99 protein-coding genes, 15 tRNA genes, 3 rRNA genes, 1 pseudogene and 1 riboswitch (2 of these 119 running past the window's edge) are annotated in these 115,343 nt (G+C 50.1%); of the genes and pseudogenes, 35 read left to right on the top strand and 83 right to left on the bottom strand.

The genetic code is table 11. The features are described from left to right. Positions 1-478, bottom strand: the start of a protein-coding gene (locus H3M12_RS07755; RefSeq protein ID WP_129033377.1) for an MFS transporter. The gene continues 686 nt to the left of window position 1, outside the view; only the first 478 of its 1,164 coding nucleotides appear in the window; the start codon lies at positions 476-478; its stop codon lies beyond the left edge, outside the window. Positions 479-967: 489 nt separating this feature from the next. Between H3M12_RS07755 and H3M12_RS07750 the strand changes: the two genes are divergently transcribed. The 7 genes from H3M12_RS07750 (at position 968) to H3M12_RS07720 (ending at position 7,612) form a co-directional block, all read left to right on the top strand. Continuing rightward, positions 968-2,293 carry an APC family permease gene (locus tag H3M12_RS07750; protein ID WP_129033376.1) on the top strand — a complete coding sequence of 442 codons (1,326 nt, stop codon included), beginning with the start codon at positions 968-970 and terminating at the stop codon, positions 2,291-2,293. Between the two features lie 233 nt (positions 2,294-2,526). Then, a complete protein-coding gene (locus tag H3M12_RS07745; protein WP_182150594.1) occupies positions 2,527-3,594 on the top strand; it encodes a TcaA second domain-containing protein in 1,068 nt (355 codons plus the stop codon). Positions 3,595-3,624: 30 nt separating this feature from the next. After that, positions 3,625-4,065, top strand: a complete 441-nt coding sequence (locus H3M12_RS07740) for a zinc ribbon domain-containing protein (RefSeq protein WP_129033374.1) — start codon at positions 3,625-3,627, stop codon at positions 4,063-4,065. 20 nt (positions 4,066-4,085) lie between these two features. Continuing rightward, positions 4,086-4,697 carry a zinc-ribbon domain-containing protein gene (locus H3M12_RS07735; protein WP_170955021.1) on the top strand — a complete coding sequence of 204 codons (612 nt, stop codon included), beginning with the start codon at positions 4,086-4,088 and terminating at the stop codon, positions 4,695-4,697. 70 nt (positions 4,698-4,767) lie between these two features. After that, on the top strand, positions 4,768-5,766 hold the full coding sequence (locus H3M12_RS07730; RefSeq protein WP_182150575.1) for an IS30 family transposase: 999 nt from the start codon (positions 4,768-4,770) through the stop codon (positions 5,764-5,766). Beyond that, a complete protein-coding gene (locus H3M12_RS07725; protein WP_129033399.1) occupies positions 5,763-6,653 on the top strand; it encodes a TcaA 3rd/4th domain-containing protein in 891 nt (296 codons plus the stop codon). Before H3M12_RS07730 ends, H3M12_RS07725 begins: the two co-directional genes overlap by 4 nt. Before the next feature lie 77 nt (positions 6,654-6,730). Next, positions 6,731-7,612, top strand: a complete 882-nt coding sequence (locus H3M12_RS07720) for a zinc ribbon domain-containing protein (RefSeq protein ID WP_129033400.1) — start codon at positions 6,731-6,733, stop codon at positions 7,610-7,612. Positions 7,613-7,695: 83 nt separating this feature from the next. On the opposite strand, the gene H3M12_RS07715 is transcribed toward H3M12_RS07720, so the two are convergent. After that, on the bottom strand, positions 7,696-8,025 hold the full coding sequence (locus H3M12_RS07715) for a type II toxin-antitoxin system HicB family antitoxin (RefSeq protein WP_182150593.1): 330 nt from the start codon (positions 8,023-8,025) through the stop codon (positions 7,696-7,698). Between the two features lie 259 nt (positions 8,026-8,284). On the opposite strand from H3M12_RS07715, the gene H3M12_RS07710 reads away from it, so the two are divergent. Further along, a complete protein-coding gene (locus H3M12_RS07710) occupies positions 8,285-8,773 on the top strand; it encodes a cupin domain-containing protein (protein ID WP_129033403.1) in 489 nt (162 codons plus the stop codon). A 111-nt stretch (positions 8,774-8,884) separates the two neighbouring features. Continuing rightward, positions 8,885-9,472: an Abi family protein gene (locus H3M12_RS07705; protein ID WP_182150592.1), complete on the top strand. Its 588-nt coding sequence runs from the start codon at positions 8,885-8,887 to the stop codon at positions 9,470-9,472. A 19-nt stretch (positions 9,473-9,491) separates the two neighbouring features. Here the strand turns inward: H3M12_RS07705 and istB are convergent, their stop codons facing one another. The 4 genes from istB to H3M12_RS07685 all read right to left on the bottom strand — a co-directional run bounded on the left by istB (position 9,492) and on the right by H3M12_RS07685 (position 14,973). Beyond that, complete coding sequence (istB, locus tag H3M12_RS07700) at positions 9,492-10,229, bottom strand: IS21-like element helper ATPase IstB (RefSeq protein ID WP_031263932.1); 738 nt, start codon at positions 10,227-10,229, stop codon at positions 9,492-9,494. A gap of 9 nt (positions 10,230-10,238) precedes the next feature. Further along, a complete protein-coding gene (gene istA / locus H3M12_RS07695) occupies positions 10,239-11,459 on the bottom strand; it encodes an IS21 family transposase (protein WP_182150591.1) in 1,221 nt (406 codons plus the stop codon). Between the two features lie 1,145 nt (positions 11,460-12,604). Next, the gene (locus H3M12_RS07690) at positions 12,605-13,603 is read right to left on the bottom strand and encodes an IS30 family transposase (RefSeq protein WP_182150575.1); all 999 of its coding nucleotides are present in this window, start codon (positions 13,601-13,603) and stop codon (positions 12,605-12,607) included. Positions 13,604-13,695: 92 nt separating this feature from the next. Next, complete coding sequence (locus H3M12_RS07685; protein WP_267905788.1) at positions 13,696-14,973, bottom strand: ATP-binding cassette domain-containing protein; 1,278 nt, start codon at positions 14,971-14,973, stop codon at positions 13,696-13,698. Positions 14,974-15,073: 100 nt separating this feature from the next. On the opposite strand from H3M12_RS07685, the gene H3M12_RS07680 reads away from it, so the two are divergent. Then, complete coding sequence (locus tag H3M12_RS07680) at positions 15,074-16,249, top strand: IS256 family transposase (RefSeq protein ID WP_182150589.1); 1,176 nt, start codon at positions 15,074-15,076, stop codon at positions 16,247-16,249. Positions 16,250-17,189: 940 nt separating this feature from the next. Here H3M12_RS07680 and H3M12_RS07675 read toward each other — a convergent pair. The 3 genes from H3M12_RS07675 to H3M12_RS07665 all read right to left on the bottom strand — a co-directional run bounded on the left by H3M12_RS07675 (position 17,190) and on the right by H3M12_RS07665 (position 18,213). Further along, positions 17,190-17,273, bottom strand: a tRNA-Leu gene (locus tag H3M12_RS07675). A gap of 57 nt (positions 17,274-17,330) precedes the next feature. After that, positions 17,331-17,618, bottom strand: a complete 288-nt coding sequence (locus H3M12_RS07670; protein ID WP_129033147.1) for a heavy metal-binding domain-containing protein — start codon at positions 17,616-17,618, stop codon at positions 17,331-17,333. A gap of 88 nt (positions 17,619-17,706) precedes the next feature. Further along, positions 17,707-18,213, bottom strand: coding sequence for a VanZ family protein (locus H3M12_RS07665; protein WP_129033148.1), 507 nt, complete (start codon positions 18,211-18,213; stop codon positions 17,707-17,709). A 620-nt stretch (positions 18,214-18,833) separates the two neighbouring features. Between H3M12_RS07665 and H3M12_RS07660 the strand changes: the two genes are divergently transcribed. After that, positions 18,834-19,310: a MarR family winged helix-turn-helix transcriptional regulator gene (locus tag H3M12_RS07660; RefSeq protein WP_129033149.1), complete on the top strand. Its 477-nt coding sequence runs from the start codon at positions 18,834-18,836 to the stop codon at positions 19,308-19,310. A gap of 72 nt (positions 19,311-19,382) precedes the next feature. Here H3M12_RS07660 and H3M12_RS07655 read toward each other — a convergent pair whose 3' ends face one another. Both H3M12_RS07655 and H3M12_RS07650 read right to left on the bottom strand, forming a co-directional pair. Then, on the bottom strand, positions 19,383-20,057 hold the full coding sequence (locus tag H3M12_RS07655) for a CPBP family intramembrane glutamic endopeptidase (protein ID WP_225423563.1): 675 nt from the start codon (positions 20,055-20,057) through the stop codon (positions 19,383-19,385). Positions 20,058-20,316: 259 nt separating this feature from the next. Beyond that, complete coding sequence (locus H3M12_RS07650) at positions 20,317-20,544, bottom strand: hypothetical protein (protein WP_129033151.1); 228 nt, start codon at positions 20,542-20,544, stop codon at positions 20,317-20,319. A gap of 151 nt (positions 20,545-20,695) precedes the next feature. Between H3M12_RS07650 and H3M12_RS07645 the strand changes: the two genes are divergently transcribed. From H3M12_RS07645 to pgmB, 3 genes are all read left to right on the top strand, one after another. Continuing rightward, positions 20,696-21,655, top strand: coding sequence for a 2-hydroxyacid dehydrogenase family protein (locus tag H3M12_RS07645; protein ID WP_182150588.1), 960 nt, complete (start codon positions 20,696-20,698; stop codon positions 21,653-21,655). Positions 21,656-21,885: 230 nt separating this feature from the next. Then, positions 21,886-24,603, top strand: coding sequence for a glycoside hydrolase family 65 protein (locus H3M12_RS07640; protein ID WP_129033152.1), 2,718 nt, complete (start codon positions 21,886-21,888; stop codon positions 24,601-24,603). Positions 24,604-24,624: 21 nt separating this feature from the next. Next, a complete protein-coding gene (gene pgmB, locus H3M12_RS07635; RefSeq protein ID WP_129033153.1) occupies positions 24,625-25,296 on the top strand; it encodes a beta-phosphoglucomutase in 672 nt (223 codons plus the stop codon). Between the two features lie 88 nt (positions 25,297-25,384). Here the strand turns inward: pgmB and H3M12_RS07630 are convergent, their stop codons facing one another. Next, on the bottom strand, positions 25,385-26,158 hold the full coding sequence (locus H3M12_RS07630) for a Cof-type HAD-IIB family hydrolase (RefSeq protein WP_129033154.1): 774 nt from the start codon (positions 26,156-26,158) through the stop codon (positions 25,385-25,387). A gap of 326 nt (positions 26,159-26,484) precedes the next feature. On the opposite strand from H3M12_RS07630, the gene H3M12_RS07625 reads away from it, so the two are divergent. Both H3M12_RS07625 and H3M12_RS07620 read left to right on the top strand, forming a co-directional pair. After that, positions 26,485-26,868, top strand: a complete 384-nt coding sequence (locus tag H3M12_RS07625) for a hypothetical protein (RefSeq protein ID WP_129033155.1) — start codon at positions 26,485-26,487, stop codon at positions 26,866-26,868. A 377-nt stretch (positions 26,869-27,245) separates the two neighbouring features. Beyond that, on the top strand, positions 27,246-27,893 hold the full coding sequence (locus H3M12_RS07620) for a deoxynucleoside kinase (protein ID WP_129033156.1): 648 nt from the start codon (positions 27,246-27,248) through the stop codon (positions 27,891-27,893). 143 nt (positions 27,894-28,036) lie between these two features. Here H3M12_RS07620 and H3M12_RS07615 read toward each other — a convergent pair whose 3' ends face one another. From H3M12_RS07615 to metK, 5 genes are all read right to left on the bottom strand, one after another. Then, complete coding sequence (locus H3M12_RS07615) at positions 28,037-28,363, bottom strand: DUF960 domain-containing protein (RefSeq protein ID WP_129033157.1); 327 nt, start codon at positions 28,361-28,363, stop codon at positions 28,037-28,039. 68 nt (positions 28,364-28,431) lie between these two features. Then, positions 28,432-29,916, bottom strand: coding sequence for an MDR family MFS transporter (locus H3M12_RS07610; RefSeq protein WP_182150587.1), 1,485 nt, complete (start codon positions 29,914-29,916; stop codon positions 28,432-28,434). 186 nt (positions 29,917-30,102) lie between these two features. Beyond that, entirely contained in the window at positions 30,103-31,458 is a 1,356-nt protein-coding gene (locus H3M12_RS07605) for a M20/M25/M40 family metallo-hydrolase (protein WP_129033159.1), read from the bottom strand. A gap of 20 nt (positions 31,459-31,478) precedes the next feature. Then, entirely contained in the window at positions 31,479-33,101 is a 1,623-nt protein-coding gene (locus H3M12_RS07600) for a peptide ABC transporter substrate-binding protein (protein ID WP_129033160.1), read from the bottom strand. Between the two features lie 483 nt (positions 33,102-33,584). Continuing rightward, positions 33,585-34,772, bottom strand: a complete 1,188-nt coding sequence (metK, locus tag H3M12_RS07595; RefSeq protein ID WP_129033161.1) for a methionine adenosyltransferase — start codon at positions 34,770-34,772, stop codon at positions 33,585-33,587. Then, a riboswitch (SMK box riboswitch) is annotated at positions 34,771-34,891 on the bottom strand. It overlaps the preceding gene by 2 nt. A 128-nt stretch (positions 34,892-35,019) precedes the next feature. On the opposite strand from metK, the gene H3M12_RS07590 reads away from it, so the two are divergent. Next, the gene (locus H3M12_RS07590) at positions 35,020-35,727 is read left to right on the top strand and encodes a hypothetical protein (protein ID WP_129033162.1); all 708 of its coding nucleotides are present in this window, start codon (positions 35,020-35,022) and stop codon (positions 35,725-35,727) included. A 130-nt stretch (positions 35,728-35,857) separates the two neighbouring features. Continuing rightward, on the top strand, positions 35,858-36,208 hold the full coding sequence (locus tag H3M12_RS07585) for a hypothetical protein (protein ID WP_182150586.1): 351 nt from the start codon (positions 35,858-35,860) through the stop codon (positions 36,206-36,208). A gap of 77 nt (positions 36,209-36,285) precedes the next feature. Here the strand turns inward: H3M12_RS07585 and H3M12_RS07580 are convergent, their stop codons facing one another. Then, positions 36,286-36,876: a hypothetical protein gene (locus H3M12_RS07580; protein WP_129033164.1), complete on the bottom strand. Its 591-nt coding sequence runs from the start codon at positions 36,874-36,876 to the stop codon at positions 36,286-36,288. Between the two features lie 311 nt (positions 36,877-37,187). Between H3M12_RS07580 and H3M12_RS07575 the strand changes: the two genes are divergently transcribed. Continuing rightward, a complete protein-coding gene (locus tag H3M12_RS07575) occupies positions 37,188-37,511 on the top strand; it encodes a heavy metal-binding domain-containing protein (RefSeq protein ID WP_129033165.1) in 324 nt (107 codons plus the stop codon). 386 nt (positions 37,512-37,897) lie between these two features. Further along, positions 37,898-38,473, top strand: coding sequence for a matrixin family metalloprotease (locus H3M12_RS07570; RefSeq protein ID WP_182150585.1), 576 nt, complete (start codon positions 37,898-37,900; stop codon positions 38,471-38,473). A 124-nt stretch (positions 38,474-38,597) separates the two neighbouring features. Here the strand turns inward: H3M12_RS07570 and H3M12_RS07565 are convergent, their stop codons facing one another. From H3M12_RS07565 to H3M12_RS07550, 4 genes are read right to left on the bottom strand one after another with little or no spacing between them, the layout of a single operon-like run. Continuing rightward, entirely contained in the window at positions 38,598-39,206 is a 609-nt protein-coding gene (locus tag H3M12_RS07565) for a response regulator transcription factor (RefSeq protein WP_129033167.1), read from the bottom strand. After that, on the bottom strand, positions 39,203-40,315 hold the full coding sequence (locus H3M12_RS07560; RefSeq protein ID WP_233449160.1) for a sensor histidine kinase: 1,113 nt from the start codon (positions 40,313-40,315) through the stop codon (positions 39,203-39,205). The genes H3M12_RS07565 and H3M12_RS07560 overlap by 4 nt, the downstream gene beginning before the upstream one ends. Continuing rightward, a complete protein-coding gene (locus tag H3M12_RS07555; RefSeq protein WP_129033169.1) occupies positions 40,302-41,066 on the bottom strand; it encodes an ABC transporter permease in 765 nt (254 codons plus the stop codon). Before H3M12_RS07555 ends, H3M12_RS07560 begins: the two co-directional genes overlap by 14 nt. Beyond that, positions 41,063-41,950 carry an ABC transporter ATP-binding protein gene (locus H3M12_RS07550; RefSeq protein WP_129033170.1) on the bottom strand — a complete coding sequence of 296 codons (888 nt, stop codon included), beginning with the start codon at positions 41,948-41,950 and terminating at the stop codon, positions 41,063-41,065. Before H3M12_RS07550 ends, H3M12_RS07555 begins: the two co-directional genes overlap by 4 nt. A 417-nt stretch (positions 41,951-42,367) precedes the next feature. On the opposite strand from H3M12_RS07550, the gene H3M12_RS12905 reads away from it, so the two are divergent. From H3M12_RS12905 to H3M12_RS12900, 3 genes and pseudogenes are all read left to right on the top strand, one after another. Further along, positions 42,368-43,663, top strand: coding sequence for an SHOCT domain-containing protein (locus H3M12_RS12905; RefSeq protein ID WP_233449158.1), 1,296 nt, complete (start codon positions 42,368-42,370; stop codon positions 43,661-43,663). Positions 43,664-43,929: 266 nt separating this feature from the next. Next, positions 43,930-43,995: pseudogene (locus H3M12_RS13135) on the top strand (hypothetical protein); the annotation flags it as partial. A 139-nt stretch (positions 43,996-44,134) separates the two neighbouring features. Then, a complete protein-coding gene (locus H3M12_RS12900; RefSeq protein ID WP_233449156.1) occupies positions 44,135-44,326 on the top strand; it encodes a hypothetical protein in 192 nt (63 codons plus the stop codon). A 294-nt stretch (positions 44,327-44,620) separates the two neighbouring features. Here H3M12_RS12900 and H3M12_RS07535 read toward each other — a convergent pair. The 24 genes from H3M12_RS07535 to H3M12_RS07420 all read right to left on the bottom strand — a co-directional run bounded on the left by H3M12_RS07535 (position 44,621) and on the right by H3M12_RS07420 (position 59,758). Next, a tRNA-Leu gene (locus tag H3M12_RS07535) sits at positions 44,621-44,705 on the bottom strand. 31 nt (positions 44,706-44,736) lie between these two features. Beyond that, positions 44,737-44,807 (bottom strand) — tRNA-Cys (locus H3M12_RS07530). 58 nt (positions 44,808-44,865) lie between these two features. Beyond that, a tRNA-His gene (locus tag H3M12_RS07525) sits at positions 44,866-44,938 on the bottom strand. Positions 44,939-44,951: 13 nt separating this feature from the next. After that, positions 44,952-45,022 (bottom strand) — tRNA-Trp (locus H3M12_RS07520). Positions 45,023-45,026: 4 nt separating this feature from the next. Further along, positions 45,027-45,109, bottom strand: a tRNA-Tyr gene (locus tag H3M12_RS07515). A 5-nt stretch (positions 45,110-45,114) separates the two neighbouring features. Continuing rightward, positions 45,115-45,187, bottom strand: a tRNA-Phe gene (locus tag H3M12_RS07510). Between the two features lie 51 nt (positions 45,188-45,238). Then, a tRNA-Asp gene (locus H3M12_RS07505) sits at positions 45,239-45,313 on the bottom strand. Positions 45,314-45,334: 21 nt separating this feature from the next. Then, a tRNA-Val gene (locus H3M12_RS07500) sits at positions 45,335-45,407 on the bottom strand. Between the two features lie 13 nt (positions 45,408-45,420). Beyond that, positions 45,421-45,493 (bottom strand) — tRNA-Glu (locus H3M12_RS07495). A 36-nt stretch (positions 45,494-45,529) separates the two neighbouring features. Further along, positions 45,530-45,620 (bottom strand) — tRNA-Ser (locus tag H3M12_RS07490). A gap of 8 nt (positions 45,621-45,628) precedes the next feature. Beyond that, a tRNA-Asn gene (locus H3M12_RS07485) sits at positions 45,629-45,701 on the bottom strand. A 6-nt stretch (positions 45,702-45,707) separates the two neighbouring features. After that, a 5S ribosomal RNA gene (rrf, locus tag H3M12_RS07480) occupies positions 45,708-45,824 on the bottom strand. Between the two features lie 63 nt (positions 45,825-45,887). Beyond that, a 23S ribosomal RNA gene (locus H3M12_RS07475) occupies positions 45,888-48,802 on the bottom strand. Between the two features lie 166 nt (positions 48,803-48,968). Continuing rightward, positions 48,969-49,041 (bottom strand) — tRNA-Ala (locus H3M12_RS07470). Between the two features lie 19 nt (positions 49,042-49,060). Beyond that, positions 49,061-49,134, bottom strand: a tRNA-Ile gene (locus H3M12_RS07465). A gap of 88 nt (positions 49,135-49,222) precedes the next feature. Then, a 16S ribosomal RNA gene (locus H3M12_RS07460) occupies positions 49,223-50,787 on the bottom strand. The 16S, 23S and 5S rRNA genes sit together here with 13 tRNA genes alongside, the layout of an rRNA operon. A 524-nt stretch (positions 50,788-51,311) precedes the next feature. Beyond that, positions 51,312-53,375: an LTA synthase family protein gene (locus H3M12_RS07455; RefSeq protein ID WP_129033122.1), complete on the bottom strand. Its 2,064-nt coding sequence runs from the start codon at positions 53,373-53,375 to the stop codon at positions 51,312-51,314. A gap of 138 nt (positions 53,376-53,513) precedes the next feature. Beyond that, positions 53,514-53,750 (bottom strand): YkuJ family protein, encoded by a 237-nt coding sequence (locus H3M12_RS07450; RefSeq protein WP_129033123.1) that lies wholly within the window; start codon positions 53,748-53,750, stop codon positions 53,514-53,516. Between the two features lie 75 nt (positions 53,751-53,825). Beyond that, positions 53,826-54,860, bottom strand: coding sequence for a lysylphosphatidylglycerol synthase transmembrane domain-containing protein (locus H3M12_RS07445; protein ID WP_129033124.1), 1,035 nt, complete (start codon positions 54,858-54,860; stop codon positions 53,826-53,828). Between the two features lie 4 nt (positions 54,861-54,864). Next, complete coding sequence (locus tag H3M12_RS07440) at positions 54,865-55,887, bottom strand: glycosyltransferase family 4 protein (protein WP_182150584.1); 1,023 nt, start codon at positions 55,885-55,887, stop codon at positions 54,865-54,867. A gap of 12 nt (positions 55,888-55,899) precedes the next feature. After that, on the bottom strand, positions 55,900-57,078 hold the full coding sequence (locus H3M12_RS07435; RefSeq protein WP_129033126.1) for a glycosyltransferase family 4 protein: 1,179 nt from the start codon (positions 57,076-57,078) through the stop codon (positions 55,900-55,902). Positions 57,079-57,285: 207 nt separating this feature from the next. Further along, positions 57,286-59,019 (bottom strand): phosphoenolpyruvate--protein phosphotransferase, encoded by a 1,734-nt coding sequence (gene ptsP, locus H3M12_RS07430; protein WP_182150583.1) that lies wholly within the window; start codon positions 59,017-59,019, stop codon positions 57,286-57,288. After that, positions 59,019-59,285, bottom strand: a complete 267-nt coding sequence (locus H3M12_RS07425) for a phosphocarrier protein HPr (protein ID WP_129033128.1) — start codon at positions 59,283-59,285, stop codon at positions 59,019-59,021. Before H3M12_RS07425 ends, ptsP begins: the two co-directional genes overlap by 1 nt. Positions 59,286-59,557: 272 nt before the next feature. Next, entirely contained in the window at positions 59,558-59,758 is a 201-nt protein-coding gene (locus H3M12_RS07420) for a hypothetical protein (protein ID WP_129033129.1), read from the bottom strand. 291 nt (positions 59,759-60,049) lie between these two features. Here H3M12_RS07420 and H3M12_RS07415 point away from each other — a divergent pair, with 291 nt between their 5' ends. Further along, positions 60,050-62,290, top strand: coding sequence for an ATP-dependent Clp protease ATP-binding subunit (locus tag H3M12_RS07415; protein WP_182150582.1), 2,241 nt, complete (start codon positions 60,050-60,052; stop codon positions 62,288-62,290). 154 nt (positions 62,291-62,444) lie between these two features. Continuing rightward, positions 62,445-63,521, top strand: coding sequence for a MucBP domain-containing protein (locus H3M12_RS07410; RefSeq protein WP_129033131.1), 1,077 nt, complete (start codon positions 62,445-62,447; stop codon positions 63,519-63,521). Positions 63,522-63,612: 91 nt separating this feature from the next. Here H3M12_RS07410 and H3M12_RS07405 read toward each other — a convergent pair whose 3' ends face one another. Beyond that, positions 63,613-65,049, bottom strand: a complete 1,437-nt coding sequence (locus H3M12_RS07405) for a C69 family dipeptidase (protein ID WP_182150581.1) — start codon at positions 65,047-65,049, stop codon at positions 63,613-63,615. 237 nt (positions 65,050-65,286) lie between these two features. On the opposite strand from H3M12_RS07405, the gene H3M12_RS07400 reads away from it, so the two are divergent. Next, positions 65,287-66,651, top strand: coding sequence for an FAD-dependent oxidoreductase (locus H3M12_RS07400; RefSeq protein ID WP_129033133.1), 1,365 nt, complete (start codon positions 65,287-65,289; stop codon positions 66,649-66,651). Positions 66,652-66,793: 142 nt separating this feature from the next. Here the strand turns inward: H3M12_RS07400 and H3M12_RS07395 are convergent, their stop codons facing one another. Continuing rightward, positions 66,794-68,371, bottom strand: coding sequence for a peptide chain release factor 3 (locus H3M12_RS07395; protein WP_182150580.1), 1,578 nt, complete (start codon positions 68,369-68,371; stop codon positions 66,794-66,796). A 166-nt stretch (positions 68,372-68,537) separates the two neighbouring features. Here H3M12_RS07395 and H3M12_RS07390 point away from each other — a divergent pair, with 166 nt between their 5' ends. Further along, positions 68,538-69,125 carry a hypothetical protein gene (locus tag H3M12_RS07390; protein WP_129033135.1) on the top strand — a complete coding sequence of 196 codons (588 nt, stop codon included), beginning with the start codon at positions 68,538-68,540 and terminating at the stop codon, positions 69,123-69,125. A gap of 89 nt (positions 69,126-69,214) precedes the next feature. Here H3M12_RS07390 and H3M12_RS07385 read toward each other — a convergent pair whose 3' ends face one another. From H3M12_RS07385 to ntdP, 9 genes are all read right to left on the bottom strand, one after another. After that, positions 69,215-70,318: a glycerol dehydrogenase gene (locus H3M12_RS07385; protein WP_129033136.1), complete on the bottom strand. Its 1,104-nt coding sequence runs from the start codon at positions 70,316-70,318 to the stop codon at positions 69,215-69,217. Between the two features lie 192 nt (positions 70,319-70,510). Then, positions 70,511-71,257, bottom strand: coding sequence for a DeoR/GlpR family DNA-binding transcription regulator (locus H3M12_RS07380; RefSeq protein ID WP_182150579.1), 747 nt, complete (start codon positions 71,255-71,257; stop codon positions 70,511-70,513). A gap of 136 nt (positions 71,258-71,393) precedes the next feature. Continuing rightward, positions 71,394-73,166, bottom strand: a complete 1,773-nt coding sequence (locus H3M12_RS07375; protein ID WP_182150578.1) for a tannase — start codon at positions 73,164-73,166, stop codon at positions 71,394-71,396. A gap of 338 nt (positions 73,167-73,504) precedes the next feature. Next, complete coding sequence (locus tag H3M12_RS07370; RefSeq protein ID WP_233449154.1) at positions 73,505-75,319, bottom strand: subtype A tannase; 1,815 nt, start codon at positions 75,317-75,319, stop codon at positions 73,505-73,507. A 370-nt stretch (positions 75,320-75,689) separates the two neighbouring features. Continuing rightward, positions 75,690-77,714, bottom strand: coding sequence for a CDP-glycerol glycerophosphotransferase family protein (locus H3M12_RS07365; RefSeq protein WP_182150577.1), 2,025 nt, complete (start codon positions 77,712-77,714; stop codon positions 75,690-75,692). Between the two features lie 14 nt (positions 77,715-77,728). Beyond that, positions 77,729-78,613 (bottom strand): hypothetical protein, encoded by an 885-nt coding sequence (locus H3M12_RS07360; RefSeq protein ID WP_129033140.1) that lies wholly within the window; start codon positions 78,611-78,613, stop codon positions 77,729-77,731. A 74-nt stretch (positions 78,614-78,687) separates the two neighbouring features. Continuing rightward, complete coding sequence (gene tagD, locus H3M12_RS07355) at positions 78,688-79,104, bottom strand: glycerol-3-phosphate cytidylyltransferase (protein ID WP_129033141.1); 417 nt, start codon at positions 79,102-79,104, stop codon at positions 78,688-78,690. Between the two features lie 121 nt (positions 79,105-79,225). After that, positions 79,226-80,350: an AI-2E family transporter gene (locus H3M12_RS07350; RefSeq protein WP_182150576.1), complete on the bottom strand. Its 1,125-nt coding sequence runs from the start codon at positions 80,348-80,350 to the stop codon at positions 79,226-79,228. A 124-nt stretch (positions 80,351-80,474) separates the two neighbouring features. After that, positions 80,475-81,026, bottom strand: a complete 552-nt coding sequence (gene ntdP / locus H3M12_RS07345) for a nucleoside tri-diphosphate phosphatase (RefSeq protein WP_129033143.1) — start codon at positions 81,024-81,026, stop codon at positions 80,475-80,477. Positions 81,027-81,189: 163 nt separating this feature from the next. Here ntdP and H3M12_RS07340 point away from each other — a divergent pair, with 163 nt between their 5' ends. After that, positions 81,190-81,435 carry a YdeI/OmpD-associated family protein gene (locus H3M12_RS07340; RefSeq protein WP_129033144.1) on the top strand — a complete coding sequence of 82 codons (246 nt, stop codon included), beginning with the start codon at positions 81,190-81,192 and terminating at the stop codon, positions 81,433-81,435. 82 nt (positions 81,436-81,517) lie between these two features. Here the strand turns inward: H3M12_RS07340 and H3M12_RS07335 are convergent, their stop codons facing one another. Both H3M12_RS07335 and recX read right to left on the bottom strand, forming a co-directional pair. Next, a complete protein-coding gene (locus H3M12_RS07335; RefSeq protein WP_129033145.1) occupies positions 81,518-82,714 on the bottom strand; it encodes a serine hydrolase domain-containing protein in 1,197 nt (398 codons plus the stop codon). 109 nt (positions 82,715-82,823) lie between these two features. Then, entirely contained in the window at positions 82,824-83,603 is a 780-nt protein-coding gene (recX, locus tag H3M12_RS07330; RefSeq protein ID WP_170955001.1) for a recombination regulator RecX, read from the bottom strand. Positions 83,604-83,791: 188 nt separating this feature from the next. Here recX and H3M12_RS07325 point away from each other — a divergent pair, with 188 nt between their 5' ends. Both H3M12_RS07325 and H3M12_RS07320 read left to right on the top strand, forming a co-directional pair. Then, positions 83,792-84,790: an IS30 family transposase gene (locus H3M12_RS07325; protein ID WP_182150575.1), complete on the top strand. Its 999-nt coding sequence runs from the start codon at positions 83,792-83,794 to the stop codon at positions 84,788-84,790. Positions 84,791-84,971: 181 nt separating this feature from the next. Beyond that, positions 84,972-85,427 carry a flavodoxin gene (locus tag H3M12_RS07320; RefSeq protein ID WP_129032875.1) on the top strand — a complete coding sequence of 152 codons (456 nt, stop codon included), beginning with the start codon at positions 84,972-84,974 and terminating at the stop codon, positions 85,425-85,427. A 72-nt stretch (positions 85,428-85,499) separates the two neighbouring features. Here the strand turns inward: H3M12_RS07320 and H3M12_RS07315 are convergent, their stop codons facing one another. From H3M12_RS07315 to wecB, 3 genes are read right to left on the bottom strand one after another with little or no spacing between them, the layout of a single operon-like run. Next, complete coding sequence (locus tag H3M12_RS07315; protein WP_129032876.1) at positions 85,500-86,414, bottom strand: YihY/virulence factor BrkB family protein; 915 nt, start codon at positions 86,412-86,414, stop codon at positions 85,500-85,502. A 19-nt stretch (positions 86,415-86,433) separates the two neighbouring features. Further along, positions 86,434-87,288: a nuclease-related domain-containing protein gene (locus tag H3M12_RS07310; protein ID WP_129032877.1), complete on the bottom strand. Its 855-nt coding sequence runs from the start codon at positions 87,286-87,288 to the stop codon at positions 86,434-86,436. Next, complete coding sequence (gene wecB / locus H3M12_RS07305; RefSeq protein WP_129032878.1) at positions 87,281-88,414, bottom strand: non-hydrolyzing UDP-N-acetylglucosamine 2-epimerase; 1,134 nt, start codon at positions 88,412-88,414, stop codon at positions 87,281-87,283. Before wecB ends, H3M12_RS07310 begins: the two co-directional genes overlap by 8 nt. 277 nt (positions 88,415-88,691) lie before the next feature. Between wecB and H3M12_RS07300 the strand changes: the two genes are divergently transcribed. Further along, positions 88,692-89,633: a glycosyltransferase family 2 protein gene (locus tag H3M12_RS07300; protein WP_129032879.1), complete on the top strand. Its 942-nt coding sequence runs from the start codon at positions 88,692-88,694 to the stop codon at positions 89,631-89,633. Between the two features lie 188 nt (positions 89,634-89,821). Here the strand turns inward: H3M12_RS07300 and H3M12_RS07295 are convergent, their stop codons facing one another. The 7 genes from H3M12_RS07295 to H3M12_RS07265 form a co-directional block, all read right to left on the bottom strand. Beyond that, on the bottom strand, positions 89,822-91,177 hold the full coding sequence (locus H3M12_RS07295; RefSeq protein WP_129032880.1) for a gluconate:H+ symporter: 1,356 nt from the start codon (positions 91,175-91,177) through the stop codon (positions 89,822-89,824). A gap of 157 nt (positions 91,178-91,334) precedes the next feature. After that, positions 91,335-91,787, bottom strand: coding sequence for a universal stress protein (locus H3M12_RS07290; protein ID WP_182150574.1), 453 nt, complete (start codon positions 91,785-91,787; stop codon positions 91,335-91,337). Between the two features lie 439 nt (positions 91,788-92,226). Further along, positions 92,227-93,081 (bottom strand): shikimate dehydrogenase family protein, encoded by an 855-nt coding sequence (locus tag H3M12_RS07285; protein ID WP_182150573.1) that lies wholly within the window; start codon positions 93,079-93,081, stop codon positions 92,227-92,229. Positions 93,082-93,677: 596 nt separating this feature from the next. Continuing rightward, on the bottom strand, positions 93,678-93,887 hold the full coding sequence (locus H3M12_RS07280) for a hypothetical protein (protein ID WP_225423542.1): 210 nt from the start codon (positions 93,885-93,887) through the stop codon (positions 93,678-93,680). Positions 93,888-94,076: 189 nt separating this feature from the next. Further along, positions 94,077-94,149 (bottom strand) — tRNA-Arg (locus H3M12_RS07275). A 56-nt stretch (positions 94,150-94,205) separates the two neighbouring features. Continuing rightward, complete coding sequence (locus tag H3M12_RS07270; protein WP_129032884.1) at positions 94,206-95,558, bottom strand: DEAD/DEAH box helicase; 1,353 nt, start codon at positions 95,556-95,558, stop codon at positions 94,206-94,208. 18 nt (positions 95,559-95,576) lie between these two features. Then, positions 95,577-96,578 carry a Gfo/Idh/MocA family protein gene (locus tag H3M12_RS07265; protein ID WP_182150572.1) on the bottom strand — a complete coding sequence of 334 codons (1,002 nt, stop codon included), beginning with the start codon at positions 96,576-96,578 and terminating at the stop codon, positions 95,577-95,579. A 224-nt stretch (positions 96,579-96,802) separates the two neighbouring features. Between H3M12_RS07265 and H3M12_RS07260 the strand changes: the two genes are divergently transcribed. Continuing rightward, positions 96,803-97,186, top strand: a complete 384-nt coding sequence (locus H3M12_RS07260) for a DUF4828 domain-containing protein (RefSeq protein ID WP_129032886.1) — start codon at positions 96,803-96,805, stop codon at positions 97,184-97,186. Positions 97,187-97,268: 82 nt separating this feature from the next. On the opposite strand, the gene H3M12_RS07255 is transcribed toward H3M12_RS07260, so the two are convergent. Next, positions 97,269-98,039, bottom strand: a complete 771-nt coding sequence (locus H3M12_RS07255; protein ID WP_182150571.1) for a GH25 family lysozyme — start codon at positions 98,037-98,039, stop codon at positions 97,269-97,271. A 49-nt stretch (positions 98,040-98,088) separates the two neighbouring features. After that, on the bottom strand, positions 98,089-98,934 hold the full coding sequence (locus tag H3M12_RS07250) for a MurR/RpiR family transcriptional regulator (RefSeq protein WP_233449151.1): 846 nt from the start codon (positions 98,932-98,934) through the stop codon (positions 98,089-98,091). Positions 98,935-99,271: 337 nt separating this feature from the next. On the opposite strand from H3M12_RS07250, the gene gntK reads away from it, so the two are divergent. Next, the gene (gene gntK, locus H3M12_RS07245; protein WP_129032889.1) at positions 99,272-100,822 is read left to right on the top strand and encodes a gluconokinase; all 1,551 of its coding nucleotides are present in this window, start codon (positions 99,272-99,274) and stop codon (positions 100,820-100,822) included. Between the two features lie 264 nt (positions 100,823-101,086). After that, positions 101,087-102,445 carry a gluconate:H+ symporter gene (locus tag H3M12_RS07240; RefSeq protein ID WP_129032890.1) on the top strand — a complete coding sequence of 453 codons (1,359 nt, stop codon included), beginning with the start codon at positions 101,087-101,089 and terminating at the stop codon, positions 102,443-102,445. Positions 102,446-102,591: 146 nt separating this feature from the next. Here the strand turns inward: H3M12_RS07240 and H3M12_RS07235 are convergent, their stop codons facing one another. Next, on the bottom strand, positions 102,592-104,076 hold the full coding sequence (locus H3M12_RS07235; RefSeq protein ID WP_129032891.1) for an FAD-dependent oxidoreductase: 1,485 nt from the start codon (positions 104,074-104,076) through the stop codon (positions 102,592-102,594). A gap of 156 nt (positions 104,077-104,232) precedes the next feature. On the opposite strand from H3M12_RS07235, the gene H3M12_RS07230 reads away from it, so the two are divergent. Further along, positions 104,233-105,108, top strand: coding sequence for a LysR family transcriptional regulator (locus H3M12_RS07230; RefSeq protein WP_182150570.1), 876 nt, complete (start codon positions 104,233-104,235; stop codon positions 105,106-105,108). An 83-nt stretch (positions 105,109-105,191) separates the two neighbouring features. On the opposite strand, the gene H3M12_RS07225 is transcribed toward H3M12_RS07230, so the two are convergent. From H3M12_RS07225 to H3M12_RS07175, 11 genes are all read right to left on the bottom strand, one after another. Beyond that, complete coding sequence (locus tag H3M12_RS07225; protein ID WP_129032893.1) at positions 105,192-105,509, bottom strand: carboxymuconolactone decarboxylase family protein; 318 nt, start codon at positions 105,507-105,509, stop codon at positions 105,192-105,194. A 2-nt stretch (positions 105,510-105,511) separates the two neighbouring features. Continuing rightward, positions 105,512-105,928 (bottom strand): cupin domain-containing protein, encoded by a 417-nt coding sequence (locus tag H3M12_RS07220; RefSeq protein WP_129032894.1) that lies wholly within the window; start codon positions 105,926-105,928, stop codon positions 105,512-105,514. Between the two features lie 23 nt (positions 105,929-105,951). Then, positions 105,952-106,695: an SDR family oxidoreductase gene (locus tag H3M12_RS07215; protein WP_129032895.1), complete on the bottom strand. Its 744-nt coding sequence runs from the start codon at positions 106,693-106,695 to the stop codon at positions 105,952-105,954. Between the two features lie 20 nt (positions 106,696-106,715). Beyond that, a complete protein-coding gene (locus H3M12_RS07210) occupies positions 106,716-107,237 on the bottom strand; it encodes a flavodoxin (RefSeq protein WP_129032896.1) in 522 nt (173 codons plus the stop codon). 352 nt (positions 107,238-107,589) lie between these two features. After that, a complete protein-coding gene (locus tag H3M12_RS07205) occupies positions 107,590-108,264 on the bottom strand; it encodes a hypothetical protein (protein WP_129032897.1) in 675 nt (224 codons plus the stop codon). A 422-nt stretch (positions 108,265-108,686) separates the two neighbouring features. After that, a complete protein-coding gene (locus H3M12_RS07200) occupies positions 108,687-109,571 on the bottom strand; it encodes a LysR family transcriptional regulator (protein WP_182150569.1) in 885 nt (294 codons plus the stop codon). A gap of 15 nt (positions 109,572-109,586) precedes the next feature. Continuing rightward, positions 109,587-111,014: a gamma-glutamylcysteine synthetase gene (locus tag H3M12_RS07195; RefSeq protein WP_182150568.1), complete on the bottom strand. Its 1,428-nt coding sequence runs from the start codon at positions 111,012-111,014 to the stop codon at positions 109,587-109,589. Positions 111,015-111,277: 263 nt separating this feature from the next. Next, on the bottom strand, positions 111,278-112,576 hold the full coding sequence (locus H3M12_RS07190) for a pyrimidine-nucleoside phosphorylase (RefSeq protein WP_182150567.1): 1,299 nt from the start codon (positions 112,574-112,576) through the stop codon (positions 111,278-111,280). A 109-nt stretch (positions 112,577-112,685) separates the two neighbouring features. Next, on the bottom strand, positions 112,686-113,633 hold the full coding sequence (locus tag H3M12_RS07185; protein WP_129032899.1) for a sugar-binding transcriptional regulator: 948 nt from the start codon (positions 113,631-113,633) through the stop codon (positions 112,686-112,688). 50 nt (positions 113,634-113,683) lie between these two features. After that, positions 113,684-114,388: a purine-nucleoside phosphorylase gene (gene deoD, locus H3M12_RS07180; protein ID WP_129032900.1), complete on the bottom strand. Its 705-nt coding sequence runs from the start codon at positions 114,386-114,388 to the stop codon at positions 113,684-113,686. 26 nt (positions 114,389-114,414) lie between these two features. After that, positions 114,415-115,343: the 3' portion of a phosphopentomutase gene (locus H3M12_RS07175; protein ID WP_182150566.1), read on the bottom strand. Its footprint extends 259 nt past the window's final position; 929 of the gene's 1,188 nt are visible here — the last part of the coding sequence; its start codon lies beyond the right edge, outside the window; its stop codon occupies positions 114,415-114,417.

The following is a 115,343-nucleotide window of genomic DNA, read 5'->3' as shown; positions in this document are numbered from 1 at the left end:
GCCAGTCGAAGACCGAACTGATTGCGGTACTCAGTGGCACCCCAATCACTGACGCAATGCTGAAACCAGAGAAGATCCAGGAGACCACGAAGCCCTGCTTCGCCTTCGGTGCAATGACGGTAGAAAAAGTCATCGACAACGAGATGATGGCCCCAGCGACCGAAGCCGAAATCACCCGCGACAGAATCAAGATCGGGTAAGTCGATGCCAATCCGCTCAGCGTATTTCCGAAAATAAAAATAAGGGTTAACCCAATCAAAGCCCGGTACCGGTTGAAATGGCCAATCAACGATGTAATAATCGGCGTACTAATCGCGTAAATAATCCCGTAAGCGGTGACCAGTAACCCCACGTTGGCGATTGAAACCTGGTACGTTGCCGAGATATTCGACAAAATCCCCATCACTAAGAATTCGTTATTGCCTAAAATAAATGATAATAAAACCAAAATGATAGTTTGTGCTTTGTAGTTGCGCATCATACGCCTTCTTTCCGAGAAACCAAGTCCCCCTATTAAATAATTGGTGCCTGCTCGGCGGTCTGCAGCAAACCTGGCCCTAAAAAACAGACGAGTTCTAACATACCACCACCCCCAATCAGCGTCAACAGCTAATCCTCATAAAAGTGGGGTAATTGAAAAAGAAGGCGTTTTAATTTCAACTTTCTCTATTTACCGCCGACTTTCGCCCGCAAGATTGCTCCCGCGCGCTTTTCAATTAAAGCGTTACCAAGAAAGTTAATGACTGACACTCAAAGTTGGCTTTAGTCCCCGCCCTTAAACTGGATTTAGTCGTTAATCTGCGGGATACTTAATGGGATAGCGATTAAAACCCTCGGCCCATCATCTGTTCGGTGACTAGCGAGACTCACCGCGGTACAAAAGTTTTGATTGCACTTCGTCGCGGAATTTGCTATCCTAATAGAATTAAATTTTAATGAGAAATTCATCTGGAAGCGAGGCTTTTATATGCAGGAAACAAAAACAACTACCGCCCTGAACCGCTCCTTGGGGTTCTGGTCGGCCCTCTCACTGGTCGTCGGTACTGTCATTGGCTCAGGAATCTTCTTTAAGCAATCCTCAGTCCTGGATAGTGCGGGCTCTACGGGGATGGCCTTGTTGGCGTGGTTCCTGGGGGGCGTGATCACGTTGACCGCGGGGTTGACCATCGCCGAAGTCGGCGCTCAAATTCCCCAAACCGGGGGGCTGTACGCCTATATGGAGGCTCTCTACGGTAAATTCTGGGGATTTTTATCCGGATGGATGCAAATCGCCGTTTATGGGCCCGCCATCATTGCGTCGATTGCCGCCTACCTCAGCATCTTATTGGTTGGTTTTTTCCATTTAAATGCTGCCTGGCAGGCTCCCCTAGCCATTGGCGTCATTATCATCATCGGCGCACTCAACATGCTGGATAACCGCTGGGGAGCGGTCTTTCAAATCGTCACCACGCTAGGAAAATTACTCCCTATTGTTGCCATTATTATTTTCGGACTCTTCTATGGCGACCAGAACGCCTTTAGTCAATCCATCGCCACGGTCAGCCACTCGACCGGAAACTTCGGGGTCGCCATCTTAGCCACGTTGTTTGCGTACGATGGCTGGATTCTGGTTGCGAACCTCGGCGGTGAGATCAAGAACCCGCAGAAACTCTTACCGCAAGCCATTATTTTAGGGATTTCGCTAGTTCTGATTGCCTACACGCTGGTTAGTTACGGCATCTTGCACTTCATCCCCGCCGCGACCATCCACCACTTAGGCCAACAGACCACCGTCTACTTCGCCCAAAGCGCCTTCGGAACCATCGGCGGGCGGCTGTTGAACATCGGCATCATCGTGTCGATGGTCGGGTGCTTGAACGGTAAAATCATGACGTTCCCCCGAATCGTATACGCCATGGCCCGCCGGCAACAATTGCCGTTTTCGCACCAACTCGCCTATTTGCACCAGCGAACCCATGAACCGTTAGTCGCCACCACAGCCATCTTGATTTACGCCAGCATCATGATTCTCTTCTTCAATCCAGACCGGTTATCCGATTTATGTATTTTTACAGTCTACTGTTTCTACGTGGCGGCTTTCGTCGGTGTCTTCCTATTGCGCCGCCGTAATCCCGCTACCAAGCGCCCCTTCTCGACGCCCGGTTACCCGGTCATCCCGTTAATCGCCATCTTGGGCGCATTGTTCGTGATTGTGAGTGAGATTGGCTCCGATTTCCCCGGCGTCCTACTGTCGCTGTTAATCGTCGCCATTGGGATTCCCGTTTACTGGATCAAGCAACGCCACTCAGCCTAAAACCAGCCAACATGACAAATTGTGTCACCTTAAGGTCCCTAGCCCGTTTGGGTTGGGACCTTTTTGTTTAGGACCCCACAAATTTAACCTGTTCATGCGTTTCAGGTGGCGTATAATGGCACTATAAGATTTTTTATAGTCTCAGTTAGTTGCCCAGCTTAGCGCCACGCACCTGGGCCCTTTTTTCCGTCCAGAAGCTGGCAACTATTGGGGGACGTGAAAGGAGTAATTCTATGAAAACCTGTCCTAACTGTCATCACCCCGTCGCACCCGGCAACCGTTTCTGTGAAAATTGTGGGTATGACCTCTCGCAAGCGACCGACCTCACGACCAACAGCTCGCGGTCTCGCCAACCATCGGGGTCCTCGAAGGCCCACCATTCCCGCAAGGCCACGTGGATTTTGTCGGGTGTGTTCGTGGTCGTCTTAGCCATCGTTATCTTTATGGGGGTGGGCTTTTACCACCGACAAGCGGGCAAGTCCTCGCAAATCGACGCGTTAGCCCAGACCATCGTCAAGGGGCAAAATGCCGACTTGGCGAAGTCACTGGTCAGTAGCGACCCCAGTCTCAAGATCACCAGTCAATCCGTGCAGCCCTTTTTGGACTACACCAAGCAACATCCCCACTACATAGCAACCATGAAACAAGATTTAAAACAGTCCGGAAAAACCCGGGATGGCGCCTTTGAAGTGGTAACGTCCGGTCATACCTTAGGAATCTTGCCCGTTTATAAGATCCAGGTCACCCCGATGTACCCGAAGGTCCACACCAATGAAGCCAACGCTACCATCATGGCCAACAAGACGGCGTTGATTACCGCCAAATCGGCTCATTACAGCCACACCGTTGGCCCACTGTTCCCGGGACAATATACCTTTAAATTGACCGGGGCGACCCAGTCCACTAAAAAGACGGTCACCCTGATCAAGGATCCGAAAGCAGAGGTCACGTTAAACGTCAAATCTAAAGCCGCTAAAGCCACGACTAATGCTAGCGACTACGGCGACGACGCCGATATTACCGACGATACCATCGGCGACGATAACGATACCGATGATTACGACGACCTGTCCTCACAACTCCAGACCGGGGTCGACACCTTAAGTGACGAGTTTGATTTCGACAGCGACGATTACACCTATAAGGTCAGCGAGCCCCACCCCGATGTCTATGAAATCAAGACTTACGACGACGGGGATCACGACAGTACTTTCCGTTACGATGCCGTGCACGATATCGGTGCCATTTACGATAGCTCGAAAGGCAAGTTCGTCAGTGAAGACGACTACTACGATGATTAAGCCCAATCACAATTGAAAGGAATTGATGTCATGCAACAAACACTCAGCCGAATCTGTCCCAAATGTGGGGCCCAAAACAGCGGGACGACCCATTTCTGTCTCCAATGCGGCGCCCAACTGAGCACCGCCGATGATTACATCATCGTCCCCCACAGTAGCGATTTATCCTTCCCGTTGACCGGGTTAGACCTGACTGACGAGGAAATCGCCCAAACTAAGCGTTTCGTCATCACCTACGCTCAAGACCTTCCCGAAGGTTACCAGAGTGCCGGGTTAGTTTTCGCCGAAAGCGACGTCGCCCCCCGTGCCGGATTAAAGATGGCCTGGGAAGACCTGATGAAGCACCTCTTCACGCTATTGCTTGCCAAACATTACGCGGGATGTGCACGTATCACGATTCAGCCGCAACCCACGAACCCTAGTCAGCTCTGTTTATACGGTGAAGCCCTCGTGGCCACACCGCAGTCTTAATGAGAAGGAGAACTTTACTCATGCATTTAACACCGTATTACGCCCCGGCAGATAACCACGCAGGCGGCGGGAATCAAGCGCCGAGTTTTTGTCCCAACTGTGGCCACCCTGTGTCGCCCAACGATACTTTCTGCCAAAACTGTGGGTACAACCTGATGGCGGGCAACCAAGGCCCCGCACAATCAGCAACCCCCTCGCGGCGGCAACAACAGCAACAACAGCAACCCGCCACCCCTCAGCCGCCACGGCGGCCACGCCAACCCTGGACCAAGAAACAAAAGCTCCAATGGGGCGGTATCGGCCTAGCCGTTCTAATCGTCCTGCTCCTCGGCGTCTGGGGCGGTCACCATTATTCTCGAACAGCCACGTTAGACCGGGCCGTCAAATCGATTAAAACGGGGAAAAAGATGACGCCCAACTTTAGCAGCCGCAGTTCAGCCCTTAAGCTGACCAACGCTAAATTATTGCCCCTCAACCACTACTACCGCAAGCACAGCAAAGCCTTAAGTACCTTGAAGGACCAATTACTGACGCGCGGCTCCAGCCACGATGGCACCCTTACATATCGCCAAACGGGACGGCATTTTTTGTTCGACGAATTTACAATTGAAGTGCAACAAGTAAGAAAATAAAAATAGACTCCTAGCCTGAGTCCTGTAGAATGAAGTCACCATAACAATCATCTAAAGGAGTTCTTAGGCTATGAGTCCATATACACATCTTACCTTAAAAGACCGCGAATGCATACTGTTAGGTGTAACTTTACACCATACTTACCAGGTTATTGCCAATCAAATCGGTTGTTCCAAAGCCACTGTGTCACGAGAAATTAAACGCAACGGCGGTCGGGGCGCCTATTCCGCCGTAAAAGCCCAGCAGAACTATCAACAGCGCCGATTAAAGAGTCGCCGCCTCAGGGTACTGGAGAATTTAAAGCTACGCGACTTTGTCCTTCACTGCATTCTTCAACGACAATGGTCACCCGAGCAAATCGCCGGTCGTTTATCTTTAGAGACCAGTAATTGGCATATCAGCTACAACACGATTTATCGCGGAATTGAACGAAATAATTTAGGCGTTAAACGTAAAAGTCATGGGGCTCGAGGATTCGCTCGAAAGTTACGACATCGTGGGAAAACTCGTAAGGTTAAAGGAACTGTCAACGAACGACGTGGCCGTTTTAATAATGTCCCATCAGTCCATGAACGACCAGTCTCATGTGAGAATCGGACTCGTTTTGGCCATTGGGAAGGCGATACCGTTCGCGGCAAGGTCGGGCGTTCGGGTTTAGTGTCACTGGTCGACCGTAAGTCACGATACCTTCTGTCTGAGCGTGTACCCAAAGTGAATGCCAAGAATGTGACCCAAGCGATGATCGACCTCCTGCATACAGTCACACCTAAACGCGTTCGTACGCTTACACCAGACCGAGGTACAGAGTTTGCGGGTTATCGTGAAGTCGGTAAAGAGCTTGGTATCTCAGTCTATTTTCCAGACCCGCACGCACCACAACAACGTGGGACCAACGAAAATACCAATGGTCTCATCCGAGAGTATTTTCCCAAAGGAACTGACCTTGATGAACTGACCGATCAAGATATCGCGAAGTTTGTCAGGAATTTAAATAATCGCCCCCGTAAGGTCTTAGGCTGGAAGACACCATCTGAAGTTTTCTTCGGTAAAAAGTTACACTTGATTTGACAATTCGTCTCTTCCCGAAGTACCAGATTCAAGTCACCCCGATTTATCCTCGGGTCACGACGAACCACGCCAACACCAAGATCTCGTTGGACCACAAAACCGTGGCCACGGCCGACAGTTCGACCTTTAGCCGCCAATTAGGCCCACTGGTCCCCGGTGAATACCACCTGGAATCCAGCGGGAAGGTCGGAAAGCACCACCTGATCAACAGTAGTGACTACCACATCACCAAGAGTCGGACTTACGACCTTGGCTTGACCACCATCACGGCCACGGTCCACACGGTTGCCGGCTCGGCCATTTACATGAACGGTCAAAAACTGGGCATCGCCGACAGTAACGGCTACTATGAGCTGAAAAACCAGCCCTGGTCCCCGAACATGACTCTCTACGCCGAATACACCTCGAATGCCGGAACGGCCCGGAGTGCCTCGTTGAAGGTTGCTAAAGGTGACGATGGCAATGCCGACTTGTCCTTGGACTACAGTAACTTGATTAGCGAAGACACCGCGGATGACATCATCAGCAACCTGTTTATGATGGTCGACGACATGACGACTGGGACGGATCCCGATGACGAAGCGGACGATGATGATAACGCCTATGAGGACTACTTCGACCACGGGAGTAGCAACACTAACTACCAGCAATTTGTCCGCATGGCCCACGGCTACAACGACGATGACGACATCGATTATACGGAAATGGCTGATACTGATATCAAGGCATCGCCCCGGGACCAAAGGGACGCAGCCTGGTCACCTACACGGTCAAGTATAAGTTCTGGAACACGGCCAATGATGATGACGACGAAGAGGCCCACGTTCAGGTCTATCAGTACGTGGCGTCGCTTCGCGATACCAGTGACGATGACAGCACCGACATGAACTACCAGATTACCACCATTTCCGGTGCCCAAAAACTACGCGACTATCACTCAGAAGATTAATTTTGGAGGCTAACTATGACCACTCAAGCATCAAAATTCTGCCCTAATTGTGGGGCGCAACTCAATCCCAACGCTAAATTCTGTCCTAAATGTGGATTCGCCATCGCAGCCATCACTGCACAACCTGCATCCGCGGCGGACAGCACCAACGTGACTAACCAGTCGACCTCAACGGACCAACCGACCCCGGCACAACCGACGCCTAGCCGGGAATCATTAGCCAGCGTTAAAGAATTCTCCGGCAACTACTTCCAGTGGTGGCTCGAGACGATTCGCCATCCCGCAACGCCGCTCCCTAGCGCTGGACGCTGGTTTGGCGCCTTGACCCTCGCGATTGAGGCGCTTTTGACCACGCTTTCCCTGACGCTCCTGGCTAATAAAGGCCTGGCGCTGGCCCGCACCACCTATACTTATCTCAATTTCAATGGCATCATCGCCAAAATTGTATTTGTCAGCTTCTTGCTCTTACTCTTAGTTTGGCTGATTTATGTCAGTATTGGGTACGGGTTCCGACGACTAATCGATCCCGGGACCCCACTGGGTTTTCTGGACTACATCAATCAGTTTGCCTCCCTCACGAACTTGATTCTAGCGTTCAACCTCATCGTCTTTCTCGTTTGCCTCATCACGGGAAAAGGAAATCCAGCTGGACTGGAAATGTTGGTGGGTGTTTTGGTTCCGTCTAACGTCTTAATGACCCTGGGCTTTCTTTTTAGTATCGTCAGTGATGTTCCTGCACCCCGCATGGACCGATTTTACACGATGGTCCTCGCTTTGATTTCGTTGACCATTGTTCTGTTAATCTTTGGTCTTTTAGCTGCCAGCCTCATTGGAAACTCATTGTTGGGATCCGTAACCGCACTGCTTGATGCTGGTTTGAGTTTCTACCCCGCTTAACCACGAACTCATAATCCAAGAACACCTAAAAACACCCCTTGATCACTTATCAAATCGATAAGGATCAAGGGGTGTTTTTTTGATTAGTCAGTAAAATTCATGGGCCGGATATCAATCCCGGCTAAGCGGTGCTGCCAAGGTTGCGGTTTCACTTGATTGAGGTCTACCGCCACAAACTGAATGAAATCAGTCGGGTAACGGTGCGCCAGACTCGTCATCGTACTAGCTTGCGGTAAAGCCTCTTGATGGTTGACCAAGAAACGGCCCAGCGTAATCTCGGCGTTAACCAAACTTTCTCCCAAACTACGGCCACCCGTCACGGCGTCCGCAATGTCAGGGAATATTACCGTATAGCCATCATCTTCGTTAGCCGCCAAGACAGCGGGATACGTTACGATAGTTGAGTTATTCATAGTTTTTATCCGTGCACCTCTCATTTATTATAATGTTGGTCATTATACACAGGCCCCCGCTAACCTTCAACTGCTGGTTTATTCAACTAACTAAATGGATAATGGGCACTATGGTTCAGGGCTAGATAATAACAAAAGCCACGCTTAATTTCGCGTAGCTAATCTGCTTGCCTTCAACTATAATCGAAAGGCAAGCAGGCTTTTAATATAAGTAAGGCAACGTTTCAATCTTAACCCCGACAAAAGCAGGAGGCCATCGATAAATAAGCAAGATTACATTGAACAGTTAAATTTAAGTCCCCATCCCGAAGGCGGCTGGTATCGCCAAGTATACAAAAGTGAGGATACTTTTAACTCACCGGGAACAACTAAAAAACTACACTACTACACTTCCATCTATTTCTTGCTAGATAATCAAAGAGTCTCACACTTTCACCGCTTAACGCGTGACGAACTATGGTACTTTCATGCAGGTAATACGCTAGCCATCCACTGCATTTCACCTGAAGGTCGTTTCTACTCTGTTAAACTTGGCAATAATCCTGCCAACAACGAACAATTTCAATTTGACGTTCCCGCAGGTACAATTTTTGGTTCTGAAACTATAAAACCAGATTCGTTTAGTCTTGTCAGCTGTGCTGTTGCACCTGGCTTTACGTTTGACGACTTTGAACTGATGCACAAACAAGACTTACTTCAAAAATACCCTGACTATCGCGAAATCATTAATCGGTTAACGTTAGATTGATGGGTCTTTATTGTTAAAATAAAGAATATACGCTTGCTTATTTGCTAGTTTTAAATCGTCTTAATTTCAATTGGTAGAATATATTTTTTATAAGAGAGAAGGTAACAGTTAATGTCAGCCCATCACCGTAAGCAGATGAAAAGTACTTCTGAATTGATTGAGCATATGAAGCAAAAAAATATCCGCTTTACTATTTCTAATACCACCGAAGCAAAAGATATGCTGACTAAAATTAATTATTACTACAAGTTATCATCGTATCGATCCAACTTTCCAAAAGACGAACATGGTAAATATATCCATCTAGAATTCGCTTATTTAACCGACCTTGCATCAATTGATATGCAACTACGCGATTATTTGATGGACCTATCCTTAGATATTGAGCACGCTATCAAAGTCGTCCTATTGAATTTAATTTCAAACGATCCTACTGAGGACGGTTACACCATTGTTACCGATTTTAAGAAACAGCATCATGCACAATATTCTCAAACTATCCAATATTGGGGAAGTAATAAATATCTCCATGATTTTTACAAAAAACGTCACGAAGACGTTTCTGTGTGGGTACTTATGGAAACGATGACATTTGGAACGCTATCTATGTTTGTTGATTTTTATTATTCACGTAAAAAAATAAAACGAGTTCGTCAGATGTCAAGGGCGGTGATAAAATGCAGGTTTATGGCGGTTTAAAAATGTAGGTTTTGGGCGGTCAACCGACGCCTTTTAGTCGATAAGACTTTCCGGTAATCTTGACGACATGGACATGATGAACTAGGCGGTCAAGAATCGCCGCCGTTACGGTCGGATTTTGAAAGATTTCTACCCAGCCAGATAAATCACTATTACTAGTAATAATGGTCGAATGACGCTCATATCGTGCGTTGATAAGCTGGAAGAATAGGTTAGCTTCATCGTGATCAATGGGTAGGTAACCAATCTCATCAATGACCAAAAGGTCATAACGAGCATAACGGTTAATGCAGCGCTCTAAGGTGCCCTTCTCGTTAGCTGTTCGCAACCTAAGGAGAAGCTCATGACAGTTGATGAAGAGCGTTCTTTTTCCTTGGCGACAGGCTTCAATTCCAATACTAATGGCTAAATGGGTCTTACCGACCCCTGGACTACCAATAAAAATCAAGTTCTCGTTCTTTTCTAAAAACGCCAAATCTTGAAACCCAACTACTTCCTGCTGGTTAATGCTGGGTTGAAAGTTAAAATCAAATCCCTTTAGTGTCTTTTTCTGCGGAAAGTGTGCCCGCTTTACGATTCGTTCTATCGATTGTTCTTGATTCCATTCAAGCTCAGTGCTCGTCAGTGTAAGCATTGCCTCAGTAAACGATAGTTGTTGTTGATTAATTTGGTCAACATATTCTGGTAGATACGCAACCATTTTGGTGAGTCCTAGGGACTCTAAGTTAGTTAGTAGCTCCTGAAATTTACTAGTCATTATCATCACCTAAACCTGGTCATATTCGCTAAGATGCTCTGCGATGTATGCCTGTATATCCTGCTCACTTTGTCCCTTTAAGAGGTCGGACCCCAATATGCGGACACGGTCTTGCTTATCGTAATTAAATTGATTGGTCGTTATATTGTGCGAACGGATCATTTCTCCGTTATAATAAATTTGGATACGCTGCTCATTATCGGTCAGCTCGATATCGACTGTGCGACCAATGTAGCGTGGATCAACGGAGTACTTACATTTACGAAAGTTAACCATCGATTCTTTAGAGACGATACGGGTAATATCTTCCTCAAAGAATGGATTTAACAGGTTGGCTGGCTGTTCATGTAGGTACTCTTTTTCTTCGTTCTGCCACTTATCCATTGGAACCTGGTTGGTGGCTTGCGAAACCTCATAATTTAAATCTTCACAGAGATCATTGACCAGACCAATGAGTTCTACACCGTCTTCAAACTCATAATTGTACGGGCGAAGTCGCTCCATTGTTCTTGCTAATGCTTCGACGACACCCTTAGTCTGTGAACGAAATACTCGACAAGCAATTGGATTATAGCCAGCATCGTGGCTAAATTGGCGAAAACGCTCGTTAAATATCGCTTTGCCAAAGCTTGATTTGGTATGATCAACAACTTGCTTCATGTTGTCAAACCAAATTTCGGAAGGAACACCACCAGTTGCCTCAAACGCGTCATTTAAGCATTGAAACAACGTATCTTGACTGCGTTCAAAGACCAAAGTGACATATTTCAATTTAGAAAAGGGTAAGACGTAAAGAAAAATGTTGAAACGGTGCGGCTGCCCATTCCTGTCGTATAAAGTCATTTCTTCTTTCCAATCGACTTGGGCCGATAGGCCCGGCGTATGTTCAACACGAATAGTTGCTTTATGAGTTCGTTCCTTACGAATACTGGCACAGTATTCTCGAACGATAGTGTACTTTCCCTGAAAGCCCCGTTTCTGAATGAATTTGTAAATGGCCTTGGCAGAACAATGTAGCTCTAGTTTTTCCTCGATAATGCTTCTATAGCCATCCAGTAAGCTAGGCCGTTTATGTTTGATCAAGGGCAGGGTCATACTCCCTTGGGCCTCCTCATATGCTCTCTTAGCTGTACGATAATCTACCCCAAACTGTCTTCCAAGAGCCGTAAAATTAGGCTTGATATCATTATTCACGTACTGTTTCACTCCTTCGCGGACATCATGTCTCACATTGAAAACCTCCTAAAGTCAATGTGATTCATAATATCAAAAAATGTAGGAAAACCGACATTTTTACGCCGTCATTTTCCTACATTTTATAACCGCCATGCACAGTCAGATTAAGAACTATCTTCGATTTAGTAAAAATATTCGGAATGCTTGCGATCACAGTAATCCTTTATTAGTCAATCTGTTCTCAGATAGAGAATTTTTGCGTCGCCCATCTGCTCCTGTTATAACAGCGGCCAAATATATTGGCATCAGTCGTACCTATTTACAAGATATCAAAATAAACGACCTTGTCTCTCTTTTCTATCTTCATAAATCACTGCAAAGTAAAAAGATGAGTGAACATCGTTGTCGACAAGGTCGACGTCTAATCAAGCGATTTCATAGGCATTATGATTGGTATGCAGACAATACTCAGCTAAATACTTTTTTCAGAATACTTAACGTTTTAATTGACTATCTCGATATGAACTAGTAATATCTGTAAATAAGGAAAGGTCGGTTCGCCCGGTCGCTAGCCTAGGTACTGCCGAAAGCTAGTTATTATAATGGCCAATTACTTAATGTAATTGGTCATTTTTGTTATTCCAAATACTTCATAAAATAAACGTAGGCAACGAAAAATCTAAATTCTGCTGTGGTACCAGGTGATTTAACTAGAAATATTACTTATGGACACATCATCAAATCAATTACGGCTGACAATGGTCCTGAGTTCATTACATGTCTTTGTATTTTTCTTGATACCTTTTCTGCAGTTTCCATATTATAAAAATTGCAAAAACACAAGTGCTCTCCCTGCTTATTACTGCGTTTCAACATCTGCGTTAACCTTCTGAGAAAATTCAAAATAATCAGCAATCTTTACCGAGTTTAAATTCCGGTCTAAATCTTCGTACATCTTAACTTCCAGCATAGAAAAGCACTTTCTCTTTTCAAAATACTATGAATCTCTTTGTAACCCATCTTTCGTCAGAATGTATCGTGACGTATACAGGTCTCTAATTTGATCCGGGATATGATGGTCTACCTCGATTATTGTTAGCTGATTGTTCGTTAACAATAATTTATGAATTTGGATTGAAGTTTTAACATCTAACGATGCAGTTCCTTCATCAACTAGCAACACTTTGTGGGACGAATTGTCAAATCAAGTGTAACTTTTTACCGAAGAAAACTTCAGATGGTGTCTTCCAGCCTAAGACCTTACGGGGGCGATTATTTAAATTCCTGACAAACTTCGCGATATCTTGATCGGTCAGTTCATCAAGGTCAGTTCCTTTGGGAAAATACTCTCGGATGAGACCATTGGTATTTTCGTTGGTCCCACGTTGTTGTGGTGCGTGCGGGTCTGGAAAATAGACTGAGATACCAAGCTCTTTACCGACTTCACGATAACCCGCAAACTCTGTACCTCGGTCTGGTGTAAGCGTACGAACGCGTTTAGGTGTGACTGTATGCAGGAGGTCGATCATCGCTTGGGTCACATTCTTGGCATTCACTTTGGGTACACGCTCAGACAGAAGGTATCGTGACTTACGGTCGACCAGTGACACTAAACCCGAACGCCCGACCTTGCCGCGAACGGTATCGCCTTCCCAATGGCCAAAACGAGTCCGATTCTCACATGAGACTGGTCGTTCATGGACTGATGGGACATTATTAAAACGGCCACGTCGTTCGTTGACAGTTCCTTTAACCTTACGAGTTTTCCCACGATGTCGTAACTTTCGAGCGAATCCTCGAGCCCCATGACTTTTACGTTTAACGCCTAAATTATTTCGTTCAATTCCGCGATAAATCGTGTTGTAGCTGATATGCCAATTACTGGTCTCTAAAGATAAACGACCGGCGATTTGCTCGGGTGACCATTGTCGTTGAAGAATGCAGTGAAGGACAAAGTCGCGTAGCTTTAAATTCTCCAGTACCCTGAGGCGGCGACTCTTTAATCGGCGCTGTTGATAGTTCTGCTGGGCTTTTACGGCGGAATAGGCGCCCCGACCGCCGTTGCGTTTAATTTCTCGTGACACAGTGGCTTTGGAACAACCGATTTGATTGGCAATAACCTGGTAAGTATGGTGTAAAGTTACACCTAACAGTATGCATTCGCGGTCTTTTAAGGTAAGATGTGTATATGGACTCATAGCCTAAGAACTCCTTTAGATGATTGTTATGGTGACTTCATTCTACAGGACTCAGGCTAGGAGTCTATTTTTATTTTCTTACTTGTTGCACTTCAATTGTAAATTCGTCGGTTAAAAAATAAGGCTCTAGCGATTTCCAACCGTTTCAATTGTCCGCCAGATAGATTACGACCATTCTCTCCTACTATCTTGTGTAGTGACTCATAATTTCCAAATTCAGGTAGGCCAGCTTCTAAAAGCGCTGAGACGACATTCTCATCACTCGCATTATTACCTAATGTGACATTGTAAAGAATGCTTTTTTCAAAAACAACCGGGCTTTGCTCAACCACTGCAAATATATCATAAGCCTCTTCTTGGCTATAGGATCCCCCATTAATCCTTAAAGTGCCTGTATCAATTTTAAGTTCCTTTAAAATTAGTCTAATCAATGACGACTTTCCAATCCCAGATGGTCCACTGATCAAAACCTTTTCACCAGATTTGACACCTAAATCCACATGCGAAAAAATAGCCTTCTCATCATATTTACATGATACGTTTTCCAAGGTTAATTCTTTGAACGGTTGCGTTCTTGGTTGACTAAATTTCTCTTTTAGCCCTGTCTTTAACTGCTCTTTTTCTAAAATATTTTTCCTTATTTGCTTAGTTCCATTAATTGTATTGTAAGACGAAACCATCGTATTAAACCCATTAAGAATCCAGGTCGATGAATACTGGATAGCGACAAATTGAGATAAAGTAATCCTATTGATGATGGTCCAATAAACTCCAATTCCCATTGGGACGTATGAGAAAATGAAAAATAGAAAACCAATTACGGAATTTGATAAAGCTAGTCGGATATTTAACCCAGCATTCGACTTTTCCATTCTTGAGACTGATTGATTTAGGGAAGAAGACGTATTATTAATCGATTTGTATCGTTTTAGTAGTTGCGCACCATGAAATAGATCTCTAACCGTCCTCGAAAGACCTTTATTGGTTTGCGACCACATTTCTGTCTTTTTCTGGATTGACTTACTGAATAGTTTCGGTGATATCGATGGTATCACCATAAAAGCAATGAAAATCAAGGCTAACTTCACATCACTGTAAAAGGCATACCCTAAGGTCCCCACGGTTGTTACTACGGCCCCAAGAAGAGAGAATATTTGTCGCCAATAGTTCGTTTCTAACAATTTTAAATCGTTCATAAAAAAGGACAGATTCTCCGATTCAAAGTCTTTATCTCGACTTGATAGTGATGCCAACGTTTGCAAAACATAATTGGTTTTTATCTTCTCATTGATCATTACCACATTTTTATTCACAATAATACTTTTCACATACGAAATTAACGCAAAAACTGCATATATTGCCACGACCAAAGAGAGTGTAAAATATTTTGTGTAAATGAGTATTGAAAAAGGGAAGACCTTCCCCGTATGATTATAAGCGTCTAAACCAAATCAACGGAGGTCTTCCCCTATGAATCAGTTTAACAAAGAATTGGCAAATGTACTACTATCTCATGGTGATTTAAAAGAAGTTTTTAGAAAACAACTGCAGGATACATTAAATACGTTACTTCAAGCCGAGTTAACTTCTGTTCTAGGCTACGATCCTTATGATCGTCAAGGTTTCAACTCTGGTAACTCTCGAAATGGCCAATATTTTCGTCAAATTGATTCAGAGTATGGAAAGCTGAGTATCTGTGTCCCACGCGATCGCAAGGGCGAGTTTAAGGCTAACTTAATCCCACCTTATTCTCGAAGAGTAGATGCACTGGAAACGACGATTATACAGTTATACGAAAAAGGAATTACAACTCGAGAAATAGCTGACTTAATCGAGAAGATGTATGGAACTCATTATTCACCCACTACGATTTCCAACATTACAGCCATTGTTGAGGATCAAGTGACTGCTTATCATCAGCGGCGGTTTAGTTCGACAGACTACGTCTGTCTTTTCCTTGATGCAACTTATGTGCCCTTACGTCGTGATACGGTTCAAAAAGAGTCGGTTTATGTCGCTTTAGGTATTAAAGCAGATGGTCATAAAGAAATTTTAGATTACTGTATTGCACCAACGGAAAATTCAGAAGTTTGGTCCGAATTACTAACTGGTTTAGTCAGTCGTGGTATTAAACACGTCCAGTTAGTCATCGCAGATGGCTTAGTTGGCTTGGATTCAGCGCTTAACCACAATTATCCTCAAGCTAAATTTCAACGCTGTCTGATCCATATGTCACGAAATATCATGCAGAAAGTTCGTGTAAACGACCGTGCAGAGGTCGTTAATGAGTTCAAAGAACTCCACAGAGCAAAAACACGTGATGAAGCCCAGCTAATTTTAAATCGTTTTATCGATCATTGGGAGTCAAAGTATCCTCGAATGGTTAGAAATTTAGCCAGTACGTCTAATTTACTAACCTTCTTAGAATTTCCTCCGAGTATTCGCAGAACAATTTACTCAACGAATATTATTGAATCATTCAATAAAAAGCTGAAGCGCAAGACAAAAGTCAAAGAACAATTTCCAAATGAATCAGCACTTGACCGTTTCCTTGCGACAATTATCTTAGAGTACAACGAGAAATGCTTCGGCAGAGCTCATAATGGCTTCAAGCAGTGCCAAGATACTTTAGAATCAATGTTTTAAGCTAGACAAAATGATACGAAGAAGTCTTCTTGTTATTTACACAAACTTCTTGACACTCCCCGACCAAAAGTATAGCTGGCACAATTAGGCTAATCCTCTTATTTTGAATTAAATAAAATACAAATGAGTATGAAAAAGTATTAAATGGCATCTCTAATCCGGCCAGCAAACTAAATAGCACCGCTAACGCAAACATTCGTTTATTTATATAGGTTGACATCTCACATTACCTCGTTTCATCGATAGTCATCACACCATAAATTGGTAACCATTTGCCTTCTATCTTTGCTGCCCATTCTTTTTCAAGCTCTTGGAATTACTGGCCGATTAGCTAAATTATTCTGAGGATTATTTAAAATGATTGCTTGCGCAAGGCTCCCACAAGCCTCAAGGCATACTGCTAAATTAAAATAACTACTATTGACACAAAGTAAGATGAATTGTGCTCCCATACGTGCGTCCAAAATACATCGTCCTCACTGGATGCCATAGTTATATCTTAAAATGAAGGAAACTCCTATGCATAGCTCCTATTTATGAGTGTTTTGTTGGATTTTAAGCCTCTTAGTATTTAGAGTTAACAAATAAGATATATGGCGCACATTGTCAGCCTATACCGAGTTTCGTTTAAAGTAGTTTACCATGAACAATTTTGCCGGCCTCGACATACGCCAGGTTGCCGGCTTGGTTTGTCGTAATGAGTGATATCGTGGCAGAGCGGAAAAATGTATCACTGGTATAATGACAAACGCAACTCAAAAATTGGTCCCAGAAACCACCATATGATTTCTAGGACCAATTTTTATGTTTAGAGGGTCTGGGACTTATCCCCCAGATTCGTCCCGTTACCTTCTGCTCGCCTTAATTTAGCGCAAAATAAAAGACGTCTATCGCTAGACGTCTCTCAAGCAGTTATGTACTGCTTCCGTTGTGGAAGTTATGCCCCGAGCAGGATTCGAACCTGTACTTGGTCACCCAAACAGCGACCTGAACGCTGCGCGTCTGCCAGTTCCGCCATCGGGGCATTTCGTAACAACAGATAATATCTTACACTATCTGGTTAAAAAAGGGAACCCCTTTTTTACTTTTTTTCCTGAGGAAATTTAATTGCCGTGCCATAACCGTGGACCACCAGAAATTTGGGAGCCACATTCATCCGCACGACCTCGGTATTAAAGCGGACTTCAATCAGCCCATCGGCCCCTGCCGTTTGGGCCTGCTGCAACAGGTCCTGCTTGACCTGATCAAACAATGGCTCGAACCGGTCAAAATCATCTGGTTTTTCCGACCGCAACATATCATGGGCCGTCGCCGTCAAGATACCCTGAATCATATGGGAGCGATTTAAGCCCCCCGTTGTCATAAACATGTTCATACCCCCCGTTTCAAACCTTCATTACATTAATAGTGACCTATCCGTTCCGACCTGTCAAACAACAATACTTGTTTTACTCAAGCTATCCTAGCCGTGTTCGCCAGTGGCGATACCCCGTCACCGCTAACGCACCCAGCACCACGCCGAGCCCATTCGTTAAGATATCGTTGATGTCCACCCAGCGGCCTAAGCTTACCAGCGCGTTCCCTAAGGCCTGGCCGCTTTCTAACGTCAGTCCAACAGCTAGGCCCACGTAAACCCACTGAGACCAACGTAATTGGGGCCAGTTAATGGCCAGTAACGCACCCTGGGGAACGGTCATTACGATATTGAGCCAAAACGACGCGTCCAGGTCCCCCGGTGCAAACGGCCGCACGACCCACACCCCGTTAGCCCACCAGTGCGTGGGGAGCTGCCCTAACTGCATAGCCGACCCAAACGACAGGGCTACCGGCGTCCAGGTCAAAGCACTCAGGGCCCAGCACCCTAACCACCACCCAGCGCGCCAAAAACGGCGCTGCCGTAACCGGCGACCAATCAAGACCAACCAGACTAAACTCACCAGGCCAAACGGGACCCACCGCACCATGTCATCACTTCCTTGATAGCCTCAGTATAAAGCACGTGGGTTGCGCAAACAACGTTTTGTGGCAAGCAACGAAATAGGCTCATTTTTCATCGTTAGCCAAAAAAAGTTTAACGAATTTATTCCACCCTATGAATTAATCGAGTGATTAGTGAAATGGCAAAAAAACACTTCTGACCTTTCCCCATCACAGCACCGGTAAAGTGTTCAATTTAACTTAAAGTCGTGCCCCTCTTCCTCCCCAGGAGTCTAAACTCCCAAGGGATCCGAATCAACTCATGACCTGGAAAGCATTATGCCCTTAGAACTGGCATCTTCCGTAGCCCACCCCTTGGCCTAACTTTTAAATTAAGTCTTACTTGTCCTCCCTAGACGCAAATTAAAAACCATTCCCGCCTCCTGGTGCAACCCAATGATTGTTCACCAGATGTTTTTTAGGTTAAACCACCCACACCCCGAATCACGTGTTACCTCACGTATTGCCACGTGTTATAATAAGTTTAATGTTAAAGTTTGATAACTTTGAGTCTCCAGCTTGTGAAAATCACGGAGCATTTCCCCTTGCTAATAACAATTAAATTGTATACAATACTATTTGAGATGAAGGAAAGGAGGCCGCGGACATGTCCGAAGTCACACCGGTATTACTGGACGAACAACTGTGTTTTTCCATTTACTCCGCTAGCAAGAAGTTTAACCACTTCTATCAAAGTGCATTGGCCCCGTTTAAGTTAACGTACCCTCAATACATCGCGATGCTCGCGCTCTGGGAAGATGCGCCTTTGACTGTGCATCAATTAGGGCAGCGGTTAGAATTAGATAGTGGGACCTTGACGCCCCTACTCAAGCGGCTTGAAAAACAAGGTTGGGTTACGCGGATGCGTAGTCGCACCGACGAACGCCAAGTCATGATCCATTTAACCGCGATGGCCACGGCCAAGCGCGATGAGGTCTACCAACGCATCGGGCAATGCCAAACGTTACTAGGCATGTCGGACCAGGAAATCCAAGCCCTGATGACCGACCTAGTTGCCGTTAAAAACCAGTTAGATGAAGTCAGTCGCCAACGTCTGATCGATAAAAAAGTCAACGTTCAGTAACCGTACGCGCTGGCTAAAAAAGCTTCCGGATATTAAAATCTGGAAGCTTTTTTACGTGTCGTAATCCCTACTCTAGTGCAACCCAGTCCACATGATGCCCATGGCTAGGAGGTTATTAAAGGCGTGCAAGATAATGGTACTTTGTAGCTTCCCCGTTCGCCGGTAAATGTAGGCGAACGTGCCCCCCATGATGGCGTAAATCAGCCAGCTGGCCAACGTTGAATTGGCATGGACCAGCGCAAAGAAGATACCACTGATGAGAATGGGCGGCCAAAAGGACAGATCCCGCAAGCACCCGTCAATCAACAGCCCCCGGAACAGATACTCCTCCAAAAATGGAGAAACACCAATCGCCGTCACACTTAGCAAAACCGTTACCAGCCAGCCTCGACTCAACAGCTGGGCAATGGCTTGATTGTTCGCTGTACTAACTTGGTGAAACCAGACCCGGTTGATCCAGGTCAGAAGCTGTTCCAGCACTAAAACGAACAAATACCCGGCCACCATCAGCCCCCAATCATGACGGGTCAGCCGTTGATACCCCCGGTGGATGCGATGGTACTGCCAACTGGCCAACCCTACAGTGACGGCGAAACCGACCAGATAGAGTCCCGCCCAACCGAGGGTCGCTCCCGTTATCTGGTTGGTGATGCGGGTCAACGGCAATTGAATCACACTAGTTAAAATCAATAATATCAAAACCCACGCAAAACTTTGCGTCCGGGTCACGGGTCGTGGTTGTGGCACGACGGTCATCTCACTTTCTGAAATCGTTAAGAAATCTTACGCTAATTATAGATTTTTTTATAAAGATGCGGTACTATAGAGTTGCGGGTGAGATTGAACCAACCTTCAGCTCACGCGTGAGGATTCTGTCCTCATTCAACAGACAGATTTCATTTTACTCCCCCAAAGTAGATGAAATTTTTTTACAACATAATCCCCCAATTATGTTGTAACCTTACTCTTTGGCCATTGCGACTTATCGTAATGGCTTTTTTTTATGCTAATTTTGGGAATCAGGGTCGTCATCGTCGCGCAGATCATCAGGCACTGGCCGGGGCCACAGGACCCACCACAGGCCCAGACTCACCAGCGTGCCCAGCACCAAACCAACCAAGGCCACACTCCACAGAACCCAGCCAGTCAGGTGTAGCGCTAGAATCACCCACACGATCACCCCAATCAGCCCAGCCGGGATCACCGTAATCAAACTCGCCGCTAGTATTTTCACCGCGGGCAACTCCTCTCTAATCTCATTCAGCTTAAAGTGTACCTTAGTTTTTGCGGGCAAGCCAGCCCCACTTTTGGCGTCACTTCCCGTTGGCATTTTTACTGTGAGCGGTTACAATGAAGATGAACCAACTTTCAAAGGAGTGACCCATATGGCCAAAGTTCTTGTGACGGCCCCCATCCCCAAAGCAGCCCAAACTATCCTGCAGCAGGCTGGATTGACCGTCGATACCTATACCGGGAGCGGGTTAATCACCCCGGCTGAATTAGAGAAACGCATCGTCGGACAGGATTATCTGATTACCCCCTTGTCCACGCAGGTCGACCAAACCATCATTGATGCCGACCCCGATTTGAAGCTCATCGCCAACTATGGGGCTGGCTTCAACAACATCGACGTGGCCTACGCGCGTCAAAAGAACATCCCCGTCACCAACACCCCGAAGGTCTCCACCACGTCGACGGCCGAAGTTGCCGTGGGCTTGATCCTCGCGGTGACCCACCGGCTGGTCGAAGGTGACCAGTTGATGCGGACCAGTGGCTTTGACGGTTGGGCCCCCCTCTTCTTCTTAGGACACCAACTGGCCGGCAAAACTTTAGGCATCATCGGCATGGGCCAAATCGGTCAGGCCGTGGCTAAGCGGTTGGCTGCCTTTGACATGGACATCGTGTACTACCAACGCAAGCCTTTACCAAACGACCAGGCCCAGGCGTTAAATGCCACTTACCTGCCACTCGACGACGTCATCAAGCGTAGTGACGTGTTGACCATCCACGCCCCGTTGACGCCGGAGACCCACCACCTGTTGACGGCTGAATCCTTCGCCGCCATGAAAGACACCGCTTATTTGATCAACGCCGCTCGGGGGCCCATTATCGACGAAGCCGCCCTCTTAAAGGCGCTACAAAATAACGAGTTAGCGGGAGCGGCCCTCGATGTTTACGAAGCCGAACCGCAAGTTGACGACGGGTTTAAAGCGCTAAAGAACGTCGTCATTACCCCACACGTGGGGAACGCAACGGTCGAAGCTCGCGACGCGATGGCCCAAATCGTGGCCGATAACGTGGTCCGCGTCGAACGTGGCGACGCGCCACTAAACGTTGTCAATTAAAAGCTGAACACCATGCGGGTTGTGGCCCCGAGTGCTTAACACAATTGCTAATCACCCGGGGCCTTTCCGTTTCATAGCCTGCAATCGGTTGCAACCTTGCTATAAAAGGATTTATAATGGCCGTTAATTTTACCGGATATTAAGGAATTAATTGTCATTTTTCCAGGGTACGCCTAAAATTGAAAGTGGATAGACGGACGATACTACACAGAAAGGAAGACGATTTGATTTTGAAAATTATTACACTTCACGTTTTAGACGATGCGTTACAAGTCAGTTACGCTCCCGAGCGGGCTGCCACGCCCACTCGCCAATTCAACATTGCGTATAACGCCGAGCAGACCATCGGCGAAAATTTGGAAAACCTCCGGCTCAAGATAATCGGTCTTGACGTCGACGCCGCTGTGGTGGATAACGCCCTAAGTTACCCGTTCTCGGATACGGTCGTGGGGATCAATCACCAACGCATCGACATTGGCCTCGCCATCACCAACATGCTCAACATCCCCGTGGTCAGCCAACAAGCCGTCGACCAACACGGCTTGACCCAGGCCCTGGCCACCAAGCGCGACTACCTGACTTGGCATCTAGACTACTACGGCCAATACCAGGGCAAGCGTAACTACGGTCAAGAAGCCATGCTGACGGTGGGTAACGGATTCTTCGGCGTCCGCGGCGCGTATACCGAAGCCCACGCCGATAAAGATAACTACCCCGGCATGTACACCGCCGGCCTCTATGACCAATTGACTACCAATTTAAACGGTCGACAAGTCACCAACGAAGATTTAGTCAATTTGCCGAACGCGCAGGCGTTGACCTTTGGCGTGGATCATCAAAATCCCTTCCAAATCAAAGCTAGTGACATCCAGGATATCTATCGCAGCCTCGACTTACATACCGGGGCATTGACCACGACGTTGCTGGTCCAGCTGTCGACCGGTCACGCGCTGCGCATCCAAACGACCAAGCTCGCCAACTTTAAAGATTGGCACCGACTATCGATTCGCTATCAGGTGACCCCCCTCAACTTTGCCGGGAGTCTCCAACTCTATTCCGAAATCGATGGTAGCGTTATCAATGCCAACGTCGACCGCTATTCGGCCTTCGACCAACGCCATATTCGGGTCACCGGGACTGCCCAACAACCCGATAGCGTCTACCTGGAAGGCGAGACCCGCTCGTCCAAGGTCAAGTTCGCGTTTGGTTCCCACTTGACGGGTCCTGGGGAAGCCTTGACCGCCCCAACGGACGACCGCCCCGACGCCGAACAGCGTGTCCGGCAGATGCGCTCGGTCGATGTGACACCGCAACAGACCTACACCTTTGAAAAAAACGTGGTCTTCTTCACCGACCGTGAAACCAAGACGGACTTGATGCCCACGGCCACTAAAGAACTTCAAGCCGCGACTTTCGCCGACACCCTCGCATCGAGTACGGCTTACTGGCAAAAACGCTGGGCCGGCGCCGATATCCAGATCACAGGCGACATCACCGCACAAAAATTAACGCGGGTTAACCTGTATCACCTGTTCTCGGCCGTCCAAGCCATCGGTTCCGGCAAGATCGATGCTTCCGTCAACGCCCGCGGGCTAGACGGGGAAGCCTACCGGGGGCACGTCTTCTGGGATGAAATGTTCGATTTACCGATTTACACCTTACACGACCCCCAACTGGCCCGGCAACTGCTGATGTATCGTTACCGCCGGTTGCCTGCCGCCAAGCAAAACGCCAAGGATGCCGGCTTCAAGGGCGCCATGTACCCGTGGCAATCCGGGGAGAAAGGTGACGAACAGTCACAAGTCACCCATTTAAACCCATTGACCAACACCTGGGACCCCGATTACTCGTCGTTACAACGTCACGTGTCGTTAGCCATCGCGTACAATGTCATCATGTACGTCCGTTTGACCAACGACCAAGACTTCATGACTCGTTATGGCTTGGAGATGCTGCAAGAAATCGCCCAGTTCTGGCTCAGTAAAGCCAAGCTCGACGACCAGGACCATCGTTACACCATCGACCAGGTCATGGGCCCCGACGAATTTCACGAAAATTACCCGAATGCCGACACGACCGGGCTGGCCAACAATGCCTACACCAATCTCATGGTGGCCTGGTTATTCCAGCAAATCGTACGTTCCCGTGAAGCGTTAGCCGCCAAAGACGTCGCCAAGATCGACCAAAAGACCGACTTTACTGCGGCGACCCTCAAGCAACTTGAACAAGTCGGCCAACACCTCAAGCTCGATATTAACGATGAGGGCATCATCGGCCAGTTCGAAGGCTACTTCAAATTGCCCGCTCTAGACTTTGCCAAGTACCACAAGAAATACGGTGACATCGCCCGGATGGACCGGATTTTAAAGGCCGAGGGTAAGACCCCGGACGCTTATCAGGTTGCTAAGCAAGCCGATGCGCTGATGGTCTTCTACAACCTGGACGCCACCCAAGTCTTGGGCCTGCTCAAACAACTGGGTTATCATCTGCCACCACGAGCGTTGAGTCGTAACCTACAATTCTATTTGGACCGCACCACCCACGGGTCGACGCTGTCGCGGATCGTTTACGCCGCGTTGACCGCCATGGCCGGCCAAATGGACCAATCCTGGCGCCTGTTCTCACAAGCCCTGTTCTCCGACTACTACGATATCCAGGGCGGGACCACGGCCGAAGGCATTCACTTAGGTGTCATGGGCGCCGTGACCCTGATGTCCACGCGTTACTATGCCGGTGTCGACGTTTTGGCCCCGCAGTTGACCGTCAATCCGCGGCTGCCGCAGGCTTGGCAAGCGTTGCACTTTAAGCAACTCGTTCGCGGCATCACCTACGACTTCACCATCGACCACCACCAGATTCAAGTGACGGCCGACCAGAACAGTACCATCGACATTTTGGGCAAGCCGGTCACGTTGACCGCCAAGAAGCCCGTCAAAATTACCTACTAAACCGTTAAGGAGTGTTTGATTATGACTAAATTTGCAGATATCAAAGGGTTCGTTTTCGACTTAGACGGGGTCATCACCGACACCTCCGTCCTGCACGGCAACGCTTGGCACCAACTGGCCAACGACCTGCGAGTCACCTGGACCAAGGAATTGGCCGATGGCTTGAAGGGCATTAGCCGCATGGATTCTCTGGAAATGATCCTAAAAGCGGGCCGGATTGAAAACAACTACACGCCCGCCCAAAAAGAAGCTTTGGCGACTAAGAAAAACACTAACTACGTGGCCGAAGTCGACAAGATGACTCCCGCCAACATCTTACCGGGCATGCAAGCTTTCTTGGATGACCTCCGCGCCAAGGGCTACAAATTGTCCCTGGCCTCTGCCTCTAAGAACGCCCCCCGGGTCTTAGATAAACTGGGATTAACTGACTACTTCCCAGAAATCGTCGACCCGGCCAGCCTGACCCACGGCAAGCCGGATCCTGAAATCTACACCAAGGGGGCCCAACTCTTGAACTTAGACCCGGCGCAATGCATCGGTCTGGAGGATGCGGCCGCTGGGGTCCAAGCCATCAACGCAGCCGGCGAAACGTCACTGGGCATCGGTGACGCCAGTGAACTGAGTGCCGCCGACATGGTCTTTGCCGATACGGCTCAGGTTACTTTGGCAAATATCCAACAACATTTAGATTAAACTTTTAGCTGATTACGACCAAAAGCGAGTTTCCCAAGACAGCAAATCTTGGGAAACTCGCTTTTTTAGTCCGAGATAATCATCAACCCTAATCGGCAATCAAATCAAAGTGCCGTAGCCCTTTGACGATGCCGTCTTCCAGGTTCGTTGCCGTCACATAAGCGGCCTTTTCCTTGGCCCGGGCGACCCCGTTACCCATCGAAATCGGCACATCGACCTCATCGAACATCTGCAAGTCGTTCAAGCCATCGCCAAAGGCATAGGTCTTGGCATCTTCCAGGTGGGCTTCCCGTAAGAAGGTCCGAATCCCGGTCTGCTTGTTCACGCCCGTCACCATGGTATCGAGGGCCCGCGGATTGTTCCGGACGAAGCTCAACTGACCCGCAAAGTGTTGCTGGTACAACTTGACCTTATCGCGGTTAAAGACGTTTAGAAAGTTAATGTCTTGGGTCTGGTACCATTCTGGGTCGACCACGGCATTCAACCGTAAGAGTTTAAAGTTCTCCCGCGTGTCATCTGTCGCCTGGCTCAACCGAAAGCCGCGGTTGTTAAAGTAGCCCAGTGGATCACCCTGCTCTTTGGCAAAGGCAGTAATCGCCGTCAGCGTCTTTTGGGGAATCACCGCTGCGGAAAGCTTTTTGCCCTGATACTGGACATAACTGCCGTTAGCACTGACCACGTCATCGATGCCCGTGGCGTCCAAGACATATTGAATTTCAAAGATATTCCGGCCCGTCGCGATGACCGGTAAGACGTTTTGCGTCTTCATTTGTTTAATTGCGGCAATACTACTTGGCAGGACATTCTTCTCTTCATCAAAGAGTGTGCCATCCAAGTCGAAAAAAACAACTGCTCGCTCCATTAAATTCCCTCCAAATCAAAAGTAGTCAACGCTTTCATTATACAACACTTGGTGAAACTTCAATATTATCTCAGTAGAGCCAAGCCGGCCCCCTTACCAACACATCGTGCTCTGCATTGTAAGTTACTTTGATTTTTACAAATATCGTTAAATAAATGAAAGAAAAACTATTCTTTCAAAAAAGTATTGAATAATTTATAAAGCAGTTACAAAATGTAAGTAAGGCCCGGTGAGCGGCGTCACGCCCTTTCACCGGGCCGTCCATTTCCGGGGCCCGTCTAAACCTGCAGACGTTAAAAGCTGGATTACTAGAGGAGGTTGTTTTTTTGAAAACAACAAAGTTAGTCATGGGAATTTTAATGATTTTATTGTCCGTCTTTATTTTGGTTCAATCATCAATTGTGGGGATTGGTGACGCCTTGGCGGCCGGGAACCATTCATCCGGTTCAGCGGGCTTAATGGTTGCCGTCTTCTACCTGGCCAGCGGTATCGTCTACTTGGCCACCCGTAAATCCGTGCGTTTAAGCGGCGACATTGCCACCTGCATCATGTTGATCTTAGCCTGGATCATCGGCTTGGCCGACGTGGGCTTCTACGCTGATTTAATCGTGTGGTCTTGGTTAGCCCTGATTATTGGCGTGGGCTTCTTGCTGTGGCATTTGCGGGTCAACCAAAAGGCTCGGCGGCAAGGTTCTGACCACACCGCTTAATTTCTAATTTATTATTTGCATCCGCAATTTTTCGTTAACCGGCTGGGCCACATCTTTTGGTGGTCCAGCCGGTTTTAGTCTCTCAGCTAGACGCCAAACTTGAAATCGCCTTCCTGATTTTTCTCCTCGAAATCATATTGACTTTGTGCCGTGAAAGGTTAGACTTAATAAGGCCCGTTTAGTAGGCCGACGCTGCGTGACTAACACGGTGACCAAAATTGGCCGCGATCCTCAATCGCTACCAGCGTCGCGCCCCTGCTTAAGCGGAGAACATCAGAATTTTAGCAAAAATTCACCACAATACATGTTGTGGTCTGGTCAAAGATAATAACTTATAGTACACTATATCTTGTATTTCTAATAAAAGAGGGGCTATCATGGTGATAATTACAGCAGGAATGATTGGGGTCGGTAAAACGACGCTTACAGGCAAAATTGCCGAACATTTAAACACACAAGCATTTTTCGAACCGGTCGGTGATAACCCAGTGTTACCACTTTACTACAAGAACCCCAAGCAATACGGGTTCTTGTTGCAAATCTACTTTCTCAACAAGCGCTTTAGCATGATTAAGCGGGCGCTGGCAGATAACAACAACGTTTTGGACCGGTCCATCTACGAAGACGCCCTCTTCACGCGGGAAAACAACGCGGAAGGTAACATCACGGATACCGAATTGGAAGTCTACCTCAACCTGCTCGACAACATGATGAACGAGTTGAACGACCTGCCCAAGAAGGCCCCAGACCTGCTGGTTTACGCCGATGCTGACTTTGATACGATCCTCCACCGCATCAAGAAGCGGGGGCGGGATTACGAACAATTCGACAACAACCCCACGCTGGAAGCCTACTACAAAAAGATGTGGACGGCGTACAAGGGCTGGTATGACGATTACGACGTCAGCCCTAAGATCAAGATTGACTTGCAAAAATACGACCTGGAGACTCCAGGTAACATCGACATCGTTCTAGGACAAATCGACGATGCCTTGAAGAGCATTCGGGTCGACACGACCGTTTAAATTTAACTGACGACATTCAAAACCGGGCCTGGCCCGGTTTTTTTGTGGTCGACTAAAAATGAGGACCACTTTTACGCTGCCGTCTGGCAAAGTAAAAGCGGTCCTCTCTTTAGGTTGCATTCTAAGTTGTTATACCGAGCGGATTAGTCCCGCCCCGCCGTTTCTGAAGGTAACAAGATAATCTGGCTTTCACCATCGTCGTAAGCTAAGACCGTGTCGGGCAAGCTCGGGTGATAAGCGTAACGGGTATCAAAATCGGCACGCAGCGCGACATCTTGGTCACCTTGCTGGACGTATTCGAAGGTCGTCTGGCCCTGATTATTATGCAGCTTAAACGTGAGTAAGTTAGCTAGCGGGAACAGGCCCTGAAGATCCCGGTCGATGATTTGCCAAACAACATCGATCATTTCTCCCGGTAAAACGGCCACGGTCCCGTAGCTGGCATACCGCGCGTGATTACTTTCAAACATGCTATCGCCTCCACTCGCTTCCAATAACGGTTACCTTTAATTATAACGTAAATTTCGTCAAAACGGGACTAATTACCCCCGTTGGGTGCGGATCGTTCCCCTGAATGCCGGTCTAACGCGTTGGCTAAGTAAGCAATGACAATCACGAGGACGCCAGCGATAAAGATAGCGTGCAATCCCTGATACAGGATACCATGCAACATTGGCATGAGCTTAGCCGGAAGGTCCTGGGCCGTTTGTGGGTTGATCAGTTGGTTCATCATCCCCATCGAGGCTGCCGAATGCGTCGCGACTCCCTTAGCCATGGCGACGTTCATGATAATCCCCAAGATGGCGACCATGATAGTTTGTCCCAACGTCCGGGACAAGGTGTTGAACGACGTCGCCACACCGACCTCGTCTGAAGAGACCTTACTTTGCACAGTGACTGTGGTGGTGGTGATGGTAATCCCAAAGCCAGTCCCACAGATAGCGGCTATCACGAAGAAAGTCCAAAACGGCGTCGTTGCTGGTGCCAATGCCATCGCCAAGCCACCAACCAGCACAAACGTCAAACTGATGTTGACGATACTGTACGGCGAATGCTCAACCATTAGGCGACCCGCGATGAACGACCCCACAATCCACATCAATGAACTGGGGGTAATCGCAAAGCCGGCTAGCGAAGCGCGTAAGCCCAGCAGGCCTTGCGTCCAAGTCGGTAAATAGACTTCAAAGCCCATGATGAATCCGCTGACCAACGCCGCAATCAAGTTTTGCACCACGAACGTCCGGTTCTTAAATAACGACAGTGGAATCAGCGGGTCGGCTGTCCGCTTCTCCTGACGCCAGAAGAGGTAAAAGGCCACGACTGTGACCACGAGTCCCACGATGACCCAGATCAGTCCTAACTGGCCATCCCCCAACAGTTGAAAGGTCAGTAATAAACTCAGCAGGCCTAGTGATAACCAGAGGCACCCGCCCCAGTCCATGGTAAAGGCCTTGCGTTCGGTAGTTTCGTTGAGGAACGCCCAAATCAGGCCCATAGTCAAAAGCCCAATCGGAATGTTAATGAAGAAAATCCAGTGCCAACTCATCTGGTCGACGATGAATCCCCCCAATAACGGGGCCACCACGGCGGCAATGCCCCAGGCCGACCCATTTAGGCCCATGACTCGGGCCCGCTTTTCGACCGGGTAAATATCCGCCAGAATCGTAAACGACACCGGCATGATAGCGCCAGCGCCAATCCCTTGTAAGGCCCGCCAAGCAATCAAGGTCCCCATATTCTGAGATAACCCAGACATCGTTGACCCAATGATAAAAATGGCCAAGCCGACCAAAAAGACGGACTTCCGCCCCACCGTATCGGCCAGTTTCCCGTAAATCGGGGTTGCCAACGCGTTGGTCAACAGAAAGATTGAGAAGACCCAGTTCATCAGCGCTACGCCGTGCAGGTCCCCCACAATGGTCGGCATCGCCGTCGAAACGATGGTGCCTTCGATGGCGGACATAAAAGTGGCGACAAACACCGCCCCAGTGACGATACCAACGTTAGTTTGTTGCTTATTCAATTCGAGAATCCTCCAATGCGTTGGCCCAACCACTCAACGTTTCTGAGTAGCCTGTTGCTACTCCCCAGGTCGATTATAAACCGCTTCTAATTATCCGGGCTTCTGGTTAAAAATTCAAGTCCCAATCCACCACTAGCCAAAAATGGGCCCGGACAATCAAGTCCAGCCCCATTTTCAGAATTTTATTTATGCTTCGGCGCCAAAAGCCGCTAGTAACTTGGCGGTGTAAAGGGTTCCCTGTTGATAGTCGGCGATTCGCACGTTTTCGTTAGGCGCGTGGGGCCCCGACCCGGCCCAAGTGCTACCCACGGCAATCAGTGGCGCGTGAAGCGCCTTGAAAAACGGCGCTTGCGGCCCCGTCCCCGCCATGTTGGGCACCAAGCGAACCTGGTCACCATACACGGTGTGGGCCACCGCCACGGCGGTCTGCACGAACGGTGCGCTAAGGTCCGAGCGAAACGGCGCTTCACCTAAAAGCACGTTAACTTGGACGTCGCCGTACCCGTTTTGCTGGAGTTGGGCCGTGATTAAATCGGCCAATTCGTGCGGGTCCTGGTCCGGAACCAAGCGACAATCAACCTTGGCCGTGGCAGTCTTAGGGATCACCGTTTTGACCCCGGGGCCTTCGTAACCACTCGACAAACCGTTGATGGTCATGGTCGTGCCGTTGACCAGTTCGGTGACCGGGTCAGCGTGAATCAGGGGGCGTTTTAGTCCAAATTCGGCCTTTAGCGTAGCCGTATCAAGGGGCATCGCCGCCACGGCCTGCCGTTCCGTTTTCGTTAATGGCCGAATGGCTTGAGTAAACCCGGCGACTTTGATTTGGTTTTGTGGCCCTCTTAGCGAAGCTAAGGCCTGGGTCAAGCGCCAGGCGGCGTTATCGGCATACGCAGCTTGCGACGAGTGTAGGTCCTTATCGGCCGTGGTCACACTGAGTTCGAGACACAGGATACCCTTTGCCCCACAGGTCACTTGAAAATTATCTGCCGTGTCTTTGCCCCCGGTCTCCCAAATCAACGCATCGGCGGTGAGGTCGGCGGCGTGTTGTTGGGTCATCTGTGGAATATGGGGACTGCCAATCTCCTCTTCGCCTTCGACCACAAACTTCAAGTTACACGGCAAGCCACCACTTTGTTGCAGAGCCTTAATTGCTGATAACCGGGCCATCAATTCACCCTTATCGTCGGCGATGCCCCGAGCCACGTATTGGCCGTTCCGTGTCGTCAAGGTGAACGGGTCACTTTGCCACTCCGCCAATGGCTCCGGCGGTTGGACGTCGTAGTGGTTATAAAAAAGCACTGTTTTGTGGGCGTTACCGGTCGGGCCGGCCGCAAAAGTAGCGAAGACGAACGGGTTACTCCCGGGAACATCGCGCCAGATTTGAACTTGAGCACCTAATTCTTGAAAGGCCCGGTTTAAGAAGGCAACCGTTTCAGGAATTTGTTTATGCTGCGCCGAAACGGTCTGCAGGTGTAAATACGCGGCTAGGCGATCGGTATCGGCCGCTAACGCCGCTGTCACGGCAGTTGCTAACGATGACATTTAATCATAACTTCCTTTCTCTATTTCCAATAAGCGTAGCGGTACTGGGCCGACACACTGTAAGTTGAGTAGTGAATCCCCCCAACCTTCTTGCTGACCAAGCTGACACTGGACTGCTGGTAGATAGGGTTGAAGATGCCCACCTGCATCGCTCGGCGGTTCGCTTGTTTCAACAGGGTCATTCGTTGCTTGGCGTTGGTCTCGGTGCTGGCTTTCGTCATCAACCGGTTGTACTTGGTGTCGACGTAGTTTCCGAAGTTGATGGAGTTGCCCTTCATGAACAAATCCAAATCCGTGGTGGGATCTGGTTCATCCCCGGTCCAGCCAAACATCGAAACGTCAAAGTTCTGCTTGAACATCCTGCTAATCTGTTGCTGTAACGGAAGCGAGGTAATGTGGACCGTCAGCCCCGGCATATCCTTTTGCCATTGACTCTGGATGTATTCGGCCACGTTCTTGGTGCCGTCGGAATCGTTCGTCAGCAAGGTAATGCTTTGTGAGCCACCCCCAAGGGCCTTCTTTGCCTTGGCCCACAACCGCTTGGCCAACGCATCGTTATGTTTGGTGTAGTTCCCGGTACTGACCGCAAAGTCCTTACCGTTGTTCGGGTCCGTGGTCACCCCCTTCGCAACCAAGTTCAGTAACGGCTTCGATCCGTCCTGATTGACTTTCTTGGTCAATTGCTCACGGTCCAAAGCCACATTGGCCGCCTTCCGGAAGTCCGCGTTAGCGCCGAGTTTACTCTTAGGATTAAAGTACTGTAGGGTCACGGCCGTGGTCAGCGTCTTACGCATCTGGCTCTTCAGCTTGGCGTTGTTGGCGACCCCAGCGATAGTAGTCCCACTGATTTGCGTTTCTTGGACTTTCCCCGAAGCGAAGAGTTTCTCAGCTGTCGATGCGTCCTTCGTTACCTGGACGTTGATGCGCTTGAGTTTTACGCTCTTAGCCCCGTAATACTTGGTGTTCTTGACGTAACGCCAACTGGTCTTCGTGCCGTTCCAGTTTTTCAAAACATACGGCCCGTTGGCAGCCACCCGGTTAGCGTTGGTCCCGTACTTCGACCCGTACTTTTTGACCAAACGCCGATTCACCGGCAAGTATTCGGTGGCCGCTTCGTAATTGAACGACGGGTTCATCTTACTCAGCGTCACTTGAAGCTTATAGCGACCCAAAGCTTTGACTCCTAACGCCGAGGGCTGTTTCTTCCCTGACTGCACGGCGGCGTAGTTCAAAAATGAAGCGAAGCGGTTGGCGTATTGCGCCTTAGTGGTCGGGTCAACCTGCCGGCGGAAGGACGTGACGAAGTCCTGGGCCGTCACGGTATCACCGTTACTCCATTTAGCATTATGCCGCAAATTAAAGGTGTAAGTCTTACCATGATTGGTCGGCTTGACCACCTTAGTCGCCATTCCTGGCACCACTTTCCCTTGATTATTAAGGCGGTACAGGCCTTCCGTGGTCTGTTTCATCATGTAAAACGAATAGGCGTCGGTCGCCTTATTCGGGTCGGCCGTTTGTAACTCAGACGGAATGGTCACGTTAAGTGCCTTATTCTGTGACGCTTCGCTCGTTTTGCCACAGCCAGCCAAGCCGCTAATCACGAGTGCCACCCCCATTAGTCCCATTACGATTCGTTTGCTCATCGACAATCCCTCCTTAATCTCGCTCGTCAACGCCGGCTTAACGTCAAAAAGCGCCCTTAGCCCAGTTCTCACTAAGACTACGGACGCTTCCGCGCGGTACCACCTTCATTGCGGCCCATTATGAGGCCGCCGCTCTTCACGTACGGCCACAGGGCGATACGCTAGCAGGATAATGGGTGCGACCAGTGCGGCTACTTACTTTCACCACAGTTTGCTCCGGAGTGATCATCACGAAAAGATCTGGATCCCCTCACATCAAACGGGAGTCGCTGATTCCAGGTCTATTTTCTGACTGTCTCCATCAACGTTAAGTTTGGTTTGCGATTGATGTGTTTTAGATTAAATCTTGATGAGAAAAATGTCAAGCCGATTTTCATCAAATCTTAATCTCACGAAAGGTTAGCCGAGATTCCGCGGCAAACGAAAAACGGGATTTCCCGCCACTCGGCAGAAAATCCCGTTACCTGTTGTGCTTCACTTAAATTATTTCAAAGCCGCTTTCAGCGCGTCGACCTTGTCGAGGTGTTCCCACGGCAAATCGATGTCGGTCCGGCCAAAGTGACCATACGCCGCCGTCTGCTTGTAGATGGGGCGCTTCAAGTCCAACATCTGAATGATTCCGGCTGGGCGGAGATCAAAAATCTGCCGGACGGCCGCCGCCAACTTGCTTTCGGCCACCGTACCAGTCTCGAAAGTGTCGATGGACACGGAGACGGGTTCAGCCACCCCAATGGCGTAGGCTAATTGGACTTCACACTTTTGTGCAAAGCCTGCGGCCACGATGTTCTTAGCGATGTACCGGGCGGCATAGCTTGCGGACCGGTCCACCTTGGTGGCATCCTTACCGGAGAACGCACCACCACCGTGACGAGCCGCTCCACCATAAGTATCCACGATGATCTTCCGGCCAGTCAAACCGGCATCCCCTTGGGGACCTCCGATGACAAACCGGCCAGTTGGATTGATGAAGTATTTGGTCTTGTCATCCAACAGTTGTGCTGGAATCGTTGCCTTGACCACCTGTTCAATCACGTCGTGGCGAATCTGGTCCAACGTTACGTCGGGATCATGCTGGGTACTCAAAACGACCGTGTCCACCCGCGTGGGCTTGTCATTGTCGTCGTATTCGACCGTCACTTCAGCCTTAGCATCCGGCCGTAAGTAAGGAATCGTCCCGTCTTTACGCAACTTAGCAATCCGGCGCATCAAGGCGTGACTTAACGTAATCGGCAGGGGCATGTACTGGGGCGTCTCATTCACAGCGTACCCAAACATCAGGCCCTGGTCGCCGGCACCAATTTGGTCCAGCGGATCAGCGTCGCCCTCCCGTGTTTCCAAGGAGTCATCGACCCCCTGCGCAATATCAGGCGATTGTTCATCAATCGCGACTAAGACGGCACAGTTATCACCATCGAAGCCGTACTTACCGTCCGTGTACCCAATCTCTTTGATGGTGTCGCGGACGACCTTTTGAATATCAACGTAGGCCTTGGTCGAAATTTCACCAAAAACTAACACTAACCCTGTGGTGACCGAAGTCTCACAGGCGACCCGTGAATCGGGATCTTGGGCCAGTAACGCATCCAGAATCGCGTCACTAATCTGATCGGCAATCTTATCTGGATGGCCTTCAGAAACAGATTCTGAAGTAAATAAATGTCTTTCTTGCAATGGAATATTCCCCCTAGATATAGTGAACGTCCGAGTTGACCGATAATCTCGACGTCGTTCTGGTTACAAGGCAGCTTCACGTGTGCGTGAATCCTATCGGGAATTGACTCATAACTTAAGTAGTTTACCATAAATCAGGGTGACCCACAAAGTTTACTCAGCGAAATCTCGCCGTTGCCGTTGACCCCACCGGTCACAAACACTATGATAAAAGATAACTTTAACTATACTGAAATGGAGCGATTCCATGACCTATCTGACGGCGTTAGTCCGCAATCGGACCGTCCAACAACTTGTTCTATTTACCATTTGTCAAAACCTACTTTGGTGGCTAGCCGGGGCCACGACTTCGACCGGTCACGCCCTAACTTGGATTGTTAAACTTTGCCTGGTGGGCTACGGCGCTTTATTGGCCGCGGGCTATTTTCTGATTCTGCGCCACCGGTTTAGTTCCTCACTGGGGCCACTCTTGGTCGTCGGTGCCGCTACCTTTGGCATCCTGGCCGCCCCGAACAACCACCTGGTCCAACTCTTCGCCTTGCTCCTATGCATCTTTTTAGTCTTGACCACGATTCCGCAGTTAGGCCTCCAATCAGGCTATGGTCTGGTGGTCTTCAGCTGCTTAGCCGGCGTAGGGGTGCCAGTCATCCTGTTCTTTTTACGCAATCATTACCTCTCTAGTCAGTTCTTGCTGACTCTGGTCCCCATCGTGGCCAGCTACTTTGCATTTTTCGCGGCCTACTACTTTCCTGAGCCGCACGACTGGCGCCTCACGCTCATTGCCCTAATTGGTTTCGCTCTGGTCACCCTTATTTTGGCCTTTTCCTGGCAAAGTCTCATCGCCATCGTCCTCACCGGGATCCACTGGTGGTTACAACGCCATTTAAAGGGGCCCTACCGCTTGGTCCTGTCGGGGAGTCTCCAACTGATTGTCGGCTACCTAATTATCCAATAGGATTAAATAATTAACTTAAAAAAGAATGCGTCCTTTTCATTTAAAGTTTCGCTAAGCTTCCCTACCAGTCGCGAGACGCGCCGTGACCTATGCTAAAATGAGGCATATCTCGTAATGGAGGAATCCGCCTATGCCTGAAATCAAGGTGGTGGGTGATATTCGTAGCGGCAAATATCAACCTACCCTGACCGGCAACGCCATCGTCGACGCCGCTTTAATCGATCACTTCTGTCAGCAACTCGCAGCAGCCTTGCATCTGCCCGCCCAACAAGTCCACGCTGAACATCATTGGAACTTGACGCTCGATGCAGCCACCATCTACGTCATTGACCAACAGATTTGGCAGACCATTCCGTTGTCGGGGCATCCCCGTAACGTCATCATCGTGACCAGTCACGATTTGCAACGCGGTGACATTACCACGGTGGCCCAAGCCCTAGCAAAGGTCCTGCCGAACCCTTTTTCCGCCTCAAACAACTGACGCGACTGACCCAGCTACAACTGGTCAATCGCGTCTTTTGTGCGTCTAACGGGCACTTATTGCTCGTTTAAGTCAGCTTACGTGTAATCCACGATGCGTAAGATGCCTTGTTGGAGCCAAGCCGCTTTGGGCTCTAGTTCACGCTGCAGGGCCATCAACCCGTCGACCCAAGCGACAGGCTGCCCCGCTTGCGTAAAGTCATTTTGTTCCCAATAGAGATGGTGACCGTTCACGGTATAGGTACGACGAACGCGACAATTGAGAGCCCGGTAATTGAGCGTTTCAACCAGACAGCCCTGGGTGATACGCGTTGAATGGAGCTGAGACAAGTCGCGGCGGTCGAAAACCTGTTTGCGGTGGGAGGTCCCTTCCCAGAAAGCCAACTGATACTTGAGATCGGTCTCAGCTGTTAAGAAATCCCCCACTAACCCCCAAAAGGTGTGGCGAAAGTGCACCAAGGCATGAATGTCTTGGAAAAAGAGCCGTTGAGATTGGGCCGTAGTCAATGGTCCCAGTGCCGCTTCCAGGCGGGATAGGTGCCGCTGATGCAGCGCATCAAGCATCAAAAATTCGGTCATTAAGGTGCGTTGGTGATCCGTTAACGGTTGGGCCGGGAGCAGTGTCGATAACAGGGGTCCCCCGGACTGCTGGTGGTCGCGATTACTCATCAATTCTCTTCCTCTCGTGGTAACCCTTCTTGGCTATCCACGGCCACTATACCAAATTCACCGACTAATAACACCTCTTAATGTTAAGCTGCTCACTGGTCTAGTTGTGGGGCGTAACCGTTTATTCGAGTGGAGCATGGTCATTTATTCAGGGGAACCGCAGTTGGCCGCATAAACAATCAAACCACTTCAAGATCTGGCTGGCCCGACCAAAAATTAATTAATGAAAAAACTTTGGCCTTGGAGGCCAGCTTGCTCAAACCAATGATTACCGGTATATTAAGATTAATCATCTAGTAGGAGGCAACACTATGTCAGCTAAACTCTTAGTTACCACCACCGAACAAATCCCCAATCACGACTACACTGTTCTCGGGGAAGTCTTTGGCTTAACGACCCAATCCAAGAACGTCTTTCGAAACATCGGTGCCGGCTTAAAAAACATTGTCGGCGGCGAGATCAAGGATTACACTAAGATGCTCGACGAAGCTCGTCATACGTCGGTCGACCGCTTACGGGATAATGCTGCCACTTTAGGCGCCGATGCCGTGGTCATGATGCGCTTTGATTCAGGCGCAATCGGCACGGATATCCAATCCGTCGTGGCTTACGGGACGGCCGTGAAATATCGCTAATTCCGGCCGTTTACACTCAATTATCGGTTGATTATTCGGTACCCTTAATTTCCTATTGACGATTTTAAAAAACACGATCATTCTCCTCAGCAATCCAGTCTGGGTGAGATTTGGTCGTATTTTTCTATCCATTTTACCCGATGTGGTCATAAAATCAGCGGCACTAAAACGGCCATAATCGTTGATATGTAACCATTTTGACGTCCTTAATTTTTGAAATCCCCCTTTTTTATCCACTTCCGAAATTTTGACCCCGTAAAACTATCCATACTCCCAAAATTGTCTGGCGAAATTAATTCGGTTTCGCGGCATACTTATGACAGTCAATCGGATAGCAAACAATTGAAATTCAATCATTCGGAATTTAATGAAAATGGGTAACAAAAATGTTAAACAAATTTGTAAAAAAGGTAGCTGTTATCGTCGCAACTTGCGCTTTAACTTTGACGGGGTTCACCGCCACCATCCCAGCTCAAGCGACTGCTAAGACCCCTTCTTGGGGCCATTGGAACACGACCACTATCACTTACAAATACGATACCTCCTCGAGTTATTACAAGAGTGTTTGGAAGAACGCCGTTAAGCGTTGGAACAAAGTTGGCGTTGTCACTTTAAAGAAAGCCAAGGCTGGTCAAAAGGCCAACATCACTTTAACTTCTTCTAAATCCTTAAGCCATCGCCAAAGCGGTGACCTAGCTGGTTACACGAACTACTCATACCTGCAAAAAGGCGGTAATGACAACCAAATCGTTTCCGCTAAGTCTACGTTGAACAAGAGACTCTTAAGCAAGTACAAGTACACCAAGAACCAACGGACCAACGTGGCTACCCACGAAATTGGACATGCCTTAGGCCTAAGCCATTCCAAGAGTGAAAACAGTGTGATGTACGCTTCCGACCGTTACGCTTCGATCGACAGTCAAGATGCTTCCGCGTTACAAACCGCTTATCAAAACGCCTAACTTCCATTAATTCCGATATGATGATTGAATATAATCCCCTAGCTCACCGCGAGCTAGGGGATTTTTAATATCTTAGCGCACCCGCAACCAAAACACGCCAGACCATGACCGATCTGGCGTGTTTTTAAGTAAGCCATTTATTTGTCCGGGCAACATCCACGGCTTCCATCCGGTTATGCACACCCAGCTTGCTAAAGATGGCTGACAAGTAATTTCGAACCGTTCCGGGCGATAAATAAAGCGTTGTGGCAATCGTTTTGGTGGGAACACCTTTCGCCGCCGCCCCCAAGACCGCCATCTCCCGTTCAGTCAACGGATTTCTTTCGGCCGACACCATGTTCACCACTAGTTCGGGGGCGTAAATCGTCCGTCCAGCCATCACGGCCCGAATCGCCGCAATCAAGTCATCACTGGGACTATCTTTCAAGAGGTACCCCGCCACCTGGGCGGCCACGGCCCGTTCAAAGTAGGCTTGTTGCGCAAAGGTGGTCAGGATAATCACCTTGGTGGCGTCCTGTGCCGCCTGAATATGATCCGCAACATCCAACCCCGTTAGCCCTGGCATTTCAATGTCTAAGATGGCGACCTGCGGCTGGAGCCGTTGAATCGCCTGCCACGCGGTCTGCCCGTCAGTCGCCGTCCCCACCACGTGCAAATCTGCTTCTAGATCCAATAGGCGGGCCAAGGCCGAATTCAATAGGCTTTGGTCCTCAGCCAAATAAAGGGTAATCATAATTTCTCCTTTGGTAGAGACAACGCCACCTGCGTGCCGTGCCGGTCCGCGGTGATGGCAAACGTCCCGTGAGCGTCTATCATCCGCGCGCGCATCCCCGCAATCCCGTTGGCCCCGTCTCTATGCAGCGTTCCACCGCGACCATCATCTTGAATCACAACGCGATAAGTCGTCGAGTTCGTCGTAAACGTCACCTGGACACTGTTGGCCTGGGCGTGTCGAATCACGTTGGTCAACGCTTCTCTTAAAACGGCAGAAAATCGGCCCTGAATTGGGGTCGGCCACTTGGTTGCGGCCGTTTCCCCACTGGTCTGTAACTGAACGTGCGCGGTGGCCAGATTGTGGCTCTGGGTCAATAAAACATCGCTCAACGAGTTTTGATGCAACCCATTAACGATGGCCCGTACCAACTGGAGGTTCTCCCGACTGGTTTGGGCAATATCGTCCAACTCCGCCGGTACCTCTTCCGGCGCCCGGGTCAATAATTTCTTTGCTAATTCTGCTTTTATCGTGATCATTGAAAAACTCTGTCCTAAGGTATCATGTAAATCTCGCGCAATCCGTTCCCGTTCGTTGCGTTGAATAATAGTCTCTAGCCGCCGATTCGTTTGGGCTAACTGGCGCCGAGTTACGATGGAACGGGAAAAGGCGTAAGCCATCACCGGAGAACATAGGGGAAAGAGCAACCCCATCAATTCACCATGTTGCCAGGTCAGCAAATCGGGTGCGACCAAGCCGTCCCGCAATAAGCCCCCGAGTAAGAGCGCGTAGTACCCGCCCGCATACCCATAAAAATATGGCTTATGCCAGCGACTCAAAATGCTGAAGATTTGCCAGCCCGGAAAAATAATCAGGTAATTATTGGCCGCAAAAAGCGAAAACACCCCCGCAACCCCTAACTCCAAAGGCATCGTGACCTTGCGCCACCGCTTGACCTCCGCCACTAAGCTATAAAGTCCGAGAAAGACCCCCACTAGCCCTAACCAGACCCAATCCGTCAGCCGCCGAGCGGGTAAAAATTGGATGACCGTATATGGCAGGTAAAGCAACCACACATAATTGGCCCAGTTCAACCGGGTCACCTTGGACGACCAGCTAGCTTTGGACAACCCCACCACCCCGTTTTAAGCGGTAACGAGCCAAACTCGCGACCACAATGATCAGCCCTAAGGTCCACAACATTAGACCCGTCAGACTGCTTAGATTTAGTTTACCATGCAACATCAGGGCGCCTAATAATTGGTTCAGCTGGTAAGTTGGGGTAACCTTCCCGATAACTTGAACCCACTGAGGAAACACTCCTAGCGGCCACCAAAGGCCACTGATGATGGCCAGGGGAAACACGATGAGGTTCGCCAGTGCGCTCAGCGTTTCGGCCCGATCGATGAAGGACAAGAGGACGCCCAAACTCAGAAGCGGGAGTTGACCAATTAACGCTCCCCCCGTTAAACCGAGGCCTTGCCCTAACGTCAGCTGGACGTGGTTCACGGCGACCGCCACGCCACTCAAAACAAGCACCGCAATCAAGTTCATCGCAAAGGTCACCAGTCCCACCGACACGTAATAGCTGCAAATCCCGTTGGGCGTGAGTTGGAGCCACCGGACCAGTCCCCGTTCCCGGTCATGCAGTAAGAGTGTGGCTAAGCCAAACAAGGCGTTGAGCAGACCACTGTATACGATCATGTTGCCCAGATAACCCACGGCAAACTGGGCCTTTTCGCCGAGCGTCCCCGTAATCAAAACTTTGGTAAACAGCAGATAAAAGCCGACTGGCATCAAGACCGTAAAGAGTTGAAACGACGTGTTGCGTAAGACCAACCGGCGAAAATCAAACTGGAGTTGGGCGATTAAAATTTTCATGCTGACGCCCCCCGAACTAAATGAACAAAGATATCGGCCAAGGATTCCCGGCGAATCACAATTTGATGCAACTCCGGTAAGTACGGGACTAGGGCTTGGAGGGTCCCGTCCCCATCTTCAGAACTGAGGTGCAACGTCCCCGCGGTCAAATCAACCGCCGTCACACCTGGTAAGTTGTTGAAGGTACTGGCCGCTAACGTGGTTTGCGCCACAATTTCAACCTGCCGGTACTGGTCTTGCAGCTGCCGAAACGTCCCCTGAAACGCTAACTGCCCGTGTCTGAGTAGAAAGATACGGTCGGCGACTTGTTGAATATCATCCAGGTAGTGGCTGGTCATGATGATGGTCTTGCCCTGGGTCTTTAAAGCCGCAATTCGGGCCCAAAACGTCCGTTGCGCCGTCACGTCCATCCCCACCGTGGGTTCATCCAAAAACAAGAGGTTCGGGTTCCCCACCAAGGCTAAGGCAAACGTGACCCGCCGCAATTGGCCGCCCGACAAGGCCGTTAGCCGCTTATTTGCCAAGTCCGTTAACTGTAATTGAGCCAATAACGTTGGGACCGCAAACGCCGCCGGATAATGTCTGGCTGTTAATTTTAAGACGTCGCCCACCGTGATGCCTTGGACTGCAATGTCCCCCTGGAGCATCGAGCCAATCTGAGTCTGCACAACCGGCACTCCCGGCTGATGGCCCCAAAGCGTCAATTGTCCGTGCTGGGGCTGATTAACGCCTAATAATAAGTTCAACAGGGTCGTTTTCCCCGCCCCGTTCTCACCAATCAAACCGATAATTTCACCCGCTTGAATCATTAACGTCAAGTTCTTTAAGACCTGGTGGGATCCGTAGCTAAAATCCAGTTGCTGCGCTTGAATGATGGTTGTCATGTGCCCGCCTCCCTTACTAGATGGTCTCAGACTACCAAGTGACGGTCGCATCGCCTAGTCGCGTTTGTCATGACTGTTGATGACAATTGTCATGCCTTGAGCATCACCGCGTACCAGGCTTAGCCGCCCTAGGCAGTGTCGCCTCACCTAAGCAACGCCTTTTTAGTAATTTCGGCTTATTCATAAACTAACTATGGTACTATTTAAGTTATCTAAACGTTGTAGGTAAGGTGGTGACCTCACGATTGCTGGCGAGATTAACCTGGGGGCTGGGTTTAAAATCCAGTGTCCGTGAGGGACGTGTGGGGGCAATCTCCACCTCCAGGATTGACTTAAGGATTAGTCACGACAATCACGGCGATCCATTTCTTAGACCTGAACAACTTTTAAGCGACTTATTTTGGAGGAGAAGAAGAATTGAATAACAAGATTGGATGTTTTGGCTGGGCCGTCATCATTTTTGTCCTCGCACTAGCCATCACTTACTGGTATATCGTGGTGCCAATCGCCGCCATCGTTGGCGGCCTCTATTATTGGTACCATAAGCAATCGACGCCGAAACGCGCGCAACGTGCGCAGGACCACGAGACTCAACTAAAGGCCCTAAAAACGATGAGCTTACTGCCAATCGATGAGTCAGACTCAACCGGTGTCATTTTGAAATCGACTGAACTGCCTTATTTTAAAAGTACCACTACCGTTAATTGGGAGGAAGAACGGACCCACACCACCCGGTTCAATTATTCCGGCGTGACCAGTCATGTTAAGCTCATGCAAGGCGTTTACTGGCGCAGTGGGTCGGTCAAACCAATGAACGAGCAGACCACTCAACTGGAAATCATCCATACTGGGACGGTGCTACTCACCAACCAACGCCTGATTGTGCTGGCTGCTGATGGTCGGGTCAAGCAAGTCCTGTATTCGGGGATTGCAAACGTTGTCCCCTACGCCGATGGTGTGGGCGTCATGAAGACCCGCGGTAAAGACGTCTACCTCACTGGCGATATCGATGGCGAACAGCTTGCCATTTACCTGATTCGCCTGATTACTGGTGATGTCGCCGCGCATCCAGACGCGACCCTTATTGAATCTGAGCCAACTAGTGAGGCGGCGAATCTCGTTGAACCGGACGCTACCGAAGACGCCGCTTTAGTCCCAGAATTTCCGGCCGATGATCCGGCGTTACCCCCACTGACCGTTAAAGATATTTTTGATTTGACCAAGACGTCGTCCGATATGCCGGTCCGGTTAGATGAAACTCATAAATTCTATGATTTTCAAAGCGACGATTTAGACATCAAAGAATACGCTGAGGCTTACCATACCAATCCTGAGGAAACGCGAAAAATGGCGGAACAACTCCTGGACGAATTGATGGATCTAAGCCAAGAAATTAACACCGCGACGAAAACAACAGACTATACCTTTCGCCAGTACATCGGTAAACCAGATTTCGAACTTCTATTTGCCCAAGTTAAAAATAATCACGTTGATTATTTCTTATTCGATGATCCCAAGTTCATTCAAATTGCTAAAGAAGCGGTCCCCGAACAAACTTCTTCTGACCAACCCCTGACGGACGCTACCACAGGCCCCGCACAGCCCGCTACGGATCTGGCAGCTGAACTGCGTCAACTAAAGCAATTAGTCAATGAAGACGTCCTGACGCCCGAAGAATTCAAAGCCAAGAAGAAACAACTACTGGGAATTTAATTAAGTTTAACCAGCTCTTTGAAATCTGGTCATCATCCAATACAAACAGCACCTAGTCCTGAATTGGTCTAGGTGCTGTTTGTATTTGTGATTTCCCCCTATTAAGCGATTCAGAGGACAATTTCATGTCACTTATATTGCCATTTTCCATAATGGTTATTGCAACTCACGTATGAGATATCTTATACTGGTAATATTCTGGAATTGGTGCTGGCAACTGATAAAATTAGTCACCATAATCTGGATACATATGAGGAGGAGAAGTTTTGGAAGAAACAAACGCAACTGAAACTAAGTTTTGTCAAAAATGTGGCAAGCAGATTCGCATAGATGCGGAGTTCTGCCCGTATTGTGGCGCCCAACAGCAAGTCAGTCGCTCAGTGGCACCTGAACCCGCAGCGGCCACTCAGAACCAGGCCCAAACCCGTTCGGACCCAGACGCAGGCTATAGTCAAACCAATTTGGCCTTTCATGGCTTGGGGCTGGCCGCTAGTCATCCTCGGCCTATTTATTCCCCTGACGGCGATTGCCAGTTTTGTGTTAGGCATCCTAACCATTCAAAGAAAACGGAATGGCGCGGGCGTAACGCTATTGGTCTTTGCTTGTATCGCCTTTTATCTTGGGATGACGGGATTCAGTGAAGGCTTTTTTGGTGCCCTCTAGCGTAATCTACATAAGAGCCCTTAAGTGGGCTTTTACTTTATTCTTATTGCGGACATATGTTTAGAAAATAGATGGCTCTATGATATTTGGTGTTGATGGACAAAATTCATCAACACCATTTTTGTTTGCGATATGAAAAAAGACACACTGTTCGTGTGCTACAATCAAATCGACCAAAACCAATTGACAAAGAGCCTGTTTTGACGTTCGACTGACGAAGAGCCAAAAAAATAAGCAAAACGCTGAATAATCAACGTTTTGCTTATTTTTGAACAGGCATATGAATCTTAGTTATACCGGAGGTGGGGTTCGAACCCACACGTCCTCAACGGACACTGGATTTTGAGTCCAGCGCGTCTGCCAGTTCCGCCACTCCGGCAAAAAATTTTGATTGGATACACCCAAGTCAAAGGTGGTAATCGGATTCGAACCGACGATGAAGGTTTTGCAGACCTCTGCCTTACCACTTGGCTATACCACCATAATCGTCTATCCAATCTGACTGGACCAACAAATGTTACAAGATGCCCCAATCATAGGGCGGTATGTGGGAATCGAACCCACGCGTGCCGGAACCACAATCCGGTGTGTTAACCCCTTCACCAATACCGCCATAACATTACAACAGGGATAGTAGGAATTGAACCCACACCGACGGTTTTGGAGACCGTAGTTCTACCTTTAAACTATATCCCTATGATGGAGGGGAGTGGATTCGAACCACCGAACCCGAAGGAGCGGATTTACAGTCCGCCGCGTTTAGCCAGACTTCGCTACCCCTCCATAAATGGCGCGGGACGGAATCGAACCGCCGACACATGGAGCTTCAATCCATTGCTCTACCGACTGAGCTACCGAGCCATTTCTCACCATTCATGTAATGTTGTTGTGTTAAATTCAATAACATAACAACGGTCCGTACGAGACTTGAACTCGTGATCTCCTGCGTGACAGGCAGGCGTCCTAAACCGACTAGACCAACGGACCATAATAGAGTTATGTTACCAATGGAGGATACAGGGCTCGAACCTGTGACCCTCTGCTTGTAAGGCAGACACTCTCCCAACTGAGCTAATCCTCCAAAAATGAAACAATGACCCGTACGGGATTCGAACCCATGTTACTGCCGTGAAAGGGCAGTGTCTTAAACCACTTGACCAACGGGTCATGATACGAAACATACCATGATTGGCTGAAGCGTAACGGAGAGTGAGGGATTCGAACCCTCGAAACAGGTTAGTACCCGTTTACAGCATTTCCAATGCTGCTCCTTCAGCCACTCGGACAACTCTCCACTATAAGCTCCGGCAGGCGGACTCGAACCGTCGACAACCTGATTAACAGTCAGGGGCTCTACCAACTGAGCTATGCCGGAATAATCGCGTGGCAATGTCCTATCCTCGCAGGGGGCGATCCCCCAACTACTATTGGCGTGCTGAAGCTTAACTTCCGTGTTCGGCATGGGAACGGGTGTATCCTTCAGGCTATCGCCACCACACTATTGAGAGCTTATTCCCTCAAAACTAGGTATTACCAATTATCTCCTGAGAACACCAATCACTTGGTTAAGTCCTCGACCGATTAGTACTGGTCCGCTCCACGCCTCGCGGCGCTGCTACTTCCAGCCTATCTACCTGATCATCTCTCAGGGGTCTTACTTCCATAAAGGAATGGGAAATCTCATCTTGAGGCGAGTTTCACACTTAGATGCTTTCAGCGTTTATCTCATCCATACATAGCTACCCAGCGATGCGCCTGGCGGCACAACTGGTACACCAGAGGTATGTCCATCCCGGTCCTCTCGTACTAAGGACAGCTCCTCTCAAATTTCCTACGCCCGCGACGGATAGGGACCGAACTGTCTCACGACGTTCTGAACCCAGCTCGCGTACCGCTTTAATGGGCGAACAGCCCAACCCTTGGGACCGACTACAGCCCCAGGATGCGATGAGCCGACATCGAGGTGCCAAACCTCCCCGTCGATGTGGACTCTTGGGGGAGATAAGCCTGTTATCCCCAGGGTAGCTTTTATCCGTTGAGCGATGGCCCTTCCATACGGTACCACCGGATCACTAAGCCCGACTTTCGTCCCTGCTCGACCTGTCTGTCTCGCAGTCAAGCTCCCTTCTGCCTTTACACTCATCGAATGATTTCCAACCATTCTGAGGGAACCTTTGGGCGCCTCCGTTACTTTTTGGGAGGCGACCGCCCCAGTCAAACTGCCTACCTGACACTGTCTCCCGCCACGATGAGTGGCGCGGGTTAGAGTGTTCACACAGCGAGGGTCGTATCCCACCAGCGCCTCCATCGAAACTAGCGTTCCGATATCTACGGCTCCGACCTATCCTGTACAAGCTGTGTCAACACCCAATATCAAAGCTACAGTAAAGCTCCATGGGGTCTTTCCGTCCTGTCGCGGGTAACCTGCATCTTCACAGGTAATATAATTTCACCGAGTCTCTCGTTGAGACAGTGCCCAGATCGTTACGCCTTTCGTGCGGGTCGGAACTTACCCGACAAGGAATTTCGCTACCTTAGGACCGTTATAGTTACGGCCGCCGTTTACTGGGGCTTCATTTCTGGGCTTCGCCGAAGCTAACTCATCCACTTAACCTTCCAGCACCGGGCAGGCGTCAGCCCCTATACTTCATCTTACGATTTTGCAGAAACCTGTGTTTTTGATAAACAGTCGCCTGGGCCTTTTCACTGCGGCTACACTTGCGTGTAGCACCCCTTCTCCCGAAGTTACGGGGTCATTTTGCCGAGTTCCTTAACGAGAGTTCACTCGCTCACCTTAGGATACTCTCCTCGACTACCTGTGTCGGTTTGCGGTACGGGTAATTAAGATCTCACTAGAAGCTTTTCTCGGCAGTGTGACGTGGAGCACTTCCCTACTAAAATTCGGTCCCCGTCGCGCCTTGTCCTTAGCGATAAGCATTTGACTCATCACCAGACTCAGCGTTTGGACGCACATTTCCAATCGTGCGCATGCTTTAGCCTCCTGCGTCCCTCCATCGTTCAAACAATCTTAACTAGTACAGGAATATCAACCTGTTATCCATCGCCTACGCCTTGCGGCCTCGGCTTAGGTCCCGACTGACCCTGGGAGGACGAGCCTTCCCCAGGAAACCTTAGTCATTCGGTGGATCAGATTCTCACTGATCTTTCGCTACTCATACCGGCATTCTCACTTCTAAGCGCTCCACTAGTCCTTGCGGTCTAGCTTCGTTGCCCTTAGAACGCTCTCCTATCACGCAACATAGTTGCGTCCACAATTTCGGTAATGTGCTTAGCCCCGGTATATTTTCGGCGCAGAGTCACTCGGCTAGTGAGCTATTACGCACTCTTTAAATGATGGCTGCTTCTGAGCCAACATCCTAGCTGTCTATGCAATTCCACATCCTTTTCCACTCAGCACATATTTAGGGACCTTAATTGGTGGTCTGGGCTGTTCCCCTTTCGACGGTGGATCTTATCACTCATCGTCTGACTCCCGGATATAAATCAGTGGCATTCGGAGTTTATCTGAATTCAGTAACCCATGACGGGCCCCTAGTCCAAACAGTGGCTCTACCTCCACGATTCTTCATCCGAGGCTAACCCTAAAGCTATTTCGGAGAGAACCAGCTATCTCCAAGTTCGTTTGGAATTTCACCGCTATCCACACCTCATCCCAGCATTTTTCAACATACACGGGTTCGGCCCTCCAGTGCGTTTTACCGCACCTTCAGCCTGGACATGGATAGGTCACCTGGTTTCGGGTCTACGTCAACTTACTGAAACGCCCGTTTCAGACTCGCTTTCGCTACGGCTCCGGTCTTTACACCTTAACCTTGCAAATTAACGTAACTCGCCGGTTCATTCTACAAAAGGCACGCTATCACCCATTAACGGGCTCTAACTAATTGTAGGCACATGGTTTCAGGAACTATTTCACTCCCCTTCCGGGGTGCTTTTCACCTTTCCCTCACGGTACTGGTTCACTATCGGTCACTAGGGAGTATTTAGCCTTGGGAGATGGTCCTCCCGGATTCCGACCAGGTTTCACGTGTCTGGCCGTACTCAGGATCCTGAACTGAGGGTCAACGATTTCGCCTACGGGGGTATCACCCGCTCTGCCACACCTTCCCAGATGTTTCGGCTATCACTGACTTTGGTAACTCAAATGTTCAGTCCTACAACCCCAACAAGCAAGCTTGTTGGTTTGGGCTGTTCCCCGTTCGCTCGCCGCTACTTAGGGAATCGAATTTTCTTTCTCTTCCTGTGGGTACTTAGATGTTTCAGTTCCCCACGTCTGCCTCAACTCAAGTATGTATTCCCTGAGTTGTAATCATCGGTAAAGATGATTGGGTTTCCCCATTCGGAAATCTCCGGATCAAAGCTTACGTACAGCTCCCCGAAGCATATCGGTGTTAGTCCCGTCCTTCATCGGCTCCTAGTACCAAGCATTCACCATGCGCCCTTCATAACTTAACCTAACGGTCACTTCGTGACCGCTGATTAATTGAGTATTAGCGAATAAACTAATTAAAAAACTCAAAATAAATGCGGTGTTCTCGGTTTAATTATCTTTAATAATTAAAGGAAAATAATTGATAATATCTAGTTTTCAAAGAACAAACTTGATGCTTTTTCGCATCAATGGAGAATAACGGGATCGAACCGTTGACCTCCTGCTTGCAAAGCAGGTGCTCTCCCAGCTGAGCTAATTCCCCACATCGACCTTACGGTCAATGGCATAAATGGACTCGAACCATCGACCTCACGCTTATCAGGCGTGCGCTCTAAACCAGCTGAGCTATACGCCCAAAATAGCACATAAGGTTTGAGGGTAAATCCCTCAAAACTGACCATTGTTTCAACAAAGTATGTGTAGACCTCCGTATTATTCCTTAGAAAGGAGGTGATCCAGCCGCAGGTTCTCCTACGGCTACCTTGTTACGACTTCACCCTAATCATCTGTCCCACCTTAGGCGGTTGGCTCCAAAAGGTTACCTCACCGACTTTGGGTGTTACAAACTCTCATGGTGTGACGGGCGGTGTGTACAAGGCCCGGGAACGTATTCACCGCGGCATGCTGATCCGCGATTACTAGCGATTCCAACTTCATGTAGGCGAGTTGCAGCCTACAATCCGAACTGAGAACGGCTTTAAGAGATTAGCTTAGCCTCACGACTTCGCGACTCGTTGTACCGTCCATTGTAGCACGTGTGTAGCCCAGGTCATAAGGGGCATGATGATTTGACGTCATCCCCACCTTCCTCCGGTTTGTCACCGGCAGTCTCACCAGAGTGCCCAACTGAATGCTGGCAACTGATAATAAGGGTTGCGCTCGTTGCGGGACTTAACCCAACATCTCACGACACGAGCTGACGACAACCATGCACCACCTGTCATTCTGTCCCCGAAGGGAACGTCCTATCTCTAGGATTGGCAGAAGATGTCAAGACCTGGTAAGGTTCTTCGCGTAGCTTCGAATTAAACCACATACTCCACCGCTTGTGCGGGCCCCCGTCAATTCCTTTGAGTTTCAACCTTGCGGTCGTACTCCCCAGGCGGAGTGCTTAATGCGTTAGCTGCGGCACTGAAGGGCGGAAGCCCTCCAACACCTAGCACTCATCGTTTACGGCATGGACTACCAGGGTATCTAATCCTGTTTGCTACCCATGCTTTCGAGCCTCAGCGTCAGTTACAGACTAGACAGCCGCCTTCGCCACTGGTGTTCTTCCATATATCTACGCATTCCACCGCTACACATGAAGTTCCACTGTCCTCTTCTGCACTCAAGTCATCCAGTTTCCGATGCACTTCTTCGGTTAAGCCGAAGGCTTTCACATCAGACTTAAATAACCGCCTGCGCTCGCTTTACGCCCAATAAATCCGGACAACGCTTGCCACCTACGTATTACCGCGGCTGCTGGCACGTAGTTAGCCGTGGCTTTCTGGTTGAATACCGTCACGATGTCAACAGTTACTCTGACACCCGTTCTTCTTCAACAACAGAGTTTTACGAGCCGAAACCCTTCTTCACTCACGCGGCATTGCTCCATCAGACTTGCGTCCATTGTGGAAGATTCCCTACTGCTGCCTCCCGTAGGAGTCTGGGCCGTGTCTCAGTCCCAATGTGGCCGATTACCCTCTCAGGTCGGCTACGCATCATCGCCTTGGTGGGCCGTTAACTCACCAACAAGCTAATGCGCCGCGGAACCATCCAGAAGTGATAGCCGAAACCATCTTTCAAACAAAAACCATGCGGTTTTTGTTGTTATACGGTATTAGCACCTGTTTCCAAGTGTTATCCCCTGCTTCTGGGCAGGTTTTCCACGTGTTACTCACCAGTTCGCCACTCGCTTTAGGAAGAAATCAGTGCAAGCACGTCAATCAACCAAAGCTCGTTCGACTTGCATGTATTAGGCATGCCGCCAGCGTTCGTCCTGAGCCAGGATCAAACTCTCATCTTAAAGATGATAAGCTCGAATATCTCATCGATTGTTGTTACATTTTAAAAGCGAATTGACTTCGCAAATATTGTTTGGGTTTGAATAAATTCAAACCGCCCTACACATATTTGGTTTGTCGAAACAATGTTCAGTTTTCAAAGATCTACCAAGTTATCTAATGAAGTGATTGCTTCATGACAACTTTTAAAGTATAGCATGTCGATAATACCGTGTCAACAACTTTTTAAACATCAATTTGAATAATTATTGATTGCTTTGGAAGAAATTGAATAAATATTCTCAACAACGATTACTATCATATCAATTCTCAAGTCAGCCGTCAAGGCCTTTTTTAAATTGTTGAATCGTAACGTTTGCCGTTGCCATTGGCTTTGTTTCCGTAAATGACAACAAAAATAAGTTTACCAATATCTCCTAGAATGGTCAAGCAAGAAATGAATATTTACTGAAATTAATTTTGCAATCTCGTCCAAGAATCACCAAAAGCCCGCCACCACAAGGGTGACGGGCTTTTGACTGCTTGCTTACTTAAGTTCTGGTGCATCCGTCTTGTATTCCGAGACGGTACTCTTACCGTTGTTCTTCGCGAGAACGCTAGTCTTCGTTTTCTTCGATGCCTCTGCCAGCTTTTCCGTGGCAGTCTTGTACTTATAGGTAAAGTCGTTCTTGTCGACCTTTTTAAAGCCTTTTGGCGTGTAGAAGCGCAAGAGATCGCCATAGATAACCCGGTCAGACAATGAAAGTTCCGTCGTCACATGGTTCTGTAATTTGGCAACTTTCTTCTTCTGTGCACTTGTCAGCTTCAAGACCTTCCCCGTCTTCGTATCGTAAACGGTACTGCCAATCTTAGTATAAGTTGGCGAGACAAAGTTCCCGTTTCTAAAGGCAACGGTCTGATTCCGATTCTTAGCTAGTAAATCCTGACCAAACTGAATCGTGTCGGTGTTTTTTACCCCCAACAGATCCAGTAAGGTTGGTAAGACATCAATCTCCCCACCATAGGTATGGTTAATGCCCCCCTTAAGCCCACTGGCGTGAATCATCAGTGGGACCTTCTGGAATTGAGCCAAGTCATAGTTAGTGACCTTCTTCTTACCTAAGAGTTGGGCAATCGCCGGCCGGTGGTTATTCGAAATCCCGTAGTGGTCCCCATAGGCTAAAATAACACTATTCTTATAGAGACCAGCCTTCTTCAGGTAGCTAATGAACTCCGCAAAGGCTTGATCCAAATAATGAGCCGTTTGAACGTACGGATCAACGGTCTTATCCCCAGTCTTGGTGGCTGGGAAGTCGATATTCTTCTTATCTAACTCATACGGGTAATGGTTAGTCAAGGTAATCAGCTTAGCGTAGAACGGCTGCGGTAGCTGTTCGATATACTTCGCCGATTCCTTCAAGAAGATCTTGTCTTTCAACCCATAACCGACACTGTACCCCGCCTTTTGCTTATAATAGCTTGAGCTAAAGAAGTACTGGTAGCCCCACGACTTGTAGGTGTTGTCCCGGTTCCAGAAACTTGGGACATCCCCGTGGAACGCCGCCGTGGTGTAACCCGCTTTTTGACTCAGAATCGCTGGAGCCGCCTGGAACGTGTTTTGAGTCCCATAAGTAGTCATCGCTGACCCTTGTGGCAAGCCAAACAGGGAGTTTTCCAACATCATTTCCGCGTCAGAAGTCTTCCCTTGAGCGACCTGGTTATAAAAGTTGTCGAACGATAGCGTATTCTTATTATGATAGAACTTGTTCAACGTTGGGGTGACTTCTTTACCATCTACTTTATAATCCAACAGGAATTGTTGGAAGCTTTCCAGGTGGATGATAAAGACGTTCTTCCCTTTTTCCTTACCGTAGTACGACACGTTCGGACTGACCCGATTCTGTTTCAGATACTTCAGCACACTCTTCATGTCACTGGCATTAGCACTGGCCCGCGTAGCGCTTTCCTTTTGCGTCTGATAAGCGTTAAACGCGGCGTACTCATTCAACCCTAAGTACTTCACGATATAGTTGTTATCAAACGTCCGGGTCAACAATCCTGACCGGTCCGCATTGGCCATCCCAAATTCCGCAAACATCAATCCAAACGACAACACCGTAATACTAAGTGCATAGCGCCGTTTAAACGGTCGTGGATCAATTCGAATCACGTGTGCCACCAAGAGCACAATCAGAATGATGATGTCCAGATACACAAAAAGATCATACAGATGGGTAATCTGGGCTAAACTCTTCCCCAGATTATTTTGAACGTCGCTGGAACCCTTCATGATTCCAAACGACAGAAAATCAGAAAACTCCCGATAATAGACAACGTTGGCAAAAATCCACGTTGACTCCAGGAAGTCAATAATCAGCATCAACCAATAGGCCAAGCGGCCGCGAAAATACAGAGCAATGCCAAAAACCAGCAAAGCAGCTGGAAGGGGGTTAATCAGCAGTAAAAACTGCTGCACACTTCCTTTGGCGCCCAGCGTAAATTCGGTTTGATAGGCGATGTACGTCTTAACCCAAAATAAAACGATGATCAACAGGAAGAAACCCATTCGGGTATTAACCCAGCTCATTCGTCGTTTAACAAAGTTTGCCATGAGACAGCCTCCACAAAATAGTTAACATTACTTCAGTATAACTGATAGTGCTGGGTAATCAATTTTTATGGGCAACCTTTGAAAAAATTCAACTTTTCAGCCTATAAAAAAAACAAAACCATGTTTTCCACAGTTTTGTTAGTTATCCGTCAGTAAATCAAATAATTCGATAGCCACTAAGTCAATGTTATCAAACTCAAAGGTCGTCTCCGGATTATGCTCAGTTAACGTATAGGTGTTGGCGGCAGCATTGTACACAACGGTCGCCTGCTCAACGCCTTCCTTTTCGAATCGACGGGGTTGCGGCTCGTCGGTAGCATCCTCTTGCATCGCCTTAAGACGATTGATGATGCCAATCAGTTGAGATTCTTCCATGATTGGTCCCCTTTCTAAGCTTCACTATGATTTTACCAAACTTAAGCCTAGATGACACGTCATAATGCGAAAAACTCACGCATTTGTGTCGTCACTTTCTTCAACCACCCGGTCTGGCTTAACCGCCATTGCGATGAGACCGGTCAGCATGCCGAAGTAGTAAGTCAATAAGCGCCATAAAATCATAGCTAAAACCAACTTACTGTTCGAGGCGATGTAGCTTTTAAAAATCATCTCAAAGCTGTACTCTGCCCCCCCGGAGCCACCGGGAATCGGGAACAGTGAAATCACCATGACGATCAAAACGTGCAGACTGGTGACCATGACGATGTTCGCCGAGGTGTAGCCCAACGCTAACATGATGAAATACGGAATTAAATAGTAGAAAAGTAATTGAAAGAACGTGATGACAAAGACCTTGGCCATCAACTTCCCTTTCCCGCTAATCCGCACACTTTCAGCGTAAAACGAATCGATTTTTTGGTCAATCTTGGCCGCCATGCGTTCAAAGCGGTCGCGTTTCATAAACCAGTGAACCGGGTACAAAATCACGGTGACCGCCCGTTTCGTAAAAGCGTGCCAGAACATGACCATCAGGAGCCCCACGATAACTGCCAAGTGAATGACGAAGCCAAACACCACTAGCCAGGCTAACGCGTGCAATTTATCCTGAATGTAGGTGAACCCGATGACCAGGGCAATCAAAAAATTGATGACGATCATTGACTGGAACACCACGAACTTCATCAATAGAATCGAACTGGCCTTCCCCGCATCGACCCCGGTTTGCATCAGCGCAATCAGCTGTGCCGGTTGCCCACCGGAAGAAAAGGGCGTAATACCGTTAAAGAGTTGCTCAATCGGTGGAATCCGGAGGGCATCCTTGAAGGAAAACCCCTTGATCCGGTCAGAAATGAAGACTTTGACGATGACGGACTCGAGTCCGAGGTACAGGAGCATGCAGATCACGGCCACACCGAACCACCAGAAATTGATGTGCACGAAGTCGTTGACTAACACCGAAAACCGGATATCCCGGAGCGAGTACGCAAAGATGGCAATCCCCAACAGCAACATCAACGTTAGAACCCACTTGTTTCGTCGTGTCATGTCGTTATCCCTTCTTTGCCTGTTGCCGGTAAAAGTCGCGCCAAATCTCAGCCAAATGGGCTTCCGAATAATGGTCTGCTGCCGCCAAACTATGCTGGTGGAGTTGGTCTAACGTTGCGGCATCGTGCGGTAACGTCGTCAGGACCTGATCCATCTCAGCGTAGTCCTTAGCTGGTTGGTAATCACCCGCAATAATGGCCTGGTAAAGTTCCAAATCTCGCAGCATGACCGGGGTCCCCGTACTGAAGGCCTCTAAGACCGACATCGGGAAAAGCTCATTAAAGGAAGGGAGCAAGAACAAGTCGGCCAGATTATAGTAATCGACTAACTTGTCGCGATCAACAATCCCCGGAAAGCTCAAATTAGCTGGTGGATCGTCGACGACCTTTTTCAATTCGGCGTAACCATCGGTCATCCGACCGAATGAAAAGCCCCCCGCCCAGATAAATTGCAACTCTGGGTGGTGGTTGGCAAGCTTAATGAAGTCAAATAGCCCCTTACGTTCCTGAATCTGGCCAATTCCCAGCACCGTAAACTTTTTTGCCGAGTAACCGTACTGTTGTCGTAATTGCAGCTTTTGGGCCGCATCGACCGGGTAAAACTCTTGGCGACTCACGAAATTGGGAATATAAGTCACCTTAGTAGCGGGAATCCCATACGCCACTAATTTAGGAATAAAGGTCGGATTGACCACTACAATGTGCTCCATCCGGCGGTAAAAGGCAATCACATATTTATAAAAAATCCCCCGAAAGGGCTGGGGAATCTTGAGGCTCCCCTCTAGTGTTTCTGGCAAAAAATGCACGTAGCCAATTTTACGTCCCCGACCAGGTAAAAACGTAGATAAGTAGTAAGAAAAATTAATCGTGTGGTAGTGCGTCAGGTCCACCTTTCCATAACGGTTGACGGTCACCTGAAAGTCCCCGTTCAACCGGGTGTGCAACAAGTTCATCAGCTCGTTGTACGCACTCCCGACCCCCTGTCCCTTAACGGAATCAGCAGCCGAAAACATGTTGATTTTTAGCATTCAATAACTCCTCTAATCGCTGAAATCCGGACTGTCTTCGTGGGCTTGTTCGTAACTCACTTGTGCGTCCCGGTAAAAGTTGATAATCCGTTGGCCAAAGGTATCCGCAGAAATCTCGGCCAACTTTTGGGCCAGCAAATCCGGATCCGGTTGTTGATGTTCCGGCTGTAAGTACCAGACCACGTGCTTGATCATTTCTGCCGCCGTGGTAAACGTAACCCCCAGCGTCGGACTCGATAACAACTCATCGGTGTATGGACTAGTCATGACCACGATTTTGGTCCCGGCCGCCATAGCCTCGATATAGGTCAGCCCCTGTGACTCGGAATCTGATGACGACAAAAAGACGTTGGCCAGGTGATAGTAGCGAAAGACCTGGTCATTGTCGATTTCACCGGTAAAAGTGACGTGATCCGTTAGCCCCGCCGTTTTTACCTGTTGCTCCAAATCTGCTCTAGCCGGACCATCCCCCACAATCAAAAGTTGAGCCCGGGGGACCTGCGCCAAAATAGCCGGCATCGCCGCAATACTTGCCTTGATGTTCTTTTCATAGGCTAAACGGCTTAACGATAAAATGACCGGCGTATCCGGTGCCAAGCCCAATTGACGCCGCAAGTTAGCGGTATCCGGCTGTTCGTACTGGTGCAAGTTGACCCCCGTGGGAATCACCCGAATCGGGGCTTTAACCCCGTAATCACTCAACGTGGTCAGCACCCGGTCACTGGGCGCCACGACGCCCGTCAGGTGGTAGCAAAAGGCCAGCGTCCCCTGTTTGACGTGGACGGGCTTTAAGATCTTCCCGTTGGCCACGTAATGTAAGTAGTCCTCATACATGGTGTGGTAAGTATGGAGGCACGGAATCTCTAGGTTCCGGGCCACGAACTTCCCGATCCACCCCATCGAAAATTCCGTCTGGGTGTGGACGATGTCTAAGTTTAATTCCTTTGCAATTTGGTAGGCCTGAAACAGTCCCCGCACGGCAATTCGACGATCCGTAAACGACACGAACGGAATACTCGAAAAACGAAACACGTTGCGTTCGTAAACGTTGCGTTCCACGTGTGGATCGGTCGTCGTAAAGATATACACCTGATGCCCCTGTTTTTCTAACTGATCGCGCAGCGTCTTGATGGACGTTGCGACCCCACTCACTTGAGGGAAATAGGTATCCGTAAATATGCCGATGTTCATTGCCAATCCCCCTTGTTTCTCTTTCTGTTAAAAAAAGTCCTTGACGCCATGTATTGTACAATCATCACAATTATATGGGTTTGCCTACTTGATTGCAAACCACAGCTAAAACTCTAACCAAACTCTGGGAAAACTTAAAAAACGTCTGATTCGGGAATTCCGAACCAAACGTCTTTTACTTCTATAATAGTGAAAACAACTTAACCGTCAGCTCTTCAATAAATCCGGGACGGCAGCTTGGACCATGGTAATGACTTCTTGACTGGTGCTGGCCGAATTCAACGCGGTCTCCACCAACGCCTGGAGGTCATGGGCGTTCAACTGACTGATCAGCCGACGGGTCTTTAAAATCGACCCGGCTCCCATTGAGAATTCATCTAAACCCATCCCCAAAAGTAGTGGCACGGCGATGGGATCGCCCGCCATCTCACCACACATAGCCACCGGAATGCCGGCGCTATGTCCCGCGGTAATCACCCGGTTGACTAACCGTAAAATGGCCGGGTGATACGGCTGATAGAGATAAGCCACGTCTTGGTTCGTCCGGTCGGCGGCCATGGTATAACCAATCAGGTCGTTGGTGCCGATACTCATGAAGTCGACCTCTTGCGCAAATCGGTCCGCCAGTAAAGCCGCGGCCGGAACTTCGACCATCATGCCAATCTTCACGTGCCCCATTGGTACCTGGGCAACGGTCAAAGCTGACCGTTCGTCGTCGTAAATTGCCTTAGCTTGCCGAAACTCATCGAGCGTCGCAATCATGGGAAACATGATGCGTAAGTTGCCAAACGCCGACGCCCGTAACAGCGCCCGGAGTTGGCTCCGAAAGACGTTTTGGTGGGTCAAACTCTGCCGAATGGCCCGGTCACCCATGAAGGGGTTCGTCTCCGGCTTGTGTTTTAAGTACGGTAACGGCTTATCGCCTCCGATATCCAGGGTGCGAATCACCACCGGTCGCGGCGCTAAGGCCGTGAGCACCTGCTTATAAACGTCAAACTGGTCGTCTTCACTCGGCAACTCAGCGGCATCCATGTATAAGAATTCGGTACGCATCAGTCCTACGGCCTCGGCCCCGTTCTTGAGGATACTAGGAAGATCCTGCGCCGTGCCAATGTTAGCCGCTAAGGTCACGCCCACACCATCTTGGCTAACGGTCCCGTGGTGCCGTAATCGATTGAGTCGCTTTTGATTGACGGTCCGTTGGTGCATCGTCGTTCGGGCCTTGGCCAATTCATCCGCGTCAGGGTCAACCATGACCTGTCCGTGGGTCCCGTTTAGAATCACCATTTCCCCGTTGGTCAGTTGTGTCGTTGCTGTCTTGGTCCCCACCACAGCGGGTAAGGCCATCGAACGTGCCAGAATCGACGAATGAGATGTCCGGCCACCGAGATCCGTAATAAACCCTAAGATATACCGCGGGTTGACCGAGACCGTATCACTCGGAATCAAGTCGTGGGTCACCACGATTACGGGATGGTCGACTAAGGCTAAGTCCGGTAACGGTACCCGTAACAAATGGGCCGTGACGCGCTTGGTCACGTCGTGGAGGTCCGTGATGCGTTCTTGCATATACGGGTTATCCGTCAGCCCCGCAAAAGAATGTTCGTAGGCCTGCACCACGTTGGCCAAAGCGACCTCGGCATTGAGCTGCTGATCTCTAATCTGCGCGTCCACCCGGGTGGTCAATTCGGGGTCCTTGAGCATCGCAATGTGCGCACTAAAAACCTGGGCACTCTCAGTACCCAGGTTTTTAGTCGCACGAGTTTTAATTGCCTCGACATCAGAGACAGCTGCTTCAAGGGCCTGATGGAATCGATTTACTTCGTTATCCAGATTAGTGATTGCCCGTCGGTGGACGGTTAAATCGGGGTCGACCAGGCGATAGACTTGGCCGCACACCACGCCGTCACTCGCGGCAATTCCCTTGAGCATCGTTCTCATTAGTCAGATAGGCCCTCTTTTTTCAAGGTTTCAGCAACGGCCGTCATGGCATCGGCTTCGTCGTCACCATCAGCCGTAATCGTGATTTCGGCATTTTGGCCGACCCCTAAGGACATGACACCCATGATGGACTTCAAGTTAACGGACTTGTCTTGGTATTGTAAGCTGACTTCTGAGTTGAACTTGCTTGCTGATTGTACCAATAAAGTTGCCGGACGAGCATGAATACCCGTTTCTGCTGTAATATGAAATTCGCGTTTTTCCATAATTGATCGATCTCCTTTAAGCTTATAGGTTGATTTTCTAACGAGCATAGCGTCCTTTGGTCTTGCGCATTGACCAAAACAACCATGACAAACGTTATGTCTACCTTCTTAGAATATCAATCTTGCTGTTAAATTACAAGTTACCTTAACCGCTTTCATCGGGGCTGTCACAGGCCAGCGATTCCGTATCGCCGGCCCAGCAACCTGCGGGCGTTCACTTGTTCCAGAGCTAATTATAGCATGATTCGCCCCAAAACACCGACTAGTTCCCCTTATGCAGACTGATTTCCGGCATCGTGGTCGTAATGATAGACTAGTTTGCCGTTCTTGTGGGCCTGCCCAATCACCCGTTTACGGGTATCAAACGCCATATAGGCCTGTTGAAAGGCCTGAAAATCGTCTGGGCCCACTTCAAATTCATCGAGTTCCTTGTTTTTTAATTGATTCATTAATGCGGTAAAATCCCGTGCCATGTCGCTATTCGCCCCTTTTCTTTCCACTATTCTACGTTGAAATACCAGGCAGGTCAAAAATTTATTTTGAAAATGAACGTGACTTTTAGCATTCTCGTGGGTAGAGTGCTAAAATAAAGGCGTTCAGTTCAAAGGGGCCCTTTTGACCGGGCTACCGGGGGCGAGACAAATTACTTGCACCCACCGTGTGAGGCGGTATAATGTGGCTAATGGTCAAAGAAGGTCAAACCTTTTGGATGACCAGTGTGGACTGCTTCCACACTTACTCCAAGGCAGAAAGGAGACGACAAAATGCTATGTCAAAACTGTCACCGCAACGAAGCGACCATTCATCTTTATATGAGTGTGAACGGGCAACGGCAACAGATTGATTTATGCCAAAATTGCTATCAACTACTCAAAGATCAGCAGACCAATAACTCTGGAAATGGAGGTGGCCGTATGGCACAAGATCCATTCGGCTTTGGAAACCTGGATGATATTTTCCGGGCCATGCAAGGCGGTAATCCCAGCCAAAACGATTACCGGCAGACTGGTGGGCAACGACCGACCCAACCCGCGGGTAACCGAGGGAACAACGGTAAGGGCGGCCTACTCAGTCAATATGGCTTGAACCTCACCCAGTTGGCTAAAGACGGCAAGATTGATCCCGTTATCGGACGGGACAAGGAAACGGCGCAAGTCATCGAAATTCTGAACCGGCGGACTAAGAACAACCCCGTGTTAATCGGGGAAGCCGGTGTTGGGAAGACGGCGGTCGTTGAAGGGCTAGCTGAGCGCATCGTTGAAGGCAACGTACCGCAAAAGCTAACCAACAAGCAGATTGTCCGTTTAGACGTCGTATCGCTGGTTCAAGGAACCGGGATTCGGGGTCAGTTCGAACAACGGATGCAACAATTAATGAAGGAAGTTCAATCCAATCCGGACATCATCCTCTTCATTGACGAAATCCACGAAATCATGGGTGCCGGCAATGCCGAAGGTGGTATGGATGCGGGTAACGTGTTAAAGCCTGCGTTAGCCCGGGGTGACTTCCAACTGATCGGTGCCACGACGTTGAATGAATACTGGGACATCGAAAAAGACCAAGCCTTGGCACGGCGGTTCCAACCGGTAACGGTCGATGAACCGAGTCCAGACGAAGCCGTAAAGATTCTTAAGGGAATCCAGAAGAAATATGAAGATTACCACCACGTCCACTACACGGACGCTGCGATTGAAGCGGCGGTCCGGTTATCCGACCGCTACATTCAAGATCGCTTCTTACCCGACAAGGCCATCGACTTGCTCGATGAGTCCGGGTCGCGGAAGAACCTGACCATCAACGTGGCTGACCCGCACGCCATCGATGAAAAAATCGACAGTGCAGAAAAGCAAAAGCAAGCCGCATTGAAGCAGGAAGACTACGAAAAGGCCGCCTATTACCGCGACCAGGTCACAAAGCTCAACAAGTCGAAGGAAAACGCCACGAACGCGGACCAACAAGCGGCAACTGACGTGACCGAAAAGGACATGCAACAAATCGTCGAAGAAAAGACCAATATCCCGGTTGGCGAACTCCAAGCGAAGGAACAACATCAGTTGAAGAGCCTTGCCACCGACTTGGAAAAGCATATTATCGGCCAGAACCAAGCGGTCGATAAGGTTGCCCGGGCTATTCGGCGGAACCGAATCGGATTGAATGGGACTGGTCGGCCGATTGGGTCCTTCCTCTTCGTTGGCCCGACCGGGGTCGGCAAGACGGAACTGGCTAAGCAATTGGCCAACGAACTCTTTGGTTCTCAAGACGCGATGATTCGCTTCGACATGTCCGAATACATGGAACCCCATTCCATTTCTAAGCTGATTGGGTCCCCACCGGGCTACGTTGGTTACGAAGAAGCCGGACAACTGACCGAACAGGTTCGGCGGCACCCGTACACGTTGATCCTGCTGGATGAAATCGAAAAGGCTCACCCAGACGTCTTGAACATGTTCTTACAGATTCTGGACGATGGGCGCTTGACCGATTCCAAGGGCCGGACGGTGTCCTTCAAGGATACCCTGATCATCATGACCAGTAACGCCGGGACCGGTGACGTGGAAGCCAGCGTTGGGTTCGGGGCCGAAGCCTCCGGAAAGACCCACTCCGTTCTGGACAGTCTGACCAACTACTTCCGGCCTGAATTCATCAACCGGTTCGATGACATCATCGAGTTCAACGCATTGTCGAAGGATAACTTGATGCAGATCGTCGACCTGATGATCGATGACGTCAACCAGATGTTAGCCGACCAAGGCCTACACGTACACGTTACGGAACCAGTCGAAGAAAAACTGGTCACGGAGGGCTACAACCCCGCCATGGGGGCGCGGCCATTACGGCGGGTCATCCAGGAAGAAATCGAAGACCGCATTGCGGACTTCTACCTGGACCACGCCGGTGTAAAGAACCTGACGGCCAAAATCACGGACGGCAAGATTACCTTAACTGCCGCCGACGATGATGACACTGATTCGACTTCAGCGGACGACACGGATACGACCAAATAAACGACTCTAAACGGGAGCGCTGCCAATCGCGGTGCGCCCGTTTTTAGGTTCTAAGTGAATTCCCCCCTGCAGGTCCCGATTAGATGCGGTATACTGTATTTTAAAGGCACCACGACAGACACTGGGCAGACTTACTTTTGGAGGTGAATGGGAAATGGCTTTCTTTAATTGGTTACGACGGCTCTTAACACCGACCCGTTCGCACCGCCCCACCACGGTCCCACCACGGCAAGCAACCCCGGTGGACCGGCCATTTCAACCCCAACGACCGACCCAGCAATTAACGCCAACGCCGCAGCCAACCGTTCCGCCCGTGGCAGTGAATCCGGTGACCACCCACGAACAGCCCAATGCCACCCTGGTCGTCCGTATCGTCGATTCTCAGAACCGGCCACTCCAACCAGCGTTAGTCCTTACGGGACAACGCGGCACCGCCGTTCACCTGACCACCCCCACCATTCCCGGCTACACGTTAGCCAAGATGACGGGCTTCACTCAGACTTTTTTAAGTGAATACGGGTTGATGACGTTGACCTACCAACGGCAATGGGGGTACCCGGTCTTGGTCTACCAGATTGATTACGACTCCGGACAATTGTTGGCATTACCGGGGCTGTTTCGCGGGCTTTTGGGCGCAAGTTTCCACTTGGCCGTCCCGCCGGTTAAGGGCTACCACATTTTCCAGGCGCAAGGGCCGCAACAAGGCACTTACACCGACCAAACGCAACGCTTGCTGTACTTCTACCGGCGTGACGCTTGGCAAACGGTCCAGCGGGTCCACCAATACGTGACCCTGCTCAGTAACCACGCGGTCTATGCGTTACCCGCCGGTCAGGCCTACCGTTACCGGTTCCCAGCCACATCATTATGGCGCATCTTTGCCATCATCACGTTGACCGACCAGACCGTCTGGTACAATTTGGGTGGTAACCAGTGGCTGAATGCCGCGGAAACCAAACGGCGCTTGCACTGGTCACGCCACCTAGAATTACCCCGGCAAACCAAATTGACGGGCAAGGCCGTGCAGTGGTCGGGGACCGTGGACTACGTGCCCGATCACGCGGTAACCTTCTACCGCGACCCTTACGGCGAAGTGGCCGGCCAGTTGCCGGACGGTGAATTACTCGAGATTCGCCGGCGCGTCGTTGACGATCAAAACTTGATTTGGTACCAAATTGGTCCGCAAGCCTACATCAACGCGCGCTACGTCCGGTTGGCCAAGCAGGTCTAACGCTAAGTTTTTCTGAACAACTTCATAAAGGCGGCTGTGAGATTTTGCTCACAGCCGCCTTTTTTGAAACGTTAATTCGATTCAACTCATCTTATAAATTCTTATCCATGTTATAGGTCAATCGGGACAGCGTCAGGCCCTTTTCAATCAAGCCGTTGGTGAAGTCTGTCGTGGTCTTGCGCATTGCAGCCGTAACGGCATGGTTTTGCGCCGTCAAATAAGCCACCAAATCGTCGCCACTCAATTTCTCCTGGGCCACGTGAGCCAATGTTTGCGCGACATGCGTCCGGAGGTCTTGCTTGGCCGCCGTGACGTAATCCACGTCTTGTTCAATGAACTGGCGGTAATGGGATTCCACGATCATCGACAACTTCCGGTACATCCAGTAAGCACTTTGGTCATCGAGGCGCCGCGGTGTCGTCCGGTACGTTGGGTCCGTATCCGTCACGTTGGCGAAGAACGGCACGTAAGGACTGAACGCTGGCACCCCAAAGCATAACCACATGATGGCCGCGCGGTCGGCAGGCACATCGTTATGCACTTGCAAGACGTGCGAATTTTGCGTCCGGTTCATCGAAATCGGCCGGAACTTAGTCCGCAACTCTTCAGGCCCGTGCCCCAACGGATCGTATGGCGTTTCGTTGTAATGCGAACTTAAAATGTATTCCACGTCTTCCACGCTAATCTTGTGGCTGGTCCGGCAGATAAACGGTAGCTCACTTGATTGCGGATCCTGCTCGATTTCCGGATTCAAGACCCGTTGGCCGAACCAGACCCGCGGCGTGTTGTAGTGGCGGTCCTTTTCGGTACTGGTCCCGAAAATATGACGGAAGTTCCAACCGTCGTGGTCGGGGTTCAGGTGGTTATCCGCCACAAAAGCTTGAATCCCCGCGGAGAACATGAAGTTATCCGGGTCATCGAAGGTCACCTGTTGAATGGCGACCTGGTTAGCCGTGACCGCATAAGCATCGTCTGGGATACGTTGGGCGACCCAGTGGTGACCGGTCACGATTTCCATGTACCAGACTTCTTGACTATCGGAGAACAAGACCCCATTGCCTTCGGGTGACCCATATTGCTTGATCAGCTTGCCCAGATAACGGACCCCTTCTCTGGCGGAGGTAATGTAAGGTAAGACCATGGTCTGCAGGGAATCTTCCGCTAACCCATTTTCCACTAACGGGTCGTAAGCCAACGCGTTGGGATTGCCGTAGACACTTTCGGTGGCACTCATCGCAACGTTATGGTCGTTAATACCGCTTTCGGCGTACTCTCCGGTCTTTTCAGTCTCCACGTTCGGCGTAGCTAAATAACGGTAGCCATCGCTTGGAATCGGGGCCGTGAACCCATTTTGGTTCGACGTCCAGGTCCGGGCCGGTTGGTCGTGTTCAGCCGGATGCACGTAAAACCGCTGTGGCGTCAAGGGTAAAAAGGTATCGTCGTTACGGGCAATTAGCGTCGACCCGTCGACGGTGGCCGCCTTGCCGACCAGAACTGACGTACAAGCCGTCAAATGTTTTTTAATCATGTTTAATTAGTGCCCCTTTCTTTTTTCATAATGGCCCTAGTTTACCGCTTTTAGCGCTTAAAAACTAGCCATTCCCTAAACCGTGTTTGCGCAAAATGGTAACACTTTCAAGAAGTTGTTGACATTTGGGGACGATTGTTTAAAATAGAGTTGTAGCCAATTGAATGGGCTTACATTATCACGGTTTGTGAAGTTAAACTCAAACTTATCTTACTTATAATTTGGGAGGCACTATCTATGAAAGTCACAGTTGTTGGTTGTACCCATGCGGGAACTTTTGCCATTAAGCAGATCTTAGCGGAACACCCGGATGCCGAAGTCACGGTCTATGAACGAAACGATAACCTTTCCTTCCTGTCCTGTGGGATTGCTTTATACTTAGGCGGCGAAGTCGCTGACCCTCAAGGCCTGTTTTACTCCAGTCCCGAGGAACTGAAAAAGTTGGGCGCCAATGTCCAAATGAATCACAATGTCTTAGACGTTGATCCGGACCAAAAAACGGTCACGGTCGAAGACTTGACCACCCATGATCAGACCACCGCAAGTTACGATAAATTAGTCATGACTTCCGGGTCCTGGCCAATTATTCCTAAGATTCCTGGCATCGACAGCGACAAGGTCAAGCTCTGCAAGAACTGGAACCACGCTCAAGTCCTCTTTGAAGACGCTAAGCAAGCCAAGCGCATCACGGTCATCGGGGCCGGTTACATCGGTGCTGAACTCGCCGAAGCCTACTCCAAGACCGGTCATGACGTGACTTTGATCGATGCTCAAGACCGTGTGATGCCGAAGTACTTTGACTCCGAATTCACCGACGTCATCGAAAAAGACTACCAAGACAACGGTGTCCAACTCGCTCTGGGTGAAACTGTCGCCAACTTCGAAGAAACGGCCAATGGCTTGACCATCAACACCGATAAGGGCCATTACGAAACCGATTTAGCCATTCTCTGCATCGGTTTCCGGCCCAACACCGGCCTGCTTCAGGGTAAGGTCAAGATGGCCGCTAACGGTGCCATCATCACCGACGACTACATGCGCTCCTCGAACCCCGATATCTTCGCAGCGGGTGACAGTGCCGCGGTCCACTACAACCCAACTCACCAAAACGCCTACATTCCGCTAGCCACCAATGCGGTGCGGCAAGGCATCTTAGTCGGCAAGAACTTGGTGAACCCAACCGTCAAGTACATGGGCACACAATCGTCTTCTGGCTTAGCCTTATACGGGCGGACCATCGTGTCGACTGGGTTGACCTTGGCCGCCGCCAAGCAACAAGGCCTAGATGCCGAACAAGTCATCATCACCGACAACTACCGGCCGGAATTCATGCCGTCGACGGAACCCGTCTTGATGTCGCTGGTCTTTGACCCGCAAACGAAGCGGATCTTAGGCGGTGCGTTAATGAGTAAGTACGACGTCTCGCAATCGGCCAATACCCTGTCCGTCTGCATCCAGAACAACAACACCATCGACGACCTCGCCATGGTCGACATGCTGTTCCAGCCGAACTTCGACCGGCCGTTCAACTACCTGAACATCTTAGCGCAAGCGGCCCAAGCCAAGTTAGCCTCGACACAGGACGCGACCGTTAAGGCTTAAATCACGCCACTGATAAAATCCACACGATAACTTTTAGGGACCGGCAACCACTGCCGGTCCTTTTTGGTGCGTTTTGACTGTAAGCAAAAAGCGTCACGTCGACTGACAAAGTCAATCAACGTAACGCTTCGGTTTTCTTAGTTTACAGTTTAGCGGTCAATTCCACATCTGGATACTTATCCTTGAACCACCGTTCGGCGAACTGGTTCTCAAACAAGAACAATGGCTCTCCCTGCCGGTCCTTGACCAGGAGATTCCGGGAGGAAGACATCCGTTCGTCCAACTGGTCCGGGTTGATCCAGCGCGCCGTCTTTTTGCCCATCGGCTCCATGATGACGTCCGAGTTGTACTCGTTTTTCATCCGGAACTGGAAAACTTCGAACTGCAGTTGACCCACAGCGCCTAAGATGTAGTCGCCGGTCGAGTAAGCCGTGTAAAGTTGCACGGCCCCTTCTTGGACCAACTGTTCGATGCCCTTATGGAACGACTTTTGCTTCATGACGTTCTTGGCGGAGACTCGCACGAAGAGTTCCGGGGTAAATTGCGGTAACTTCTCGAATTCAACAGCGTGCTTCCCGGTATAGATAGCATCACCAATTTGGAAATTCCCTGTATCATACAACCCGATGATGTCACCGGCCACGGCCGTCTCCACGTTTTCTCGCGTGTCGGCCATGAATTCGGTCACGTTAGACAACCGTAGCTTCTTGCCGGTCCGGGTCTGCATGACGTCCATCCCCCGTTCGAACTCGCCAGAGCAAATTCGCACGAAGGCAATTCGATCCCGGTGATGCGGGTTCATGTTGGCTTGAATCTTGAAGACGAAGCCCGAGAAATCTTCGTCAGTCGGCGCCACATCCCCATCGTTTGCCGTATGGTGAACCGCCGGCTTCGGCGCGTATTCCAGGTACGTTTCCAAGAAAGTCTGGACCCCAAAGTTGGCCAACGCCGAGCCGAAGAAGACCGGGGTCTGGTCCCCGCTGGCAATCTTATCGGCGTCAAATGGATTACCGGCCTCTTCAATCATGGCCATGTTTTCCCGCGCGTCGGTGTACCAATCGTCTTGTTCTAAGGCGTTGGGTTCGGCTAAGTCACCGTCATCATTTAACGGGAGGTAGCGCCGACCCTGGTCGTCCTTGCGGAACAGGGCCACACGTTGGTGGTACCGGTCGTAGAGGCCTTTTAATTCCTTCCCCATGCCAATCGGCCAGTTCATTGGGTAACCTTCGATGCCCAACACGTCTTCGAGTTCGGCAATCAAATCCAAGGGGTCGCGACCGTCCCGGTCGAGCTTGTTCATGAAGGTGAAGATCGGAATGCCCCGCATCTTACAAATTTGGAACAACTTTTTAGTTTGGGGTTCAATCCCCTTGGCGGAGTCGATGACCATGACCGCCGAGTCCACGGCCATCAACGTCCGATAAGTGTCTTCGGAGAAGTCTTCGTGTCCGGGCGTATCTAGAATGTTGATGCGCTTACCCTGGTAGTCAAATTGCATCACAGAACTGGTGACCGAGATGCCCCGTTTCTGTTCAATTTCCATCCAGTCGGACTTGGCAAAGTTTCCGCTCTTACGGGCCTTGACCGTTCCGGCTTCCCGCACGACGCCCCCGAACAACAATAGCTGTTCGGTGATCGTGGTCTTTCCGGCATCGGGGTGGGAGATAATGGCGAAGGTCCGCCGCTTATCAACCGCCGTTGCTAAATTTTTTTCGCTCATAACTAGTCCTCACTGATTTTTAGTAAATGTTCCTGACTTGACGCAGTGCTTTGATTTTACCACATTTACCCCGACAATTCACGGATTGCCCTGGAACGGCCGTTTCACGGTTGGGTTATTAGTGGTATGATAATAAGATGAATTCTACTAGAAACCGGGTGAAACGATGTTGGCGAGTACCGAAGTCATTTTAATTGAGATTCTCTTTAGTCTGGGCGCGTTGATTGCGCTAGGAGGCTTAGGCGGCTTGATTTGGGCCAAGGTGCATCAGCGCGCGTTGCGGCCCCCGATGGCTATTATCGTGTGTGGGATCGGTATCGTGATCATTGCTAGTCTCCTCAACGTCTTACTGTTCAAGACTTACGCTGGCGTACGAGTCAAGAAGAACCAGTACTACGAGATCACCAGCTTGACCACGAACATGCGGGCATCTTTGGCAACGACTCACGCTAAAAACCAGCCAGTCAGCCCCCAATCGCGTAAAGCCAGCAAGAACGTGACCTATCTCATTGACCACACTGATCAGCCCGCCAAATCTAAGCGTTGGGCTAAGGCGGCGCAACGACAATTCAAAAAGACCCATCCCAATGCCACGGTCGTCACCACCAATTACCGTCGAATTTTACGGCAGTACTTCAGTAGCGTGACCCAGTCGTCAGCGACCGTCACAAAATTGACGCAACACGCTATCCACCAGGTCACTAAAACGCCGCATACTAAAGTCACGCCCAAGTCGCCTTCAGCTAAACCTTAACTTTCAATTTTAAAATAGATGCAAAAACAGTTGATCCGCCCCCTGCTTAGGGAGGTCTAGGACCAACTGTTTTTTACGTTACTTTTAACTTAAGCTAAGCCTTGTACCTCCCGACTGTACGCGTCCACACCCTTCATCGCTTGGACGACGTCATACGGCGTAACTTCAAACGGCATCTGCTTCATGGTGTCTTCTGGGGCCGTCGCTTGTTGACCGACCTTCAATAGGTCGTCATCACTCACGTTCTCCAGGTGCAGATCCTTAAAGGTCGTTGGTAACCCCAGCTTCAAATCGAAACGCAAGTACTTTTCGAACCGCTCTTGGTCGGCCCCTTCCAGGTACAACTGCGTCAAGGTCCCAAAGGCAACCTTTTCACCATGGGTCATCTCGTGGACTGGCCCGTGTAATGCGGTCAACCCATCGTGGATGGCGTGGGCAGCGGCTAAGCCGCCACTTTCAAAGCCCAGACCACTCATCAGGGTGTTGGCCTCAACGACCCGGTCGAGTGCCTTGGTAACGGCGTGTCCCTTAACCGAAGCCAATGCCTCCGCGCCGTACTTGAACAGGGTCTCTTCACACTTGGTGGCAATGGCATTACCGACTAGAGTCTGTTGAGCGCCCAGCATCGTTTGATTATTTCCCCGAGCAACTGCTTTGGCTTCAACGTTGGTTGCTAAAGCGTCAGCAATCCCGGAAGCCAGTAGCCGTGCCGGTGCCCCCGCCACGATTGCCGTATCGATCAAGACTAAATCAGGGCTTTTATCGTAAAACCGATACTTTTCAAAGGAGCCATCATCCGAATAGATAACGGACAGCCGGGAACATGGGGCGTCAGTCGAGGCTAAGGTTGGTAGGATTGCGACAGCTACCTGTAAATCATCCGCAATGGCCTTGGCACTATCAAGCGTTTTACCTCCGCCCATACCAATGACCAAGTCAGCCCCGAAATCTTTACCAATCCCGGCGACCCGCTTAATTTCATTGTCTGAAGCTTCACCGTTGAATTGAACCTTTTTCACGCTGATTCCGTGCGTCGTCAGGTACGTCTCATAATCGTTCCCGACGATTTTCAGCACAACGGGGTCGGCTAACAAGACGGCCTTTTGTCCCAGGCGTTTGATGTACTGATCACTTTCTTGCAATGCGTTAATCCCTTGAACATAAGTTGCTGGACTCCCGAAAATACTAGTCATCACACAACACTCCTTTGATTTTTAACGGTCGTAATGTAAAAGCGCTTTCATCTTACGGAATCCATTATAGTTTCGTTCGAAAGATAATTCAATAGTGAACAAAAAACAAATCGCCGCAACAACTCGTCATCCCCTGCTCTAAGCAAGATAACAAAATTATTGCGGCGATTTACTTTTTTATGTCTCCTGGTCCTAAACCAATTGTAAGTCCAAAGCTCCCCGCAACATGGTGGCGATTGCGGACGGTAAATCTTGGTCGGTCACGACTGCATCGACCTGGTCCAGGGGAAATTGCTGAATCAGACTGGGGCCCTGAAACTTGCTGCTATCGGTCAGTAACGTCACCGTATCGGCTTGACGAGCCATGGCTTGGATGACCTGGTTACGAGCCAGATTACGCCCCGAAAACCCGCTTTGTGGGTCAAAACCATCAGTGCCCACGAACAATTGGTGCACGTGAAAGGCCGTCAACATATGTAACGTCAAGGGGCCGACCCCGACCTGAGCGACAGGCTGATACTGGCCGCCTAGGACTTCCACTGTCAACGTCGGGTAATCTCCGACCCGGTGGGCGATATAGTATGAATTCGTCACAATGGTCACGTTTTTTTGTTGTTCACCTAACTGATCGGCCAGTAAGGCACAGGTCGACCCGGAATCCAGCATGATGGTGGCCCCATCGGCTACCCGGTCAGCGGTCACCATGGCAATTTTAACCTTAATGGCATAATTGATAGCTAAGCGCGCATTCAAATCATCAGGGGCGTCCTGGACCGCCCAACCGTGTTGGCGACGCAGTAACCCTTGCTGCTCTAAAGTAGTCAAATCTTTGCGAATCGTGACGACCGAGACGTTCAACACAGCCGCCAGTTCCGTGACTGCAATCTGATGCTTCGTATTGACCAATTGTAAAATGGCAGTCAAGCGTTGATTAAGCATTGTGGTCCCCCCCTTATTTCTCATTAACCCTTAGACTTAGTGTACGACAGTTCAGATTATTTGCCCAGACTCCTAAAATCACCGTCACATGGTCTGGACCACATGACGGTGATTTGAAATGTCTCCTATTTCTAAGTTACTTCAAACTACGGTTGATCCACTCAATAAAGTTAGTCTCGTGGTTTCCTTGACGTTCCGCACGAATATGACCTTGGCCCCAAACGGTGGCAAAATCAACGCTCTTGACTTGGGAATTTTGTTTGAGTGCCAACGCCAGGTTGGTCTCAACCGGCAACGCCGTATCGGGCTGGTTGATTCCCGTTCGAATCCGCCAGTACTTCGCCACCTTGCTAGTGTTGTGGCCAGCGTAATAGCTGGTTAGATAATACATCGGATTATACATATTGAGCCGGGTCTGAATCGAACTGCCTTGTGCGTCGGTCTTTTGCAAGTCGGCACGATAAGCTGATGCATAACTAGCCTGATAATGCGCAAACTGTGAATAGGTCGCCTGGTGTTGCTTTAGCAAGTGACCAATCGTGGCATCAAAGTGGTTCGCCTGACACCCACTCGTGGCAAAAAGCTGGTTTTCCGTTTGCTGCCGTGTAAGACCATCGAACGCACCGACAGCTTTAACCGCCGGCTTACAATGCTTAACGAACGCCGCCAAACTGGTAATCGTTGCCCTATTCTTTTGGGCATCATACCTAATCCACTCATCATTCCCATTTAAAGCGTCGATATACTCCTGAACGGTCTGGTAGGTTTGGTGCGTTACGGGGCCATTAGGCGCCCCAATCTTTGGATTTTGGTCGCTGGACGTCTCATACGGGAAGCGTGTCTCTTGTAAGAAAATGTTTAGTGACTGTTCCACTTCTTGTTTGAGGTACGCCGCGTAAGTTCCAGCCATGTCAATTCCCGTTGCTGACCTTTTCAGCTCGAGTGGCTGGCCCTGGCTATCCTTTAACCCTAACCGATTGATATATTGCGCGTAAGAAGCCGCCATATCGGTCGACAACGCCTTCGTCCAGGTGCCTGGCTTCCGGGTGCCAACAGACGAATACTGGCCCATGTTCCACTCGTAAGCTTCGTTGGCCGTATCCAGACTGGTAATCGGGCACCAAACCATGGCTCCAGCAATGGCATCACTCGTGGGCGTCTTAGCCATGGTGGCTAGTGGCGCGCCAATCGCCTTCAGGTACTTAATATATGCTTGACTGTCACCAGTCGCCCCCATCAACGCACTCTGGGCACCCCCACCACTATGGCCAAAGGTGAAGATGCGGTCGGTATCCCCCGCAAGGGACGCTTGATTCAACCGCAGTGTCCGGACCGCCGCTTTTAAATCCGTAATGCCCCATGGCGCGGCACCGTTGGCGTGATCGGCGGAATCCAAGCCGCGGCAGCCCGCCGCAACGTAAACGAAGCCGGCATCGGTGTACTTGGCCGATTGACCGTCATAATCGGTCGGAGCCGCTTGAGCCGCATACCGGGGTGTTTTCACCCGCATCACGATGGGAGCGGTCCTAGCGGTATAGCCCGCGAGTGCCGCTTGGGGATTAACCGCTAGTGAGTAGGTCTTTTGATCATGCTGTGTGACCGTCATATACTTCTCCGGGATAAAAATCCCCATGGACTCGTAAATGCGACTGCTGGTCTTGGTCCCGTACTTGATGCCGACTTGATAATAGACCTTATTTTGCGCGTTATAGTGCCAGTTATTAGGGTCCAGCAATAATTGCTGGGCATTGGCAACGTCTGCCTCAGTGACCATTTGTTTGGTGGTCTTGGCAACCCTCTCCGGCGTATCCGTGGGGTTGGTCGCCAGCTTAGATTTACGATAAGCGGCTAATAACACACCCTCGGCCAATAAGGATCCCATTACGGGTAGGATTTTTTTCAACTTCATCACATGGTTCCCCTTTACAACATCTGACTTTATTACTTGACGAACTTAGGCCTTATTAGTCACCGTCTTAAAAATCAGTGCAAAAAAACGCGTGATGCGGTAAAAATTCAAAAGCGCAACCACTTTAATGACCAACCTACAAGTCCTATTCTACCAAGATAGTCAACGAATTGTTACTGTCAGGGCTAGAGCTAGCCATGCCAAAAACGCCTCAAGACGGTTAGTCCCATCCTGAGGCGTTTTAACTTCATCTCAACTTTAAATTACTTCAAACTGCGGTTAACCCACTTGATGAAGTTGGTTTCATTGTTTCCTTTACGCTCAGCTTCAGTATGACCTTAACCCCAGACGGTGGCAAAATCAACACTATCGACTTGGCTATTTTGCTTTAATGCTAACGCCAAGTTAGTTTCAACCGGCAAAGCCGTATCGGTCTGGTTGATTCCCGTTCGAATCCGCCAGTACTTCGCAACTTTACTAGTATTGTGACCACTGTAGTAACTGCTCAAGAAGTACATTGGGTTGTACATGTTGAGCCGGTTTTGAATCGAACTGCCCTGGGCATCGGTCTTCTTCAAATCAGAACTGTAGGCCTTCGCATAGCTTGACTTGTAGTTCTTCAACTTCGCGTATTTCGAACTATTCGACTTGAGCAATTGGCTGATGGTGGAATCAAAGTGGTTCGCACTGCTGCCACTCGTGGCAAAGAGCTGGTTTTCAGTTTGTTGCCGCGTAATCCCATCAAAGGCGCCAACATCCTTCGACGCCGTCTTACAATGCTTGACGAACGCCTTCATGCTCGTGATCGTTGCGGTGTTCTTTTTGGCATTGTAAGTGATCCACTTGCCATTCTTATTCAACGACTTGATGTAAGCCTGAACCGTCTTATAGGTCTTGTTACTGGTTGAAGAACTCCCAGCCATGCCGCCACTAGGCATCTTCCCGCTTGGCTTCTGACCGCTACCTTTCTTCGCGTTCTTCATCGCACCAGCCTTCTTCGAGCCACTAGGCATCTTCATCTTACTTCCGGATTGGCCAGCCGCACCACTAGGCCCTTCATTGCTTGAGGCCTTGTATGGGAAGCTCGTATCCTTCAAGAAGTTGTTCAATGACTGCTCAACTTCCTTCTTCAGATACTTCGCATAGGTCCCCGACGTGTAGATTCCCGTCGATGACTTCTTTAGCTTCAGCGTCTTACCTTGGCTATCCTTCAAGCCCAATTTATTAATGTATTGGGCATAGTTGGTCGCCATGTCATTCGATAAGGCCTTAGTCCAAGTCCCCTGTTTCCGGGTCCCTGAGTTCGAATATTGGCCCATGTTCCATTCGTAGGCTTCGTTGGCCGTATCTAGACTAGTAATTGGGCACCAGGCCATGGCCCCATCGATGGCATCACTCGTGGCTTTCTTCGCCGTCGTTGCCAATGGTGCGCCAATGGCTTTCAGGTATTTCAAGTATTTCTTGCTGTTACCCGTTGCGCCCATCAGAGCACTCTGGGCACCCCCACCACTATGGCCAAAGGTGAAGACCCGGTTGGTGTTACCGGCAATCCGACTCTTGTTCAACCGCAAGGTCCGGACCGCCGCTTTCAGATCCGTGACCCCCCAAGGTGATGACCCATTGGATTTATCCGATTGATTCAAGCCCCGACAGCCAGCAGCAACGTAAATGAAGCCAGCCTTGGTGTACTTAGCCGAACTACTGTCATAACCGGTCGGTGCCGCCTGGGCAGCATAACCGGGAGTGTTGACCGGCATCACGATGGGCGCAGTCTTGGCGGTATACCCCTTGACCTTGGCTTTCTGATTAAACGTCAGCGAATAAGTCTTTTGACCAGTACCTTTGGCCGTGACATACTTCGCCGGGATAAAAATCCCCATCGATTCATAGGTCTTACTCTTAGTTTTAGTCCCGTACTTAATGCCAACTTGATAATAAGCTTTGTTTTTGGCATTGTATCGCCATTTCTTTTGGTTGAGCAATAACTTCTTGGCATTGGTGACATCCGCCTGGGTCACCTTTTGTTTCGTGGCCTTGGCAACCTTATCCGCCGTACTAGTGTGTTTGGTCGTCTTGGACTGACCACAAGCAACCAATAAAACACTGGTTGCTAATACGCATCCCATGACGGGAAGTATTTTCTTCAACTTCATGACTACTCTCCTCTACAATGTCTGACTTTATAATTGGTGAACCCCGCACTCCTTATTCATCGGTTAAAAATCAGTGCAAAACAACGACTTGTTAAGTAACAATCATAGTTGTAACCGGTTCAATTCCCGTCTACAAGGCTTATTGTACCAACATAATCAATCGGTTGTGAATGTCACGCCTCTCAACTTTTAATTTTATTAATCTTGTTTTATCAAACGCTTAAGATTCAGCCTAGCCACGGGTTTTACCCCCCCTCATCATATTTTAACTAACTCATAAGTCTCCCATTAAGACGTTTGCAATCACTAAAAAAGAACGGCCAGCCGCCTTCCGGCGCTGACCGTTCCATCACGGGTCAACCTGCTAATCTTAACCCTGATTTTCAATTTGTTGAATCACGTAATTGACGACTTTCAGCGAACTCAACCCATCATTAATGGCACAGAACCGTTGGTAAAAGGCCATGAACTTTGCGTCATGACTCATATCCGGCGTCTGGAGCTTTTCACCGATTAAGGTCAACAGTTCCTTTTCGTTGTGAGCGATATCTCCCGGCAAGTCGTGCTCGTAGTCCAAGTAGAAGCCCCGCAGTTCGTCCTTGTACATGTGATAATCGTACGGGTAGAAGAGAATTGGGCGCTTCAAGTAGGCGTAGTCGAAGAACACGGACGAGTAGTCGGTGATCAGCATGTCACTGACCAAATACAGGTCGGAGATGCTGGGATGGTTCGACAGATCGTACACGAAGTCTTCATAACCACTGATGTCCAAGGCGTTGGAAATCAAGTAGTGCATCCGCAAGACCAGCACAGCGTCGTCACCGAAACGGGTCTTGAAGTCGTCTAAGGAGAACGGCAACTCGAAGGTGTACTTTCCCTTTTCGGCGAACTGATTATCCCGATAAGTCGGCGCGTACAAGACAACCTTCTTATCCAACGGAATCCCCATCTGTTGCTTCAACGCGACGATATCGTAGGCACTACTGTTGATGAGTTCGTCGTTGCGCGGATAACCGACTTTTAAAATCTGATTATTGAACCCAAAGGCCGACCGGAAGATCTGCGTTGAATAATCGTTGGGCGAAATCAACGCGTCCCACCGGTTAGCTTCGCGCACAAAGTTAGCGTGGTACTTAGTGGTCGTGGTTCCCGGCATCGAGACGTTTTCGATGTCCAATCCCAGCTTCTTCAAGGGGGTTCCGTGCCAGGTCTGAATGTAGGTCACGTAACCCGGCTTCTTGACCCAAGCGGGAAAGCGGGCGTTACTGATCCAGAAGGTCGCCTTTTCCAACGTCCGGACCCACTTGGCTGTCCGGCGAATGATGAACGGAATCCCATTTTGCTTACAGAAAGCTTTTTGCGAGCGGTCGATTGACCAAACGTACCGGAACCCCGGATAAAGCCGTTGGAACAGTTGGTAGATGGCATACGGTGAATCACTGACTTGTCGTCCACCGAAGCTTTCAAAAATCAACGTTGGTTCGTCGTAAGCCCGGTGACCGCGCTTAAAGAGCCGGCGCATGTACATCAGGTTGACCTTTTCCATCACGACACTGAAGAGGTGAGCCGCCCCACTGGCCTTACTTGGTAAGTGACCCAGGCGTTGGACCATGGTCGGCGCCGCCGTTTCTACGATGCGGATTCCGTTATTGAAGCGTTTTTCGATGATGACTAAGCGGTGCTGACTCGTGACGGCTTGGGTGACTTGTCCGGCTAGCGATTTGCCTAAAATCACCCGTTGTTCTAACTCTTCACCGTTGACCGTCGAGCGGATAAATAATTCCTGCTTGGTATCAGAGGCCAAGTCAGTCAACGGGATAATACCACTGAATAACCCGTGCAAGCCGAGCGTCGTAATCGGCCATTCGGCACTACTGTGATCCTGCACATTTTTGAGGACTAGGCGTTGATTGTCGATCCGCCGGTTGTTTAACCGGTTCGGTCCCGTAATCTGTAGTTGGTCATCCTGCAAGTTAATCGCGGTGATGGCAAACTCATCATCGGGCTGATTGGTGTGCAGGTTGAACAAGGCCATGCCGTTGGCATCACTGTTCAGTTGATAGAAGCTGGTCAACGACAATTGGTGCCGGTCACTGAGGTATTCGCTTTCAACTTGGACTAAGCCCCGGGTGTCTTCTTGTTGTAAGTTCAAGTAGAGTTCCCAACTAAAGTCACCCTGCTGACTCCCAGGAATCTGTAAGTCGTTAGCATCGACTTGGACTCGCACCACGCCAGAACTGACCACGGTCGTGACGGGCAGCGTCAGTGACGCCTGGGTCTGCTTCTCTAAGAAGGTGACCACCAGGTTGTCAAAGGGTTCCGGCACGTCGATCAATTCAAGTTCGAGTTCTTGTAGTTTCTTTTTATGATGTAATCCAGATAAAATCGCACGCACGATGGAAAAACTCCTTAGTAATTAAATATCAACTGACGGGGCATCCGGGGGGACAAGACGGCGTTCACCGCGAGGTCCACGTACAACCGCGTCTGGGGGGTCATCAACTGGTCTAAGACCGTTTGGTAGTAAGTAAAGACATCTCTATACCGGTTATAGGACGCGTAGACCAGCACACTGTAGTAATTTTCAGTGGTCGAAATCATTTCGGTATGGTCAACACTTTTGGCTAACGTGCGTTCCCGTTGCCGGTGTGACATGTTGTTCAACGCGGCCGCTTGCTTGGCATCACTGAATTCAGTCGCTAGCATTACGGAATCGGCCCCCAAGTTGTACACGTGTTCCACCGTTTGCTCGTGTCGTGTCAGACGTAAAATGGCTTCGCCACGTTGATTCAACAAGTAACTGGTCTGTACGACCCCATCCTGAATCTTAGCCACGCCCACCACGCGGCCGGTCAAATCGTACGTGTCCACTTGAATTAATTGGTCGTGGAGGTAATGCCGCAAGACCATGGGCGTCTGGTCGTCTAACTGGTGGAGCTCCGCACGTAAATGCCCGTGGTCCAGGTAACGCCGAATCTGGTCATGATCCGTAGTAAAGACCCGTTCGGTATAGGCCGTTAAGTCCGGTTGGTTACGTTCCTCTGCACTGAGCGCCAAGCCAGCGTCTTTGGCCGCCAGTTCCGCAATCGTCACGATGCGGACCCGGTGCACCCGCTCGTCGTTGCGCGCCAAGCGTTCGATAAACTGGCGCACCTCCCAAGCGGCGTCAAAATCCACTAGGGCCACCAACAACTTTACGGGGACGTTTTCCTGTAGGGCCGCGGTCAGTTGTCGGCTAAAATTTGGTTTATGTAACCCCTCTAACGAAGTCACGAGAAATATGATTTGCTGCACTGTTGTTCCCTCCGTTTACGCGCGTCAAGATGAAAAAATCCCTAGTCAGCGACTAAGGATTTTATGGTCATCGACTACTCTTCTTCCTTCCAGGCCTCGTCATCAGCTAAGCCCAAGTCGTGCTTGATCTTGGTCGTCGAGATGCCTTCAGTCCGAGGGAGGTAGATGACTTCGCAATAATCCTTTAAGAAGTCAAACTTGCCCTTCCAGTCGTCGCCCATCACAAAAATATCGATGTCGTTGTCTTGAACGTCGTGGATCTTTTGATCCCAGCTCTTCTCGGGAATCACGCGGTCCACGTAACGAATGGCCTCAAGAATGTATTTCCGGTCTTCATAAGATGTGTAAGCCCGCTTACCCTTTTCGGCATTGAATTCGTCAGAAGACAGGCAGACCGTTAAGTCATCACCCAACGCCTTGGCACGCTTCAATAACCGAATGTGGCCCTTGTGAAGTAAGTCGAACGTTCCGTACGTAATTACTTTTTTCATGTAGACTCTCCTACTTTATCTGGTAATTTCCCGACAAGCGCCGGGGACATTATAAAAATCCAATAACAAAGTAAATATTAGCATATTGAGCGGTGACGTCAACTTTTAACCGCAAACATTATTATTTCTTGAGATTCTCCTGACTTACTGGCCGCCGCTCCAACTGCCAAATACTATATAGATACTGCACCACGGTCTTGACCACCGCGTATAACGGAATGGCCAGAATCATCCCTAACAAACCGGCAATATTACCCGCCGCCAGTAAAATAATGATGATGGTCAGCGGATGAATCTTCAGGGTCCGCCCAATGATGTTGGGGTAGACCAAGTTGCCATCGATCTGCTGAACCACGACCACCACGATGATGACGTAGAGGACCAGGCTAGTACTGATGGTGAAAGCTACGATCAATGCCGGTAAAATTCCAATGTAAGGCCCCACGTAAGGAATCAGGTTGCACAACCCCGCAAAGACCCCGAGCAACAAGGCGTATTTCTCCCCCACTAACACGTAGCCGACTGCGGTGAAGATGCCGACAAACAGGCACTCTAGAATCTGACCACCGATGTAACGGGCAATCGTGGCGTTCATCCGGCTCAAGAGTTCCAGCGTCTGTTCGCCGTGCTTGGCCGGTAATAGCCGCCGAATCGCCGGCATAAACTTCTCGCCATCTTTTAACATATAAAACAGCATCACCGGCGCCGTCACGGCCGTAATGGTTACCGAAGTCACAGTGCCCACGATGGTCCCGATGCCCGTAGTCAACCCACTCATGAAGCTCTCGGCGTACTTGGCCAGCGAACTCTGCAGTTGCGTCAAATACTTCGAGACATCCACCTGCTGGAGCCACGGATGTTGGACCGCCTGGCGGATGACGCTTTCACTGGCCTTAGCGAAGTCGGGGATGTTACCCACCAACGTGGTAATTTGCGAAACCAGCCGGGGTACCAACCAAGCGATGGCCCCCGCAAGAACGGCAGCCAGCCCCAAAAACACGATAGCGACCGCGGCGGTCCGGTTGAAGTGCAGGCGTTTGAACCGTACTCGCTCAAGCAGTTTGACGATAGGGTTCAACAAGTAAAATAAGATGCCAGAAATCAGTAACGGCGTAAAGATGGCCGATAAAAACACCCCAATCGGGGAAAACAGGAAGCTAATCTGGGTACAGACCCAAATCAACGTGGCCACCACTAATAACTCGACCGTCCAAAAGAATACACGTGATTTACTAAATTGGGGCATTGCCAAGCTCTCCTTTCGGCGTCCAACTTCAGGGGTTGAAAAGAGGCCGGGACGGTCATTGCTAACTGTCCCGGCCCCTTTTAATGGTTCGGAAGACAACTCATACCGATCGCCACCGTCAGTCCTAATGGGAACGTCGTAATAGCTCTTGATAACGTTGATACCACAAATCAACGTAGGCCTGTGAAAACGGCCCTTTTTGGTGATTGATCCAATCGACGAGCGTGAGTACGTTCGCCTTTAAGATGCGATCAGTCTCCTTACCGTAATGCCAACGTTGACTGAAGGTCTCGTATTCATCCACGTCGAGAAGTCGCTTCTCGCCGTCGGGAAAAACCTTCACGTCCAAATCATAATCGATATACTTCAACGCCTCTTTGTCCAGGACATACGGGGAAGCTAAATTACAATAATAGAATACCCCATTGTCCCGAATCATGGCGACGATGTTGAACCAATAATGCTTGTGAAAATAAACGATTGCGGGTTCACGAGTCACCCACCGTCGACCGTCGTCTTCGGTGACCAGAGTATGGTCGTTGACGCCGATCAAAACGTTTTCGCTTGTTTTGAGTACCATGGTGTCGCGCCAAGTTCGATGTAAACTTCCATCATGCTTGTAGCTTTTGATCGTAATGAAGTCGCCTTCCTTAGGTCCTCTAGCTTCGCGCGTCATGTTTATAACCCTACTTTCTAAGTAACGGGTAACTTTAAAAAATTCACTCAATATTATACCAGATTCGCCATTATTAATGAATACCTTTAGGCGATTGGACCGCGAAAGTTCTTGGGTTTTCGGTCGTACCCGTGTACACTTAATCTAAAAAAGAGGTTATCTCATGTCAAAATTACCCTTAAGTGCCTACGAACCCCGTATCCCCGAAGTCGCCGAACTCCTCGCCGACACCCCCGACTTACACGCGTTCTTTATGGCGCTGACGCCGGGTTATCAACGCGAGTGGGCTCGGTTCATCTTTGGCGTTAAAGCCGTAGCTACCCAACAACGTCACGTAACCGTCATGCGCACGGTCTTTAGCGCCGGCTACAAGTCCAAACGGGCTTATGATAGTCGGCCGAAAGGTTAGTCAATCACCAAACGACATCATAACCACCTAAAAAGGGACCCGGAGATTCATTTCTCCGAGTCCCTTTTGGCAACTCATCAGTCTATTTTCCCAATTGCCCCGCTTCCAACAGGTTCCAAATCTGAACTGCAGCAGTCTGAGCTAACTGGTTCGGCCGGTAATAATTCGTGAGGAGTACGACCCCATCTCGACCGTCCTTACTTAGCAACGCTGAGGCTTCATGCCCGTAAGCCAGGCCGTGAAGCCGGATATACCCCGGTTCAATGTAGGCGCCACCGCCGTAAGTCGACGCCGTCCCCGGCGTTAACAAGACGTTGACGTCGGCCTGTGGGTAGAGCTGGCCTTGCAACATATCTCGTTCCCCGACATATAAGTCATGGGCGGACATGTAGACCTGTCCCGTGCCAAATTGGTAATACTTCGAGGTCAACGATTCCCCGTACTGGTGCGCGTAAGTCGGCACCACGTCGTTAGCGTTGCCGTTGGTATAGCCATGAGCGTAATCGTGTTGCTGATCCATGTTGAACGTGAACCCGGTGTGGTGCAACCCGAAGGCCTGCGTGATGTTCGTGGTAAAGTACTGTCGATAACTCTGGCCGCTGACCTTTTGGATGATGCCCGCTAGTAACATGAAGTTGACTGGCGAGTAGTTCCATTGGCCAATCTTATCCGGGTCACTGACCACATTTTGTAAGATGAATTTTAGCATCTGTTTTTCGGACCGCACTCGGTTAGGGAAGGCCGTAAACGTTAATCCACTCTTCATATCCAACATATCACGTAACGTAATGGCGTCTCCCCCGTCAATCTGCGGGTAGTACTTGGCTAACTTATCACTCAACGCCAGCTTCTTTTCCGCCGCTAGCTTCATAATGAGTCCCGCCGTAAACGATTTCTGAACGGACGCCAATTGGTACTCCGTGTTCCGGCCGTTTTTTTGGTGCGTCCCGTAATTGGCGTAACCAAACCCTTTTTCATAAACGGTCTTGCCCTGCCGCACCACCAGTGCCGTCCCCACGAACCGGTTGGCCCGTAACACGGCATCGATTCGCCGGGTAGCCGCCGTATTCCGCGGCCGGGATGGGCGTTTCTTGGACGACGACTGGGCCTTGGATTGGACCTGACTCGATGACTGACTGCTACTACTACTGGTATTGACCACGGCCGGCTTGGTCTCAGCCTGGGTCTGGTTCTGATTATTCAACCAGAATACTAACCCCGCGCCTAACCCCACGGCCACTGCCAACGCTAACGCAAAAATCCCCATTTTGGCCTTCATTTCAGACTCCCCCTGTCCGCTTAATCCACTAAGCACTGCTTTTTGATTGATTGCTCAGCTGAAGCCCAACAACGCTGGTTGTCCCCCTGGGCTTCGGTTTTAAATATCGTTAATCCTCAGTTAGCGACGTCAACCAATGGTCAATTTCGTCCAAGCCAAACCCTTTGCGGTACAGAGCCTGCTTGGTTTTATACCGCCGCTCGCTAGCCGCAAGGGTCCGGTACTTACGCCACAATTTTTCGCCCTGCTTGGCCAATAACGCGGCCTGCTGGTCAGCGTCCGGTTTCAACGCCAACGCGGTGACCATCGCTTGGGCCTCATCACTGGCAAATCCCCGAGTGATCAAGCCCTGGCGAATCTTCTGTTCCTGGGTGTGAAAGGCTTGTCGCTGATAGCGTTTTGCCAGTTTCTGCGCCACCGCCGTCCCCACGGCTAGTCGCTGATCAGCTGAATAAAGCTGTAATGCATCGTCGATGGGCCGTTCGAGTACCCCTTTCTGGCGCAAATGCTGACGAATCACCCGCGGTCCCTTATCGCTAGTTCGTATCATCGTCCGCACGTAACTGGCCGCATAGTGTGCGTCATCGACCAACTTCAAATCTTCTAATCGTGCCAACGTCGCATCAATAACGGTCGGTTCAATGTCGAGATCGGCCAACTTGGTCCGGACTTCCTTCTCCGTCCGTAGCTGGTGAGACAGATAATCTAACGCGCGATTATAAGCCTTGGCCACATCATCGGCCGCGCTTAGCTGTGCTTCTAACTGCTGGTCAATCTCCATGCCCTTAAACAACCGAAACTCGACCAGCACACTCTCACTGACGGGAAACGCGTAGTGGCCGTCCACGTAAATATTGTACCGACCGGCTCGTTGCTGAGCCTGAATCATGGTAATTACCGCCAAATCCAAGTCACTCCTATCTCACTAATTCTAGCCCCCATTCTAACAGGTCTGCGGTTTTCTGGGGGACGAATTTACAATTGAAGTGCAACAAGTAAGAAAATAAAAATAGACTCCTAGCCTGAGTCCTGTAGAATGAAGTCACCATAACAATCATCTAAAGGAGTTCTTAGGCTATGAGTCCATATACACATCTTACCTTAAAAGACCGCGAATGCATACTGTTAGGTGTAACTTTACACCATACTTACCAGGTTATTGCCAATCAAATCGGTTGTTCCAAAGCCACTGTGTCACGAGAAATTAAACGCAACGGCGGTCGGGGCGCCTATTCCGCCGTAAAAGCCCAGCAGAACTATCAACAGCGCCGATTAAAGAGTCGCCGCCTCAGGGTACTGGAGAATTTAAAGCTACGCGACTTTGTCCTTCACTGCATTCTTCAACGACAATGGTCACCCGAGCAAATCGCCGGTCGTTTATCTTTAGAGACCAGTAATTGGCATATCAGCTACAACACGATTTATCGCGGAATTGAACGAAATAATTTAGGCGTTAAACGTAAAAGTCATGGGGCTCGAGGATTCGCTCGAAAGTTACGACATCGTGGGAAAACTCGTAAGGTTAAAGGAACTGTCAACGAACGACGTGGCCGTTTTAATAATGTCCCATCAGTCCATGAACGACCAGTCTCATGTGAGAATCGGACTCGTTTTGGCCATTGGGAAGGCGATACCGTTCGCGGCAAGGTCGGGCGTTCGGGTTTAGTGTCACTGGTCGACCGTAAGTCACGATACCTTCTGTCTGAGCGTGTACCCAAAGTGAATGCCAAGAATGTGACCCAAGCGATGATCGACCTCCTGCATACAGTCACACCTAAACGCGTTCGTACGCTTACACCAGACCGAGGTACAGAGTTTGCGGGTTATCGTGAAGTCGGTAAAGAGCTTGGTATCTCAGTCTATTTTCCAGACCCGCACGCACCACAACAACGTGGGACCAACGAAAATACCAATGGTCTCATCCGAGAGTATTTTCCCAAAGGAACTGACCTTGATGAACTGACCGATCAAGATATCGCGAAGTTTGTCAGGAATTTAAATAATCGCCCCCGTAAGGTCTTAGGCTGGAAGACACCATCTGAAGTTTTCTTCGGTAAAAAGTTACACTTGATTTGACAATTCGTCGGGCGAAAAACCCAATATTAGTTAATCGATTAGCTTTTCATCCAACATAGTATCACGTCCCTGAATGGTTCCTAGTCACCCTTCGGTAGACCTGTTATAATTAATTTAGTTAACCCTAAACCTTAGCGGACCGGGACCGTCCGCGGCGTAGGGCCAGTAGGAGGAAAATGCCATGATTACAGCACAGGTGGTTTTTGCCACCATTACCGGCAATAACGAAGACATTGCCGACATCATTACCGAAAAACTTGAGAGCCTTGGCTGTCAGGTCACCGAAACCGAGATCTCTCAAGCCGACGCCACTGATTTTCAGACCGCCGATATTTGCGTGGTCTGCCCGTACACCTATGACGAGGGCGCGTTGCCCGACGAAGGTCTTGACTTTTACGAAGACCTACAAGGCCTCGATCTAACAGGGAAGCTTTACGGGGTGGCCGGTTCTGGAGACACCTTCTACGGTCAGTATTACAACATTTCCGTTGATAAATTCGCCGCGGCCTTCCAGCAAGCCCACGCCACCCCGGGTGCTCCTGACGTTAAAATCAATCTGGCACCCGACAAGGACGACATCCGTCAGTTGGACGCCTTTGCCCAGCAGTTGGTTTCGAGTCATCAAGACCAAAAATAACGGCCGTTTGGGCCAAAACGTGGCGCGCAACTTCCGTTCGAAGTCACCCGCCACATCGCTTATTCCCCGCACCTAATCGTGCCGGGGATTTTTTTTCGGTTGATGCTGCTGAATAAAGCTGCGCAACCGGGTCTGTTCCTCCGCGGGACCATCCACTAGTTCCTGGACTGAAGCGTTCAACACCGCCCCGAACATCAGAATCATCCCGGTAAAGTTCAACCAAAACATCAAGACGATGAACGTCCCAATGGTCTTATAGCTATCGATACTATGCATAAAATACTTTAAATACAGCGAAAACGCTTGTGAAAGAAGTAACCAACCCAATGCCGCCGTTAACGCCCCTGGCCAGACATAGCGCCACTTAACCCGTGCGTTGGGCACAAAGTAAAACAAAATGGCTAGGATAAAGAACGTGACCACAAAGGTAACCGGCCACCGTGCAGCGTTGAAGTACGACAATAGGTACTCGGGAAAGTGAAATAACGGAATCAGGTGTTCCATGATGAGCTGACTGAAACTGAAAAAGAGCATTAATGCAAATAAGAGCAAAATCAGCACGACCATCCAAAAGAACGCCCCGACCCGGTTGATGAGGGCGTTTTGCGTACGCCCAACGCCATAGGCCCGGTTCACGGTTCGTTGAAAAGCCGCTACGGCCCGTGACGACGACCAAATGGCCACCACGACCCCTACGGAAAGGACGCCACCGCTCCGTTGGGTCAAAAAGGCATGAATAATCGGTCCCAGCATCTGGTAGATGTCCGCGGGCACGATGGGCTCAATGCCCTCCATGACCGTCTTGGCATCCAACTGTAAGAAGGGCAACAAACTGGCCACAACTAAGAGCGCTGGAAATAAAGAGAGTAACAAATAATAGGCCAGCACTGCGGCCGAATCCGAAACATTTGCCATCTTATAGTGCCGCGCCACGGCCTTGATTACCGGTTGCGCTTTGGCCACTAGTTTTTGCCAACGATTAGCCACGGCAGGTCGACTCCCCTCGTTAGAATGATCCATAATCTTCCGCAAACTTCAACGTCTTGATCATCTTTTTCAGTGTCCGCCGACTAAACCGCACCCGTTTCGCCTGCCGGAACGTTTCAATAAAGGTCGCCAAGTCTTGATAATTGGCCACCGCGGTACAATTGTACGCGTCCTTAGGATTCAGCTTCGTTTTATTGCCGACCACGAGCGAGTTACTGCGCTCATAGCGATCATAGTAGTTGTAATAGACCAGTGGTTTAACGAAGTCGATGATGCGGTCGTTTTTGTTCTCCAATTGCTTGTGCATGGTGATTTCACTGTTGATGTAACGCACCAGCAACTTGGAGGACAGCTCCGCTTGGGTAGCGGGATTGCCGATTCCCGTGTGTAAGGTCACCGACCGTTTCTCGCGTCCTTCCTGTTCAAGACTCAACGTATATCCTCGCGTCAATGACTCGTTTTCTTCAGAAAGGTTTGGTAAGAAGAAGCGGTCCAACTGGGCCGTCAACGCTTTAGTCGTGTCCTTTTCGTGGTGGCGTCGTAAATTGACCGCGGAAAAGTCATCCAAACTCGACGAAAAAATCTCGTCCGACAGATCATGAAAAATCATGCCCCGCCAATACTTACTTTCGACATTGATCACGCCAAACGACGTGACCAATAAGTTATCGATCTGCATCACGCGCCAAGAATCCCCTTCATTCATTTCCTGAGTAACGGGATTTTTGACCTTATTGGCAAAGTGCACATTCCGTAAGATTTTATAATCAAACCGTTCATTGTGCTTTCTTGCCTCGTGATGAATATGCCGCATGATTTCGGACAACTGTTCGGTCGTCTTAATCTCCGCGCGGTCATACGCTGTTTCAGCCATTAAGCTTGCCTCCATTGATAGTCTCTTGAATCGCCGCTAAAATCCGTTGGGCAGCGTGGCCGTCCCCATACGGGTTCTTTGCTTGGGCCATGGCTTGGTAAGCCGTCGTGTCATCTAAGAGCGCCTCCATAGCCGTGGTGACCTTGGCGGGATCCGTCCCCACTAATTTCAAGGTGCCACTGGTGACCCCTTCTGGCCGTTCCGTGGTGTCACGCAAAACTAGCACGGGCTTATTCAACGACGGGGCTTCTTCTTGCACCCCTCCGGAATCGGTCATGATAAAGTAACTCCGCGCCGCTAGGTTATGAAAGTCGACCACGTCTAGCGGTTCGATCAGATGAATCCGGGCCATCCCGTCTAGTTCGGCGTGGGCCACTTTTTGCACAGCCGGGCTCAAATGGACCGGATAGATAACTTCCACGTCTGGGTGGGCAGTGACGACCTGCCGAATGGCGTGTAAGACCCGGTGCATCGGTTCGCCCTGGTTCTCCCGCCGGTGCATGGTCACCAAAATCAAGCGGTTGGCGGCATCGACTTGGTCCAACACCGCATGGTGATAATCGGCATCAACCGTCTGCTTCAAGGCGTCGATAGCGGTATTGCCGGTCACGTAGATTTGGTTATCGGGATGGGCCTGCTTCAAAAGATTTTGCCGCGAAAGGTCGGTTGGCGCGAAGTACAAGTCACTTAAAATATCCGTCAATTGGCGATTCATTTCTTCAGGGTATGGCGAATATTTGTTCCAGGTGCGTAAGCCAGCTTCCACGTGGCCCAACAAGGTTTGGTGATAAAAAGCGCTCACGCTGGCCGCAAAGGTGGTGGTGGTGTCACCGTGGACCAACACGATGTCTGGTTTGGCCTCACTCAACACTTGGTCGAGGTGGTCTAAGACCCGGGTGGTAATCCCACTTAGGGTCTGATTGGGCCGCATGATGTTTAAATCATAGTCTGGCTGAATGTGGAAGATCTCCAGGACCTGGTCCAGCATTTCCCGGTGTTGGGCCGTCACCACGGTAATCGGGGTGAACTCGGCCGGTCGCTGTTGCATGGCCAAAATAATCGGGGCCATCTTGATGGCTTCTGGCCGGGTCCCGAACACGGTCATCACTTTAATGGGTTTCGTCATTGTTTTCCTCTACTTTCCGGATTCATTATGCCCAATTATAGCAGATACCCGCCTAAGTTGGGCGAATGACCTTTTTTATTCTGATGGGTTTCGTTCAGAACCATTCAAGCATAGCGCAATCACGAGCGCCTGTCTAAGGGCATACTCACTCCCCACCATTCCTGCTTTGTATTTCGCCTCTAGCTAAGAAAGATACCGAAACATAAAGGAATCGTAATGGTCATTTAGACCGGTTTGCTGTAAAATTAAGCGTGTTGTTTGAAAGGAATGTCTATACATGAAAACACTGAGTTTAGTCGTTCCTTGCTATAACGAGGAGGAGTCAATTCCATTGTTTTACCGAACCGTTAGCAAGGTGATCGACACCATGAACACCCCGACCCAAACGGTCACACCAGAATACATTTTCGTCGACGATGGCTCATCGGACCAGACGTTAGCGGAAATGAAGACGCTCCACCAAGCGCACCCCGAGACGGTCCACTTCCGGTCGTTCTCACGTAACTTTGGCAAGGAGTCGGCCTTAGCCGCTGGACTTCAGGCCACGACTGGTGATTTAATTGCCGTGATGGACGTCGATTTGCAAGACCCACCCGAATTGTTGCCCCAAATGTTTCAGCTCATCGAAAACGACGGCTACGACTGCGTGGGCACCATTCAAAAGGAACGCAAGGGTCAAAGTAAGTTACGGGCGTTCTTGTCTAGTAGCTTCTACCGCGTCATCAACCGCATCTCGGACGTGCGCATTGAACCAAACGCCCGGGATTACCGGTTGATGACCCGGCAATTCGTTGACACGGTCCTGGATCTACCTGAATTCAACCGTTTTTCCAAGGGAATCTTTAGCTGGGTCGGGTTTAAGACCACTTACCTGACCTACGAAAGTCAACCACGCGCGGCGGGGACCACGCATTGGAACTTACGGCAACTGTTCTCGTATTCGATCGAAGGCATCATCGATTTTTCGAACGCACCGTTACGCTTAGCCACCTGGGTCGGCAGTATCTCGTTTTTCTTGTCGCTGATCGGCCTGATTTTCGTGGTGGTTCGCGCCCTGACCGTGGGTGGTGCAGTTGCTGGTTGGCCATCTTTAGTCGTCATTGTCCTATTGATTGGTGGAATCCAGCTCTTTTGTCTGGGAATTCTCGGCCAATACATCAATAAAATTTACCTCGAAACCAAACATCGACCAAAATACATCGTCCGAGAAGAAAAGTAATCGCGGCCCCTATCAGGTCAAACAGCCCCGTCAACGCGACCGTGAGTCCATCACGATCCCGCTTGACGGGGCTGTTTTTGTTAGTTATTTGACCAAACAAAAGGACCCAAGCATCCAAGCCTGGGTCCTAGCAAACGGGTATTAGCAGTGAAGTCCGTTAACAACTCGTTCGGGATAATCAAGAGAAATTAATGTAAGATGGCGTTGATAATCACGACCATGATAATCCCCACAATCGAGATAACCGTTTCTAGGGACGTCCAAACCTTGAAGGTATCCTTGACACTCAAGTCAAAGTATTCAGAGAACATCCAGAAACCGGCATCGTTGACGTGAGAAGCGGCCAAGGACCCAGCACCGATAGCTAACGAAATCATGACCGGATCGGCACCCAGAGAGTGCATCAACGGCGTGATCAGTCCTGCAGCCGTCATCCCGGCAACAGTCGCTGACCCCAAGGAGACCCGTAAGATAACGGTAATGAACCAAGCCAAGATTAGTGGTGAGAAGGAAGAGTTGACCATCAATTGTTGCACGGCCTTCCCCACGCCCCCATCGATTAAGACTTGTTTGAAAGCGGAGCCACCAGCGATGACCATTAAGAGCATCGCAATGGACTTGACAGCACTTTCAATCGTGCCACTGATTTCCTTCATCGTCCGCTTCCGGTGCAGACCCATGGACCAGATGGCAAAGAGCAACGCAATCACCATGGCGATAACGGGGTTCCCTAACATCGAAACAACCGCATCCATACCATGTGGATTCTTTGGCGTTGTCCCACCGTCAACCGTCATTTGGTAAATCGTGGCCAAAGCCATGAAGATAACCGGGAACAAAGAGGTCAAAACAGAAATCCCAAAACCAGGCGTTTCCTTCAAATCAAATTCCTTCACTTCACCAAAAGCCGGTAAGGACTTCTTGATAACGAAAAGGTCTGGACTGAAGTGCCGAATGACCCGCGTCCAAATCGGACCAGCGACGATCACACAAGGAATGGCAACGACGATCCCGATTAACAGGACTTGACCCAAGTTGGCCCCCAAAGCCGTGGAAACGGCAGTTGGGGATGGTTGTGGTGGCAAGAAGCCTTGCGTCGCTGACAGTGCAGCGGCCATGGAAATTCCTAAGTACAGGAATGGCACTTCCGCTTCAAGCGCAACGGCAAAGACGATTGGCGTGACCAGAACTAACCCAACTTCGAACAGTAACGAAATCCCAATCAGGAATGACGCCACCAAGATAGCGACTTGCAAGCGCTTTTTTCCGAAGATGTTAATTAACGTCCGCGCAATTCGGTACGACCCACCGGCATCTGAGACCAACCGGCCGATCATGGCCCCGAACCCAAAGACGATAATGAGTTCACCCATAGAACTGCCAATCCCATCTTTCAGGGAAGTCGCAATATTAGCAGGGTTCATCCCGAGGCCTAACGCCACTAGGATCGATGTTGCGATCAATGACACGAAAGTATTCAACTTAACTTTAATAATCAGGAAAAGTAACAGTAGAATACCCAACAATAAAATCACGAACTGCATTTTTCTCTCTCTTTCCTATGCCAGATTCTGACGAATTACTTGATTAGTGCTAATTCAATCATTTCGCATAGGCCCCATTGTATGAAACTTTTTTTCAACTTGCAAGCGTTTCACCGAATATTATTTTCGTTTTCATCATGAAAGGTCCGTGAAAACGTTAGCGCACAATCATTACAGAAATCGGAGAATATTTTGCCATGTAAGCGGCCTGACTTCCAAAATACTTCCGCACGCCAGTTTTCGATAAGGACCCGATAACTAAAATATCAGGTTTAACTTCTGGGATGATGCTCTTCACCATCGCTTCACCGGGATCGCCCTCACCGATGACCAACTTAACCTTTTGAACGCCGACCCGTTGGGCTAAATCCTGGTAGCCCTCCAAGTGTTTGACCAGTTCGGCACGCTGACCATGCACGTAATCCTTGTTCAATGCTTGGTAAACATTCATATCATCGGACTCCATGATGGTGCAAATCACGAGCTCCGCGTCATCGGATTTTGCCCGATTCATCGCGTACCGAAAAGCCAATTGGGCGTCCGGAGAATCGTCCACCCCGACCAAAATGCGCTTAAACTTCTTGGGATTCATCGTTTCTGTATTATCCATAATTTGACAACCTCCTCAAATCTTTAAACACCACCTATATTATACAAGAAAGTTTTCTAGAAAGCGCCTGCAATTTGACTTTTCATTTGAAATATATAAATGGTTTTACTAAATAAAAACTAATTTGCCGCCGCTTACATTGCTTTCAAAAGGTTTTGGTCTAGTTAAGAATATTTTAGTGTCTTTAAAAAATAATCGTTTGTGGTTACGAATTCCGTCGTTCGGGTTTTACGCCTACATCGCAAACTGCCGGACTACGATTCCTCCCCCGTAACTAATCGACGGCGTAAAATGCCACCCCAAATGAGAGCCGCTCATCCCAGTGGCTAGCCGACGGTTGACCTTAGCCTGATAAAACAAAAAAAGCTCTACCTATATAGAAGAGCTTCTTCATTGTGAATTTATTTACTTGATTAGCTCATTCGGCGATTATATCAACTTATCTTCCGCTTGGCCGGGCCACTGACTGGGGCGCGAGGTGGGCGGCTAATTCCGCTTCCATCGCCGGTACCGCCAGGACCTTCCCCGTCCAGAACTGAAAAGCCAAGGCTTCTTGCCAGATCAAACAGCCCCAACCGGTGTGGGTCTCACTTCCCTGCTGCGCCGCCTGAACTAAAAAGGGGCTCGTACGTACCAATGCGCTCCCATCCACAACGAGTTGTCCCGGGTGCAACTGCCGCATGATTGCTAAGGAAACTGGGTCGTCGGTACCTTGCGTCGCCTTAATTACCACGTCGGCTTGGGCGACGAGTCGAGCTAGGATGGTCGTCGCCGTAGCGAGATGCACCCGTAAGGTCCCGTCCATCATTTGGGCCAAGCCACTGAGCCACGTTGCTTGGCTAGCGTAACTGGCAGTTACTGGTACGATGACATCAATCTGCGAACAACCGGTATCTACGGCTGCCGCAATGATGGCCTGCCCCAAGGTCTCTGCTCCTAATACGACGAGTCGTCGACCGGTGACCTGTAACCCCCGCGCTCGTAGATCCTGAAACAGTCCCGCGCCCATTGTGTTGTCACCGACTAAACGGCCGTGGTCGTTGCGAACGGTGTTGACGATTTGCGTTTGTCGCGCCCGTAACGTTAAAGTATCTACCAAGGGCACCACTGCGCGCCTGAAGGGACCTGCCAAATTAACTCCCACTAGCCCCCGGCCACGAATGTCTGCCATTACAGCCGGTAATTTCCCAGGAACCACGGTAAACGTCTGGCAACGGGCCGCGCCCCAAGTCAGTATTTGTGGAAGCCAAGTTTCCTGGTGCGTCGCGTCCGTCAAAAGTCCAAATTGTACCATCTCGCTGTTTGTCATAAAATCGCCCTCTCAATCCAATCGTAACCGCTGGTGATGCGTAGACGGATACGGACGATTCTTCAAATATCGGCGGATGAACCTGAGTCGCCCCCAAATATTAAGAAGAGTCACGCAGCTATTTACCCATCACCGCTGTGACTCTTCCGTAGATTTTACCTCCCGAAATGAACTGGTCACAGTTGTTGCGAAGCGTCGTGCCCGCAGCAACTGCCAGCACGACTACTGAAACCAGCTATAATATCGTTTCGATTGTCGTGCTGTCCAAGTCGTCATAGTTAAAATCTCCTTATAAAGTTAATGGTTACTTAATAATTGAAAGTTTACTCGTTTCTATAAAAAAGTCAAATTGATTTTTCAGTTTCTTCTATTAATATAGTTCTATTTGACTCCCCTACGATATTCTTTGCTAACCCCCAAATTCTGGAATCAATAACTAATCAAAAAAGTATCGCGTTTTTATAAAATCAATTTTATTCATGGGGACACTGCTAAATTCAGTGACCTTCCCTCACTAATAATCTGACCAACGCAACACTGATGATAATCTCCAAAGTGACCACTAACTAAGTCTCAACAACTTATTTTGAACGGTGCCGGATAATTTGAAAGAAATCTACGACCAAAGTGACGTAGTAAAATAATGCCGCAATTACCGACAAAACCACGAAAATGTCTTGAATAATCCCAACAATTCCGGCCGCGTGATTTTGCACATTAGTGTACCAAAAGTAGCTTGCTAAAACCGTCCAAAAAATGCCTCGAATAAAGCGCTTTAATTGGGTGCCCACGGAAACAGACCTCCTTTCTCCTCTACCGTGCATAGTTTTCAACCTAAGGAAAGGATATGGTTCCATTATACGTCATTCACTCACCGAATAGTCCACTAGTTCAAAATAACCCGCCAGACTTCTCACCACCTCTACCTAGCCGCACAAAAAAACCGCCACGTCTGTTTGACGTGACGGTCGGTTCATTCATGACCCCACCCGGACTCGAACCGGGATCATCCGCTTAGGAGGCGGGTGCCCTATCCAGTTGTGCTATAGGGCCAGTGTACAACCCGTGAGTTAATTTTGACACGGATTGTTTTAATTGTAAAGGACGGGTTAAGAGCGTTCCCGGTCGTGTTGGGCATCCCGGTCACGCCACTTTTTACGCATCCCCTTGTTTTTATTATGCCGATTCTTGTGCTTTTTGGACTTCTTGGGCGTTGGTGTCTCTTGGTGCGTGGCTGGGGCCTGCGCCGGTGAAGCCGTCACGGTTGGCGTCAATGAGTCGTGCGCCGGTCGCGTAGCTACCGTTCGTGCCGCCTGCGTCGCCGGTCGTACTTCGGCCCGAACCGCGGGCGTAGCGCTCGGCCGTTCCGTGGTCAACTGCCGGCCGGAAAAGTACACAGAGACCAGGTCATAGTCCGTCTCGCGCAACAATTTCTTGAGGTCTCGCAAGTCATGGTCGTCACCAAGACTGATGACCTGGCCTGGTTCGCCCATTCGCCCGGTCCGCCCCGCTCGGTGAACGTATTCGTTGATTGTGCTAGGCAGATCATAGTTGATGACGGCCGGTAGCTTCGGAATATCTAATCCTCGCGCCGCCACGTCCGTGGTCAGTAACAGACGAGTCCGTCCCTGGCGGAAGTCTTGGAGGGCCTTTTCCCGTTGGACTTGCCGTAAGTCACTGGTCAGGCTGGTCGCCGAAACGTGGTCGTGATAAAACTTAGTCGCCGTGTGCTTCAGCGTATTGGTCTGCTTGAAGAAGACCAATGCCCGAAAGTTGGGCACCGCCAGGAGGCGTTTCAACATCTGATCGCGCTTCCCCATCCCGACCTGTAAGAGGACGTGGCGGACATCGCCTTGGGTGTGGTCTTCCTGGCGCACGTCGATCCGCGTCACTTCTTGACCGAACCATTTCCCTAAATCACTCAAGATGGCCGTATCCGTCGCGGAAAAGAAGCCCAGTTGAACGTCGGCCGGAGCTGCTTGAGCCACAGCCCGGACCGTTTCTAAGGTGTCCCCAGTCAACAAGTCATCGGCTTCGTCCACAATGATCATCGAAATCAAGTGGACCTTGAGTTTACGGTCCTGAATCAGGTTCAGTAACCGACCTGGCGTCCCCACGACCACTTCGGGCCGCTTTTTAAGACGTTCGGTCTGCCGTTTAACGTTGGCGCCACCGGTCAAAGCGGCAACCTTTAAATTCAAAAGTTTGGCCCAATCACGCATCACCCGACTGGTTTGAATCGCCAGTTCCTGGGAAGGTTCTAAGACCAACAATTGGGTACCGTCGCCAGGCAGTAAGGTCGCCAAGGCAGGTAAAGTAAAGGCTACGGTCTTGCCCGACCCGGTCGGGGCCAACCCCAAAACGTTCTGGTCACTGGTCATGGGACCGTAAACCGCCGCTTGAATCGCGGTGGGTTCCGTGTAGCCTAGGGCGCGAAAATGTGCTTGATACTGTTCTAACATAGTTGTTCCTCTTCTTTTCTAGTTTTCGTCGGCCGGAAAATATAAATTCGCTGAGACCCGTAAGTCGTACAAGACTTGGTTCACCTGTTGACTCCACCGCGACCAGCGCCGATAGTCGGCCGCATTCTGGGCGTCGTCCGGGTTTTGAAGCACCCGAGCGAAGTCGGCGACTTCTGGCAATAGTGGGTTAGCCAGCTCTGGCTCGGTCAGATCCGTCACGGTCCCATCAGCCGCATACGCGTGGACCTGGGTCACTTCACCAGCATCGTCCAGGGCTAAGGTCTCTTTCAACCCGTAAATCTCGGACCAGGCGTAAGCGTTACTGGTCTTACCGAAGTTCACGGTCACGTCGAAGTCCCCGTAGCGTAAGATGGCAATCCCCTTGCCATCGGCACCGGTCGCAACTAACGTAGGAAAATAGGCCACGTGGGCTGGTTGACCAAACAACGCCACGGCCAAGTAAATGGGGTAGACTCCGAGATCTTGTAACGCCCCACCAGAAAATTCCTTGGTGAAGACGTTGGGCCGCTCGCCGGCTAAGACTTGGTCGTAGCGCGACGAATACTTCATATAGCTCAACGTGGCCCCTTGAACCATCGGCAACGCGGCCACCGCTTTTTCCAAGGCATGGAAATTCGGGGTATGGACGTTGCGTGCCGCTTCTAATAAACGCACGTGGGGATGACGAGCCAGTTCCGCTAACAACGCCGTCATCTCACCCTGATTGCTCACAGCGGGCTTTTCCACGATGACCGAGATATCTTGGCGAATCGCTGCTAGCGCCTGTTGAAAATGTAGACTGTTCGGGGAGGCCAGGTATACCACATCCAGGTCGGCTTCCGCCAACATGGTAGCATAGTCCGTATAAGTCGCCGCGGCATGATTCTTCTGGGCAAAAGTCGTCGCGGTCTCTGCATGCCGCGAGTATACCGCCGCTAAGTCGTATTGCTGTGATAATGCCAAGGCGTCAACCATCTGTTGCGTAATCCAATGGGTCCCAACTGTTCCGATCCGAATCATGAGTCATTCCTCCAATACAAGTCTGAGTTGTGGGGGCAGCGACGCACGACCGTGACCACCCTCCCCACAGGTCATTATCTAGTCTTCCCTTATTCTACCAGTCCCCACCGCAAAGGCATAGTCAGCACCTTGTTTTTTCTTAAAAATGGAGAGGGTCTTGCGTGGTTTATCCCTTAAAACATGTTATATTTAGGGTAGACAATAGTTCAAAGGAGGGATTTCCGGTGAAAGGTCGAGAACTTGCACTATTTGGTATTTCACTACTTGCCGGACTAACTAGTGGCTTCTCACTTCGCAAAAAGCAACACGATGAATCCAATGAGTCCCCGCTATTTTATGCGGGTACCTGGCAATTTGTGGACCCGTATAATCAGCGGCGCCACCAGTTAGAAATCAGCCCGAATCTGGATGTACACATCGATGGTCGGTCCCTGGAAGTCAACGTCAAGGGCCTCGACGACCACAAGCTGACGTTTCAAGATAAATTTGGGTATCACTTAGTCATCCGGGCCAATGAGCAACGGCCCATCTCGTTTTTTGATGAGGCTGACGATTGTACCTATACGGTACACCCCGTCGATAACTCGTCGTCCGCTCCGGCCCATTGATGGCCTCACGCCCGTAAAACTCAAAACGGATCATCCACACGCCTAAATGCTGATTTGGACGTGCGGATGATCCGTTTTTGATTTAGTCCTGTTGATAAAAGTGCACCCATTGCTGGTGTGAGCCGTTAAAGACCGTAAAACCCACGGCCTGCGACTGCCCATTTTGAGACAAGTGACCGTTAGCGTCGTATTCAATCAACGCCACCCGGTCGCCATAGTGACCCAACTGGCTATTGGCGACCCATTCGGTTTGGTTGGGCAAAACGGGCCGCACAAACTGGGCCAAGACCGTGCGACTAGCATAGACCACGACGCCTTGGTGATAGGTCCGTTCCAGCCTGGTGACGACTCGTTTGAGTTTCTGCCCCTGAGTGGCCATTCGTCGGTTACTACTGTTGTATTGATCATAGTAACTGACCGCCACCATGATGGGCAGCCCTCCCGTCCTCTGGCCTACGGTTTGCTTAAAGTGAGCTACTTGCCGTTGCGCTGACGACGTGAAACTAAACGTGTGCATCACACCCACTTTCAGGTCCGCTCCCTGAGCTCGCGAGTAGTTATTACTAAAATCATTATCACTATAGGTGGCCCCAGACGTGGCCTGGATGTAGACGAATTGATGGTGTTTGGCGAGCTGCTGAAAATCGAGGTAACCGCTCCCCTGATTGATAGTGACCCCCTGAACGGGATACTGATTAAGCTGGTTTTGCTGATTTTCCTGCCACGTTTGCCAGCCAAAGATGCCTAACGTGACCAAGACCACCAGCAACGCAAACCAGCCCACGTGCCGCCACCGTCGTTTCCGGCGTGCCGCACGAATGTAAATTGGTTGATAATCCCGTCGTTTCACCATCGTCACCGTTCCCGTCTAACCACTTTGGTTTATTATACCATGTGGTGGCTTAGGGTTCTTCGCGAGTTCGTTCGATAACGTCTCTGACGTGCATCAAAACTGGTTGGGTCCGCGACGAACTGCGTAGGACCGTCATCATGAACAGACTATCGAGAATGGCGATCTGTGAAATCAGGGAATACAAGCCCTCGGAACGATACTGGATCTCATCGGTCAACGACAGTAAGGTCACAGTCGCCGCCCGCGCCAAAGGTGAGCCACTGTAACTGGTAATCCCGATGATGGGAACCTCATTTTCCTTGAGGACCTTGACCAGTTGAATCGTTTCGTAGTTTTTTCCTGAATGGGAGATGACCACGGCACAGTCATCCTTGGTCATTTTGGCTGCCTGCATCAACTGGATGTCATAATCCGGATGATAGGTCACCGTAAGTGACGTCCGCACAAACTTATGGTAGCCGTCTAGTGCTGCCACGGAGGACCCCCCGAGGCCGAAGAAAGCAACGTTCTTGGCGTTGATCAACTTTAATACGGCCCGGGCGATGTCCTTTTCACTTAGCGCATCGTTGGTCTCTTCTAGCGAGGCCATCGACGAATGAAACACCTTGTTGGCGATGACACCCAACGAGTCCCCCTCGCCTAATTCCTTGAAGAGCTTAGCCCCTTCCTTAGCGTCGACCACCACCACGTGCGCCAACTCCATGGTAAATTCCCGATAGTTGGCGTAACCTAACCGTTTGACGAAACGGGAGATCGATGCGGTCGACGCTCCGGCGGCACTGGCAAGCTCACGAATCGTCATCTCACTGACCGACGACGGACTGTTCAGCGCCAATTGCGCAATCCGTTTTTCCGTGGTCGAGAGACTATCATATTTCCCCCGTAGCTTACCCAATGCTGAACGTGCGATAACCACCATCACCTTTCCTGTTTTTAGAAATCTTTTTGTAAATATTTTACAACACCCCACTTGAAAAGTGAAACTTTTTTACATATAATAAACAGCGTTGCCTTTGGGAGCGTTTTTGTCTAAAATGGGCCGTAAGTCACATTTTGATGAGGGCCAACGCTTGCTTTTCAACAAACGACCCAGTACGCTATCTATGATAACGTTTTCGTCATGGGAACGACGGTCTCCACTGGCTGATACCGAGAGTTTTTACCCGGTTGCGACGTCAAGGTACCGTAAGACGCTAGTGACTTAATCGAGTTACCACGAAAGGAAGAATTTTATGGATTACATGATTGGAGTCGACATTGGTACGACCAGTGTCAAAACAGTCCTTTATGACACTGAAGGTAAGATGCAGGGTTATTCAAACAACCTGTACCCGTTGTACCAAGATGTCCCCGACATGGCCGAAGAAGATCCCGAAGAAATCTTCTCCGCAATTATTGATGGCTTAACGACGGTGCTACGGAAGGCTGATTTGAAGAATGGTCAATTGCACGGGGTCTCCTTCTCCGCTGCGATGCACAGTTTGATTTTATTAGACAAGGACCACAAGCCATTGACGCGGGCCATCACCTGGGCCGATAACCGGGCCGTGCAATACGCTGACGAACTTCGTGAAAACGGTGTCGGTAAGCAATTGTACGAAAAGACCGGGACGCCGATCCACCCAATGACGCCGCTGAGCAAGTTAATCTGGTTGCGCAATGAACACGCTGACCTCTTCAACAAGGCCCGTTGGTTCGTTGGCATCAAGGAATACGTTATCTACAAGTTATTTGGCGTCTTACAAGAAGATTACTCTGTTGCTAACGCCACTGGGTTATTCAACATCTTCAAGATGGACTGGGACGACCAAGCCTTAGAAGTCGCCGGAATCACCCGCGACCAACTTCCTAAGCTGGTGGACACCACCGACCAAATCTCCGGTATGAAAGCTGATTACGCCGGTGTGATTGGTATGGACCCGAACATTCCGTTCATCATGGGAGCTTCCGACGGTCCGTTAGCGAACCTCGGGGTCGACGCCATCAAGCCAGGAGTCGTCGCTGTGACTATCGGAACGTCTGGTGCAGTCCGGGTCGTCACTGATAAGCCAAAGATCGACCCTAAAGGCCGGGTCTTCTGCTATTACCTGTCCAAAGGCCGGTGGGTCGTTGGTGGACCGGTCAACAACGGGGGGATTGTCTTCCGTTGGGTCCGGGATCAACTCTTCGCGCCCGAAAAGATTACGGCGGAACAAATGCAAGTCGATTCTTACGACCTGTTGACCGAAATTGCGTCTAAGATTCCGGCCGGTTCCGATGGCCTCATCTTCCACCCATTCTTAGGTGGCGAACGGGCCCCAATCTGGGACGCTAACGCTCGGGGCTCCTTCTTCGGGTTAACGCGGACCCATTCCCGGGCGCACATGGTCCGGGCAGCCTTGGAAGGTATCGTCTACAACCTCTACACGGTCATGTTGGCTCTGGAAGAAGTCGTGGGCAAACCATCCAGCATCCAGGCAACTGGTGGTTTCGCGCGTTCCGCGCTCTGGCGCCAAATGTTAGCTGACATCTTCGAACAAGACGTCACGATTCCCGAAAGTCCTGAAGGAACGGCCTTAGGGGCTGTGACCTTAGGGATGTACTCCTTGGGTCTGATCGATGATCTGACTGAAGTGAAGAACTTTATCGGGGTTGCTAACGTGCACCACCCGAACCCGGACACTTACGAAGCTTACCGGACGTTAGTTCCAATCTACATCCGTTTGAGCCGGAAGTTACAATCCGAGTACAAGAACATTGCGGAATTCCAGCGAAAGCACCCGCAACAAACTACTAAAAAATAACGGTTAATCACCCGTAAGGGGGCCTATCCAAACTTGGATAGGCCCCCTTTTTTGTCTCCCCGGCCACCGACTGGCCGCAACCTTTGACCCACCAAATCATTTTTCAGAAAACTAGCCTATTTTAGTTGCGTCAAAATGAAACAAAAGAAGGTTCTTTTATGTACAAATTGTGTACCATCAAGTATAATATAAAGCGCTTACGAAAAGTCTGTTTTGGGGGAAGCTGGCTTTTCACACTATATCAAGATGAAAGGGCTTACTACTATGGAACTTTTAGCACTTGTTGTTGGGGTCATCTTTTTATTGGTCCTCATTATTCGTTTCAAAATCAACACCTTCGTCTCGCTGGTCATGACTTCCGTTTTGACTGCGCTATTACTGGGCATGAATCTGACCAAGATCATGGCCACCATCGAAGAAGGAATCGGCAGTCAACTGGGAGAACTCTCCTTGGTCTTCGGTTTCGGGGCCATGCTGGGTCGGCTGGTCGCCGATGCTGGTGGGGCCTACGTGATTGCCACCACCTTAATTGATAAATTCGGTAAAAAACGATTGCAAGTTGCCATTATGCTGGCGTCATTCATTATCGGGATCGCCCTGTTCTTTGAAGTCGGCCTGGTCTTATTGATTCCAATCGTCTTTGCCATTGCCGTTGAAGCCGACGTGCCGATCCTGTATCTGGGAATTTCCATGGCCGCTGCGCTGTCCGTGACCCACGGGTTCTTACCACCCCATCCGGCGCCGGTTGCCATCGCCGCCGTCTTGAATGCTAACGACGGAGAAATCCTATTACTCGGGTTAGTGGTTGCGATTCCCAGTGCCATCGTGGCTGGGCCCCTCTTTACCAAGTTGGCCCAACGCTTTGCGCCCAGTGCCTTCCAGCAAAAAGGGAACCTGTCGTCATTAGGGGAAGTCAAGACGTTCAAAAAGTCCGAATCCCCTAGCTTTGGGATGGCCGTCTTAACCTCTTTATTCCCCGTTATCTTGATGGCGATTACCACCATCTACAAGATGACGGTCAACGGCGGGGCCACGCCGACCAAGGGAGCAACCATGCTGGACCATATCATCGCCCTGATTGGCGATCCGGCGATGGCCATGCTGATTTCGCTGTTAGTGGCGATGTTCACCATGGGCTGGGCCCGCAAACGGCCAACGTCCGCCATCATGCAAAGTCTAGAAGATGCTATCAAGTCGATTGCCATGCTGCTTTTGGTCATCGGAGGTGGTGGCGCCTTCAAGCAAGTCTTAATCAGCGGTGGTGTCGGGGACGAAGTGGCGAAGATCTTCGTCAATTCCAATATGTCGCCTTTACTCTTAGGCTGGTTGGTCGCCGTGGTCTTACGGGTAGCCTTAGGCTCTGCGACCGTCGCGGCCTTGACCGCCGCCGGCATCGTGGCCCCTCTGATGGCCCAAGCCGGCGTGGACCCCGCTTTGATGGTGCTCGCCATTGGGGCCGGGTCATTAGCCGCTTCGCACGTGAACGACGCCGGTTTTTGGATGTTCAAGGAATACTTCGACCTCTCCGTCAAACAGACGTTAAGTATCTGGACGGTCCTGGAAAGTATCATTTCCGTGGTCGGCATCATTATCGTGCTGTTGCTGAGCCTAGTTATCCATTAACCTGCCAGTGACTAGTCATTCCCCCGTTTAACGTATCACCGACAAAACACTAACGTGCACCGCTTTTAAATGGAAAATCCATTTGTAAGCGGTGCACGTTTTAAGTTATTTGGTGTTCATCATGGCATCAAACCAGGCGTCAAACGTTAGGCTAGCACAGTCTGACCCGCTAACCGGCCAAAGGTGACCGCGTGACTGGCCGTCAAACCGGGAACCCGGTCCGGGTAAGCGCCCCAGAAGAAGCCCCCCGCACAGTTGCCAGCGGCGTAAAGCCCTTGGATTGGATCAGCATTCCGGTCGAGGACTTGCATCCGTTCGTTGACGTGCAACCCGTCCAAGGTGGCAAGTAAAATTCCCCCTAACGTGACCGCGTAGTACGGGCCACCATCGACGGGGAACATCCGGTAGCTTTCCTTGCCGAAATCCTGGTCTTCGCCAGCAGCACAGAGATCATTGTACCGTGCCACGGTTTTTTGCAGCTGGTCAGCTGGTAATTGCATCTTGTGGGCCAGTTCTTCAATACTGTCCGCCTGTTTCACGTAACCTTTTTCCAGGTACTGTTGAACCAGCTTCTTTTCGCCGTCTGCGCCGAAGATACCAGGCCAGCCTAACCGTGAGCACCCTAACGTGTGGAACTGTTGCAGGTTGTCCATGGTCTTTTGGTTCCAGACCATGACTTCCAAATGTCCTGGTTGGTGCCGGAGTGAATTCATGGCAAACTGATACGGGGCACTTTCGTTGAAGAAACGCTCCCCCTTCAAGTTGACCTTGAGCAGTGGGTAGGAGCCTAAGACGAACTGGTGACTCTTCCAGTCCTTGACGTAGTAATCATCAATATTGGTGCCGACCGGGACCGCGCCCCGATCGAAGATGATGCTGGCCGGTTCGTCGTCGCGGGCAGCCCCCACAGCCAAGGCCGCCAATTGACCAGACCCATCATCGCGGGGGCTTTGAGTATAGGTGTTCTTCTGGAGCAACGTTGGCGCCCACTTCTGCATCAACGCTTCGTTGGCCCCATAGCCACCGGTACACAGGATAACGCCCTTGGTTGCCGTAAACTCACTGATGGCATTGGTCTCGGTGTCCTTGACCCGTACACCAACGACCCGATTTTGGGCGTCGGTCAATAAGTTTTCTAACTTGGTCCGATACTTGAACGTCACACCCAAGTCACGGTCCTTTTGAATCACGTACTTGCCCCAGCCCTGGTCCCAGGATTTTTCATCGCGGGTGACCTCATTACCAGATGGGAATGCCTTGTTGATCAAGTGTTCATAATACGCATCGCCAGTGGCATGGAGGTGGTCACCATTGGTTTTTAAGACCTGCTCTTCCAACCAATCCATGGCTTCGCCACTATGGTTGACCCAAGTCCACAGGAGCTTTTGGTCAACGTTGTCCTGGGCAAACGCCGACAGAAATTCAACTAATTCACGCTTGTCGATGTGCACCCCAGCCCGCTTCTGCGCGGCGCTATCGACCGAGGCAATCGTATTGCGGTACAGGTGATCACTCGACGACTTCTTGTCGATAACTAAGACCTTGGCGCCCTTTTCCGCGGCGGCTCCGGCAGCAAAGCCCCCGGCGTTGGCAGCGCCGACAACGATGACATCGTAAGTTGTTTGTGTCATAATTTAATCAGTCCTTTACGTTAGTCTGCAATTGTTATCGCTTACACGTTCATGGTACGGCAAATTTTGCGGACTGATCACGCGTAAATCGCATACCTTTATGACGAATTGGAATGGTAACTTGTGAATTCATTACAGCTCAAATGCCTACTTTCCGTGGGCCAAACCAAAAGCGTGACTCAGACCGCTACCCAACTCTACGTGTCCCAGTCCACGGTCTCCAAAAACCTAAAGCGCCTCGAAACCGAACTGGGATTTAAAATCATCGCGGTTCACGCCCACCAGACCGACTTGACCCCCGAGGGCCACTACCTCTACACCCACCTGCAACAACTTGCCGCGCAGTTCAATCAGGTGCTCGAGCACATTTACGCTGATAAAGCGTCGCGACCCATTACGGTCTGCCACTCGATCATCCCCTTCGAACGGGTCTTTTTACCGGCGTTTTTCCACCGCTTCACCGCTCAGCACAATCGACCAATCCAACTCTCCAGTTTTCGTCCGGCCTCATATGCCGCGAGTTTAAACTTATTGCTAAATCAGCAGGCGACCTTCATCCTAATGCAGGAAGATTTCTTCCATGCCGACCCGCGTATCGCTTTCACGCCGCTATTGCGCGGCCACTATAGCGTGATTATCCCCCGCGACCAACTCCTGACCCTAAAATCCAAGCTCAGCCTCACCGACCTCGCCCAGCACAAGCTCTGGATTTGGAACAGCACGCCCCCCGTCCATTCTGCCATTCGCCTCAGTAATACGCTCCGCCAAACACTGCCTAACTTGGAATTGACGACAGTCAAAAATATTGCAGAATGTGCGATGTATGCGGCTTCTGGAGAAGGCCTCGGCTTGATTCCCGGTTTTGCCATCGACCCGCAAAACACCGACGTGGTCTACCGACCGTTGGATCTAGACATCCCCATGACTTACGGCGTCAGCTACTTGCGTGCTACCAAGCAAGAGACCTACTTCACCGCCATCATCGATGCGCTGCAAGCCACGGTCGCCGACAAACAAGCCACTTGGTTCTAATTCAAAAACACGCCCCAGTAACGCGACCGGCTTATCCGGTCACCACTGAGGCATGTTTTTTAACAGTCATTTTTAAATGCAGATTAGTCCTTGTAGATTTGCTTAGCTAAACCAAATGCGGACCAAGCTTTTGGCCACCCAGTGTAGAAGGCCAAGTGGGTGATGAGTTCCACCATCTCGTCCTTAGTCACGCCGTGTTGTTTGGCAATCTTCATGTGCGCTTCAAGTTGAGGGACCCCCTGCGTGAGCAGGCTAGCCACCGTGATCAAGCTCCGGTCACGGGCCGATAATTTGTCCTCACGTGACCAAACTTCACCAAATAAAGCATCATCGTTGAGTTCCGCGAATTTCGGAGCAAAGTCACCTAAGTTGTCGCGACCAGCCGTTTGTTTTTCAGCCATAATTATTTATCTCCTTCCACTGCAGCGTATTGTTCATCCGAAACGGGCTCCAACCATTCTGGTGTCCCCGCCGTAATGGCGATGTGGGAGAACCAGCTGTCCTTAGTGGCCCCATGCCAGTGCTTGACGCCGTCGTGGGTCACGACCACATCACCGGCCGTCAAATGCCGTGCGGGCTTGCCGTCTTCTTGGTACCAGCCTTCGCCACCGGTGACCAGTAAAATCTGGAACCCATTGTGATGAATGTGCCAGTTGTTCCGGCAACCGGGTTCGAAGGTCACGTTGCTGACGCCGACACTAACGTCGGGATCGCGCACTAACCCTTGTAAATAACTTTGACCCGTAAAGAATTTGGCGTACGCATCGTTCTTGGCACCCATTGGGAAAATTCCGTCTTTGATTGCTTCATTTTTAGCCATTATATTGTCCTCCTTGCTGAGTTTTAAGCTTGTTTGGTTGGATAAATTGTAAATTCATTAACGTTGACGTCTTCGGGTTGGTCGACCGCAAAGTTGACCACGCGGGCGACGGCGTCCGGGGTGATGCCCACGGCGTCGTAGAACTTCTGCATGCCATTAGCCGTTTGTTGATCGGTAATGGTGTGGAGCAGTTCCGTATTGATAGCCGCCGGGTACAACGAAGCGGTCCGAATGTTGGTACCTTCCTGGGCGCTTTCCATCCGAATGACTTCCATCAGGTTCCGGACGGCAAACTTAGTCGCCCCATAGACCCCGGACCCGGCAAAGCTCTTGATGCCGGCCACGGAAGACGTCGTGATGATTTGACCGTGCTTTTGACCGGTAAACGTCGGCATGACCGCCGCCACGCCGTTCAAGACCCCCTTCAAGTTGATGTCGATCATCGCGTTCCACTCGTCGGTGTGTAGCGCGCTGATTGGGGAGTTCGACATAATGCCAGCGTTGTTAAAGATGACGTCGAGGCCACCAAAGGTAGTCTTCGCCAAATCAACTAAGCCTTGGACTTCAGCCGGCTTGGTCACGTCGGTCACCTGGTAAGTCGCTTGACCCCCAGCATTTTTAATAGCCGTCACAATTGCTTGGAGTCGAGCTTCACGCCGCGCACCCAAGACTACTTTAGCACCATTCTGGGCGAGAAGCTTAGCACTCGCCTCGCCGATACCGGAGGAAGCCCCGGTAATCACGATTACTTTGTCTCGAACTGTCATTTGATGATCTCCTTTGTCCGTCATTTGTTGTCTGCTAACCCTTGTTGGAGCCAATGGTCCACGGCCGGCGCGGCCCGGTCCACCCGCGACCCCCGAATTGGGAGCCCCGGATGGATGACCGCCGTTGGACATAACCGTTGCAGGTCATCTAAACTGTGCCCCAGACCACTCCCCTCGTGGGTCGCAAACGGATAAATCTCACGCGGTGGTGTGGTGGTCTGAGTCAGCAATGTCGCGATGACGCGTGGTACACCGCCGAACCAGATGGGATAACCTAAGACCCATACGGGGGCCCGTAATGCAGCGGACGCCACCGGTTCAATCGCTGGGAACGCGTGTTGCGTTTGTTCAGCGCGGGCCCGTTTCAAGCGTGCCGGGTAAGTCATTGGATAAGGGACTTGCGGATGTAAGGCCACGGGCGCAATGCCCAACCGCTCACCCAGTAACCGGGCGACTTGGGCGGTATGCCCCTCTGTCACCACCGGCGTTTGCCCACGAACCAGGGTTTCTCCGGGGGATGAAAAATCAATCACCGTGAGCATTTAATTTCTCCTTTCAACGGGCCTCATGAACAAGACCTAGTATAGGCGCCAGTTTGATATAGGTCTAATGCCTATAATTATTTGATTAATGCCTTTTAAGCATGCCGTTTATCTTTAACCTGCTAAAAACCTCAGCTGTTTTCCACGTTTCTACATTCCAAAAAGCTGTCAGTCTTTAAATGTAGCGTTTTGTTCGGAAGACCGCTCCTGAATAATCACCACTGACAACTGCCGCCATACTGCGAGTGTGACCCACAAGGCGTTGTTACCGTTAAATTACTATTAGATCCAACAAAAAAAGCGAACCCTGCTTGTTTGGCTCGCTCGATAAAGACGGATTGGGTGTTGCTGACTACTTCTTGTAAGCTCCGATTGCTTTAGCGTAATTCTTAGAAAGCATATGGTTAGTGTAGACTGCCTGCTTGTTGGTTGACTTCTTTTGGTTCTTTGTTTTGTACGCCGCCTTAACGTAAACATGCTTGGCGTTGTACCGCTTGATGGCCTTGCTGAAAGTCATCTTCTTAGTCAAACGGGCATATTTGTCGGCGCCTTTATAAAGGTGAATGCGTGCCCACTTGGCATGGTGCTTGTTTGCAAGACTCTTAGTTGAAACTTTAATCTTACCCGTTACTTTAATGTACTTACCGGACTTAGTCTTGGTTGCTTTTAAATTTGTTACCTTGTAGGCATACTTCTTTGCTGCCTTTTTACTCTTAGTTGTCTTTTTTGATGTCGTTCCATCATAATAATTCTTAATTTTGCTCGGATCAGTCGAATAACTAGCTTCAAGCTCTTTTTTAGCCTTTTTAGACAGCCCAGTTTCTTGGTCTTTAATATTTGCCGCCCAGTTCTTAGCCCCTTGCTTTTTCTTAGCATCGGCATTAGTTGCTGCAACCATCTTAGCGTAAGTTCCATAATCATGGCCATTATATACCCATTCTGAAGCGCTGGCCTTTGTGATCCCTAACGTCACCCCAACACCTAACATTGCCGCCGTTAACATTAAACTCTTAGCTACTCTATTCATAATTGATGGCTTCCTTTGGTTTGATTGTTGATAATAAGATTTGATTGCTAACACTAACTCAAAAAACGTAAAACGGCCTAGATTCCGTGGTGCCATCCCCCGGCTGGTCCAGGATAATTTTACATCAAACTGTTCAGATTGAACATGGTTCAGTTGTTATATGCTGAATTATTTTTGTTCCAGAAGATGTTGATTGCTACTCACGACGTCCTTGTCCAGATACAGGTCTAACTTGTACTCGCTATCAGCTCCGCAAAAAGCGCATCGTTTGCATTTAAACCCGGATAAATAGTGCCTACAGATCGTCGTAGGTACTATTTTGTTTTACGCAGCTGTTAAACATTTATGCTTGGGGCCGGTCATTCAATGGTATCTTACACTTTAATGGAAAATTCGACACACACGAAAAAAGACGCCCGCCCCTAATGGGCAAAAGCGTCTTTGAAATAACGAATGAATTCGGTAACGACTGGAGTCAGGACCCGGTCGCGCCGCCAGACCAACACACAATTGGTCTGGATGGCCGGTTTTAAGGGCAAAAACTTGGTCTCGGCCGGTTGGCGGTTAGTGATGGCCCCGGCAATCATTAGGGCCGCAGCCACCTGGTGGGCCACCAACGGTAAGGCATTAAAACTCAAATTAAAAGTACCGATGATGTTGAGCTGCTGGCGGGTCAACCCCGACCAGTTGGTCAACAGTCGCTGGACTTCCGGGCGATTCGAAATCATCAGGGGCATCCCCGCCAAGTCCGCTGGGGTCACGTGATCTTGCCGGGCCAAGAAGGCGTCGGCCGCCATCAATAGCCCCCAGGTCTCGGTCCGCGGCAACGTCAGCGTGTGGTACTTGTCGGTGTTGACCGGTTCCAAGAGAATCGCCATATCCAATAAGCCCTTATCCAACCGATCGGTAATGATGTCACTGGCCCCACTAAAGATATCAAAGGTCACCTGGGGATAATCACTGACGAAGTCCTCCAACAACATGGCTAAGGTGTCAGAGTTATCAGCCTCAACGCACCCTACCGTAATGTGCCCGCTAAATAATTGTTGACGCCGGTTAACGAACTCCTGGGTGGTCTGTTGCGTGAGTTGGAGGATCTCGGCGGCCCGGCTTTTTAAAAACAAGCCCGCCGAGGTCAACACCAGGCCCTTACTTTGACGGTCGAAGAGCGGCGTTCCCAGTTCGGTTTCGAGGGCGCGTAATTGGCGACTCAGCGTAGGTTGCGTCACGTGCAAGATTGCCGCAGCCCGTGAGATGTTTTCCTCTTCCGCAATCGTCCAAAAGTAACGTAAAACGCGGAGTTCCACAGCAACAATCCTCCTTTAAGATTCAGCGAGTTCCGGGAACAATTGATTCAATTGCCCTTTGGGATCCGTCGTCTGGGTATCCCGTTCCTGCAAGACCTGCGTCACCCCACCGTGGGTGAACATCAACAAGTCCGACCCCAGTTCGTCTTTGACCTGGTAGAACTGAATCCCCGCCTGCATTGCCGTCAAGATGAACCGCTGACTCCGCAGGTTCAAATCCCGGTAAACCGGCAACAACGCCGTGCCATTCAACCGTTGGTAGCGCCAAGCATTGGCGACCCGTAACCCATACGCCATCAAGCTTTGGTGACTGACGTGTGCCATGATTTTAGCGGCGGGCGTCAGTTCGGGATGGGTCAGAATCTCGGCGAGGTCATCAATGGCACTCCACTGTTCCGTATGGGCGTGCAAGTGGTGGGCCATCTCGGTCATGGCGCTAAAGATACGCTCCCCTTCGGCCTGGTACTGCGTTTGCTGGTCTGGACGTTCGAGGGCCACGGCCGTATTTTTCTGCCGACCCGCGGCCAGCACGGCAGCTAGATTCGTCGTCGGCAATGGCGTCACCAGTAGGTAAATCATAAACGTTTTTAAGAAATACAGGGCGTGGCGGCTGACACCGTTGGCCGTGAACGGCGTGTTGTCAAAACCGCCGAATTCCAGGTACCCGATGCCCCCAGTCAAAAAGTCTTGCGGGGTCACTTGCCCCTTCAAGGTCACGGGACCCGCGGCTGGCGAATCTCCCGTAGCCGCCAAGCGTTGCAAGGCTCCTAGATGCGCCCCTAATGAGGTGTACGTTACCGGTGTTCCGGTCGGAAAAGCGCCACAGTGCCGCAAGCTACGGACGGGGCGTTGGGGAATCTCGGGTAAGGTGTCTAAAAACCCCCGTTCAGCTAACGGGGCCGCGCCAAAGAGGTAGGTCAGAAGCCACTGGTAGCGCACGAAATTTTGGGCAATCCGAAAATAGAGTTCGTTTTTAAAGGCCACGACGGAATCGAAATCGGCCGTGTAGTGACTGTAGAGGCGGTGAATCACGGGGTCCGGCATACTATAGCTCAACTTGACTCCCGTTAACCAGTCGGCTTGGTGTCCCGCCCCGGCGCTTGCCAGTTCAGCGGCATCGGTAATCGGTGGCAAACTCATTGGCCAGATTCGGTCATCGGCCTCTAACGAATGGTACGCTACGGTCTGTAAAGTATCCAACCGGTCAAGCGCCCCCCCGATATTCGGATTGGGTTCCGTCACCACCATGATTTGGTTGGGTCGTCGGCCGCGGCGTAAATATGGATGGTCTGGTCGATTGGACCACGCCTGCGGCTGGGGACGCTGGCTTAACCGGCCGCGTCGGTCGACGCGTTGCTCCGTCAGCTTGATGCCGACTAAACTATGATAAAGTTGTTCTGATAAATTTTCTTCTCGAATAACCGCTAATAAATTTTCCAACATGGCGGTAACATCCCCTGACTACAAATAACCCGTTTACTTAAAGTTTAGCCAAAAGCGGCGGTCCTGTCACTAATCTGGCTTAATTTTTTCACAAAAACCGGCAATTGACCCGGCGGTATCCCCCAAAGCTTCTCCCGAGCTAATCTCGGTGACTTAACTAAACGTTCATCGTCATAACCAGCGGGCTAAAATCAACTTTCTAGCCTGCCCAACCAAAAACGACCGGGTTCCCCCAGTCGTTTCAAACTTTCCAGTCGTATGAGCTACCGAATCGTTTCGTGGATCAGTGTAAGGGGTTCGGCGGTGTCACTAATCTCAATGTTCGCGTAGAGCAGGTCTTTAATCTCGGCCACATCTTCTCGATCACTGTAGATGGTCAGAAGCGACTCCCCAGCTTGCACCGAATCCCCAATCTTCTTGTGCATCATGATACCTACGGCGTAATCCAACTGGTCGTCGGCCTTTTGCCGGCCTCCGCCGAGAAGCATGGAGGCAATCCCCATCTCATCGGCCGCCACCTTGCTCACGACCCCGCTGGTCTTAGCAGGCAACTCGATCTGGTATTTAGCCTGCGGCATGATTTCGGGGTGGTCGATGACGTTGCGGTCGCCCCCTTGTGCGGCGACCATGTCACCAAACTTCTGCAACGCTGACCCGTCTTGGATGGTCCCCGCACACATGGCTCGGGCCGTCTTCAAATCAGGGGCCTTTTTGGCCATAACGACCATGTGCGCCCCTAACGTCAAGACTAAATCGGTGATGTCGGCTGGACCTTTACCCTTTAAGATGTCGATGGATTCTTTGATTTCCAGAGCGTTACCGATGGCGTTTCCTAACGGCTGATTCATGTCAGAAATGATAGCCATGCAGTCCATGCCGACGCCCTTACCAATCTCCACTAAGGCGTGGGCCAACTCCCGTGAATCATCCAGGGTCTTCATGAAGGCCCCGGAGCCGGTCTTGACGTCGATGACCAATGCATCGGTCCCCGACGCGATTTTTTTACTCATGATGGAGCTCGCAATCAACGGAATCGAATCGACCGTGTCCGTGACGTCGCGTAAGGCGTAGATTTTCTTATCAGCCGGGGCGATATTGCCCGTGGCCCCCACGATGGCACACTTCACGTCTTGGACTTGGTTGATAAAATCTTGTTCGCTGATTTCCACGGTGTAACCTGGGATGGCCTCCAATTTATCCAACGTGCCCCCCGTATGGCCCAGACCCCGACCTGAAATCATCGGTACCGGGATGCCTAATGCGGCCACGATGGGTGCCAACGGGATACTGGTCTTATCGCCAACCCCACCGGTCGAGTGCTTGTCGGCCTTGATGCCGTCGATTGAGGAGAGGTCCAGATGGTCCCCCGATTTCATCATGGCCATGGTCAGTTCGGAACGCTCCGCATCGGTCATGTCCTGAAAGTAGGTCGCCATCAAAAACGCACTGGTCTGGTAATCCGGAATCTCACCGGAGACCACGCCACTAACGAAGTCCTGAATCTCATCAGCGGTCAGTTCGCCACCATTTCGTTTCTTATCAATAATGTCTACCATTCTCATGCTGAAGTTCACTCCATTTCTACTGGTCACGCCCTGTTGGACGTTGCTAATCGGTCATTTAGCCACTAGAAGGCGGTCGGCTGATGTTGCCAGCTAACCGCCCCCAGCTTTAAGTCACTTTAAGTAATTCCGCTGCTGCGTGTTGATCGATGATGAGGCAGTTGGGATACTTGCCCCGTAATGCCGCTTGCACCGCAGCCACCTTAGCGTCGCCCGCGGCCACCAAAATCGAGTGGTCCTTGCGCCGCAAACTGGCCAACTCAATGCCAATCGTCCGCCGATTCAATTCGGGATCGACGATTTCACCATTTTCGTCGATGTAGCGCGAGAAGATGTCGCCGACCGCGTGCTGTTGCAAGTAGTGTTTCTCCTTATCTTGAAGGTAACCTAATTGAAACACCAGCGCGGTACTGCGAACGGTCCCTGCCGAATAGATCGCGATATTGGCCTTTTCGCCCAGCTCTAGGAGGTACTGGATGTGCCGCTCGGCTTCCACCAGTTCCTTGGTTTTTTGGTGGTCAAAGATCACCGGTAGCGGTAAGTACTGGGGCATCGCGTGAAAGGCATTGGCAAAGGCATCGATGCTTTCGTACGCATAGGTATACTCCGTCGAATAACTGACACTCCCTTTGAGCTGAATCACCTCCACCCCCGTCAGGGTGTCGGGTTGCAAATTCTGGCCAATCGCATAAATCGTTTTCCCCCAACCGATCCCAATAACATCGTGTTCCGAGACGATGCTTTCGAGGTAGCGGGCCGCGTACTGCCCGACGGTATTCAGGATTTCGCTAGCGGCCGTGAGCTGCGTCGGCACCACGTGGACTTCCACCTGGTACGCCTGGTGCAACTCCTGTTCTAACGTCTGGACGTCTTGGACGGGATCCACAATCTGAATGCGAACCAACCCCTGTTTACGGGCAAATTGTAACAGCCGCGAAACGGTAGGCCGGGAAATCCCTAGTCGTTGGGCAATCTGACTTTGACTTTGATTGGCCTGATAATAGAGCTTGGCAACGGTCAACCCTTGGGCAATCCGTTCATCTGTAGTCTCTGCCATGTCATTGCCCCCTCGTTTGGGTGGTCACCTCACTTAGATGACCCCCACAGTTATCGAATGGCGGCTTCGAGCGCCACCTTAATCATGTCATCAAAGGACTTTTCCCGTTCCTCAGGCGTCGTCGATTCACCAGTGACCAAATGATTGCTGATGGTCAACACGGACATCGCCTTGACGTGGTACTTGGCCGCAATCAGGAACAAAGCCGCTGATTCCATTTCGGTAGCCAGCACACCGTAATCGACCAACTTTTGCCGGTCCATTTCATCGTTGTAGAACCGGTCTTCAGCTAAAACATTGCCGACCTTTACTGGGATGTGCAGATCTTGCGCCGCATGGTAGGCGTTGTCCAGCAAACCAAAGTCGCTGATGGGTGCATAGTAGATGCCCCCACCAAAGACATTGTGGATGATAGACGAATCGGTCGTCGCCGCCTGGGCTAAAATCACGTCGCGCACGTGAACATCGGGACTCATCCCGCCAGATGTGCCGACCCGAAACAGCTTCTTGGCCCCGTACTCCGTGATCAGTTCGTGGGCGTAAATGGAAATCGATGGGATTCCCATCCCAGTCCCCTGAACGGAGATGCGGTGACCCTTATAGGTCCCGGTATACCCGAATGCATTGCGCACCTTGTTGTAACACACGGGATTTTCAAAGTAGGTCTCCGCGATATACTTGGCCCGTAACGGGTCCCCCGGCATCAAGACCGTGTCCGCAATATCGCCTGATTTGGCTTCCAAATGGTTGCTCATGATGTTTCCTCCTTAGTGAGTCATAACTACTGTAAATCCGCTAAGAAACTCTGACCTTCATTGTTACCCTTGACACCAAAATTGTCCAGGACTGTTGCCCCAAAATCCGCAAATGGGGTTCGAATCCCGAGTGAACCGCCCTGCTTGAAACTCGGGGAATAAACCACTAACGGCACGAATTCCCGCGTGTGGTCACTGCCCGTGTAGGTCGGGTCGTTGCCGTGGTCGGCGGTGATCATCAACAGATCATCGTCGTGCATATTCGCTAACACGGTGCCCAAACGTTGGTCAAACGCCATCAACGCCTGACCAAAACCATCAGGATTGCGCCGGTGGCCGTACATCGCGTCGAAGTCCACCAAGTTGGTGAAGCAAAAACCAGTAAAGTCTTCTTGCATCACGTGATCAACGTGGTCCATCCCGTCCATGTTGCTTTCGTTATGGTAGCCTTCGTCGATGCCATGACCGGAGAAAATGTCGTTGATCTTGCCGATTCCCACCACGTGGACGCCTGCTTGTTGCAGTCGGTCCAAATCGGTCGGGCCGGTGGGTTCCAACGTGAAGTCTCGCCGGTTCGCAGTCCGGGTGAAGTGCTGGCCGTCCGGACCCACGTATGGCCGGGCGATGATGCGGCCGACCAGATACTCGGGACCGTTGACCAGCGACCGGGCGTACTCACAGATCTTGTAAAGCTCGTCCAAGGGAATCACGTCTTCGTGGGCGGCAATTTGTAAGACCGAATCCCCCGACGTGTACACGATGAGGTCGCCGGTCTGCATCTGGTGTTCCCCTAATTCAGCGATGATCTTAGTCCCAGATTCCGGGCGATTCCCAATGACTTTCCGTCCTGAGAACGCTTCCATTTTCTGGATGATGTCAGCCGGAAAACCGTTGGGGAAGGTATTCAACGCTTTGCGGACCGGTAAGCCCATCATTTCCCAGTGGCCATCCATCG

Source organism: Levilactobacillus suantsaii (assembly GCF_014069315.1).
GTDB lineage: Bacteria > Bacillota > Bacilli > Lactobacillales > Lactobacillaceae > Levilactobacillus > Levilactobacillus suantsaii.
This window is presented reverse-complemented; position numbering and strand designations above follow the sequence as displayed.

Bases quoted from the DNA above. Each gene is read 5' to 3' on its own strand.
- H3M12_RS07750 (WP_129033376.1), top strand. From the start codon at position 968: ATGCAGGAAACAAAAACAACTACCGCCCTGAACCGCTCCTTGGGGTTC.
- H3M12_RS07745 (WP_182150594.1), top strand. From the start codon at position 2,527: ATGAAAACCTGTCCTAACTGTCATCACCCCGTCGCACCCGGCAACCGT.
- H3M12_RS07740 (WP_129033374.1), top strand. From the start codon at position 3,625: ATGCAACAAACACTCAGCCGAATCTGTCCCAAATGTGGGGCCCAAAAC.
- H3M12_RS07735 (WP_170955021.1), top strand. From the start codon at position 4,086: ATGCATTTAACACCGTATTACGCCCCGGCAGATAACCACGCAGGCGGC.
- H3M12_RS07730 (WP_182150575.1), top strand. From the start codon at position 4,768: ATGAGTCCATATACACATCTTACCTTAAAAGACCGCGAATGCATACTG.
- H3M12_RS07720 (WP_129033400.1), top strand. From the start codon at position 6,731: ATGACCACTCAAGCATCAAAATTCTGCCCTAATTGTGGGGCGCAACTC.
- H3M12_RS07715 (WP_182150593.1), bottom strand. From the start codon at position 8,025: ATGAATAACTCAACTATCGTAACGTATCCCGCTGTCTTGGCGGCTAAC.
- H3M12_RS07705 (WP_182150592.1), top strand. From the start codon at position 8,885: ATGTCAGCCCATCACCGTAAGCAGATGAAAAGTACTTCTGAATTGATT.
- istB (WP_031263932.1), bottom strand. From the start codon at position 10,229: ATGACTAGTAAATTTCAGGAGCTACTAACTAACTTAGAGTCCCTAGGA.
- H3M12_RS07690 (WP_182150575.1), bottom strand. From the start codon at position 13,603: ATGAGTCCATATACACATCTTACCTTAAAAGACCGCGAATGCATACTG.
- H3M12_RS07680 (WP_182150589.1), top strand. From the start codon at position 15,074: ATGAATCAGTTTAACAAAGAATTGGCAAATGTACTACTATCTCATGGT.
- H3M12_RS07670 (WP_129033147.1), bottom strand. From the start codon at position 17,618: ATGTTTATGACAACGGGGGGCTTAAATCGCTCCCATATGATTCAGGGT.
- H3M12_RS07665 (WP_129033148.1), bottom strand. From the start codon at position 18,213: ATGGTGCGGTGGGTCCCGTTTGGCCTGGTGAGTTTAGTCTGGTTGGTC.
- H3M12_RS07660 (WP_129033149.1), top strand. From the start codon at position 18,834: ATGTCCGAAGTCACACCGGTATTACTGGACGAACAACTGTGTTTTTCC.
- H3M12_RS07645 (WP_182150588.1), top strand. From the start codon at position 20,696: ATGGCCAAAGTTCTTGTGACGGCCCCCATCCCCAAAGCAGCCCAAACT.
- pgmB (WP_129033153.1), top strand. From the start codon at position 24,625: ATGACTAAATTTGCAGATATCAAAGGGTTCGTTTTCGACTTAGACGGG.
- H3M12_RS07630 (WP_129033154.1), bottom strand. From the start codon at position 26,158: ATGGAGCGAGCAGTTGTTTTTTTCGACTTGGATGGCACACTCTTTGAT.
- H3M12_RS07620 (WP_129033156.1), top strand. From the start codon at position 27,246: ATGGTGATAATTACAGCAGGAATGATTGGGGTCGGTAAAACGACGCTT.
- H3M12_RS07615 (WP_129033157.1), bottom strand. From the start codon at position 28,363: ATGTTTGAAAGTAATCACGCGCGGTATGCCAGCTACGGGACCGTGGCC.
- H3M12_RS07605 (WP_129033159.1), bottom strand. From the start codon at position 31,458: ATGTCATCGTTAGCAACTGCCGTGACAGCGGCGTTAGCGGCCGATACC.
- H3M12_RS07600 (WP_129033160.1), bottom strand. From the start codon at position 33,101: ATGAGCAAACGAATCGTAATGGGACTAATGGGGGTGGCACTCGTGATT.
- H3M12_RS07590 (WP_129033162.1), top strand. From the start codon at position 35,020: ATGACCTATCTGACGGCGTTAGTCCGCAATCGGACCGTCCAACAACTT.
- H3M12_RS07585 (WP_182150586.1), top strand. From the start codon at position 35,858: ATGCCTGAAATCAAGGTGGTGGGTGATATTCGTAGCGGCAAATATCAA.
- H3M12_RS07580 (WP_129033164.1), bottom strand. From the start codon at position 36,876: ATGAGTAATCGCGACCACCAGCAGTCCGGGGGACCCCTGTTATCGACA.
- H3M12_RS07575 (WP_129033165.1), top strand. From the start codon at position 37,188: ATGTCAGCTAAACTCTTAGTTACCACCACCGAACAAATCCCCAATCAC.
- H3M12_RS07570 (WP_182150585.1), top strand. From the start codon at position 37,898: ATGTTAAACAAATTTGTAAAAAAGGTAGCTGTTATCGTCGCAACTTGC.
- H3M12_RS07565 (WP_129033167.1), bottom strand. From the start codon at position 39,206: ATGATTACCCTTTATTTGGCTGAGGACCAAAGCCTATTGAATTCGGCC.
- H3M12_RS07555 (WP_129033169.1), bottom strand. From the start codon at position 41,066: ATGAAAATTTTAATCGCCCAACTCCAGTTTGATTTTCGCCGGTTGGTC.
- H3M12_RS07550 (WP_129033170.1), bottom strand. From the start codon at position 41,950: ATGACAACCATCATTCAAGCGCAGCAACTGGATTTTAGCTACGGATCC.
- H3M12_RS12900 (WP_233449156.1), top strand. From the start codon at position 44,135: ATGGCTTGGGGCTGGCCGCTAGTCATCCTCGGCCTATTTATTCCCCTG.
- H3M12_RS07455 (WP_129033122.1), bottom strand. From the start codon at position 53,375: ATGGCAAACTTTGTTAAACGACGAATGAGCTGGGTTAATACCCGAATG.
- H3M12_RS07450 (WP_129033123.1), bottom strand. From the start codon at position 53,750: ATGGAAGAATCTCAACTGATTGGCATCATCAATCGTCTTAAGGCGATG.
- H3M12_RS07445 (WP_129033124.1), bottom strand. From the start codon at position 54,860: ATGACACGACGAAACAAGTGGGTTCTAACGTTGATGTTGCTGTTGGGG.
- H3M12_RS07440 (WP_182150584.1), bottom strand. From the start codon at position 55,887: ATGCTAAAAATCAACATGTTTTCGGCTGCTGATTCCGTTAAGGGACAG.
- H3M12_RS07435 (WP_129033126.1), bottom strand. From the start codon at position 57,078: ATGAACATCGGCATATTTACGGATACCTATTTCCCTCAAGTGAGTGGG.
- ptsP (WP_182150583.1), bottom strand. From the start codon at position 59,019: ATGAGAACGATGCTCAAGGGAATTGCCGCGAGTGACGGCGTGGTGTGC.
- H3M12_RS07425 (WP_129033128.1), bottom strand. From the start codon at position 59,285: ATGGAAAAACGCGAATTTCATATTACAGCAGAAACGGGTATTCATGCT.
- H3M12_RS07420 (WP_129033129.1), bottom strand. From the start codon at position 59,758: ATGGCACGGGATTTTACCGCATTAATGAATCAATTAAAAAACAAGGAA.
- H3M12_RS07415 (WP_182150582.1), top strand. From the start codon at position 60,050: ATGCTATGTCAAAACTGTCACCGCAACGAAGCGACCATTCATCTTTAT.
- H3M12_RS07410 (WP_129033131.1), top strand. From the start codon at position 62,445: ATGGCTTTCTTTAATTGGTTACGACGGCTCTTAACACCGACCCGTTCG.
- H3M12_RS07405 (WP_182150581.1), bottom strand. From the start codon at position 65,049: ATGATTAAAAAACATTTGACGGCTTGTACGTCAGTTCTGGTCGGCAAG.
- H3M12_RS07400 (WP_129033133.1), top strand. From the start codon at position 65,287: ATGAAAGTCACAGTTGTTGGTTGTACCCATGCGGGAACTTTTGCCATT.
- H3M12_RS07395 (WP_182150580.1), bottom strand. From the start codon at position 68,371: ATGAGCGAAAAAAATTTAGCAACGGCGGTTGATAAGCGGCGGACCTTC.
- H3M12_RS07390 (WP_129033135.1), top strand. From the start codon at position 68,538: ATGTTGGCGAGTACCGAAGTCATTTTAATTGAGATTCTCTTTAGTCTG.
- H3M12_RS07385 (WP_129033136.1), bottom strand. From the start codon at position 70,318: ATGACTAGTATTTTCGGGAGTCCAGCAACTTATGTTCAAGGGATTAAC.
- H3M12_RS07380 (WP_182150579.1), bottom strand. From the start codon at position 71,257: ATGCTTAATCAACGCTTGACTGCCATTTTACAATTGGTCAATACGAAG.
- H3M12_RS07375 (WP_182150578.1), bottom strand. From the start codon at position 73,166: ATGAAGTTGAAAAAAATCCTACCCGTAATGGGATCCTTATTGGCCGAG.
- H3M12_RS07370 (WP_233449154.1), bottom strand. From the start codon at position 75,319: ATGAAGTTGAAGAAAATACTTCCCGTCATGGGATGCGTATTAGCAACC.
- tagD (WP_129033141.1), bottom strand. From the start codon at position 79,104: ATGAAAAAAGTAATTACGTACGGAACGTTCGACTTACTTCACAAGGGC.
- H3M12_RS07350 (WP_182150576.1), bottom strand. From the start codon at position 80,350: ATGCCCCAATTTAGTAAATCACGTGTATTCTTTTGGACGGTCGAGTTA.
- ntdP (WP_129033143.1), bottom strand. From the start codon at position 81,026: ATGACGCGCGAAGCTAGAGGACCTAAGGAAGGCGACTTCATTACGATC.
- H3M12_RS07340 (WP_129033144.1), top strand. From the start codon at position 81,190: ATGTCAAAATTACCCTTAAGTGCCTACGAACCCCGTATCCCCGAAGTC.
- H3M12_RS07335 (WP_129033145.1), bottom strand. From the start codon at position 82,714: ATGAAGGCCAAAATGGGGATTTTTGCGTTAGCGTTGGCAGTGGCCGTG.
- recX (WP_170955001.1), bottom strand. From the start codon at position 83,603: ATGATTCAGGCTCAGCAACGAGCCGGTCGGTACAATATTTACGTGGAC.
- H3M12_RS07325 (WP_182150575.1), top strand. From the start codon at position 83,792: ATGAGTCCATATACACATCTTACCTTAAAAGACCGCGAATGCATACTG.
- H3M12_RS07320 (WP_129032875.1), top strand. From the start codon at position 84,972: ATGATTACAGCACAGGTGGTTTTTGCCACCATTACCGGCAATAACGAA.
- H3M12_RS07310 (WP_129032877.1), bottom strand. From the start codon at position 87,288: ATGGCTGAAACAGCGTATGACCGCGCGGAGATTAAGACGACCGAACAG.
- wecB (WP_129032878.1), bottom strand. From the start codon at position 88,414: ATGACGAAACCCATTAAAGTGATGACCGTGTTCGGGACCCGGCCAGAA.
- H3M12_RS07300 (WP_129032879.1), top strand. From the start codon at position 88,692: ATGAAAACACTGAGTTTAGTCGTTCCTTGCTATAACGAGGAGGAGTCA.
- H3M12_RS07295 (WP_129032880.1), bottom strand. From the start codon at position 91,177: ATGCAGTTCGTGATTTTATTGTTGGGTATTCTACTGTTACTTTTCCTG.
- H3M12_RS07290 (WP_182150574.1), bottom strand. From the start codon at position 91,787: ATGGATAATACAGAAACGATGAATCCCAAGAAGTTTAAGCGCATTTTG.
- H3M12_RS07285 (WP_182150573.1), bottom strand. From the start codon at position 93,081: ATGGTACAATTTGGACTTTTGACGGACGCGACGCACCAGGAAACTTGG.
- H3M12_RS07270 (WP_129032884.1), bottom strand. From the start codon at position 95,558: ATGTTAGAACAGTATCAAGCACATTTTCGCGCCCTAGGCTACACGGAA.
- H3M12_RS07265 (WP_182150572.1), bottom strand. From the start codon at position 96,578: ATGATTCGGATCGGAACAGTTGGGACCCATTGGATTACGCAACAGATG.
- H3M12_RS07255 (WP_182150571.1), bottom strand. From the start codon at position 98,039: ATGGTGAAACGACGGGATTATCAACCAATTTACATTCGTGCGGCACGC.
- gntK (WP_129032889.1), top strand. From the start codon at position 99,272: ATGGATTACATGATTGGAGTCGACATTGGTACGACCAGTGTCAAAACA.
- H3M12_RS07240 (WP_129032890.1), top strand. From the start codon at position 101,087: ATGGAACTTTTAGCACTTGTTGTTGGGGTCATCTTTTTATTGGTCCTC.
- H3M12_RS07235 (WP_129032891.1), bottom strand. From the start codon at position 104,076: ATGACACAAACAACTTACGATGTCATCGTTGTCGGCGCTGCCAACGCC.
- H3M12_RS07225 (WP_129032893.1), bottom strand. From the start codon at position 105,509: ATGGCTGAAAAACAAACGGCTGGTCGCGACAACTTAGGTGACTTTGCT.
- H3M12_RS07220 (WP_129032894.1), bottom strand. From the start codon at position 105,928: ATGGCTAAAAATGAAGCAATCAAAGACGGAATTTTCCCAATGGGTGCC.
- H3M12_RS07215 (WP_129032895.1), bottom strand. From the start codon at position 106,695: ATGACAGTTCGAGACAAAGTAATCGTGATTACCGGGGCTTCCTCCGGT.
- H3M12_RS07210 (WP_129032896.1), bottom strand. From the start codon at position 107,237: ATGCTCACGGTGATTGATTTTTCATCCCCCGGAGAAACCCTGGTTCGT.
- H3M12_RS07205 (WP_129032897.1), bottom strand. From the start codon at position 108,264: ATGAATAGAGTAGCTAAGAGTTTAATGTTAACGGCGGCAATGTTAGGT.
- H3M12_RS07195 (WP_182150568.1), bottom strand. From the start codon at position 111,014: ATGTTGGAAAATTTATTAGCGGTTATTCGAGAAGAAAATTTATCAGAA.
- H3M12_RS07190 (WP_182150567.1), bottom strand. From the start codon at position 112,576: ATGAGAATGGTAGACATTATTGATAAGAAACGAAATGGTGGCGAACTG.
- H3M12_RS07185 (WP_129032899.1), bottom strand. From the start codon at position 113,633: ATGGCAGAGACTACAGATGAACGGATTGCCCAAGGGTTGACCGTTGCC.
- deoD (WP_129032900.1), bottom strand. From the start codon at position 114,388: ATGAGCAACCATTTGGAAGCCAAATCAGGCGATATTGCGGACACGGTC.